The sequence below is a fragment of the Aeromicrobium sp. 10G20-16 genome (genome assembly GCF_055809665.1).
Window position 1 is genome coordinate 3073014 of sequence record NZ_CM147919.1, and the last position, 111920, is coordinate 3184933.

Consider the following 111920-nt stretch of genomic DNA (forward strand, 5'->3'; position numbering starts at 1 on the left):
ACTTCAGCCTCGAGGATCTGCGCGCGGGAGTGGAGCAGGTCGACGGGAGGGCGCTGGTCGAGGCCAGCGGGGGAGTGACGCTCGAGACCATCGGCGACATCGCTGCCACCGGTGTCGACATCATCAGTGTCGGCGCCCTCACCCACAGCGTCCGCGCCCTCGACCTCGGCCTCGACATCACCGTGTCGTGATGGAGCATCCAGCTCGCCAGGGAGGCCGCCCGCGGCCGACTGTGAGGGAGCGAGGAACGAGCGACCGAGGCGTGGTGAGGGCGACGGCTCGAGCGAGCACTCGGGTCTGGTCGCCTCGCTTCGCTCACGCTCCTCGCTGGCGCTCGGAGCTGGCGACCAGGGTGAGCGCGTGATCTACCTCGACGAGGCGGCCACCACGCCGGTCAGGCGCGAGGTCATGGAGGCCATGTGGCCGTACCTCGGGCCGCAGTTCGGCAATCCTTCGAGCCATCACGAGGTGGGGGAGGCGGCGCTGGCGGGGCTGGACCGTGCGCGGGCCAACGTCGCCGCGCTGCTGGGCGCCCGCGCGTCGGAGATCACCTTCACCTCCGGCGGCACCGAGTCCGACAACACGGCCGTCAAGGGCATTGCGCTGGCCGCCGACGGTCGCCACGTCATCGTCTCGGCCGTCGAGCACCCCGCGGTGCTGGAGTCGGCGGCGTGGCTGGGTCGCATCGGCTACGAGGTCACCGAGCTCCCGGTCGACCACGAGGGGCGGGTCTCGCCCGACACCCTGGCCGAGGCGCTGCGCGACGACACCGCCGTCGTCAGCATCCAGCACGCCAACAACGAGGTCGGGACCGTCCAGCCGATCGCCGAGCTGGCCGCGGTCACGGCCGAGCGCGGCGTGCCGCTGCACACCGACGCGGTGCAGACCGCAGGGTGGCTCGACCTGACCGGTCTCGGCGTCCAGGCGTTGAGCATCAGCGGTCACAAGATCGGGGCGCCCAAGGGTGTCGGCGTGCTCTGGGTGTCGCGCCGGACGCCGTTCGAGCCGCTGATCCACGGTGGAGGACAGGAGCGCGGGCACCGGTCCGGCACCGAGAACGTCGCCGCCGCGGTCGGCATGGCCGCTGCCCTGACGCTTGCCTCCGGACCCACCGACGAGGTGGTGGCTCGCCGCGACGCGTTCATCGCCCGGGTGCTGGCCGAGGTTCCCGGCGCCGAGCTCACCGGGCATCCGATCGAGCGACTCCCGGGCAGCGCGTCGTTCGTGTTCCCCGGCCGCAGCGGCGAGTCGATCCTGCTCGACCTGGAGCGACGTGGGGTGGTCTGCTCCAGCGGATCGGCGTGTGCCGCCGGCAGCGACGACCCCAGCCACGTGCTGATCGCCATGGGCTACGAGCCCGAGGTCGCACAGACCGCCGTCCGGTTCACGTTCGGCCGATCGACCACCGACGAGCAGCTGGACGCAGCAGCAGACGCGCTGGTCGCCACACTCGGCTGATCAGTCGCCCTTCAGCGCGTCCTCGATGTCGTCGCGGTACCGGCTGGGCGCCAGGTCGTCGTGGCCGCTTCATGCTCCGGCCGCCTCGACGACCGACGCGTTCGCCAGGGCCATCGCACGCCACAGCAGGTCCGCGGCCCGCGTCGACGGTTGGTGTCATGCTGTCCCCCGTCCGCCTGCGACCGCCCTGCCCGCGGCGGCCGCGTACTGCTCGGCGATCTCGATGGCGGCCTCGCGGTCGCCGGGCTGGCGCCCGTCGGTGCGGTACACCTGCACGATGACCAACGTGTCTCCCCAGCGTCCGCGCGCCACGGTGCTGACGGACAGGCACGTGCCACCCACCGCCTCGACCGACGACGGGAACGGCTCGAAGTCCTCGCACGCTGTACCGACGACGTCCTCGGGCTCGGCGACCTCGGTGTCCCGCATGACCGAGGTGACGCTCACCGTGGCGACCGCAGGGTCGCCGGCGGTGCACATGTTCGACAGCACCTGGGTCTCGGTGTCGCTCGTGCCCGTGAGCGTCGGGTCGTAGTCGTTGCCGCTCATCTCCAGATCGTCGGCGTCCTGCCCGGGCAGCGAGAGCACCTCGGCGACGACGTCGCGCGGCAGGTAGTCGCAGGTCGACACGGCGTCGTCCTCGACCTCGGGGTCGCCGGTGCACGCAGCCAGCCCGAGGGCTGGGATGCAGACCAGCATGGCGAGGAGTCGGTTCACGGAAGTGATTCCTTCAGGCTGCGGGGAGAGCGGCGGTGCCAGGGCGATGGTCCGGATGAGCCTATCGGGTCGTGCGGGTTCGAGACAGTCCGCCGCGGACGAGTGCGATGCGGTTGGCGTGGTCCGAATGGGCCACGCGACGGTAGTCCACTAGGATCAGCGATGGAGACAGGCTGCGCCGCGTGCGCAGCCCCGACCTGGAGGAGATCATCGATGCGCAGTGCCGCTCTCGCAGCAGTCGCCCTGGCGGTCGTTCTGACCGGGTGCGGAGGCTCGGACGGATCCGTCGACGTCAAGCCGCTGCAGTCGGCGTCGCCCACGGCCAGCGCGACCCCTGACGGCGATCCCGTCGCCGCGCCGTCGGTCAAGCCCACCCGACCCGACGACGTCAAGTCCGGCGCCGGAGCCAAGGCGTTCTCGATCTTCGTGATGCAGAACGTCGTGTACGCGATCTCCACCAACGACATCGACCCTCTGCTCGCCCTGTCGGACGGCGCCTCGTGCACCACCTGCATCAGCCTCGCCAAGGCCAACCAGAAGCGCGGGGACCAGGCGCAGGTGCCCACGGCGGACACCCGCATCACCGACATCGCCGTCGACGAGCAGAGCGCGTCGCGGTACACCGTTCGTCAGACGCTCGTGTTCCCGGAGGTCGAGATCACCGACCTGAAGACCAAGAAGGTGGTCGACACCAGCGCGGCCGCCGACATCGAGGTGACGAGCGTCGTGATCTGGAAGAACGGTCAGTGGCGCCTGGAGAACTACGGGACCAAGGAGGCATGATGATGCGCCGTGCAGCAGCAGCGCTCGTCCTCGCACTGGCGATCGTGGCCGTTCCAGCGGCGGCGTGGGCGGATCCGCCGATCGACATCACCGGTTCCGGTGACACCGTCACCGGCACGGGCACGGACAGCGGCTCCACCCAGACCGGCGGCGGAGGTGGATCCGAAGGGGTCTTCACCATTCCCAAGCCGTACAAGGAGTACCGGTACGTCCCGGCCTGCTCACTCAACTCGCCCGAGAACGGCGACGATGCGCTGTGTGGATCGGCGGTCTACACCTGCCCGACCGGCGAGATCAGGTTCCGCGTCTACACCCGGCAGCACGACGCCAACGGCGACGTGTCCGACGGTGCCGACTACGAGTACGTGGGCACGCAGTGCCGCGGCGCCGACGACCCGCCCGAGGGCGGCCCGGTGCAGATCACGACCGCGGACATTCGCGACGCAGCGCAGCAGGCCGCTCCTGCGACCGCCGTCCACGTCGAGCCCGGCAACCGCTCCTACGTCAACGTGCCGACCAACTTCTACGCCGACACGGCCGGCGCCGACGCGACCATCACGGTGCTCGGCCAGGCGATCGGACTGCGCTTCGAGCCGTCCGGCTACACGTGGAGCTACGGCGACGGCACGTCGGGCTCCGGTGCCGGGGTCGAGAACGCCCCGGTGGGTGGTCCCGGGGCCGTCGAGCACGCCTACCTGAGCTCCGGGGACGTGGCGATCACGTTGACCCGCACCTTCGACGTCACGTTCACCCTGCCCGGCGGGCAGACCGGCACGCTGCCGGCACCGGGCGTGAGCAACACCAGCGAGCCCTACCCGCTGCAGATCGGTGAGATCCAGACGGTCGTCACCCGGGTTCGCTGAGTCGTCCGCTACCCGGAGCAACCGGCGGTGTCGGCAGCCTGCTCGACCATGGAGCGCAGCGCTGCCGGGTCCCAGCCGTCGATGTTGCCGAACACCTCCCCGGTGACACGGTCGCACGCCCAGACCGCGTCGAGGCTGGCATCGGTGTCGTCGAACGGTGGGTCGAAGCCCCCGTCGCCCTGCCCGTCCGCGACCGAGAAGCGGAGCTCGCTGCGATCGATGACCCCCTGCACGGTGCTCAGTCCCTCGTCGTCGTTGACCTTGGCCAGCACGGTGAGGGTTGCGACCCCCTGGCCGATCGAGATCTCGCACCGGAACCCGTCGTCGGAGGCCTCGGGGGCGTCCAGCGAGCCCTCGGACGTGCCCACCTCGAACCGGTCGGTGGTGAGCAGGGCGGCCACGGTGTCGGCCTGGATGCCGCACGCGGACGCCTCGTCGTAGGCGGGCACACCAGACGGGTCATCGGCGCTGCTGGCGCCGCTGCCGCACGCGCCCAACGACGCCGTGAGCGCGATGGCGGCGAGCACTCCAGTGGGTCGGACACGTCGCTGTGAGCGGTGGACGTACGTCATGTGGTTCCGTTCCCTCGCGGTGGTCAGGTCGTCGAGCGGTCAGTCGAAGAAGTCTTGGAACGCGGCGCGATAGGCCTGGTCGTAGTCGTCGATGTTGAAGTATCCGCCGACGCCCTCCATGACGGAGAACAGCTGACTTCGGGTCGACGCCTGCTGCGCGTCCGACATCTGCGCGTACTCGTCCCACGACGGGATGTCGAGGTCCGCATTGCCCGCCAGCCCGCGATCCGCCAGCAACGTGGCCGCGACGTACGACTGCTGGGACAGCGTGGACTCGGCGGCGTCCGAAGCGCTCGCCCGGGCGTCCTGGCCTTCGTGGGCGAGCCAGTCGGTGATCGCGTCCTGTCCCAGCTCTTGCCGCGGTCGATCGCCGCGTTGACGATCTCCTTCGTGGCTCCCTCCGCGAGGCTGTCGACGCCCGGCACCGGCAGCAGGTCGACGACGTCGGACCCGAAGTCGATCCAGGCGCGGGTCCGGGCGTCCGCGGCGTCGGCGCTGGCGATCTTGTCGTCCTGGAGCGTGCGGACGAAGAAGCCCTCCATCCGGGCGTCAGCGCCGAGGGCCGACGTCAGGCCGGTCTGGAGGGTGTCGGCGTCGGGGTTGGCCGCCAGCTGGTCGGCGACGGAACCGAGCTTGTCGGCCCGGTACTCGTTCAGCCCGTCGCGCATCTGCGCGAACCCGTCGTCGGTCGTCATGGCCAGCAAGGAGATCTTGGACAGCGAGTCCTGGTCGAACAACGGCATGTTGGGGATGATGCCGCGATCGGCGTCGGAGGTGAAGGAGAACACACCCGGGTCGACGTCGCCGTTCGCCCCCGGTGTCAGTGCGTAGTCGACGCCGCCCATGTAGGTGGTGAGCATGTGGGCGATGTTCTCGGAGGCATCGTTGCCGGGCCAGTTGATGCGCTCGGAGATGTCGTCGATGTTGTCCCGGGTCGACACGTAGTCGACGAACTTCGAGACCAGCAACGAGGCGTTGTGGGCGCTGGCCGACTCGGGGTCGCCGATCAGGTCGGGGTCGGTGGTGGCAGCGTCGATGACGCCGGTGATCGCCTGGTACTGGTCCTGGCCCCAGGAGCGCTCGTGCAGGTAGTAGTAGGCGCGCGAGTTGATGCCCTCGCCGGGCTCGTCGGGATCGTCATTGTCGCTGAAGAACTCCAGGGCCAGCTCCGGGTCGTTCTCGAGGGCCGACATCAGACCCGTCATGGGGTCGAGGTTGTCATAGGGCGAGCCCCAGCCGGCGAACTGGTAGAAGTCGGTGCCGTTGTCGGGCCGGTCACCCCACAGACCGCTGGCGCCGTCCATCTGGACGCGCTCGTAGTCGTCGAGACGGTCGGCGACCACGCTGGTGAACTCGCTGTCGAAGTGGCCGTCGGTGAGCAGGAACGCGAGGGCGCCCGACGGGTTGTAGCCGATGTGGTCGCCGTCGCGCAGGATGTCGTTGGGGTCGCGGGTGGCCTCGTCGACGAGGCCTTCGGCGAAGGTGCGGTCCGGGAAGGCCGGGTACTCGGTGGCGCTCTCGAGCCCGTCGCGGAGCAGGTCGAGGAGACGTTGCTGATCCTCGAAGTCGACCGCCGGGTCGTAGTTGCGGGTGCTCTGGGCCGCGTCGCTGAAGGCCTGCAGCGTGCCGTCGGGTCCGAGGCGCAGGTACATCTCGCTCATGACGGCCGAGTCGTCCACCCAGCGACCGAGCATCTCGGAGTAGGCGTTGTAGGACTCGGGGTCGGCGACGTTGATCCCCTGGGCCCGGTCGGCGAGCTCCTGGCCCAGCATCCGCTTGATCGCGCTGAGATTGTCGTCGTAGACCTCGTACGTGGCGTGACCGGTGTCGTCGCGGTCGAGAAGCACCGCGAGATCGTGACGGGACTGCAGCTCCTCGAGGTTGTCGCGCAGCCAGCGGGAGGACTTGCCGAGGGTGTCGTCGCCCAGGCTGGGCAGGCCGATGGGGGTGGCGCCGGTGGCCCGGCGGCGTTCGGAGTCGATGCGGTCGGCCAGGCCCTCCGCAGCCGTGATGGCGGCGTTGAGCTTCTCGATGTCGATCTCGACCTTGGTCATGTCCCCCCAATCAGGAGTGGTGGTGATCAGTAGTTGTGGCGGTGGGCCCAGGTTCGGCTCCAGCCGAGGCCGCGCCAGTCGTGCTCCGGCACGCGGTCGGGCTCGCTGTTGAGACGCTGCTGGATCTCGTGCTGGGCTTCGTCGAAGGCCTCGGGGATGCCGCTGCACTGACCGGTCATCTCGCTCGTCCAGGAGTCGGCCTCCGTGCACACCCAGCCGCCGGAGGCGATCGGCGTGGCGATGGCGTCGAGCGGAGACCCGAGACCGGAGAAGACGGCGTCGCTGCACCCCTGGACGGTGGTCTTGCTGCTGTCCAACGTCCTGCGGAACATGTTCGGCTCGGTGACCACGTCGTCGGTGTCGTCCTCCGGTGCCATCGGTTCCTCCTGGAGGTGTCAGTGCCATGTGGGAATCGTCATGGCCCATCGGAACCATGACCCGCTGATCATATCGGCTCACCGGACTTCGAGACAGCCCGCTGCATCCTCGGGGGTGGCCGGTCGACGCCGGACAGGCTGTCGGTCTAGGATCGTAGGGTCCAAGCGCCCTTCGACGTCGTTCGTGGGGGCACACACCTTCGCAGGGGGTAGTTCAGAATGGCTGAAGCACGGATCGAAGATCTCGAGGCGCTCTACAAGGAGCTGGAACGCTCGATGATGGACACCGACGCGATGATCACGCAGGTCGACAACGCGTTCAACAACGCCCGCCAGGAGTGGAAGTCCAAGGGCGCCGACCAGTTCGACCAGGACTGGAACGGCACCTTCAAGCCCACCTTGATCAAGCTGGCCCAGACGTACGCCGCCGCGGGAACCGACGTCGCCTTCCAGCACAACAAGTTCGCGGAGGCGGCCAAGGAGGCCGACATGCACCCGCAGCTCGCGCCGCTGAACTCGCCGCGCTGACACCTGACCTCCGGCCAGACGATCGAGGGCCCCGCATCCGTCGGATGCGGGGCCCTCTCGTTGGGCCCTCTCGTCGCCTCAGGCCTTCGGCACCTGCACCCACTGCCAGCCGGACGGCGAGGTCATCACGCCGCGTCCCTGGGGAACCGCGGCGCCGACGGAGCGTGGCAACCGCACGTTGAGCACGTCTCCGTCGCTGGCCGATCGCGGGGACAGGATCAGGCCGGTGCGACCGCGCTTCATCTCCACGGTCAGCCCCCGGTAGACGCTGGAGATCTCGTCGAGGCTGCCGCCCACCACCATCGCGTTGGTCGTGTCCCGCATGGCGCCGTAGGCGTCCGCCAGCGCCGCCCCGAGTGGCGAGTCCGCGCCGAGCACCTCGAAGTCGTCGACGACGATGGTGTGCTCCCGGCGCAGCGCGGCGAGGCGCTCCTTGATCTCGTCCAGCGGCTCGGCACCGGTGAACACCGTGACGCGCCGGTCGGCCAGCTCGCGCAGCGGTGAGACGCGTGGGGCGAACAGCACCACCTCGCGTCGCATCTGCAGGTGTCGCTCGGCGATCACCTGCAGGACGTTGCTGCGTCCCGACCTCGGCGGACCGGCCACCAGGAAGCCGGAGCCGGTGACGAGCGGGTCGAAGCCCTGCAGGGCGAGGGTGTCGCCGCCGACTCCCACCGGAGTGAACGACGGGCTCTCGGACACCGGGTCGAGCTCGAGCGCCTCGCGCAGCGTGATCGCGGCCGGCAGCTCGTCGACCCGTTGTGGCCGACGACTCCTGGCCACGCCGGCCCACCGCTCCGTGGCCTCTCGGCCGATCTCCTGCAGCACGCGCACCTGGTCGGTCCCGACGCCACTCGCGTCGAGCAGGGCCCACTGCAGCTCTCGGGCCCGCTCGCCGGACCGGAAGGCACGCCCTGGGGGCATCGTGACCGGCACCTGGCGGGCCGTCATGCCCACGGCGGAGAAGTCGCTCGGGTCGCTCATCGACAGCACGATGCGGTCCTCCACCAGCATCGAGATGCGACCGAGGACCCCGGAACGGTCCGACCCGATGACCAGCCGCAGACCGGCACCGGCGCCTTCCTGCAGCAACGAGTTGAGGCGTTCGAGCAGGACGCCGCCGTCGACGGACTCGAACGCCGTGGTGAAGCCCTCGAGCCGATCCAGCAGCACCACCAGGTACGGCAGCCGATCGTCGGGCGCAGCGGAGGCGCGCTGCTCGCGGATGTCGGCGTAGCCCTGCTCGGCCAGACTCTGCTGGCGCCTCGAGACCTCACGCTGGAGGTGGTCGAACAGGCGCATCATGCGGTCGACCTGCAGCCGGGTGACGACCGCGCCGACGTGGGGGAGCGCGATGAGGGGGAGGAGGGCGTTGTTGCCCGCATCGATCCCGAACAGGTGAACATCGGCGGGGGACGTCTGACGCGCGATGGCAGCCGCAACGAGCCGCAGGGCCGACGACCGGCCGGAGCGCGACTGCCCGGCGATCATCAGGTGCCCGCCGCGCTCGAGGTCCCATGTCTCCACCTGCTGCTGCTGGTGGTGCGGGATGTCGGCGATGCCCAGCGGCACCGGAGGCACGACGCCGTCCTCGGGCGTGGGCGCCTCCAGCTCGTCGATGCCGATCGTCTCCGGCAGTGGAGGCAGCCACGGCTTGCGCATCGGGCCCAGCCCGATGGTGTCGTTGGCGTCGCGGATGGCCCCGACGAGCGTCGCGAGATCGGTGGGGATCTCGACGTCGTCCTCGACCGCGGCGGTGGCGACCTTGCGGCCGGCGACGCTCAGGTCGGTCCAACCGAACGACGATGCGACGAGGTCGGCCTCCGCGTTCCCCTTGGGGCGACCGCCGACGCGTGAGCTCTGGAACGGCTGCAGCGACGATGCTCCGAGCCGGGCGTAGGCGCGTCCCGGCGTCGACTTGGCGATGTCGGCGGCGACGCCGGACTCGATGACGTCCTCGGAGTCGCCCTTGTCGGTGACGCGCAGGGCGATCCGCAGGTTGGTGTTGGACTTGATCTCGGCGTTGACCACGCCGGCAGGGCGCTGGGTGGCGAGGATCAGGTGCACGCCCAGGGATCGGCCGCGGCGGGCGACGTCGACCAGTCCGGTGACGAAGTCGGGCAGCTCGGCCACCAGCGCCGCGAACTCGTCGATGATGATCAGCAGGCGGGGCATGGGCTCGTCGCCGGGCTTGCGGCCGGCGAGGTAGTCCTCGATGTCCTTGGCCTGGGCGCGGGACAGCTGACGCTCGCGGTAGTGCAGCTCGGCGCCGAGCGACTCCAGCGCACGCGTGGTCAGGTGCCCGTCGAGGTCCGTGACCATGCCGACGGTGTGGGGCAGGTGCTGGCAGTCCATGAACGCCGCGCCGCCCTTGTAGTCGACCAGCACGAAGGTGAACTCGTCGGGCCGGTTGCCGACCGCGAGCGACGCGATGATCGTCTGCAGCAGCTCGGACTTGCCGGAGCCTGTGGTGCCGGCGATGAGCCCGTGGGGGCCGTCAGCCCGCACGTCGATGGTGAACGGCCCGTCGAGGCCCTCGCCGATGGTGGCGCGGGTGGTCCGACCGGACCGTCCCCAGCGCCCGACGAGATCGTCGCCGTCGGGATGGGGCAGGCCCAGCACGTCCAGGAGCCGGCTCGAGGACGGCAGCGCCGCGCTCGGGTCCTCGGTGCTGACGTCACGGATGGGCGACAGTGCCCGGGACAGCCGCTCCAGCCAGGACGCCTCCACCAGGTCGGGCCGCACGCCGTCGATGTGGCGCTCCGAGGTGGTCTCGACGCTGATCAGGCCGTCCGCGTAGGACACGACGCTGCGGCACTCCTCGGGCAGCTCGTGCACGGTCTGGTCCAGGCAGAGGACGTGCACGCCGAGTGACGGGCCGTCCTTGAGGACCGAGATCATGCCGGGCAGCAGGCGCAGCTCGCGGGCGCCGTCGAGCACCAGGACCATGCGCTGGACCGACGCGATGGCCTTCTCGTCCAGCTCGCGGCGGCTCGAGACCACCCGTGACAGCTCGCCGATCAGCTGTGAGCGGCCGTCGTCGTCGGCGCCGATGCGCACGGCCCGTGATCCCTCGTCGCCTCGAGCGTGGGGGAGCCACTTGACCCAGTCCCAGGAATCCTCGCCCGCGGGGTCGGTGAGCACCCACAGCGAGGTGTCGGCCGGGCTGTGCATGGTGGCCACCTGGGCGACCAGCCAGGAGGCGACGCGGCGGCGGTTGGCGTCGCCGGCGACACCCACCACGCCGGCCTCGCCCAGGTTCACGGTGACGGGGACGTCCGGGGCGGTCCACCGCAGCGGGCCCTCGTGGGCGGCTCGATCGGGGTCGCGCACCTCGACCTCGGACGGCAGGTCGCACGTGCCGACGCGTAGGACCAGGAAGTCCGCGTCCCACCGACGCCGCTCCCAGAGTCGGGCGCGCGGACCCGTGGCGAACAGCAGGGTGCTGGCCGGATCGGGGAACACCGTGCGCCGGTGGAACCGCTCGTCGATCAGGGAGTCGACGGCGGCGCGCTCCACGCCCACCCGCTTCTCGTTGTACTCGTCGACCTGGGTCAGGTAGCGGCGCTTCTGCTGGCGACGTCCGGTGGTGGCGTTCATCAGCATCATCACCGGCATCATGACCATGATCATCAGCGTGTAGGGCGAGCGGGTGATGAAGTACATCGAGCCACTCATGACCAGCGGCGACAGCATCATGACCAGCGGGAACGGCATCTTGTCGGGCTTGCGGGGCTCCTGCGGCAGCGTGAACTCCCGCGGCTTCTCCGCCGGGTGCAGACGCGGTGGGCGGTTGTAGTCCAGCTCCGGGCGCGACGGCGACGGCGAGAGCGAGGCATCCGCCGTGCCGGGTGCCACCTGCTCCAGCAGGACGTTGCCGACCCCCAGGTCCTGGCCCGCTTCCCACGTGGTGGTGGCGGCCACCGGTTCACGGTTGAGGCGCAGCAGGGGCAGGTCGGCCATCGGGTCGACGCGGTCGCCGAGCTCGAGCGCGGTGCTGACGGGCTTGCGACGGAACAGGCGGGCGAGTCGGCCGCGTTGGGCGTCCGTGACCGAGCTGGCCGCCAGGATGATCGGCTCGGCAGCGGGCTCGCGGCGGTGCGGTTGGGGCAGTGTCCGGTCCGCGGCCGCCGGGTCGGGAGTGATGGTGACGGTGCCGGCCATGTCGACCTCGAGCGTGGCGGCGACCTCGGGGACGGTGGGGTCGGACACGCAGATGGTGCAGTGCGCGGCCGACCCGATGGTGGCCGTTCCGGTGCTGAGCCGGTGCACGCGACCGGCGCCGAGTCCCGACTCGACCCGCACCTCGACGAGTCCGATCGGTTCGTGCTCGCGGTGCGACGACGGTCCGCCGACGCCGATGGTGGCGCCTTGACGGATCTCGCTGGCGTCGATGGTCGCACTCGGGTCGAGCGGGACGTCGCCGAGATACAGGTCCAGGTCGGGCTCGACACCGGTCTCGCGGGTGCGCAGGTCCACGACGTTGGTGCGGTCCGCCGTGTCCGTGCGGTGTCCCAGCTGCTGGGCGACGGTACGGGCGAGATCACGCACGGTGGTGTCGGCCGAGTACTCGCACACCAGATCGCGTGAGGCGCCGGTGGACGGCGACTCGGCGGTGATCAGCAGACGCATGGAGTCAGCCTAGTCAGGAAGGAGCCGGGCGACGGTTCAGCCGTGACGGGGTCGTCACCTGCTCGTTGGACGTCGTGAATGGTTGTTTCGGGCCGTGTTCGCGTAGTTCGGTCGATTACGCACAACCATCCATCGCGACTAGTATCGTGACTGCTTCGTCCGCAGGAAGATCCTGTCACAAAGTCCCGAGGAGGACCACCCATGGCCCAGGACACCACGGTGGCGGATCGCCAGCGAGATCGCGCAGCTCGCGGCATCGGGACCCGTGAGGCCAACCGTTTCGGCAGCGATCGCCCCTCTCCTCCTCGTCGGCGCCGCCCCACGCTCGCCCTGCTCGCCGTGCTGCTGGTCGTCGGCGGTGCCGCTCTGGCCGGCGTCCTGGCGCTGCGTCTGGACTCGCGTCAGCCCGTTCTCGTGATGGCTCAGGACGTACCCGCCGGCACCGAGATCACCACCGACCTGCTCGCCAGCACCGACGTCGCGGCCGACGGCCTCAAGCTCGTGCCGCTGGACCAGGCCCAGCAGGTGCTCGGCACCTACACCACGGTGCCGCTCGCCCAGGGCCAGCTGCTCGAGACCCCGTCGCTGACCTCCACCTCACCGTTCGGCACCGACAAGGCGCAGGTCGGCGTTCCGATCGCCGCCGGAAGCGCCCCCGACGGGCTCCGCTCCGGTGACCTCGTGCGACTGGTCCGAGTCGGCGACGGCAACTCGCCCCCGGTCGCCATCGCGACCGCCCTGGTCCTCTCCACCAGCACCGACACCAGCGGTGGAACCCTCGGCGGGGGCGGACAGTCCAGCACCTCGGCCACGGTGCTCGTGCCCACGACCGCGGCCGACGCCACCATCGATGCCGCTGCCAACGACCGTCTCGGCATCGCCCTGTCGCAGCGAGGAGTGTCGGTCGCGGACGCCAACCTGGTGAGCCTCGGGGCCGCACGATGACCCTCGTCGCGTTCGCCTCGGCGAAGGGGTCGCCCGGCGTCAGTCATGCCGTCGGTGAGCTGGCACGCCTGTGGCCGCGCGACGTCGCGGTCGCCGATCTCGACCCGGCCGGCGGCGACGCCGAGCTGCTCCTGCGCGACCAGAACGGCGACCCGCTGTCGGCCGAGACCGGCCTGGTGTCGCTCGGAGCCGCACTGCGTGGCGGCAAGACCGCAGACATCGCGCCGCACCTGCAGACCACCAACGACGACGTCCGCGTGCTGGTGGGCGTGTCCTCACCCGGTCAGATGCAGGGTCTCGGGCCGGTGTGGCCGCACCTGGCCGGCACGATAACCAGCTGGCACAGCGACGTGCTCGCCGACTGTGGTCGGTTCGCCCCCGGATCCCCGGTGCAGCCGGTGATCGAGGCGGCGTCGGCCCTGGTGTTCCTGTCGCGCAACGACCTGCCGTCGCTGGCGCATCTGCGCGAGCGGCTGGTGGCCATGCGCGAGCCTCTCTCCCTCGGCCGTGGCGGCGGCATCCCGGTGGGCGTCGCGCTGGTGGGGGACCCCCGCGATCAGCGATCCCTGTCCGACATGGTGCGGCTGTTCGCCTCGGCCGGCCTCCCGGTCGAGGGGCTGGGCGTGATCGCCCACGACCCACGCGCCGTCAAGGCGTGGTGGAGCCTGTCGCGCCGTGCCCAGCGGCGCTCGCTGTACCACCGCTCGCTGGTCGACGTGTCCGCTCGCGTCTGCGCCCTGTCCGGCGTGTCGAGCGCCGCTCCCGCCCCGATCGCCGAGGAGGTCTGATGGACCAGCAGCTGCTGCGACGGCTCCGCGAGGAGGTCGCCAACGCCCTGGCGAGCCAGCGTCGCCAGGACGCCACCTCGGGCCGCCCGGTCATGAGCAGCGAGGACGAGCGACAGTTCGCCCGGGCCGTCATCTCCCGGGTCCTGGAGAACCACGCCCGCCTCGAGATCGCCGCCGGGCGCACGCCGCCGTCGCCGACGGAGGAGGCCGAGCTGGCCGACGGCATCCACGCGGCGCTGTACGGCGTCGGCCGCCTGCAGCCGTTGCTCGACGACCCCGAGGTCGAGAACATCGACATCAACGGGTACGACAACGTGTTCGTCGGGTACGCCAACGGCGAGGAGAAGCGGCACCCCCCGGTGGCCGAGAGCGACGACGAGCTGATCGAGCTGGTCCAGATCCTCGGCGCGTACTCCAGCCTCACCAGCCGTCCGTTCGACACCGCCAACCCCCAGCTCGACCTGCGGCTGCCCGACGGATCGCGACTCTCGGCGGTCATGGGCGTCACCCAGCGGCCGTCGTTGTCGATCCGTCGCGCGCGCCTCAGCCGGGTCTCGCTCGACACCCTCGTGGACAACGGGTCGATGTCGCCCGACGTCGCGTCGTTCCTGTCCGCGGCCGTGGCCGCGCGCAAGAACATCATGATCGCGGGCGCCACGAACGCCGGGAAGACGACGCTGCTGCGGGCGCTCGCCAACGAGATCGGGCCGTCGGAGCGACTCATCACCGTCGAGCGAGCCCTCGAGCTCGGCCTGGGCGAGTTCGCGGACCTGCACCCCAACGTGGTGGCCTTCGAGGAACGCCTGCCCAACTCCGAGGGCCGTGGTGAGATCGGCATGGCCGACCTCGTGCGACGCTCGCTGCGCATGAACCCCAGCCGCGTGATCGTCGGCGAGGTGCTGGGCGACGAGATCGTCACCATGCTCAACGCGATGAGCCAGGGCAACGACGGGTCCCTGTCGACGATCCACGCCAACTCCTCGATCGAGGTGTTCAACCGCATCTGCACCTACGCCATCCAGTCCGCGGAGCGACTGCCGGCCGACGCGACCATGATGCTGATCGCCGGTGCCATCGACTTCGTGGTGTTCGTGGAGCGCCGCAACGAGTTCGAGACCGGCGGCGGGCTGCGGCGCATGATCACCTCGATCCGCGAGGTCAACGGCGTCGACGGCAGCGTGCTCTCCAGCGAGGTGTTCGCTGCCGGACCCGACGGGGTCGCGGTCCCAGCGGCCTCGATCAGCTGCGCCGACGAGCTCGCGGCCCAGGGCTACCGTCCCGGCAGCTACGTGGCGGGAGCGTTCTGATGCCCCTGCAGATCCTGGCGATCATCGTGCTCGGCGCGGCCGTCGGCGGCGGCATCGTCCTGTTCGTGTTCGCCCTGACGTCGGCGCCGAGCACCACGGTCAGGGCTCCGTCGCCGCTGCTGGGCACGCTCAGGGGCTTCGGCCAGCGACTGCCCCTGGCGGTCGCCGGTGCGTTGGGCGTCCTGGTGCTCACCCGCTGGCCGGTGCTCGCCATCGCGACCGGCCTGCTGGTGTTCTTCGGTCCGCTGCTGTTCGGTGGCATCGCCGCCGAACGCCGCTCGATCGCACGCCTCGAGGGCCTGGCGGCCTGGACGGAGTCCCTGCGCGACACCATCGCCGGCTCGGTCGGCCTGGAGCAGGCCATCCCGGCCACGGCCTACGCAGCGGCCCCGGCCATCAAGCCGCATCTGACCGAGCTGGCCGACCGGCTGCGCGTGCGCACTCCGCTGCCCGTGGCGCTGCAGGAGTTCGCCGACGAGCTCGACGACGCCAGCGCCGACCTGATCATCGCCGCGCTGGTGCTCAACGCCCAGCTGCGTGGCCCCGGACTCCGCGACGTCCTCACCTCGCTCGCCCGGTCCTCTCGCGAGGAGCTGGAGATGCGGCGCCGCATCAACGCGCAGCGAGCCAGCACCAGGCGCAGCGTGCAGATCGTGGTCCTGGTCACCGTGACCTTCGTCTTCGGCCTGGCCATCTTGAACCGCTCGTACGTCGAGCCCTACTCCTCGCCGCTCGGTCAGCTGGTGCTGCTGGTCGTCCTCGGACTCTTCGCGGCAGGCTTCCTGTGGATGCGTCGCCTGTCGGTGTTCGACCTTCCCGAGCGCTTCATGTTCTCCAGCCGTCCCACGGGGGTGCCCCGATGATCTGGATCCTGCTGTCCGGGGCCGCGGCGGGCTTCGGGCTGTACGCGCTGGTGCTCCGGTTCGACACCGGCTCGGGCACGGCGGCCGCCGAGCTCGCGCGCCTCGACGCCGGACGCTCCCGGGTGGCCCGCAACGCCGCGATCGACGTCGAGAAGACCGAGGGCTCGCTGCGCCTGCGGCGGGTCGGCGCCACGATGGCGTCGGCGATGGAGAGCCGCGGCTACCGCGTGCCGGCCGGTGTCCGCGCCGACCTCGAGGTCATGGGCCGGTCCGTCGAGACCCACCTCGGCATGAGCGTCCTGGGCGCCGTGGCCGGCCTGTTCGCGCCGGCGTTCGCCCTGGCCCCCTTCGTCCTCGGCCTGGGCGTCAGCCCGGCGGTCCCGTTGTGGTTGGCCCTGGTCGGTGCCGTGGCGGGGTTCGTCCTCACCACCGTGCAGCTGGCCGGGACTGCCCGCGAGCGGCGCCGCGCCTTCCGCCACGTCGTCAGTGCGTTCCTCGACCTGGTGTCGATGAACCTCGCCGGTGGACGTGGCGTGCCGGAGGCACTCAGCTCGGCCTCCCGGCTCAGCCAGGGATGGGCCATGGTGCGCATCCGTGACGCCATGGAGACCGCCCGCCTGCAGGGCGTCACGCCGTGGGCCGCACTCGGCGACCTCGGCGAGCGCATGGCGGTCGAGGAGCTCCGCGACCTCGCGGCCGCGCTCGCCCTCGTGGCCGAGGACGGCGCCAAGGTCCGCGACTCGCTCGCAGCACGAGCCGTCTCGATGCGTCAGCGTGAGCTGGCCGACGCCGAGGGGCAGGCGGCCAAGCGGTCGCAGTCCATGCTCATCGCGCAGCTGTTGTTGTGCGTGGGCTTCCTGTTGTTCCTGATCTACCCGGCGATCGCCAACGTCGTCGGGCTGTAGCCCCCAGTGAATGGAGTCACCATGAACACCTCACCCACCACCCCGCTCGGCTTCCTGCTGCTCGTCCTGTCGACGCACGACCGACGCCGTGACGAGCGCGGGGCCTCCGCGGTCGAGTGGATCATCATCGCGGCCATCGTCGTCGGCGTGTGCGGTGCGATCGCCGCCATCTTGGTTCCGGCCCTGACCGGCCAGGCCAACGACATCGCCGACCAGATCCAGAAGCAGTAACGCAGCTGATGCAGATCCGGTCACGGCGGGATGCAGACAGGGGATACAGCTCGATCGAGCTGGTCCTCTACATGCCCCTGCTCCTGATCGCGATCCTGCTGACGGTGCAGTTCTCGTTGATCTACCTCGCCAACGAGTACGCCTCGGCCGCCGCTCGGGAGGGCAACCGGGTCGCGCGCGTCACCGGCGACGTCGGGCAGGGCGAGGCCAAGGGACGACAGGTGGCCTCCGACCTCGGCACCGGGATGCTCGACTCGGTCACCGTCAACACCCAGGTGATCGGCGGAAACGTGGTCGAGACCGAGGTCCGCGGCAGCGCTCCGCAGATCGTGCCGTTCCTCTCGTTGGTCGACGTCAGCGAGACCGTGCGCGGCCCGATCGAGCGCTTCAACCCTGATGGGGTGGCACCGTGAGGCGCCGCGACCTCCGGGGCGGGGACGACCGCGGCTCCATGGCCATCGAAGTCGTCTTCATGATTCCCGTGCTGTTCATGTTCACCCTGCTCGTGGTCGCGGGCGGGCGTTTCGTGTCGGTGCGCGCGGACGTCGAGGCGGCGGCCCGCGACGGAGCCAGGGCCGCTTCGTACGAGCGCAGTGGTGACGCGGCCGCCCAGGCCGCCCGCCAGTCGGTGGCCAGCCAGCTCGATCCGTTCTGGAACTGCCAGGCGGCCACGCTGGGCGGTGCGTTCGAGGCCGGCGAGGTCATCGAGGTCACCGTCGACTGCGACGTGCCGGTCAACGACCTCGGACTGATCGGCCTCGGCGGGACGGTGCCGATCAAGGTCACCCGCAGCGCGCCGCTCGACACCTACCGGAGGACCGGATGAGGGCCCGGATGGTCGACCGCCGCCGGGACGAGCGCGGGATGGCGGCGCTGTTCGTCGTCGGCATGGCCGTGCTGCTGCTGGTGTGTGCCGGCCTCGTGGTCGATGGCGGCCTGGCCATCAACGCGCGCATGCGGGTGGCCGACGACGCCGAGCAGGCTGCTCGGGTCGGTGCTGACTCCATCGACCTCGACGTCCTGCGCCAGACCGGCGCGATCCAGATCAACAGCGGCCTCGCCCAGCAGCGGGCCGCCGGCTTCCTCGGCAGCCAGGGGTACGGCCCGGGGCAGTACCAGGTGCAGGTCAACGGTGACGGCACGGTGGAGGTGGAGGTGGAGGACACCACGTCCACCCTGCTGCTCGGCATCGTCGGCATCGGGACGTTCGACGTCGGTGCCGGCGCCACCGCGACCCCCGAGACCGGTGTGGACCAGACGGCGGTGGGGGCCCCATGAACCAGGAGGGACACATGGACCAGAACCAGACGACCGACGCGGCCCGGTTCGAGCGGTTGGTGGTGCGCGACGACGCGCCGCGCTCGGCTCGAGAGACCTTCGGCGCCGGGGTTGCGCTGCTGGCGCTGGTGGTCGGCGTCCCGGTGCTGCTGCTCGTCGTGGCGGGTGCTCCGCCGATCCCGACGTCCTTTCCGAGCGCGAAGGACTTCGCCCAGCAGCTCAGCGTCGAGGACCTGGTCACCGTCCTGATCGGCATCGTCTGGCTGGTCTGGCTGTTCTTCCTGCTGTGCGTGGCGCTCGAGGTCGCGGCAGCGAGGCGTGGCGGACTCGCCGCTCCGGTGCCGCTGGCCGGCCCCCTGCAGCGACTCGCGCGGGTGCTCGTGGGGGCCCTGCTGCTCGCCGGCATCGTCGCCGGCCCCGCGCAGGCCGCGACGGCCGCCACCGTGTCCGAGGCGCCGTCGACCGCGCCCACGGTCTCGGCCGGACTGCTCACCGCGTCGCTGGACGACGAGACGCAGGCGCTGGACGACCTGGTCGAGGATCGTGCCGCCGAGGCCGTGCAGGAGCAGGGTGCGCACAAGGTCTACACGGTCAAGGCGCCGCACGACGGGTATCACGACAATCTCTGGGACATCGCCGAGAAGCACCTCGGAGACGGCTTGCGCTATCACGAGATCTTCGAGCTCAACAAGGACAAGGTGCAGGTCGACGGTCGCAAGCTGGAGCTCGCGCGGCTGATCCAGCCGGGCTGGGAGCTGGTCATGCCCGACGACGCCGTCGGCGTCGAGCGAGTCGCCCCGGCCACCCCGGCGCCCGCAGCGGCGGACCCGGCACCGGACACGGGACCCGCCAGTGGCGCCGCCGTCGTGGACGACGGGGCTGCGCAGTCCAGCCTCACCGACGGGGTCGGAGGCTGGGCCGGCGGATCGGGTCTGCTCGCCGCGGCCGTGCTGGGCGCGGTGCTGCTGCGCCGCAAGCAGCGACTCGGTCGCACGCCCGACGACGACGCCCGTTCGCTGGAGGCCGACCTGCGCGTCGCTGCCACGACGGACCGCTCGGTGTGGCTCGACACGGTGCTGCGCGGGCTCACCGCCCAGTGCCGCCGATCAGGAGTGACACCGCCCTCGGCCTACGCCGTCCTGCTGTCGGACGACGTCGTCGAGCTGCTGCTGAGCCCCGGATCGCCCGACGGAGTCGAGGGCTGGACCGTTCACGACGAGGGTCGTCGGTGGCGTCACGAGCGCACCGACGACACCGAGGTCTCCTCCGACGTCCCCGCGTACCCGTCCCTGGTGAGCATCGGGGTGGACCTGCAGGACCGTGACGTGCTGCTGGACCTGGAGTCCGCGGGCGGCGTGGTGGCCATCGGCGGCGACGTCGCGGTGGCGGAGCAGGTGGCGTCGTCGATCGCCGTCCAGGCTGCGACGGCGCCGTGGGCCGACACCGTGGCGGTCACGGCCAGCCAGCTGCCCGACGGCATCGGTGACATCGGCGACGACCGCATCACGGTGGTCGAGGACCTCGCTCCCGAGCTCGACGGCATCGAGCGTCACGTCGCCGCCCTGCCCGACGACGTGCTCCGTGGACGCGTGAGCCGCCGGTCCGCCACGCCGTCGCGCCTGGTGGTCTCGGGATCGGTCCCGTCCACGGCAGTGGCCGACCGCCTCGGTCTGCTGGCCGGCAACGGGTCTCGCGCCCTGTCGGTGGTCGTCGTGGGCGACCATGCTGCGGCCCGTTGGCGCCTGCGCGTCGACGAGCGCGGACACCTGGAGGTGCCGCAGCCGGCTGGCCACGGTCGCCAACCGGCTGGGGCCGGCCCAGATCGACGCCGTCGCCGAGCTGTTCGCCGCCAGCACCGAGCCGCGAGCCGCCGACACCGACCGGGCCTCGCTCCCGGAGGTCGGCCGCAGCGGCGACGATGCCGCGTGGGCCACCGCCCGGCACCGCGTCGGTGTGGTCGGACGGGTCGAGGTCCACGGTGTGGACTCGTCGGAGATGTCGCGGATCGACCAGAGCACGGAGATCGCCACCTATCTGGCCCTGCACCCCGAAGGCGTGCACCCGACCGTGCTGTCCGCGGCGATCTGGCCGCGTGGCGTCACGCCCGACGTGCTCGACGCGGCGGTCGAGCGCGCTCGCGAGTGGCTCGGGCCCGACGTCGACGGCACGCACCTGCTTCGCGAGGGCGACGACGGTCGCCTCTCGCTGGCCGACTCGGTCGTGTGCGACTGGCACGTCGTGGTGTCGTTGCTGCGCGCCTCGCGTCGGGCGACCAGCCTGGGCGTGGAGACCGATCTGTTGCGCAGGGCCCTCGGTCTGGTGCGCGGCGAGCCGTTCGAGCGGGTTCCTCGCGGACGGTACGCCTGGGTGGCGCGCGACGACCTGCCTCGCCTCATCGCCGTCTCGATCGTCGACGGGGCCGAGCGGCTCGTGCAGATCCTCGGCGGTGACCCCGACGGTGCAGGGCAGGCCGCCGAGGCCGGCCTGCGGGTCGCGCCCGGGCACCAGCCTCTGTGGCGGTCGCTGCTGCGCGTGCGGTACGCGGTCGACGGCGCCGCCGGAGTGCACCGCACGCTCGACGAGATGGGTGCCGCACTGCGAGGTGTGGTCCTCGACGCCGAGACCGAGGCGCTGGTCGACGAGCTGATCCCGCCCACTCCCGATGCCGCCGGCGCGGCCGGGGCCTGAGATGACGACACGAGACGACACGAACCGACGACACGAGGGAGACGTGACCATGACTCGACTGATCACCCGCACGTCCTGGGTGGTGGGTGCGGCGGCGACGCTGGCGCTGCTCGCCGGCTGCAGCGGCTCCAGCGAGCCGGCACCGACACCGGTCGTCACCAGCTCGGCCGCTCCGTCGCCCGAGGAGGCGGCCACCGCCGCCTACCAGCGGTACTGGAAGGTCTACGTGCAGATGGCCAACTCCGGCGACGTCGACGCGTCGTACTACTCCGGAGTGGCGCAAGGCGGCTTCGCCGAGGCCGACCTGAAGCTGCTGAGCGACCAGGCCGACTCCGGTGTCACCCGCGTCGGCGAGCCGAGCATCGGCGACTACGACACCACCGTGTCGGGGACGAAGGCCACCTCCGTGGTGTGTGTCGACCAGTCGCCGTGGGGAGCCGAGGCCGACGGTGAGCCCATCGAGCGATCCGACACGAAGCCGAATCCGCTGCCCCAGCGGGCGACGCTGGAGAATCGCGACGGCACCTGGATCGTCACGGACCGCCAGGTGGACGAGAAGGAGACCTGCCCATGAGGCGACTGGTGGCGCTGCTGGCGAGCAGCGGGTTGGTGACGGGTCTGGTGCTCGTCGCCACGGTGGCGCCGGCACTGGCGTGCGACAAGATCAAGGAGATCAAGAACGACCAGGGCGAAGTCGTCTCCTTCGTGTGTCTGGACGACATTCCCGGGGGCGGCTCCGGCGGCGGTGACGACGGCGGCAGCGGCGGAGGTGGCGGCGAACCGACCTGCGACCTGTCGAAGGGCCTCTACAACGAGTTCTGCATCGGCGAGGCCGCCTGCTTCGTGAACGACCCGGCAGCCATCCAGGACACGGCCAAGAACGGCTTGTCCGAGGCCGACAAGCCGAATCCGGACTCCTACGCCGTGTACTGGCAGTGCCGGCGTCCGGACGGCAGCAACTTCGACCGCTACTACTGGAACGACGACCAACCCACGGTGACCGTCGCCGATCGCATCCGATCGGCGATCGGCACGCTGCAGCTCCCGACGATCCAGGCCTCGTTCAACCCGCCGGGTCGCACCCTGGTGAACCTGCCGACCTGGTGGTGGGCCGAGGGCGCGCCCGCTGGCGAGATCCAGGGCGCTCCGGCACTGGGTGCGGTGGCCTACGCGGTTCCTCGGGGCCTGAGCGTCGTCCCCGGCGACGGGTCGCCGGCGTTCACGTGCCCGATGGCCGTGACGAAGTCGGACGCCTGCACCTACCTGTACCGCCGTGCAGGTGACTACACCGCGAGCGTCTCGATCGTCTACGACATCAGGATCGAGATCGGCGGCACGGCGATCCCGACCGATCAGATTCCTGCGAACGTCCGCACCATCACCGTCGACGACGACGTGCCGGTCGCGGTGCGTGAGATCCAGACGCGGGTCACGAAGGTGCGCTGAGCCGTGCCGGTCACACGGTGGTGACCCCCAACTACGATGAGGACGTGCACGACCAGGATCCTCAGGTGTATATCGACCACGCGGCGACGACGCCGATGTGGCCCGAGGCGATCGACGTCATGACCCGCGAGCTGGGCCGGGTCGGCAACGCGTCCTCCCTGCACGCCGCGGGACGGGGTGCGCGTCGTGTGGTCGAGGAGTCGCGCGAGCTGATCGCCGAGCGGCTCGGTTCACGCCCCAGCGAGGTGGTGTTCTGCTCCGGTGGCACCGAGGCCAACAACCTCGCGATCAAGGGCCTGTTCTGGGCGAGGCGCGACCAGGACCCCGCCCGCAACCGCGTCATCTTCAGCTCGATCGAGCACCACGCGCTGCTCGACCCGGTCACCTGGCTGGGCAAGCACGAGGGCGCCCAGGTCGACATGACCCCGGTCGACCAGCAGGGCCGGCTGCAGGTCGATGCGCTGCGCTCGGCGGTCGACGCCGACCCGGGGTCCGTGGCGGCGATCACCACGATGTGGGCGAACAACGAGATGGGGACCATCCAGCCGATCGACGAGGTCGTCGCGATCGCCCGCGAGCACGGCATCCCCGTGCACAGCGATGCCGTGCAGGCCGCCGGCTACGTCCCCATCGACTTCGCCGGGCGTGACCTCGACGCCATGACCGTCACCGCGCACAAGCTCGGCGGGCCGGTCGGTGTCGGGGCGCTGATCATCCGCCGCGAGATCGAGGCCGTCCCGCTCATGCACGGCGGCGGACAGGAGCGCGACATCCGCTCCGGGACCATCGGGGTGGCGCTGATCGCGTCGTTCGCCACCGCGCTCGACCTGACGGTGCAGCGACAGGCCGAGACGTCGGCTCGCATCGAGCGGTTGCGTCAGCGACTCGTCGACGGTGTGCGGGCCATCGTGCCTGACGCCATCGTCAACGGCGATCCCGAGGCGGGTCCTGATCACCGGCTGCCCAACATCGCGCACGTGACGTTCCCCGGGTGCGAGGGCGACGCCATGCTGATGCTGCTCGATGCCCAGGGCATCGAGTGCTCCACCGGTTCGGCCTGCGACGCCGGGGTTCCCCAGCCCAGCCACGTGCTGCTCGCGATGGGCTACGACGACCGGGCCGCCCGTGGGTCGCTGCGCTTCAGCCTCGGTCACACCAGCACCGAGGCCGACGTCGACCGCCTGCTCGCCGCCCTGCCTGCCGTCCACGAGCGCGCCACCCGCGCGGCGCACGCGAGGGCCTGATGCGCGTCATCGCCGCGATGTCCGGGGGAGTGGACTCCGCCGTCGCAGCGGCTCGCGCCGTGGATGCCGGTCACGACGTCACGGGCGTTCACCTGGCGCTGAGCCGCAACCCTCGGTCGTACCGGTCGGGAGCTCGCGGCTGCTGCTCGATCGAGGACAGCAACGACGCGCGTCGGGCTGCGGACACCCTCGGCATCCCGTTCTACGTGTGGGACATGAGCGAGGAGTTCGCCGACACCGTGGTCGACGACTTCGTCGCCGAGTACGAGGCCGGCCGTACCCCCAACCCGTGCCTGCGGTGCAACGAGAAGATCAAGTTCGCCGCCGTGCTCGACCGGGCGCTCGCCCTCGGCTTCGACGCCGTCGCCACCGGCCACTACGCACGCCTGGAGACGACCGACGGCTTCGTCGAGATGCACCGGGCCGAGGACATGGCCAAGGACCAGTCGTACGTGCTCGGCGTGCTGACCCAGCAGCAGCTGGCGCACTCGATGTTCCCGCTGGGCGACACCACCAAGCCACTCATCCGCGCCGAGGCCGAGCGTCGGGGCCTGCAGGTGGCGGCCAAGCCCGACAGCCACGACATCTGCTTCATCGCTGACGGCGACAACGCCGGCTGGCTCGCCGACAAGCTCGGCCCCAGGCCCGGGCAGATCGTCGACGAGTCCGGTGAGGTGCTGCGCGAGCACGACGGCGCCTACGCCTTCACCATCGGGCAGCGCCGCGGTCTGCGGCTCGGGATCCCCGCCGACGACGGCAAGCCGCGCTTCGTGCTGGACATCGAACCGGTCTCCGGCACGGTCACGGTCGGCTCGCGCGAGTCCTTGGCCGTCGACGGGCTCACCTGCATCAAGCCGCTGTGGTGCGGCGCCGTGCCGACCGAGCCGATGGAGTGCACCGTGCAGCTGCGCGCTCACGGCGACGAGCACCGCGCCGTCGTGACGGTCGACGGCGATGTCGTCGAGGTCGACCTGCTCGACCCGGCGAGCGGCATCGCTCCTGGCCAGGCCTGCGTCGTGTACGTGGGCACCCGCGTCGTGGGTTCGGCCACCATCGACGCCACCCGTCGCGTCAGCCGCTGATGGCGCGCGCCACGGGCGTCGGGTCGATGCCCGGCGACGACCTCGCCGCCGCCGTCTCGGTCGTGCTCGACCAGGTGCCCGACCTTCCGTTCCTGCCCGAGCTGCCAGCACGTGGACCGCACGCCGGCATGGTCGGACGGACCCTGGGCCTCATCACGGACCTGGGTGCCGATCTGCAGCCCGACGGGTGGCGCATCGGCGTCGGCGAGGGCCTCGACCAGCGGCGTGCCCGATCGCGGCTGGCGCAGGACCTCGACATCGCCGAGGAGATGCTGGTCGAGCTGACCGGCCCGTTCAAGGTCCAGGTCACCGGACCGCTCACCCTGGCCGCGTCCGTCGAGCGCCCGCGCGGCGACAAGATGCTCGCCGACCACGGTGCTCGGCGTGAGCTGGCCGAGGTCCTCGCCACAGGGCTGGCCACCCACCTCGAAGACCTGCGGCGCCGCCTCCCCGGAGTGGACCTGCACGTGCAGGTCGACGAACCGGCGATCCGGGCGGTGATCGAGGGAACCGTCCCCACCGCGAGTGGCTGGGCCACACATCGTCGCGTCGACCCCCCGGAGGCCGACGCGCTCCTGCGGCCCGTGGTCGAGGTGATCCTGGGGGCCGGCGCCACCCCGGTCCTGCACTCGTGCGGGCCCGACGTCCCGGTCGCCCTGCTGCGTGGCGTCGGATTCACGGCACTGTCGTTCGACCTCTCGCTCGCTCGGCCTGATGACGTCTGGGCCGAGGCCTTTGACGGCGGCGTCGACCTGTGGTTCGGCGCGGTGCCGGTCACGCCCTCGGGCACGTCCGACGGTGCACGCCAGGCCGCCCGGATCGACGACTTCTTCGGTCACTTCGGTTTCGACAGCGCCGCCTACGCCGACCGCGTCGTCGTCACCGCACCGTGCGGGGTGGCCGGGGCGACGCCCTCGCAGGCGAGGGCGAGTCTGTCCTTGGCACGCGACGTCGCGGCCCGCGTCGGAGATCTCGGCTGACGCCGCAGGCGCCGCGATAAAGTCGGCCCATGGCGACCGACAGCGACCCCCGCCAGCGGCACAAGCAGCTGGCCGAGATCGTGATGGAGCATCGCGAGCGGTACTACGTCGACGACTCGCCCACGGTCTCCGACGCCGAGTACGACGCGCAGATCCGCGAGCTCGAGGCGCTCGAGGACGCCCACCCCGAGCTCCGCACCCCCGACTCGCCCACGCAGACCGTGGGGGGTCGACCCTCGTCGACGTTCGAGTCATACGAGCACCGTGAGCGCATGATGAGCCTCGACAACGCGTTCAGCGCCGAGGAGCTCGAGGCGTGGCACGGGCGGCTGGTGCGCGAGGGGGTCGACGACGCCGAGTTCCTCTGCGAGCTCAAGGTCGACGGGCTGGCCATCTCGCTGACGTACGAGGACGGTGTGCTCACGCGCGGCGTCACCCGTGGCGACGGCCGCGTCGGCGAGGACGTCACCAACAACGTCCGCACCATCGGCGTCGTGCCGCACCGGCTCACCGGCAGCGACCAGTACCCGGTGCCGGCCTACGTCGAGATCCGCGGCGAGGTGTTCTTCCCCACCGAGGCGTTCGAGGAGTTCAACGCGGCGTGGGCCGAGGCCGGCAACAACCCGTTCTCCAACCCGCGCAACGCCGCGGCCGGCACCCTGCGCATGAAGGACGTCGCGGTCACGGCGTCGCGGCCACTGTCGATGGTGTGCCACGGCATCGGGTACCGCGAGGGCTTCAGCCCCGAGCGCCAGTCCGAGGCGTACGACGCGCTCGAGGCCTGGGGGCTGCCCACCTCGGACCGCGCCAAGGTCGTGCCGGACCTGGCCGGGGTCACCGAGTTCATCGAGTACTACGGCGAGCACCGGCACGACGTCGTCCACGAGATCGACGGCGTGGTGGTCAAGGTCGACCAGGTCGCGCTGCAGGGCCGGCTCGGCTCCACCTCGCGTGCGCCGCGCTGGGCCATCGCGTGGAAGTACCCGCCCGAGGAGGTCAACACGCGCCTGCTCGACATCCGCGTCAACGTCGGCCGGACCGGGCGTGTCACCCCGTACGGCGTCATGGAGCCCATCCGGGTCGCCGGGTCCACGGTCGAGATGGCCACGCTGCACAACCAGTTCGAGGTCAAGCGCAAGGGCGTGCTGATCGGCGACATGGTCGTGCTGCGCAAGGCCGGCGACGTCATCCCGGAGATCGTCGGACCCGTCGTCGCGCTGCGGGACGGCTCCGAGCGCGAGTTCGTCATGCCCACCGAGTGCCCGTCCTGCGGCACGCCGTTGGCTCCGGCCCGCGAGGCCGATAAGGACTTCCGCTGCCCCAACACGCGCTCGTGCCCGTCGCAGCTGCGCGAACGGCTCAGCCACGTCGGCGGCCGCGGGGCCTTCGACATCGAGGTGTTCGGCTGGGAGAGCGCCGTCGCGCTGCTGGAGGCCGGTGCCCTGGAGGACGAGTCGGGCCTGTTCTCGCTCACCGAGGCCGACCTGCTGAAGATCCCGGCATTCACCCGAGCCGCCAAGAAGGGCGAGGAGGGCGACCGGGTGCTGTCGGCCAACGGTCTGGCCCTGCTGGCCAACCTGGACAAGGCCAAGAGCCAGCCGTTGTGGCGAGTCCTCGTCGCGCTGTCGATCCGGCACGTCGGCCCCACGGCGGCCCGGGCGCTGGCCACCGAATTCGGGTCCATGCAGGCCATCCGCGACGCCACGGCCGAGCAGCTGGCTGCGGCCGAGGGCGTCGGTCCCACCATAGTCGAGGCCGTCCAGGAGTGGTTCGCCGTCGACTGGCACGTCAACATCGTGGAGCGCTGGGCCGAGGCCGGGGTCCGCATGGCCGACGAGCGGGACGAGTCCATCGAGCGCACCCTCGAGGGGCTCACCATCGTGGTGACCGGCTCCCTCGAGCGGTTCACCCGCGACTCGGTCAAGGAGGCCATCATCAGTCGCGGCGGCAAGGCGTCGGGGTCGGTGTCCAAGAAGACCGACTACGTCGTCGTCGGTGAGAACGCCGGTTCCAAGGCCGACAAGGCCGAGCAGCTGGGCGTCCCCATCCTCGACGAGGCCGCGTTCGAGCAGCTGTTGGCCCGGGGGCCCGAGGGCGACGGTGCCGAGGGCGCCGACATCGGCTCCTGATCGGCAGGGGGTGCCGTACGGTCGGTGGGTGCCCTCCAGTGCTGCGCAGCCCCTGGCCGACCGACTGCTCGACGCTCAGGTGGCGTTCCACCTCGACCGCCTCACCGGCGACGAGCTGGGCATCACCGTGGCGCGGATCGCCGATGCGGTGCTGGACGCCGTGGGTGAGCACCAGATCGGTCACCTGGTCGATCCGGCCGCGGTCAAGGAGATCGTCACCCGGGCCATGACCGACGTGCCCTCGAGTCCTGCCGTGGGGGCGATCGTCGACCTGGTCCGTGAGGTGGTGCAGGAGGGCCCGGTCGAGCCCTGTCCGGTGGCCGACGTCGTGGATCGCGAACAGGTCGAGCGAGTGCTCGACGAGGCGTTGCAGCTGACCCCGGTGCTCGAACGAGGTCTCGAGCGTCTGACCGCCAGTCCGCTCGTCGGTGCGGCCGCGACCCGGTTCATGGGACGAGTGGTGGGGGAGGCCCTGGCGGCCAACCAGGCCGTGGCCGACAAGGTCCCCGGCCTCGGATCCCTGATGTCGCTGGGGACCCGCGCCGCAGGTGGCGTGGTGGGCGCGGCGGACAAGCAGCTGGGCGGGCTGCTCGCCGACACCGCGGGCAAGGGCGGCACGCTGGCGGTGCGCCGTCTGAACCGCATCGTCGTCGAGACGCTGCGCGACCCCACCACCCGCGACGCCGCCCTGCAGGTCTGGGACCTGATCGCCGCGGGGCAGGTCGGCGGGGTCGGCGACGACGCCGACGAGCTGTCCGGCCTGGTGGACGCCACCCGCGACCTCGCGGTCACGACGCTCGCGCACCCGCACGTGGTGGCGTTCGGGCACGCCGTCGTGGACGCGTTCTTCGACTCCTTCGGCGGCTACACGCCGACCGAGCTGCTGGTCGAGCTCGGTCTCGACCGCGACGACCTGGTGGCCGACCTGGTGCGATTCGCCCCCGACGTCGTGGGTGCGGTGCTCGAGACCGGTGCACTCGAACAGCTCCTGCGCGCCGAGCTGGCCCCCTTCTACACCTCTCCCGCCGTCACCGATCTGCTCGGTTCCCGCTGAGCCTGACCTGACCTCAGACGGACTCGACGCGCCAGATGATGTGGCCGGCCAGCTCGGTGGCGTTGCGCTCGGGCAGCCAGTGGGTGGCGCCCTCGATGACCTCGAAGCGGTAGTCGCCGGTCACCCACCGGTCCGTGGTCTCGGCGCCCTTGCGACCGAGGAACGCGTCCCGATCGCTCCACACGAACGTGGTCGGCACCGTGATCTTGCGCCCGATGTCCGACGACAGGCTCTTGGGCAGCGAGCGGTAGTAGGCCAACCCGCCGCGCAGGGCCCCGTCGTCGACGACGTGGGCCATGTAGTCCTCGAACATCTGCGCGGTCATGCCTCCGCCGCGCAGCAGCTTCTGCGCGGTCGAGCGCCTGCTGAGAAGTCGCTCCGGCAGCCCCGGCAGCTGGAACATCGCCATGTAGTACGACTTGATGCCCTGGCTGCTGGTGACCATCGAGCGCATGAACGCCGCGGGGTGCGGCACCGAGACCGAGGTGAGGGTGCGGATCAGGTCCGGGTGCTGGCCGGCGACGGCCCAGGCGACGATGGCGCCCCAGTCGTGCCCCACCAGGTGCACCGGCTGTCCGATCCGGTCGACGAGCGCGACCACGTCGGCGACCAGCTCGTCGATGCCGTAGTCGAAGCGCGACGACGGGCGGGCGCGGGGTGAGTAGCCGCGCTGGTCGACGGCGTAGGTGCGCATGCCGGCGGCGTGCAGGTGCTCGCTGACCTCGCCCCACGCGGCAGCGCGCTGGGGGAAGCCGTGCAGCAGCACGACCGGCGTGCCGTCCTCGGGTCCGGAGTCGATGACGTCGAAGGTCAGGGGGCCGCGGGAGTATTCGGCGAGTCGGGACATGGACCCCATCGTGCCAGTGACTAGTCGAGGTTGGGGTCGGTGTCGTCGAACAGGTCGGCCGCGGCGCCCACCACCAGCGGGTCCGGCACGCCGACCAGGTCGACGTCCTTGCCCGGGTAGTCGAAGCGGGCGAGCACGTGACGGATGGCCTCGAGGCGAGCGCGCTTCTTGTCGTTGCTCTTGACCACGGTCCAGGGCGCGTTCTTGGTGTCGGTCTTGCGGAACATGCGCTCCTTGGCCTCGGTGTAGGCGTCCCACTTGTCCAGCGACGCCAGGTCCATCGGCGACAGCTTCCACTGCCGCACCGGGTCGACCTGACGGATCGCGAACCGGGTCAGCTGCTCGGAGCGGGACACCGAGAACCAGAACTTCACGACGTCGATCCCGTCGTTGACCAGCATCTTCTCGAACGTGGGAGCCTGCTTGAGGAGCTCCTCGTACTGCGCGGGGTCGCAGAACCCCATGACTCGCTCGACGCCCGCCCGGGTGTACCAGGACCGGTCGAACATGACGATCTCTCCGGCGGCCGGCAGGTGGTAGACGTACCGCTGGAAGTACCACTGCGTGCTCTCGCGCTCGCTGGGCTTCTCCAACGCCACGACGCGTGCCCCGCGAGGATTGAGGTGCTCGGTGAACCGCTTGATCGTGCCGCCCTTGCCGGCGGCGTCGCGGCCCTCGAACAGCAGCACGATCCGGCGGCCCGAGTCCTTGACCCAGCTCTGCAGCTTGATCAGCTCGATCTGCAGCAGCCGCTTCTGCTCCTCGTAGGCCACACGGGCGAGCCGTTCCTCGTACGGGTAGCCCTCGCGCCAGGTGTCCACGGCACGGCCGTCAGGTCCGATCAGGACGGGGTCGTCATCGTCGTCGTCGATGACCGAGTAGCCGGCGAGCGACGCCAAGGACAGGTCGAGGTCGAGCACGCGAGGACGGTAGGGCAGCGAGGTGAACGGCAGGCGAACTAGCCTTGCGAGGTGCCACCTCGTTCCCCCTTGCCACCTCGGCACGGGCTGGCTGCCGCCTGGCTCCGCACGCCGGATCGTGGACCCACCACCTGGCCGACCATGGGCGCGTGGCTGCGGGACCGGTTGCCCGAGAGGGTCGATGTCGAGGCCATGCTGGCCGAGCAGCGATTCGTGCACGACGACCTCTCGCCGGTCCGCGAGGACGAGCCCTACGCGCCGCACACCTTCGTGTGGTTCCACCGGGACCTGCCCGACGAGGTCGAGGTGCCGGGGCGGATCCACGTCGTGCACCGCGACGACCGACTCGTCGTGGTCGACAAGCCCGCCTTCTTGTCGTCGATCCCGCGTGGTCAGCACGTCCGCGAGAGCGTCGTCGTGCGGTTGCGCGACGAGCTCGACCTGCCCGAGCTGTCGCCCCTGCACCGACTGGATCGGGTCACGTCGGGCCTGCTGATGCTGGCGACCGAGCGGCGATGGCGCGGTCCGTACCAGTCGATGTTCCAGGACGACACCGTGCGCAAGACCTACCGCGCGCTCGCTCCGCTGCGACCAGGGCTCCGGCTGCCGGTGGTGGTGCGCAACCACCTGGTCAAGCGGCGGGGCGTCTGGCAGGCCGAGGTCGTGGCGGACGCGCCGGTCAACGCCGAGACGCTCATCGAGCTGGAGGTCGAGGCCGGCGACTGGGGCGTGTACCGCCTGACTCCACGCACCGGCCGCACCCACCAGCTGCGCGTGCACCTGAGCGGCCTGGGCATCCCGATCGTCGACGACCCGCTGTACCCCGAGGTGCGCGACGTCGCGATCGACGACTTCAGTCGACCGCTCCAGCTGCTTGCAGCGCAGCTGGCCTTCACCGACCCCGTGGACGGCAGCCAGCGCGAGTTCACCAGCACGCTGCAGCTGCCACTGACCCCCTGAGGTCGTCGCGGTCGCTGCGCTCCCTGGCGAACAGCCTGCTCGCCAGTGACGAGTTCTGCGAGGAACGTGAGGGAGCGCCAGCGACCGAGGCGAGACCACCCAAGCCGTTCGGCTGTGGTTCGCCTCGGCCTTCGGCCTCACGGTCGCTGCGCTCCCTGGCGAACAGCCTTGTCGCCCAGGAGTCCGCCAGCGACCGAGGTGAGACCACCGCATGCCGTTCGGCTGTAGTTCGCCTCGCTTCGCTCACGGTCGGTGCGCTCCCTGGCGAACAGCCCGCTCGCCAGTGACGAGCTCTGCGAGGAACGTGAGGGAGCGCCAGCGACCGAGGCGAGACCACCCAAGCCGTTCGGCTGTGGTTCGCCTCGGGCTTCGCCCTATGCGTCCTCGAGGGCGAGCACGGTGAAGACGGCGATGGAGATCGTTGCGAAGACCAGGCCCGCGACGAGCAGGCCGCCGGCTGCCGCGTAGAGGGCGACGGTGAGGAACAACATGATCTGCACGACCAGTCGTGTGGGGTTGTCGAGTCGTCGCAGCGACGTGGGTGCCATCCACTGCGCCCAGATGCCCACCGCGACGAGAGCGAGGAAGCCGCCGGTCGCCCAACCGCGCCACCCGTCGGCGAATCCGTGGCCGGCCAGCACCAGCAGCACCACCATGGCGACCTCGCACAGGAAGGCGACCGCGTCGAGGGGGCGGAGCCCGAGGTCGGCCGGGTCGAAGGGCTGGCGCGGTGGCATGAGATCAGCGTAGAGGCGGCCACTACGATGGCTCGGTACCGCCTTCTCATCTGTCCGACCTGCCATGAAGGATCTGCATGTCTGAGCCCGTCACGGGTATCTCGCGTGCCGACGTCGAGCATCTCGCCGGCCTCGCGCGCATCGACCTGAGCGACACCGAGATCGACGATCTCGCTGCCGAGCTCCCCGGCATCCTGGAGCACGTGGCGATCGTGCAGCGCGCTGCCGGCGACGACGTGCCCGCCATGAGCCACCCGCTGCCGGTCGACAACGTGTTCCGGCCCGACGAGGTGCGCCCGTCGCTGTCGACCGAGGACGCCCTCGCCGGCGCCCCGGAGTCCGACCAGGGCCGGTTCCTGGTCCCGAAGATCCTGGGGGAGCAGTGATCCGCGACCTGACCCGCATGACGGCCGACGAGGCCGCCCGTTCCCTGGCCGCCGGCGACATCTCGTCGGTCGAGCTCACCCAGGAGCACCTGGACCGCATCGACGACGTCGACGGCCAGGTCAACGCGTTCCTGCACGTCGACGCCGAGGGAGCCCTCGCGGCTGCGGCTGACGTCGACGAGCGCCGCGCCGCGGGCGAGCCGCTGGCCCACCTGGCCGGCGTGCCGATCGCGGTCAAGGACATCGTCGCCACCCGCGGCGTGCCCACCACCTGCGGCTCGAAGATCCTGGAGGGCTGGATCCCGCCGTACGACGCCACCGTCGCGGCCCGGCTCCGTGCAGCCGGTCTGCCGATGCTGGGCAAGACCAACATGGACGAGTTCGCCATGGGCTCGTCGACCGAGCACTCCGCGTACGGGCCCACCCGCAATCCGTGGGACACCTCGCGCGTTCCCGGTGGATCCGGTGGCGGTTCGGCCGCAGCGGTCGCCGCCTTCGAGGCGCCCCTGGCCATCGGCACCGACACCGGCGGTTCCATCCGCCAGCCCGGTGCGTTCACCGGCACCGTCGGTGTCAAGCCCACCTACGGCGCGGTCAGCCGCTACGGACTGGTGGCGCTGGCCAGCAGTCTCGACCAGGCCGGCCCCGTCACCCGCACCGTTCTCGACGCGGCCCTGCTGCACGAGCTGCATCGCGGGGCACGACCCCATGGACTCCACGAGCATCCCCGACAGCCCGGCCCCCGTGGTGGCGGCAGCACGGCGCGGGGAGGTCAAGGGCCTCAAGATCGGCATCATCCGCGAGCTGAGCGGGGAGGGCTTCCAGCCGGGGGTCCAGGCACGATTCGACGAAGCGATCAGCCTCCTCACCGGTGCCGGCGCCGAGGTCGTCGAGGTGTCCATCCCGAGCCTGGAGTACGCCCTCGCGGCCTACTACCTGGTCATGCCGAGCGAGGCCAGCAGCAACCTCGCACGCTTCGACGCCATGCGATACGGCCTGAGGGTCAGCCCCGAGGGCGTCGACAGCCCGAGCGCCGAGCAGGTCATGTCCGCCACCCGCGACGCGGGCTTCGGCGACGAGGTCAAGCGCCGCATCATCATCGGCACCTACGCACTGTCCAGCGGCTACTACGACGCCTACTACGGATCGGCGCAGAAGGTCCGCACCCTGCTGGCACGCGACTTCGCCGCCGCGTTCGAAGGGCTCGACGTGCTCGCCTCGCCCACCGTCCCCACCACGGCCTACGCGCTGGGCGACAAGCTGGACGACCCGCTGGCCATGTATCTCGGCGACATCGCCACGCTGCCGGCCAACCTGGTCGGCATCCCCGGGTTGTCGCTTCCGATCGGACTGGCCGACCACCTGCCGGTGGGTCTGCAGTTCCTGGCTCCGGCCAAGGCCGACGACCGGCTCTACAACGTCGCGGCCGGCCTGGAGACCCTGCTCGAGCAGAGCTGGGGCGGCGTGCCGCTGCTGGCCAGTGCGCCCGAGCTGACCACCGAAGGGGTGAGCCGATGACCGGCCCGCAGGCGTCTGCCGAAGTTCTCGTGCCGTTCGACGAGGCGATCACCCGTTACGACCCGGTGATGGGTCTGGAGATCCACATCGAGCTGAACACCGCCACCAAGATGTTCTGCGGCTGCCCCACGGAGTTCGGCGCCGAGCCCAACACCCAGGTGTGCCCGGTCTGCCTCGCGCTGCCCGGTGCGCTGCCGGTCGTCAACGCCAAGGCGGTCGAGTCGGCCATCCGCATGGGCCTCGCGCTCAACTGCGAGATCGCCGAGTGGTGCCGGTTCGCGCGCAAGAACTACTTCTACCCCGACATGCCCAAGAACTTCCAGACGTCGCAGTACGACGAGCCCATCGCGCACGACGGGTGGGTCGACGTCACGGTCCTCGACGAGGACGGTGGCGAGCCCGAGGTCTTCCGCGTCGAGATCGAGCGCGCCCACATGGAGGAGGACACCGGCAAGGCCCTGCACGTCGGTGGGTCCACGGGTCGCATCCACGGCGCCGACCACTCGTTGGTCGACTACAACCGTGCCGGCATCCCGCTGATCGAGATCGTCACCCGCACGATCGAGGTGCCGGCCGAGAAGGCGCCGGCGGTGGCCCGCGCGTACGTGTCCCACGTGCGCGACCTCATCGGGGGGCTCGGCGTCTCCGACGTCCGCATGGACCAGGGCTCGCTGCGCGCCGACGTGAACCTGTCGCTCAAGCCCAAGGGATCGGACACCCTGGGCACCCGGTCCGAGACCAAGAACGTCAACTCGTTCCGCTCCGTCGAGCGCGCCGTCCGCCACGAGGTCTCGCGGCACGCGGGCATCCTCGACGCCGGCGGGTCGGTGCTGCAGGAGACCCGGCACTTCCAGGAGAACACCGGCACCACGTTGCCCGGGCGCGAGAAGTCCGACGCCGACGACTACCGCTACTTCCCCGAGCCCGACCTCGCGCCGGTCTCGCCGTCGCGCGAGTGGGTCGAGGAGCTGCGGGCCACCCTGCCCGAGCCGCCTGCCGAGCGCCGCGCGCGGCTGCAGGCCGACTGGGGCTTCAGCGACGTCGAGATGCGCGACCTCATCGCCGCCGGGTCGATAGACCTGATCGTCGCGACCGTCGAGGCCGGTGCCGCTCCCCAGGCCGCCCGCAAGTGGTGGCAGGGAGAGCTGACCCGGCGGGCCAACGAGAACGATCTGGCCCTCACCGACGTCGGCGTCAGCCCCGACCAGGTCGCGCAGATCCAGGCGCTCATCGATGCCGGACGCATCAACGACAAGCTCGCCCGGCAGGTCTTCGACGGCGTGATCGCGGGGGAGGGCACGCCCGAGGAGGTCGTGGTCGCCCGCGGGCTCGAGGTCGTGTCCGACGACGGCGCGCTCGGCGAGGCCGTGGACCGTGCCATCGAGGGTGACCCCGATGCGGCGCAGAAGATCCGCGACGGCAAGGTCGCTGCGGCCGGAGCGCTGATCGGCGCGGTCATGAAGGAGATGCGCGGCCAGGCCGACGCCGGGCGCGTGCGCGAGCTGATCCTCGAGAAGCTGGGCTGAGCGACGCTCAGCCGACCTCGTCGAGCAGGGACCTGAGCTCGTGCAGCACCTCGTCGGGCCGCTCCACGGGCAGGAAGTGGGTGGCCTCGAGACGCCGGTAGCGCGAGTGCTTGATGCGCTGGGACGCCGACAGCATGTCCTCGGCGCTGGTGAAGACGTCGAAGCTGCCCGCGAGGAATGTGACCGGCACGGCGATGGTCGACAGCGGCACTCGGCGATGCTCGGTGACGCTTAGCGCCAGCTTGGCGTACCACGCGGGGTGGGTCGTGAAGAACTCCTGCATCAGCGCGCGCAGCTCGGCGGTGTCGGCGGCCGGGTTGATGAGGTGGCTGCGGCGCAGCATGTTGGCGGTCAGGTTCGTCCACGGCAGCCGGCGGGTGATCGGCGCCACGGGGTGCCCCGCCACGGTCGTGACACGGGCGACGTTGGTCATCAGCACCCGTGCGACCGGTCGTGGCACGTGGAGTGGGGCCAGCATCGTCGAGAAGGTGTTGCCCGGCACGCCTGCCACGGCGAGTATGCCCTGCACCCGTTCGGGGTGTCGCACGGCGAGCTCGAAGGCGACCGTCACGCCCACGGACCACGCAGCGACGACGGCCGACTCGACACCGGCCTCGTCCATCACCGCGAGGGCGTCCTCCACGAACGCGTCGAGGTCGACCCGGCCGTCGACCGGGCGGGCCGAGCCGCCGACGCCGCGGTGGTTCCAGCCGATCACGTGGACCCCGCAGTCGGGCTTGAGCAGCGCCGGCCAGGCCAGCGGGTTGGTGCCGAGGCCGTTGGACACCAGCACCGTGGGACCGTCGGCGTCGTTGGTCCACGCCCGCAATCTCGTGCCGTCCGCGCTGTCCACGTCGTAGTAGCGAACCAGGGCTGTCGAGGTCACAACCGCTGATTCTGGCACGCCGCAGTCGGGCCTGCCGGGTTTCGTAGGGTTGAGGACATGGCACCGGAACGCGAGCTCAGGGCCGACCTCGTGCTCGAGGGCGGGGGCGTCAAGGGCATCGCGCTGGTCGGTGCCGCCGTGGCGCTGGCGGACCACGGCTACACCTTCGCCCGTATCGCCGGGTCCTCCGCCGGCGCGCTGGTGGGCTCGATCATCGCCGCGATGCAGCAGGCGGGCGAGCCGATGAGTCGGGTCGACGACATCATGCGCACGCTCGACTACACCGACATGCTGGACCGCCGCGGCCTCAGCCGCGCCTTCTCGTGGTGGCCCGCGCTGGCCAACGGCCTGGGCATCGTGCTCCACCAGGGGATGTACCGCGGCCAGCACCTCGAGGACTGGACCCGCGGGGTGCTCGCGGACCTCGGTGTGCGGTCGTTCGGAGACCTGGCGTTCGACGACCCGGGCTCGTCCCTGGCACCCGAGCGGTCGTTCCGGCTGGTCGTCACGACCAGCGACCTGTCCCGGCAGCGGCTGGTCTACCTGCCGTGGGACCTGGCCGACTACGGTCTGGCCGCCGAGAACTTCTCGGTGGCGCGCGCCGTCCGTGCCTCGTCGGCGATCCCGTTCATGTTCGAGCCGTCCACCCTGCGCGGCAGGTACGGGGTGTCCACGCTCTCCGACGGCTCGCTGCTGCGCAGCTACCCGATCGAGATCTTCGACCGCGACGACGGGAAGCCGAGCCGTTGGCCGACCATCGGCGTGCGGCTCAGCTCGCCGTGGAACGAGCAGGCGCCGGCCAAGCCGGTCACCGGTCCGATCTCGCTGATCTCGAGCCTGATCTACACGACGGTCGACTCGACCCAGGTGCGGCACGTGAGCGACCCGGTCAACGTCGAGCGCAGCATCTTCGCCAAGCCCAAGGGAGTGCGCTGGACCGACTTCGACCTGACCCCCGAGCAGCAGCAGGCGCTGTTCGAGTCAGGCCACGAGGCCGGCACGCGGTGGCTGCAGCGCCACCCCGACGGTGCTCCCACCCGCGACCCCGAGGCGACCTCCGGTCAGATCGACGTCAGCTGACCCGGGCGACCGCGGCCGCGATCAACCGCGCGGCGGCCGGCGGACTGGTGCTGAGGAACAGGCTGGGCTCGGTGAGCTCGAGCTCGATCACCATCGGCTCGCCGTCGGGGCCGGTCACCAGGTCGACCCGCGAGTACAGCAGGTCTTCGGCGTTGACGGCGGCCAACGCCGCCTTGGCCACGTCGAGCTGGGCCGGGGTCGCCTGGCGGGCGCTGATCTCCTCACGGCTGTCACGGTCCTGTCGCACGCCCTCGCCACGCACCAGCAGCGGGCCCTTGCGGATGGCGTGCGAGAACGATCCGCCGATCGAGAGCACTGCGGTCTCGCCGTCGTCGTCGACCGACGAGATGTACGGCTGGACCATCGCGGTGCGTCCGGCCGCCTGCAGGTCGGCGCTGTGCGCGTAGACGTCATCGGGTGAGGTCCATCGAGCCGTGTCGCGCGATCCGGCCGACACCGACGGCTTCACGACCCACTCGTCGTGGCCGCCGAGGTCGTCGCCGGGCTGCACGTCCCAGAGCGTGGGGATGACCGGCACGCCCGCATCGGCGAGGCGGCGCAGGTACGACTTGTCGGTGTTCCACGCGATCACGTCGGCCGGGTTGGCGAGGCGGGGCACCGATGCGGTCCACGCCAGGAACTCCTCACGCCGGGCCATGTAGTCCCAGCACGACCGGACCACCACGAGGTCGAAGTCGGCCCAGTCCACCCGGGGGTCGTCCCAGACGGTGATCTCGGCGTCGACGCCGGCGTCGCGCGCCGCCTCGATCAGCAGCGGGAGGTCGGTGTCGTGGTCGGCGATGCCGCTCCAGGTGGCGAGCGCGAGGTGCATGCGGGCGACAGTAGTCTGTGTCCATGTCCGACGAGACTCCTGACATCGACATCAAGCCGCGCTCACGCACGGTCACCGACGGCCTCGAGGCCACTGCCTCGCGCGGCATGCTCCGCGCGGTGGGCATGGGCGACGACGACTGGGCCAAGCCGCAGATCGGCGTGGCGTCCAGCTGGAACGAGATCACGCCCTGCAACCTGCCGCTCGACCGGTTGGCCAAGGCGGTCAAGGTCGGCGTGCACGCCGGCGGCGGATACCCGCTGGAGTTCGGCACCATCAGCGTCTCCGACGGCATCTCCATGGGCCACGAGGGCATGCACTTCTCGCTGGTCAGCCGCGAGGTCATCGCCGACTCGGTCGAGACCGTCATGATGGCCGAGCGCCTCGACGGATCGGTGCTGCTGGCCGGCTGCGACAAGAGCCTGCCCGGCATGCTGATGGCCGCTGCCCGTCTCGACCTCGCGAGCGTCTTCCTGTACGCCGGCTCGATCATGCCGGGCAACGTCGACGGCAAGGACGTCACCATCATCGACGCGTTCGAGGCCGTCGGCGCGTGCATGCGCGGGCTGATGAGCCGCGAGCAGGTCGACAAGATCGAGCGCGCCATCTGCCCCGGCGAGGGCGCGTGCGGCGGCATGTACACCGCCAACACGATGGCCGCCTCGGCCGAGGCGCTCGGCATGAGCCTTCCTGGCTCGGCCGCCCCTCCCGGTCCCGACCGGCGCCGCGACGACTTCGCCCACAAGTCCGGCGAGGCCGTGGTCGAGATGCTGCGTCGCGGCATCACCGCGCGTCAGATCCTGACCAAGGAGGCGTTCGAGAACGCCATCACGGTCGTCATGGCGCTCGGCGGCTCCACCAACGCGGTGCTGCACCTGCTGGCCATCGCCCGTGAGGCCGAGGTCGACCTGACCCTCGAGGACTTCAGCCGCATCGGCGACAAGGTCCCGCACCTGGGCGACCTCAAGCCGTTCGGTCGCTTCGTCATGAACGACGTCGACAAGGTCGGTGGCATCCCGGTCATCATGAAGGCCCTGCTCGATGCCGGGCTGATGCACGGCGACTGCCTGACCGTCACCGGCAAGACGATGGCCGAGAACCTCGCGCACATCGACCTCGGGCTCGACGGCGACGTCATCCGCCCGCTGGACACCCCCATCCACAAGACCGGCGGCATCACGATCCTGCACGGCTCGCTCGCGCCCGAGGGCGCCGTCGTCAAGAGCGCCGGGTTCGACGAGTCGGTCTTCCGCGGCACGGCGCGGGTCTTCGACGGCGAGCGCGCCGCGATGGACGCCCTCGAGGACGGCACCATCGCCGCCGGCGACGTCGTGGTCATCCGCAACGAGGGCCCCAAGGGTGGACCGGGCATGCGCGAGATGCTGGCCATCACGGGCGCCATCAAGGGTGCCGGGCTCGGCAAGGACGTCCTGCTGCTCACCGACGGTCGCTTCTCCGGTGGCACCACGGGTCTGTGCGTGGGCCACGTTGCGCCCGAGGCCGTCGACGCCGGACCCATCGCGTTCGTCAAGGACGGCGACCAGATCACCCTCGACGTCGCCAACAAGAGCCTCGACGTCGAGATCGACCCCGACGAGCTCGAGGCCCGCAAGGTCGGCTGGGAGCCGCTGCCCACCAAGTACACGACCGGCGTGCTCGCCAAGTACCGCAAGCTCGTCGGCAGTGCCTCGCAGGGCGCCATCACCGGGTGATGTCGGCAGACTTCGACGAGCAGGATCTCGCCACGGCCCTGCGTGTGCTCGGCGAGGCCCAGTTCCTCGGCGAGGACGACGAGGCGTACGTGGCGCTGCGTCGGGCGTGCGGCAAGTTCTACAAGGACGTCAAGAAGCAGCGCCGCATCGCCAAGCGGGATGCGATCGCCGCGGCCGATCGCGCAGTCGTGGAGTCCACCGCCACGGGGTCCGCCTCGCGGATCGACGACGAGACCGCAGGCATCCCGTTGGTGTCCACCGCCGTCGGCGCCACCGCGGGCACGCTGCAGGTGGCCCGCGCCTGCTACATCTGCAAGTCCAAGTTCACCGTCGTCGACGCGTTCTACCACCAGCTCTGCCCCGACTGCGCGGCCCTGAACCACGCCAAGCGCGACGCCCGCACCGACCTGACCGGCAAGCGCGCCCTGCTGACCGGCGGTCGCGCCAAGATCGGCATGTACATCGCCCTGCGCCTGCTGCGCGACGGCGCCCACACCACCATCACCACCCGATTCCCGCACGACGCGGTGCGCCGGTTCGCCGCGATCGAGGACAGCGCCGACTGGATCGACCGCCTGCGCATCGTCGGCATCGACCTGCGCGACCCGGCCCAGGTCATCGGGCTGGCCGACTCCGTCGCAGCCGCCGGCCCGCTCGACATCATCATCAACAACGCGGCGCAGACCGTGCGGCGCTCGCCCGGCGCCTACGGACCGCTGGCCGAGGCCGAGGGCGCCCCCCTGCCCGCAGGTCCGCTGCCGGAGATCGAGACCTTCGGCCACACCAGCGACCTGCACCCTGCGGCCCTGGTCGGCTCGGTCGAGTCCCACCCCGTGCTGGCAGCAGATCCCCTCACCGCCGAGGAGCTCACCGAGCAGGCGATGACGGCGGGCTCGGCCGACCTGTCGCGCATCGACGCCGGGGGACTGGTGCCGGACGAGGTCACGATCAACAGCTGGACGCAGACGGTCGGCGAGGTCGACGCCCTGGAGCTGCTCGAGGTGCAGCTGTGCAACCAGACGGCGCCGTTCATCCTGATCAGTCGACTGCGGCCGGCTCTGGCGGCGTCAGCGTCCCGGCGCACCTACGTGGTCAACGTCTCGGCGATGGAGGGCCAGTTCGCCCGCCAGTACAAGGGGCCCGGCCACCCGCACACCAACATGAGCAAGGCCGCGCTCAACATGCTGACCCGCACCAGCGCGGCCGAGATGCTGCAGACCGACGGCATCCTCATGACCGCGGTCGACACCGGGTGGATCACCGACGAGCGCCCCCACGTCACGAAGGTCCGCCTGGCGGCCGAAGGATTCAAGGCGCCGCTGGACCTGGTCGACGGCGCTGCTCGCGTCTACGACCCGATCGTGCGTGGCGAAGCCGGCGAGGACGTCCACGGAGTGTTCCTCAAGGACTACGCCGCGTCGCAGTGGTAGACGGACCAGCGGTCAGGAGCTGGCCGTGCACGCACTGATGTCGCCGACCATGTCCTGCAAGATGGCGACCTCGTCGTCGGGGCCCTGGTAGTCCTGGTCCCCGTCCACCAGGGCGCGCAGCGACTCGTCGCTCAGCTTCGACTTCTCCAGCACCTTGGCGAGGCAGTCGGCGGCGTCTCCCTGCACGGGCAGGGGTCCGAGCAGGCTCTTGCCGCCCTGGAGGCCGGCCGAGATCTCCGCGGCGGTTGGGCGGTCGGAACCGCCGCCGCACGCGGTCGTGAGGGTCAGGACGGCCACGGCGCACAGGGTGGCGAAGAGCTTGGTCATGCTTCATCCAAGCAGCGCCGGGCGTCGCCCGCCCGACCAGATGACCACATGCTGGAACGACTTGTCTCACGACTTGACCGGCGACGGGCGGCGGGGGAGACTTCAGGTGTGTGCGTTGACCTTCTTGTCGTAGTCGTATGACGCGAACGCCTTCTCGGCGTCGCGTCTCCCTCGTTTGCCACTGGCCGGGGGATTTTTTTATGCGAACGACCGGACCAGACACCCACTCGACACCACGAACCGCGAGGAACCTCCGATGACCGAGCAGAGCACGACCCTCACCGGCGCCCAGAGCACGACCATCACCGGCGCCCAGAGCCTGGTGAACGCGCTGGAGAAGGCCGGTGTCGAGGTCATCTTCGGCATCCCCGGCGGCGCGATCCTGCCGGCGTACGACCCGTTGTTCGACTCCTCGATCCGGCACATCCTGGTGCGTCACGAGCAGGGCGCCGGCCACGCGGCCCAGGGCTACGCCCAGGTCACCGGTCGCGTCGGCGTCTGCATGGCCACCTCGGGCCCGGGCGCCACCAACCTGGTCACCGCCATCGCCGACGCCCACATGGACTCGGTGCCGATCGTGGCCATCACCGGTCAGGTCGCCAGCGGCTCCATCGGGTCGGACGCCTTCCAGGAGGCCGACATCCGCGGCATCACCATGCCGATCACCAAGCACAGCTACCTGGTCACCGACCCCGACGAGATCCCGCGCGTCATCGCCGAGGCCTTCCACATCGCCGGCACCGGTCGCCCCGGCCCGGTCCTGGTCGACATCGCCAAGGACGCACTGCAGGGCGACACCGTCTTCGCCTGGCCGTCCGAGCTGGCGCTGCCCGGCTACCGGCCCACCACCAAGCCGCACGGCAAGCAGGTGCGCGAGGCGGCCCGCCTGATCGCCGCGTCCGAGCGCCCGGTGCTGTACGTCGGCGGTGGTGTGATCAAGGCCGACGCGGCCGCCGAGCTGCTCGAGCTGGCCGAGCTGACCCAGATCCCGCTCGTCACCACGCTGATGGCGCGCGGCGCCTTCCCCGACTCGCACGAGCTGCACCTCGGGATGCCCGGCATGCACGGCACGGTGGCGGCGGTGGCCGGCCTGCAGAAGAGCGACCTGCTGATCTCCCTCGGTGCCCGGTTCGACGACCGCGTCACGGGCCAGCTCAGCAGCTTCGCACCCGGTGCCAAGATCATCCACGCCGACATCGACCCGGCCGAGATCTCCAAGAACCGGGCGGCCGACGTGCCGATCGTCGGCGACTGCCGCGAGGTCATCGCCGACCTGGTCGTGACGTTGCGCAAGCTGATCGACGAGGACGAGATCAACCTCGACTTCGCGCCGTGGAAGGCTCAGATGCTGGGCATCAAGGAGCGCTACCCGGTGGGCTACGACAAGCCGGCCGAGGGGTTGGCTCCGCAGACCGTCATCGAGCGCATCAGCGCCATCGCCGGCCCGCAGGCCACGTACGCGGCAGGCGTCGGCCAGCACCAGATGTGGTCGACGCACTACATCGACTTCGAGCGCCCGCGGCAGTGGCTCAACTCCGGTGGGGCCGGCACGATGGGCTACGCCGTTCCCGCCGCCATGGGCGCGCAGGTGGGTCTGCCGGGCGAGGTCGTGTGGGCCATCGACGGCGACGGGTGCTTCCAGATGACCAACCAGGAGCTGGCCACCTGCGCCATCGAGGGCATCCCGATCAAGGTCGCGGTCATCAACAACTCCTCGCTCGGGATGGTGCGGCAGTGGCAGACGCTGCTGTACAACGAGCGCTACTCCAACACCGACCTCAACACCGGTCCGGAGTCGATCGGGGCGCGACGCATCCCCGACTTCGTCAAGCTGGCCGAGGCCTACGGCTGTGTCGGCCTGCGCTGCGAGACCGAGGCCGACCTGGACGCCACCATCGAGAAGGCCATGGCGATCACCGACCGCCCCGTCGTCATCGACTTCGTCGTCGAGCGCGACGCCATGGTCTGGCCGATGGTTCACGCCGGCACGAGCAACGACGCCATCCAGATCGCCCGCGATCTGGCACCCACGTGGGACGACGAGGAGCAGCTGTGAGCACCCATACCCTGAGCGTGCTGGTGGAGAACACCCCCGGCGTGCTGGCTCGCGTGTCGAGCATGTTCATGCGGCGCGGCTTCAACATCGACTCGCTCGCGGTGGGCCCCACCGAGATCCCCGAGATCTCGCGCATGACCATCGTGGTCAACGTCGCCGAGCTGCCGCTGGAGCAGGTGACCAAGCAGCTCAACAAGCTGGTCAACGTGCTCAAGATCGTCGAGCTGGAGTCCTCCAGCGCCGTCGAGCGCGAGCTCATGCTCATCAAGGTCAAGGCCGACTCCCAGACGCGCGGTCAGGTGCTCGAGACGGTGCAGCTGTTCCGGGCCAAGGTCGTCGACGTCGCCACCGACGCCGTGACCATCGAGGCCACCGGCGACGCCGGAAAAGCTGACCGCCATGTTGAATGTGCTCGAGCCGTTCGGCATTCGCGAGATCGCCCAGTCCGGTCGCGTGGCCATCGGACGCGGCTCCCGTTCCATCACTGACCGCACGCTCCGCGCCGTCCCCGGCGCCCACACCGGCTGATCCAGCCAGACACGAGGAGACACCCATGGCCGAACTTTTCTACGACGACGACGCAGACCTCAGCATCATCCAGGGCCGCCACGTGGCGGTCATCGGGTACGGCAGCCAGGGCCACGCCCACGCGCTGAACCTGCGCGACTCCGGCGTCGACGTGCGCGTCGGACTTCCCGAGGGCTCCAAGAGCATCGCCAAGGCCGAGGCCGAGGGCCTGCGGGTCCGGACGGTCGCCGAGGCGGTCGAGGAGGCCGACGTCGTCGTGATCCTCGCCCCTGACCAGGTCCAGCGCCACGTGTTCGCCGAGTCCATCGAGCCGAATCTGGTCGATGGTGACGCGCTGGTGTTCGGCCACGGCTTCAACATCCGCTACGGCTACATCGCTCCGTCGCCGGGCGTCGACGTCGTGCTCGTCGCCCCCAAGGCGCCGGGCCACACCGTGCGCCGCGAGTTCGTGGGCGGGCGCGGCATCCCCGACATCATCGCGGTCGAGCAGGACGCCAGCGGCAAGGCGTGGGACCTCGCGCTGTCGTACGCCAAGGCCATCGGCGGCACCCGCGCCGGCGTCATCAAGACCACGTTCACCGAGGAGACCGAGACCGACCTGTTCGGTGAGCAGGCCGTTCTCTGCGGCGGCATGTCGCACCTGGTGCAGGCGGGCTTCGAGACGCTCACGGAGGCCGGCTACCAGCCGGAGATCGCCTACTTCGAGGTGCTGCACGAGCTCGAAGCTGATCGTCGACCTGATGTGGGAGGGCGGCATCGCCAAGCAGCGGTGGAGCATCTCCGACACCGCCGAGTACGGCGACTACGTCTCCGGCCCGCGTATCATCGACGACTCGGTCAAGCAGCGCATGGCCGACGTGCTGGCCGACATCCAGGACGGCAGCTTCGCCAAGCGGTTCATCGACGACCAGGACAACGGCGCCACGGAGTTCCTCGCCCTGCGTGAGAAGGAGGCCGGTCACCCGATCGAGGCCACGGGCAAGAAGCTGCGCGCGCACTTCTCCTGGCAGCAGCAGGACGCCGACTACGTCGACGGTCAGGCGGCGCGCTGAGCCGCAGCGACTGATTGTGTAGATACCCCCGGGGGTATATGGTGGGGCCATGGACACCCCACGCACCGTCGTCATCGTCGGAGGAGTCGCAGGCGGCATGTCGGCCGCCACGCGGCTGCGCCGACGTGACGAGCACGCACGCATCATCGTGCTCGAGCGCGGCGACCACGTGTCGTTCGCCAACTGCGGCCTGCCGTACGTGGTGGGCGGCGTCATCGCCGAGCGCGACGCGGTGCTGCTGCAGACCCCCGAGCAGCTGCGCGAGCGGTTCGACCTGGACGTGCGCGTCCGCCACGAGGTCGTCGCGGTGCACACCGAGGTGCAGGAGGTCGCCGTCCGCGACCTCGAGACCGGCGGGGTCGAGCGCCTCGCCTACGACGAGCTGGTGCTGAGCCCGGGTGCCAGCCCCGTGCGCCCGCCGATCCCCGGCATCGAGCGTGCCTTCACGATGCGCGACGTCGCCGACCTCGACCGGGTCCTGGCAGCGGTCGAGCAGGCGCGCACCGCCGTGGTCGTCGGTGGCGGGTTCATCGGTCTGGAGATGGCCGAGAACCTGCTGCGGCGCGGCCTGGACGTCACGGTGGTCGAGGCGGCACCCCAGGTCATGGGGCCGCTCGATCCCGAGCTGGCCGTGCTGGTCGCCGACGAGCTGCAGCGCCACGGCGTGCGGGTCGAGGTGGACGCGCGGGTCGACGCTGTCGGGCCGGACTCGGTCCAGCTCGCCGACGGCCGCTCGCTGCCGGCCGATCTGGTGGTGCTGGCCATCGGTGTCGTGCCGGAGTCGGGACTGGCCGCGGCGGCGGGCATCGAGCTCGGGACCGGGGGAGCGATCGTGGTCGACGACCACCAGCGCACCAGTGCGCCACACGTCTTCGCCGTCGGCGACGCCGTCGTCAAGCGCGACGGCCGCGGCGAGGACCTGCTGGCGCCGCTGGCCAACACCGCGAACCGCCAGGGCCGGCTCGTCGCCGACGTGATCGTCGGCTCGGCGCGACCGCTGCGTCCGACCCGCGGCACCGCGATCCTCGGGATCTTCGACCTCGTGGTCGCGGTCACCGGCGAGTCGGAGAAGCGGCTGCGAGCCCGCGGCGTGACCCCCCGGATCATCCACACCCATCCTGCTGATCACGCCGGCTACTACCCGGGTGCCACCGCCATGACCATCAAGCTGCTGGTCGACCCCGCGTCCGACGCGATCCTGGGCGCCCAGGCCGTGGGCGGAGCGGGCGTCGACAAGCGCATCGACGTCGTCGCCACCGCGATGGCCGGCGGGCTGCGGGCGAGCGACCTCGCCGACCTCGAGCTGGCGTACGCGCCACAGTTCGGCTCGGCCAAGGATCCGGTCAACATGCTGGGCTTCGTCGCCGAGAACCTGCGCGACGGGCTGGAGACGACCGTGCAGTGGCACGAGCTGGACGCCGCGATCGCGGCAGGCGCCACCCTGCTCGACGTCCGGAGCAAGGTCGAGCGCGACGTCGAGCAGATCCCGGGGTCGGCGCACGTGCCGCTCGACGAGCTGCGCGACCGGCTCGACGATCTTCCCGCCGGTGATCTCGTGGTCCACTGCGCGGTCGGTCAGCGCGGCCACGTCGCCGCCCGCTTGCTGACGCAGCACGGACGCGCCGTGCGCAACCTGGACGGCGGGATGCGAACGTGGTCGGCTGGGGTGCGGTCCACGGCCGCCGGACGAGAGGACACCTGATGGAGCTCAACCCCACGGACATGAACGCGGTCGTCAAGCGGCTCAACCGGACCCAGGGCCAGATCGGCGGCATCGTCCGCATGATCGAGGACGGCCGCGACTGCAAGGACGTCGTGACGCAGCTGGCCGCCGTCGCCAAGGCGCTGGATCGCGCCGGCTTCGCCGTCATCGCCTCCGACCTGCGCGACTGCCTCGCCAACCCCGACGGACCTGACATGGACGTCGCCGAGATGGAACGCCTGTTCCTCTCGCTCGCCTGAACACCACCCACGATCGAAGGAGATTCACATGTGCCGAGCCGTTGCGTGCAAGACCTGCGGAAAGACCACGTGGGCCGGGTGCGGCCAGCACGTCGACCAGGTCATGGCCGGTGTGCCGCGCAGCAACCGTTGCGAGGGCCACGAGGCCGAGTCCGGTGGCAGCTGGTTCTCGCGCCTGATGAGTCGCTGAGCCGAGGCTAGGCGATCAGGTCGATCGTCTGCGCGGTGCCGGGGGTCTCGTTGCCCGATGACACGCAGTCCCACGCGCGCCGCAGTCGCCGCACGGCCTCGGTGAGCACGTCGTGCGGCTGGGTGTAGGGCAGTCGTAGGTGGCGTTCGCCCGCCGCCGGGGCGCCGGTGAAGAAGCGGGGACCGGCGGTCAGGAGCAGGTCGTGGTCGGTGGCATCGGCCACCAGCGGCGTGCCGACTCGTTCGGGCAGCGTGAGCCACAGGTTGAGCCCGCCGGGCGGGCAGCTCGCACTGACCTGGGGCAGCTGCAGGGCGAGCTGCTCGAGCAGATGATCGCGTGCCGCCCGCGACCGAGAGCGTGACGCGGCAAGCGTCTGGCCGCCGTCCTCGAGCAGCTCGCACAGCACCAGCTGGTCGAAGGCCGACGTCCCGAGGTCGTCCATCATGCGCGCCTGCAGCAGGGGCACGACGAGTGAGCGCGGCGCGCGGATCCATCCGACGCGGAGCCCGCCCCAGTACGCCTTCGAGGACGATCCGATGAGGAGCGCCCGCGGGTCGTAGTGCGCGAAGTGCGGTGGCATCGCGATGCCGTCGAGGTTGACGTCGCGCAGCGACTCGTCGACCACCGGGACGACGTCGTGGCGGGCCAGCGCACGGGCCCAACGCCCGCGTTCCTCGTCGGTCATGACGATCCCGGTCGGGTTGTGGAAGTCCGGCACGAGGTACGCGGCGGCGTGCTGCCCGGTGCTGAGGGCGTCGTCCAACCCGTCCCAGGGACGATCGCTCACCGGCAACGGGCTGAGCCGTCCGCCGCCGAGGCCGAAGGCGTCCGCTCCGTGCGGGTACGTGATGCCTTCGACCAGCGTCCGCGACCCTGGTCGGGTGACGGTGCGGGCCACCAGCGAGATGGCTCCCATCGCCCCGTTGGTGACGATGATCTGGTCGGGATCGGTCGCGAGCCCGCTCTCGGTGTACTGGTCGGCGAGCAGGCGTCGGAGGCGGGGGAGACCGTCGGGCAGGTAGCCCGTCGTGGCCAGCAGCCCGGGCAGCCCGGTGGCGGCTGCCTCGAACGCACGGGCGATGCCGGCCGGGCCCGGCCAGGCCGAGTACGTCATGGCGATCGTGTCGGGGTCGTCCGGCGTCGTCATCAGGCTGCTGGTCGCCGAGGCGAACCGGGGCAGGGCGACGACGCTGCCAGAACCCTGCCGCGAACGGGTGAGCCCAGCGTCGCGGAGCTCGGCGTAGACGCGCGCACTCGTGGTGCGGCTGACGCCGAGCGCTCCGGCGAGGTCACGCTCGGACGGCAGCCGGCTCCCGTCGGCGATCCGACCGTCGACGATCATCAGGCGGATGCGGTCGGTGATCTCGCGATACGCCGGGCCGCGATCGTCCAGGGGGCCGACCAGGTCGGCGATGCGACGGGCGGAGAGGGCAGGCATGAGGCCAGTGAACCACGATTGGCTATGTCCAACCAGTCCAATCAGTCGCACACTGGACCCATGCTCTGGTTCAGCGTCGCAGGAGTCCTGCTCCTCGTTCTTGCTCTCCGCCTCGCGATCGTGGTCGCGCACGACGGCTACGGCCGCAACCCGGCCCCGCGGAGCCACCGCGAGGAGCTCGGCACCTGGGTGGATCAGGAGCTGAGCCGATGACCGCCCGGCTGCTGCGACTGAACGTCGGGCTGTTCCTCTACGGGTTCACGATGGCGATGCTGGTCGAGTCGACGCTCGGGCTCGACCCGTGGGACGTGTTCCACGAGGGCGTGGCGAACCGGGTGCCCCTGACCTTCGGCCAGGTCGTGATCGCGACGGGCGCCGTGGTGCTGCTGCTGTGGATCCCGCTGCGCCAGATGCCCGGCATCGGCACGGTGCTGAACGTGGTCGTGATCGGCCTGGCCGCGGACTTCGGCCTGTGGCTGATGCCGCAGCCCGACGACCTGCTGGTGCGTGTCCTGCTGCTCGTCGGCGGCATCGTCGGCAACGGATTCGCCGGAGCCCTCTACATCAGCGCCCACCTCGGACCTGGCCCGCGCGACGGCCTGTGGCTCGGGCTGGTCCGCCGCACCGGCCGCAGCATCCGGCTGTGGCGCACCGTCATCGAGGTGACGGTGCTCGTGGTCGGCTTCGTGCTCGGCGGCACGGTGGGCGTCGGCACCGTCCTCTACGCGCTGACGATCGGGCCCCTCGTCCAGCTCTTCACCGGGCTGGTCGACCGTCAGCGACGGGTGGCGATGAGCAGGGACGCGTCGGGGTCGATGAGCATCTCGACGGCGGTGAAGCGCTCGTCGGTGAGCCAGCGCTCGCGCACGAAGTCGACCTGACCGTCGACGATGGGCGGCCAGAACGCGGACGGCACGAAGTCGTCCAGCACGGCGATGCCGCCGGGCTCGAGCAGATCGGCGAGCACGTCGATGTCCTTCATGACGTCGCGCACGTCGACGAACAGCAACGAGAACGGCGCGTACTGCTCCAGCGTCGACCAGTCGCCGGCGATGATCTCGACGTTGTCGACGTCAGCGAAGATGCCCTGGACGTCCTCGGCGAGCGACGGGTCGAGCTCGGCGCTGACGATCCGAGCCTCCTGGGGCGCGCCGCTGGCCAGCCACGCCGACCCGACCCCGGTGCCGGTGCCCAGCTCGGCGAGCGTGCCGGTGCGCGAGGCGGCCAGGGTCGCGAGCAGACGACCGGTCTCGTGCCGGATCGAGGTGATGAAGCCGCGCTGGCGGGCGAGGTCGAGCGTCGCCGAGACCAGAGCGGGTACTTCGGCGGGGGCGCTCATGACGCCAGTCTGTCATGACACGTTCCAGCATTCGGGCCTCATGTCTCGACAGGTGGCGGCGACGGGTCTACGCTGGGCTCACCATGCGGAAGCAGCTCGTCGTACTCATTGCTTGCCGCGGCAGGAGCCTCTAGGGCCACCACCCTGCCGCGGTGTTTGTGATGACGCCACGAGCCGGTGTCACCGAGGTGGCCCGACAGCTCGCCGCAGGGTTCTCGATCACGATCTGATCGCTTCTGTCTGTTCTCGCTGTCCGGATGACCTCCGGTGCGGTTCGGTGCGCTGTCGGCCACCCCTCTGGCGCCCACCGCACCCACCACCCTCCCGACAGGAGCAGCACCATGTTCGACCCACACCCCTTCGCCACCACGTCCGACCTCGAGTGGGGTCCTGCGCACCTGCGCGACGACGCCACGGTCCTGGACCTGGAACCGGCCGACCGTCCTGACGACAACTGACCCCCCATAGGATCGATGCATGTCCCAGACCTCTTACTCGCTCGCCGTCGTCGCAGGTGACGGCATCGGCCCCGAAGTGACCGCCCAGGCGCTCACGGTGCTCGACGTCGTCGCCGAGCAGCACGGCCTGTCCTTCGACCGCACCGCCTACGACCTCGGTGCCGCGCGCTACCACGCCACGGGCGAGACGCTGCCCGACTCGGTCCTGGCCGAGATCCGCGGTCAGGACGCGATCCTGCTCGGCGCCGTCGGTGACCCGTCGGTGCCGTCGGGTGTCCTCGAGCGAGGTCTGCTGCTGCGTCTGCGCTTCGAGCTCGACCACTACGTCAACCTGCGGCCGTCGAAGCTGTACCCCGGCGTCCCGACTCCGCTGGCGAACCCGGGCGACGTCAACTTCGTCGTGGTCCGTGAGGGCACCGAGGGGCCGTACGTCGGCAACGGCGGCGCCATCCGCGTCGGCACACCGAACGAGATGGCCACCGAGGTCAGCGTCAACACCGCCTTCGGCGTCGAGCGGGTCGTGCGCGACGCGTTCGCCCGCGCGCAGGCGAGGCCGCGGCGCAAGCTGACGCTGGTGCACAAGAACAACGTGCTGGTGCATGCTGGCCACCTGTGGACGCGCACCGTCGACGCGGTCGCGACCGAGTTCCCCGACGTGTCGGTCGACTACCTGCACGTCGACGCCGCGACCATCTTCCTGGTCACCGATCCCGCGCGGTTCGACGTCATCGTCACCGACAACCTCTTCGGCGACATCCTCACCGACCTCGCCGCGGCGATCACCGGCGGCATCGGCCTGGCCGCCAGCGGCAACGTCAATCCCGACCGCACCGCACCGAGCATGTTCGAGCCCGTGCACGGATCGGCTCCCGACATCGCCGGACAGTCCAAGGCCGACCCGACCGCCGCGATCCTGTCCGGCTCGTTGCTGCTGGAGCACCTCGGCCACCCCGCGGCGGCTGCGCAGATCGCCGAGGCCGTCGAGGCCGACATCGCCACCCGCACGGGTGCACGCAGCACCGAGGAGGTGGGGGAGGCCATCGCCTCACGGGTCGCCGGTTCGAAGGCGGCCGGAGGCGTACCGGTCGGCTAGCCGACCCTCCCCTCAGACCCTCCGAAGGATTACCGTGACCGACATGACCACCACCCCGTTCGTCTCGCGACTCGAGGCGAACCCGAACCCCACCACCGACGCCGAGCGCGATGCGATCCTCGCTGACCCGGGCTTCGGGACGAACTTCACCGACCACATGTTCGTGGCCGACTGGACCGCCGACGGCGGATGGCAGGACGCCCGCGTCGTGCCGTACGGCCCCATCACGCTCGACCCGTCGGCCGCCGTCCTGCACTACGCCCAGGAGATCTTCGAGGGTCTCAAGGCGTACTCCCACGCCGACGGCAGCGTCGGGTTGTTCCGTCCCGACCAGAACGCCGCCCGTCTGCAGCGGTCCGCGCACCGCCTCGCGCTGCCCGAGCTGCCCACGGAGTGGTTCCTCGGCTCCATCGACGCCCTGATCGACGCGGACCGTGCCTGGGTTCCCTCGGGGGAGGAGAAGAGCCTGTACCTGCGGCCGTTCATGTACGCCTCGGAGTCGTTCCTCGGCGTGCGACCGGCCGCCAAGGTCACCTACAGCGTCATCGCCTCGCCGGCCGGGGCGTACTTCAAGGGCGGCATCAAGCCGGTCTCGATCTGGCTGTCCACCACGTACACGCGTGCCGGTGCCGGCGGAACCGGCGCTGCCAAGTGCGGCGGCAACTACGCCGCCAGCCTGCTGCCGCAGCAGGAGGGCATCGCCCACGGGTGCGACCAGGTGGTGTTCCTCGACTCGATCGAGCAGACCTGGATCGAGGAGCTCGGCGGCATGAACCTGTTCTTCGTGCAGTCCGACGGGTCGATCGTCACGCCCGAGCTCTCCGGCTCGATCCTCGAGGGCATCACGCGCGACAGCATCCTGACCCTCGCCCGCGACCTCGGACACGACGTCGTGGAGCGCCGGGTCAGCCTGGAGGAGTGGCGCACCGGTGTCGCCGACGGCACGATCACCGAGATCTTCGCGTGTGGCACGGCTGCGGTCATCACGCCGGTCGGCACCCTGAAGTGGGACGGCGGCGAGATCACCTGCGGAGACGGCGAGGCCGGCAAGGTCACCACCGACATCCGCGCCGCGCTGGTCGACATCCAGTACGGGCGTGCCGAGGATCGTCACGGCTGGATCCGGCGCGTGGCTTCGTAGCCCACGAGCCCGGTGTGGTTGCATCGGGACATGACCCACGTCACAACCGACGCTCGCACGCGATCCGAGCACGACCTGATCGGATTCCGCGACGTCCCCGCCGAGGCCTACTGGGGCGTGCACACCCTGCGCGCGCTGGAGAACTTTCCGATCACCGGCATCCCCATCGGTTCGAGCCCGCACCTGGTCGAGGGCCTGGCCTCGGTGAAGCAGGCCGCGGCAGCCGCCAACCACGATCTCGGGCTGCTCGACGACGAACGCTACGAGGCGATCCGCCAGGCCTGCGAGGAGATCCGGGCCGGTGAGCTGCTCGACCAGTTCGTGGTCGACGTCATCCAGGGCGGCGCCGGCACCTCGTCGAACATGAACGCCAACGAGGTGATCGCCAACCGCGCTCTGGAGATCATGGGGCACGCCAAGGGCGACTACCACGTGCTGCACCCCAACGAGCACGTGAACCTGAGCCAGTCGACCAACGACGTGTACCCCACGGCCGTCAAGGTCGCGATCATCCTGGAGACCCACGCGCTGCTCGAGGCGATGGAGGTCCTGCAGACCTCGTTCGCCGCCAAGGCCGACGAGTTCCACGACGTGCTGAAGATGGGGCGCACCCAGCTGCAGGACGCCGTGCCGATGACGCTGGGCCAGGAGTTCCGCACGTACTCGCTGATGATCGCCGAGGACCGGGCGCGACTGTCCGAGGCCATCTTGCTGCTGCACGAGATCAATCTCGGTGCGACCGCGATCGGCACCATGCTCAACGCGCCGGCCGGGTACGTGGAATCGGCCTGCGGACGCCTGGCCGAGCTCACCGGTCTGCCGCTGGAGACCGCCCTGGACCTGATCGAGGCCACGCAGGACTGCGGTTCGTTCGTGCAGCTGTCCGGCACGCTCAAGCGGGTCGCGGTCAAGCTGTCCAAGATCTGCAACGACCTGCGGCTGCTGTCCTCCGGTCCCCGGGCGGGCTTCAACGAGATCAACCTGCCGGCGGTCCAGGCCGGATCGAGCATCATGCCCGGCAAGGTCAACCCGGTGATCCCCGAGGTCGTCAACCAGGTGGCGTTCCAGGTCATCGGCCACGACATGACCGTCACGATGGCCGCCGAGGCCGGGCAGCTGCAGCTGAACGCCTTCGAGCCGGTCATCTGCTACTCGCTGTCGGCCGGCATCTCACGCCTGCGCGAGGCCATCACGGTGCTCGCCACCCGCTGTGTCGACGGCATCACCGCCAATGCCGAGCTGATGCGCGCGGAGGTCGAGAACTCGATCGGTCTGGTCACGGCCCTCAACCCCTACATCGGGTACGCGGCCGCCACCGAGGTGGCCAAGGAGGCGCTGGCGACCGGTCGCGGCGTGGCCGAGCTGGTGCTGGAGAAGGGGCTGCTGCCCCCGGACCGGCTGGCCGCGATCCTTCGACCCGAGACGCTGGCGAACCTGGCGCCCCGGACGACCGGGACGACCTAGCCGGACTCAGGTCCCGGCGATCCAGCCGATCGCCTCGGACGAGCCGAACAGTCCCGGGAGTCCGCCGGTGTGCCAGAACAGCACGCGGTCGTCGGGGCCGACGTCGCCGTCCGCCACCGCCGCGACCAGGCCGGCGAGGGCACGTCCGGTGTAGATCGGGTCGAGGATCAGGCCCTCGGTGCGGGCAGCCAAGGTCAGTGCGGAGCGCACGGGCGCAGTGACCGAGGTGTATCCGTCGCCGACCTGGTCGCCGCGCAGGCGGACACCGGACGCCTCGGCACCGAGCTCGGTGACCAGCGCGGCGATCCGGACGGCCGCGTCGGGCGTTGCGCCGGTGTCGACGCCCAGCACGCGCTCCGCTCCGAGCGCAGCGACCAGACCGGCCGCGGTGCCGCCTGAACCGACCGCCACGACGTGGTGATGCACCCCCTCGATCTGCTGCAGCGCCTCGAGACCGGCGTCGGCATAGGCGGCCGCGGCGATCGCGTTGGAGCCGCCGTACGGGACGCGGTGGGCGCGGACTCCCGACCGTTCGAGGTCGCGCACCCGTTCGACGGCGATCGCCTCGAGGTCGACGTGCGACACCGCGCCGGCCCAGTGCAGCCGAGCGCCGAGCAGCCGGTCCAGCACCAGGTTGCCCGCGACGGGGGAGTCGGGGCCACCGGCCAGCACCAGCTCGACGTCGAGCCCGAGCCGGGCCCCGGCCGCGGCGGTGAGACGGGCGTGGTTGCTCTGGGCGGCGCCGGTGGTGACCAGCGTGGTGGCTCCGGCGTCGAGTGCCGCCGCGCAGAGGCGCTCGAGCTTGCGCACCTTGTTGCCTCCGCCGCCGAGTCCGGTGAGGTCGTCGCGCTTGATCCACAGCGCCTCGGGGCGCAGGCCGAGAGCAGCCGCCAGCCGCGGTGCCGGCTCCACGGGCGTCGGCAGCGTGCACAAGCCGATCCGGTCGCTCACGTGAGATCGCCTCTCATCCGAACAGGTCCGCGGTGGGATCGCCCAGCAGCGTCAGCACCAGCTCGCCGTCGCGCAGCGCGACCAGCAGATCGGTGCGTCGTTCCGGACCGGTGCGGTCGACCTGGTCGCCGTAGGCCAGCGCGATGTCGTGCAGGGTCACCGACGCAGGCCCCACCGGGTCGTGCTCGGGCCACTCGGTGAGGAGCCGCTGCGCGAGACCCAGCATCACCGCGATCGCGGCGCCCGTGGCGTCGCGCTCGACGCCGTCGAGCCGCAGGTCCGGCAGTCCGAAGACCTCGAGGCCCCGTGTGGTGAGCCCGGTGGCGTCCACGTCGACCGCGACCCAGTGCGAGGCCGCGCCGGTCGCCATGTGAGCAGGCACGATGCGTGGAACGGTCAGGTCGATCACGATCCCGTCGTGCTCTGCGGCGAGGTCCAGTGCCTCCTGTCGGGCCGCCACTGCCGTGTCCAGAGCGGCGTCGGGCCCGACCTCGGTCAGCAGCATCCGCACGTGCGGGCGCTGCACCAGTGCGTCGAGCTGCTCGTCGGTGGCACCGAAGCGGCGCAGCAGCACGTCGGCCGGAGGGGGGAAGTCCGCACCTCCCGGCAGCGGCTCGGCCGTGAACACACCGTGTGCCGACCGGCACCCGTCGGGGAGGGCGAGGATCCGCTCGTCGGCCATCAGGGCAGGTCGCCGACCTGCACCACCAGCTTGCCGAAGTTGGTGCCGCGCAGCATGCCGATGAACGCCTCGGGCGCTGCCTCGAGACCGTCGACGACGTCCTCGCGGTAGGCGATCGTGCCGTCGGCCACCAGGGGGCCGACCGTGGTGATGAAGTCCTTGAAGTGGTCCTTGACGAACTCGTCCTGGATGAAGCCGCGGATCTGCAGGCTCTTGGTGAGGATGCGCGTCATCAGTGCCGCACTGCGGTCGGGCCCCTCGGGGCGTGACGTGGCGTTGTAGCCCGACACGAGGCCGCACACGGGCACACGTGCGTAGGTGTTGAGGCGCTTGAGGACCGCGTCCCACACGGCTCCGCCGACGTTCTCGAAGTACACGTCGATGCCGTCGGGCGTCGCGGCGGCCAGGTCGTCGACGAACGTGGGGGAGCGGTGGTCGACCGAGGCGTCGAAGCCGATCTCGTCGAGGTAGGCGCACTTGTCCGGTCCGCCGGCGATGCCGACGGCACGGGCCCCGGCTCGTCGGGCCAGCTGGCCGACCATCGACCCGACCGGGCCGGAGGCCGCCGCGACGACGACGGTCTCGCCGGGCTGGGGGCGGCCGATGACGGCCAGGCCGGCGTAGCCGGTGAACCCGGGCATGCCGAGCACGCCGAGCGCCGTGCTGGGCGGAGCCGCGTCGGGGTCGAGGCGCCGCAACGCAGCAGCCGGGGCGACTGCGTGCGTGGCCCACGTGGTGTAGCCGAGCACCAGGTCCCCGGGAGAGAACCGGTCGGAGGTGGACGACAGCACCTCGCTGACGGTGCCGGCCTGCAGCGGGTCGCCCACCTGCCACGACGCCGCGTACGACTCGGCCTCGCTGAGCCGGCCGCGCATGTAGGGATCGAGCGACAGGTACACGGTGCGCAGCAGCACCTCGCCGTCGGCGGGCGTCGGCACGGGAACGGTCTCGGTGCGGAAGTTCTCGGCGGTGGGCTCGCCGTGCGGGCGCGAGGCCAGCACGATCTGGGTAGTCTGGGCGGTGCTGGTGTCGGTCATAGAGCGATGAGTCTAGACTGGGCGCGTGAGCACCCTCTCCATCATCATCGACAGGCGCGCCGGGATCTGAGCACCACTCCCGCCGCGCCGCCTCCCGTACCCGGGGGGCGTTTTTTTTGACCATCACACGGCACCAGCACCGAACGACGAGGACCAGATCGTGAACCCAGGACGCCAGACAGCCGGCGACTTCCACGTGTACGACACCACGATGCGCGACGGCGCCCAGCAGGAGGGGCTCAACCTCTCGGTGCAGGACAAGCTGCACATCGCGCGCCACCTCGACGACCTCGGCGTCGGCTACATCGAGGGCGGCTGGCCGGGCTCCAACCCCAAGGACACCGAGTTCTTCGCGCTGGCGGCCAAGGAGCTGGACCTGCAGCACGCCACGCTCGCGGCGTTCGGCTCCACGCGGCGCCCGAACGTCGCCGCCGCCGACGACCAGCTGCTCGTCGCGCTGCGCGACTCCGGTGCGTCAGTCGTCACGCTGGTGGCCAAGAGCCACGACAAGCACGTCGAGCTGGCGCTGCGCACCACCCTGGAGGAGAACCTCGCGATGGTGCGCGACTCCGTCGCCTACCTGATCGACGAGGGCCAGCGGGTCTTCGTCGATCTGGAGCACTTCTTCAACGGCTACCTGGACAACCGCGACTACGCACTGCAGGTCGTGCGGACCGCGACCGACGCCGGTGCGGAGGTGGCCGTGCTGTGCGACACCAACGGCGGCATGCTGCCGCACCAGGTGTCCGAGATCGTCGCCGACGTGCTGGCGTCCACGGGATCGCGGCTCGGCATCCACGCCCACAACGACACCGGGTGTGCCGTCGCCAACTCGATGGCCGCCGTGCAGGCGGGCGCCACCCACCTGCAGGGCTGCATCAACGGCTACGGCGAGCGCACCGGCAACGCCGACCTCGTCACCTGCGTGGCCAACCTGGAGCTCAAGCTCGACATGCCGATGCTGCCGGCCTCCGAGTCGGGCCGCAGCCGCCTGGCCGACGCCACGCGGATCTCGCACGCCATCAGCGAGATCACCAACTACCCGCCGCACGCGCGCCAGCCGTACACCGGCGTCTCGTCGTTCGCCCACAAGGCCGGCCTGCACGCGAGCGCCATCCGCGTGGACCCGAACCTCTACCAGCACATCGACCCGGCACTCGTGGGCAACGACATGCGGCTGCTGGTCTCGGAGATGGCCGGCCGCGCCACCATCGAGCTCAAGGGCAAGGAGCTCGGCTACGACCTCGCGTCGGATCCTGAGCGCCTCGCCCGGGTGACCGACCGGGTCAAGCGCATGGAGCAGGACGGCTACACCTTCGAGGCCGCCGATGCCTCGTTCGAGCTGTTGCTGGCCGAGGAGATGGAGGGCGCGCGGCCGTCGTTCTTCCAGCTCGAGTCCTGGCGCGTCTCGGCGGAGTCGAGTCGAGGTGCCTCGGCGGTGTCCGAGGCGACGGTCAAGCTGCACGCCGGAGGTGAGCGCTTCGCCGTCGTGGGTGAGGGCAACGGGCCGGTCAACGCGCTCGACCACGCGCTGCGGCAGGCCATCGAGCGGGTGTACCCCGACGTGGCGCGCTTCCACCTGATCGACTTCCGCGTGCGGATCCTCGACCAGGGCCACGGCACCGACGCCGTCACCCGGGTGCTCATCGAGACCTCCGACGGCAAGGACTCGTGGGTCACGGTCGGCGTCGGAGCCAACATCATCGAGGCCTCGTGGCAGGCGCTGGTGGACGCGTTCACCTACGGCCTGCGCCACCACGGGGTGGAGCCGCTCGCCGGCGCATGAGCGAGCCAGAGCCGGAGGTGCCGGTCGCCCGCAGGCGCAGCCGGGCGAGGATGGTCGTCATCCTCCTGCCCGTCATCGTGACGGTGCTGATCGCGGCGATCGTCGGAAGCTTCATCGTGGTGCAGAGCCAGCGGCAGTCCGAGCAGATCGAGCGGGCCGACGCCGTCGCTGCCGACTACCTCAGCGACGTCGAGCTGTTCCGCAAGGGTGTCGCCGCGGCACTGAGGAAGGCCGACCAGGACTCACCATCGACGCTGCGCAAGGCCCTGCTGGCGGCCATCGACGAGCCACCGGTGCTGGGCGACGCCGAACCGTTCGGCATGCAGAGCTCCACCGCGTACACCCGGGCCGAACAGGTCCAGGCCGATCTGCTCGAGCCGTACGAGCAGGTCAGCGACGAGCTCGCGTCCGCCACGGTCGCCCTGGCGTACGTCAGGGCGGCCCGCAAGGTGCTCGACCTGCGCGTGACCGACTTCGTGTCCTCGACCACCCTGTCGAGCAGCAGAGAGCTGCGATCGTCGTTGATCCCGGCGTTCGTGTCGGCGCGCGACGAGCTCGCGAAGACGAAGGTCCCCCCGGGCCAGAAGAAGCTGGCCGCCACGGTCAACGGGGCGATCCAGTACGTGATCGACCAGGCCACCGCGCTGGCCAACAACATCGACGCCGGCCGCAACTACTCGTTCACCTACAACACGCAGTTCGAGGCGGCGATCACCGCGGTCGAGGACTACGCCACCCGGGTGACCGGCGACCTCACCGAGTCGCTCAACAACCTGCAGGATCTCGCCGGCTGACGACCGCTCAGGCCCGCTTCCGGGTCATCGGCACGTGGTCGATGCCGGCCTCGACGAAGTTCTCGCCGCTGCGCTCGAAGCCGAAGCGGCCGTACCACTGCTCGAGGTGGGCCTGGGCGTTGAGCCGCATGTCGCCGTCGCCCCAGCGGCGCACGGCCTCGGCGACCAGCTGCCCGGACAGTCCGCGACCACGGTGCTCGGCGCGGGTGCACACCCGACCGATCCGCCGGACACCGTCGCCGTCGGTGAGCACCCGGACATAGCTGGTGGGTCCCTCGGCGTCGGCGAACCACAGGTGGGTGGTGTGCGGCAGCAGGTCGAGGTCGTCGACGTCCGGCTCGTCGCACTGCTGCTCCACGGCGAAGACGACGTCGCGGATCTTCCAGATGCCGTAGACGTCGGCGGCGGTCAGGTCGCTCCCGGCGACCGCCTGCAGGCGCGGGTCAACGGGTTCACTCATGTGCAGGAGTGTGCCGTACGGCTAGACTCACGGCGCATCGGGCGCGGATCGTCACGACCATCCGCACAGGCCCGCCGACACCCAGCCGGACAGGAAATCCCCATGGCAGCCACGACCGTCGACCACGTCATCAGCCTCAGCAAGCGCAGGGGATTCGTCTACCAGTGCGGTGAGATCTACGGCGGCACCAAGTCCGCCTGGGACTACGGTCCGCTGGGCGTGGAGCTGAAGGACAACATCAAGCGCCAGTGGTGGCGCTCGATGGTGCAGGGCCGCGACGACGTCGTCGGTCTCGACTCGTCGGTCATCCTGCCCACGCCCGTGTGGGCGGCCTCGGGCCACCTCGCGGCGTTCGTCAACCCGCTGGTGGAGTGCCAGAACTGCCACAAGCGCTACCGCCAGGACCACCTGCAGGAGGCCTACGCGGAGAAGAAGGGGCTGAGCGACCCCGACGCCGTCGAGATGGAGCTGATCGTCTGCGAGAGCTGTGGCACCCGCGGCCAGTGGACCGAGCCGCGCATGTTCAACGGTCTGCTCAAGACGTTCCTCGGCCCGGTCGAGTCCGAGGAGGGCCTGCACTACCTGCGCCCCGAGACGGCGCAGGGCATCTTCGTGAACTTCGGTCAGGTCATGACCACGTCGCGCAAGAAGCCGCCGTTCGGCATCGGTCAGATCGGCAAGAGCTTCCGCAACGAGATCACGCCGGGCAACTTCATCTTCCGCACCCGCGAGTTCGAGCAGATGGAGATGGAGTTCTTCGTCGAGCCGGGCACGGACGAACAGTGGCACGAGACCTGGATGCAGACCCGGATGGACTGGTACGTCTCCCTGGGCATCGACCGCGACAACCTGCGGTTCTACGAGCACCCGGCCGAGAAGCTCTCGCACTACTCCAAGCGCACGGTCGACATCGAGTACAAGTTCGAGTTCGCCGGCTCGGAGTGGGGCGAGCTCGAGGGCATCGCCAACCGCACCGACTTCGACCTCAAGACCCACAGCGAGCACTCCGGCAAGGACCTGTCGTTCTTCGACCAGGCCAGCGGCGAGCGGTACACGCCGTACGTCATCGAGCCCGCGGCCGGTGTGAACCGCTCGATGATGGCGTTCCTCATCGACGCGTACACCGAGGACGAGGCGCCCAACAGCAAGGGCGGTGTCGACAAGCGCACGGTGCTCAAGCTCGACCCGCGGCTGGCGCCCTGCAAGGCCGCCGTGCTGCCGCTGTCGCGCAACGAGGACCTGTCGCCCAAGGCGCGCGACCTCGCCGCCGAGCTGCGCGGCTTCTGGAACGTCGACTTCGACGACGCCGCCGCCATCGGCAAGCGGTACCGCCGCCAGGACGAGATCGGCACGCCGTTCTGCATCACCGTCGACTTCGACACCCTCGACGACCAGGCGGTCACGATCCGCGAGCGCGACTCGATGACGCAGGAGCGCATCGCCCTCGATCAGGTGACGGGCTGGTTGGCGGCGCGTCTCCCCGGGTGCTGATCCTCACGTGGGCGAGACTGGCCAGATGAAGGTGCGAGCACTGGTCGTCGCCGCAGCGGCGTGCCTGACCCTGGGAGCCTGCAGCGGCAGCGAGCCGGCGGCCGAGCCGACCGTACCCACGCCCAAGGGCTTCACCGTGCCGTCGGGCGTCACCCTCACCAACCCGGGCAGCGAGCTCGAGCAGGGCGAGTCCGGAACGGTCGTGCTGGAGGTGGGTGACGGCGCCGCCAGCGCCGTCACTCTCACGGTCTCCACCATCACCAAGGGCGACATCAAGGACTTCCAGTTCTTCTCGCTCGACGCCGCGAGCAAGGCCTCCACGCCCTACTACGTCAAGGCGACGGTCGTGAACGACGGACCGGCCGGCATCGGCGGCACCGGGGCACCGTTCGTGGCGCACGACGACAGCAACACGATCACGCCCCCCAACGTCATCAACGGCGCCTTCAAGCCGTGCCCCGGCGGGGCCCTGCCCAAGAGCTTCCTGCCCGGCGACACCGCCGACCTGTGCATGGTGTTCCTGGTGCCCAAGGGCCGCAAGCTCGTCTCGATCGACGCGCAGTCCGACGACCCCACCACCGCGGTGCGTTGGAACGCCTGACCTGACCCTTCACCCGGTCCGTCATGACAGATGTCATGACGGATCTGTGACGGCCGTACGCGGTCCGCTCGCCGGATCAACGCCACGGTGGAGGCATGAACACATCTGATCCTGCAGTCCGCATCGACGGACTGGTCAAGACGTTCGGGCCCGTGCGGGCCGTCGACGGGCTGGACCTGGTGATCGAACCGGGCGAGGTCGTCGCGTTCCTGGGGCCCAACGGCGCCGGCAAGACCACCACGATCGACATGATCCTGGGGCTGTCGGCACCGTCCAGCGGCTCGATCGAGGTCTTCGGCGGCGCACCGCGTCGCCAGATCGCACTCGGACGCGTGGCAGCGGTCATGCAGACCGGCGGCCTGCTCAAGGACTTCACGATCCGCGAGACCGTCGAGCTGACCTCCACCCTGTTCCGGCCCTCCCGCCCGGTCGACGAGGTGCTCGAACGCGCCGGCATCGCCGACGTGGCCGACCGGCTCGTCGGGAAGGCGTCGGGCGGCCAGCAGCAGCGTCTGCGGTTCGCCCTCGCGCTCCTGCCAGACCCCGATCTGCTGATCCTGGACGAGCCGACCACCGGCATGGACGTGCAGGGGCGCCGTGACTTCTGGTCGGCGATCCGCTCCGACGCCCAGCGCGGTCGCACGACGGTCTTCGCCACGCACTACCTGGAGGAGGCGGACGCCTACGCCGATCGCATCGTGCTGGTGCGGCACGGCCGAGTCGTCGCCGACGGCACGGCCGCCGAGATCAAGTCGTTGGCCGCAGGGCGCTCGGTCCGGGCCACGTTCCCCGGCGTGCAGCAGGCCGACGTCGACACGTTGGCTGCCCTCGCGGGCGTCGACTCGGTCGACGTGCGCGGTGAGTCCATCATCGTGCACGGCTCCGACAGCGACGTGATCGCTCGTCACCTCTACTCCCACACCGCAGCCCACGACCTGGAGATCACGTCGCGCAACCTCGAGGACGCGTTCGTCGCGCTCACCGCCGACGAGGTCACCCCCACCGAAGGAGTCCTCGCATGAGCACCATCGCCACCGAGCGTCAGATCCCGCCGGCCGGCGGATTCTCACTGCAGTTTCTCGCCCTGGAGCTACGCCGCATGCGGCGCAACAAGCGCGCCATGATCTTCACCCTGATCATGCCGAGCGCCTTCTTCCTGCTGTTCGGCACGGACTCGGCCTACCGCACCGAGCGCGCCGGGGTCGGCAACGTGACCGCCTACATCATGATCAGCATGGCCGTCTACGGCGCCATGATCGCCGCGACCAGCGGTGGTGCGATGGTCGCGACCGAGCGCGCCCAGGGCTGGAGCCGGCAGCTGCGACTCACGTCCCTGAACCCGCTGGCGTACGTGGCGGTCAAGTCCGTGGTCGCGATGATCATGGGGCTGATCTCGATCGTGACGGTGTGCGTCGTGGGCCAGTTCGTCGGTGCCGACCTGCCGTTCGATCGTCTGGTGGCGTGCGTCGCCATCGCCTGGACCTGCACGCTGGTGTTCGCCGCGTTCGGGCTGTTCATGGGGTACCTGCTGCCCAGCGAGAACGTCATGCAGGTGCTCGGACCGGCCCTGGCACTGCTGTCCTTCGCCGGTGGCCTGTTCGTGCCGCTGGACCAGATGTCGTCGGTGTTCGCCGACATCGCGAAGTTCACGCCCGCCTACGGTGTGGGTGCGCTGGCTCGGGCTCCGTTCGGCGGCGAGGACCACCTCGTGATCGCGGCGATCAACGTCGTGGCGTGGGCCGCGGTGTTCGTCGGCGGTGCCGCCTGGCGGATGAGTCGGGACACGAAGCGCGTCTGATCGTGACTAGCCTTGTCGCCATGGCAATTTCTCGGCCGCCGGCCGACGTCGAGACCGCTCGGTCCCGCGTCGGCCGGCTGCTGGGCGCCGGGGTCTGGCTGGTGTTCCTCGGCAACCCGCTGGGTGCGGTGCTGCGCCACGACGGCGCGGTGGAGAAGTATGTCGGCGTCGCCGCGCTCCTCGCCTTCGCGATCCTGTACCTGTACGCCCTCTCCCAGATCCGGCTCACCCACATGCACGGCCGGTACGCGGCGGCTCGCACGTGGGTGGCGCTCGAGCTCGTGTTCTTCGCCCTGGTCGTCCCGGCGGCCGGCGACCAGTCGTTGGCGTGCCTGGTGTTCGTCGCGGCCCTGGCGGTCGCCCTGCTGCCGACCGTCGAGGCTGCGGTCGTGGTCGCGACGTTGTTCGTCGCGGCGACGGCGGCTGCCGGTCTGGTGGACGGCTGGCAGGCCCACGGCAACAACCTGGCGGTGCTGCTGGCCGCCGCGGCCGTGTCGTCGTTCCGCCTGGCGTTCCAGCGAGCCAGCAGCCTGGCCCAGGCCGAGCGCGAGCTGGCCGAGCTGGCCCTGGAGGAGGAGCGCAACCGCATCGGGCGCGACCTGCACGACATCCTCGGGCACTCGCTGACGGTCATCGCGGTCAAGGCGGACCTCGCCGCGCGCATGGCCGAGACCGACCCCGAGGGCGCACAGGCCGAGCTGGAGGACCTGATGCGCCTGTCGCGTGACGCGCTGGCCGACGTGCGATCGACGGCCCACGGCATGCGCGGCATCTCGCTGCCCGGTGAGATCGCGTCGGCGCGGGCGGCCCTGGACTCGGCCGGCATCGAGGCGGACCTGCCGACCGTGGCCGACGACGTGCCGACGGACCTGCGCGAGCTGTTCGCGTGGGCCCTGCGCGAGGGAGTCACCAACGTGATCCGACACAGCGCAGCCCAGCACTGCAGCGTCGAGCTGACGGCTCGATCGATGCGGGTGGCCGATGACGGCGTCGGCGACCAGGCCGTCGGCGCCGGCACGGGGCTGGAGGGCCTGCGTCAGCGTGCTCGAGCGGCCGGGGCGACGGTCACCACGTCCAGCCCCAGCGGCGGGGGCTTCGTCCTGACGGTGGCGGTCGCCGGATGAGCGAGTCGATCCGACTGCTGGTGGCCGACGACCAGGCGCTCGTGCGTGGTGCCCTGGTGGCGCTGCTGCGCATGGAGCCGGACTTCGAGGTCGTCGCAGAGGTGTCACGAGGCGACGAGGTGCTCGACGCGGCGCTCGCCGAACAGCCCCACGTGGCTCTGCTGGACGTGGAGATGCCCGGTCTGGACGGTGTCGAGGTCGCGGCGCTGCTGCGAGAGCGGGTACCGACCTGTCGGGTGCTGATCGTGACGACCTTCGGCCGGCCGGGGTACCTGAAGCAGGCGCTGGCCGCGGGGGCGTCCGGCTTCGTGGTCAAGGACATCCCGTCACGCCAGCTGGCCGACGCCGTGCGGAGGGTGCACGCGGGCCTTCGTGTGGTGGATCCGCAGCTGGCCGCGGAGTCGTTGCTGCAGGGCGACTCGCCCCTCACGCCTCGCGAGGCAGAGGTGCTGGAGGCGGCCCGTGACGGGGGCACGATCGCCGACATCGCCAAGGCGGCGATGCTGTCCGAGGGCACCGTGCGCAACTACCTGTCGAGCGCGATCGGCAAGACGGGTGCCCGGACCAGGGCCGAGGCCGTCCGCCTCGCGGTCGACCACGGCTGGTTGCGCCCCCAATAGACTGATTCCCGTGACCACCTCCACCCTGCCGCGCAGCCTGCGGCTCGGACCGATCAGCGTCGGCACCCCCGTGGTGCTGGCGCCGATGGCCGGTGTCACCAACGCGGCGTTCCGCCAGCTCTGCGCCGAGCAGGGTGCGGGCCTGTACGTGTGCGAGATGATCACGTCGCGCGGCATCGTCGAGCGCGACCGCACGAGCCTGTCGATGCTGCGGTTCGCGCCCAACGAGCAGTACAAGTCGGTGCAGCTGTACGGCATCGATCCGCAGACCATCGGGCGCGCAGTCCAGATCCTGTGCGAGGAGCACGGCGTCGACCACGTGGACCTGAACTTCGGCTGCCCGGTGCCCAAGGTGACCCGCAAGGGCGGGGGAGCGGCCCTGCCGTGGAAGGACCGGCTGCTCGGCCAGATCCTGACCGCGGCCGTGGGCGCTGCCGCGCCGTTCGGCGTGCCGGTCACCATGAAGACTCGCAAGGGCATCGACGACGACCACCTCACCTACCTCGACGCGGGGCGCATCGCCTCGGACACCGGCACCGCGGCCATCGCCCTGCACGGCCGCACGGCGGTGCAGCACTACTCGGGCCACGCCGACTGGGACTCCATCGCCGAGCTCAAGGCCGCCGTCACCGACATCCCGGTGCTCGGCAACGGTGACATCTGGGAGGCAGCCGACGCGATCCGCATGGTCGAGCAGACCGGGTGCGACGGTGTCGTCGTGGGTCGCGGATGTCTGGGGCGTCCGTGGCTGTTCCGGGACCTCGCCGCCGCCTTCTCCGGATCGGTCGTGCAGGAGCTGCCGACGCTCGGCGAGGTCGCGGCGGTCATGCGTCGCCACGCCGAACTCTTGGGCGAGATCGCCGGCGAGGAGCGCGGCTGCATCGAGTTCCGCAAGCACATCGCCTGGTACCTCAAGGGCTTCGCCGCCGGCAGCGACGTGCGCCACCAGCTGGGCAAGGTCTCGTCGTTCGCCGACCTCGAGGCGCTCCTGGGCCGCCTCGATCCTGCCGAGCCGTATCCGGTGGGTGAGCTCGGCACACCCCGCGGCAGGCAGGGAACTCCCAAGAAGGTCACCGTGCCGGACGGCTGGCTCGACTCCCGCGAGGTCCACGAGCCGCTGGACCCGTTGGCCGAGGACGGGACCAGCGGCGGCTGACCGCACGAGGCTCGCTACAGTCCCGCCATGGCTCTTGGCTGGAAGCTGCACGGAAACGGCACCACGATCACCGACAGCGAGATCGTCGCCCCGGACGAGCGGTTGTCGTGGCCGCTGACCATCGGGTTCGGCGCACAGCACGTCGTGGCGATGTTCGGCGCGACGTTCCTCGTGCCCCTGCTCACGGGGTTCCCGCCGTCGACGACGCTGCTGTTCTCGGGTGTCGGCACGCTGCTGTTCCTGGTGCTGACGCGCAACCGACTGCCCAGCTACCTGGGCTCGTCGTTCGCCTTCATCGCCCCCATCGGTGCGGCGACGGCGTCGCAGGGCATGGGCGCGGCGCTGTTCGGCATCGCGGCCACCGGGCTGCTGCTGGCGGTCGTCGGCGCGATCGTGATGGTGACGGGCGTCGGGTGGATCGACGTGCTCATGCCGCCGGTGGTCACCGGGGCGATCGTGGCCCTGATCGGTCTGAACCTGTCGGGCGCGGCCACCCAGAACTTCCAGGCGGCCCCGTGGACGGCGCTGGTCACGTTGGCGGCGCTGCTGGTGATCGCGGTCGTCTCGCGTGGTCTGGTCGGCAGGCTGGCGATCGTGCTGGGCGTGGTCGTCGGTTACGTCTTCGCGACCATCGCCGGTGTGATCGACTTCGACCCTGTCCGCTCGGCGGCGTGGGTCGGCTGGCCGGACTTCACGGCACCGACGGCGACGTGGTCGGTGCTTCCGGCGTTCCTGCCGGTGGTGCTGGTGCTGATCGCCGAGAACGTCGGCCACGTGCGCAGCGTGGCGCACCTGACGGGCGACGAGTCGCTGAACGCCGAGACCGGGCGGGCGCTGCTCGCCGACGGTCTGGCCACGACTCTGGCCGGCTCGGCAGGCGGGTCGGGCACCACCACCTACGGCGAGAACATCGGCGTCATGGCGGCCACGCGGGTGTACTCGACCGCCGCGTACTGGGTGGCCGGGCTCGTGGCGATCGGCCTGGGACTGTCGCCCAAGGTAGGCGCGATCATCAACACCATTCCCGCCGGCGTGCTGGGCGGCGTCACGGTGGCGCTCTACGGCTTGATCGGCATCATCGGCGTGAAGATCTGGGTCGACAACCACGTCGACTTCTCTCGTCCGGTGAACCAGTTCACCGCAGCCGTGGCGCTGGTGATCGGCATCGGCAACCTGACGTTGACCGCCGGAGACGTGCAGATCACCGGCATCGCGCTGGGCACGATCGCCGCCGTGGTGGTCTTCCACGGCATGAGCACCCTCGAGCGGCTGCGGGCGGACCGGGGCTGAGACGGCGCCCACCGGCCGAGCTCGTCAGGCGGCGTGCTGGGCGGGTTCGGCGGGGGCGGTGTGGCCGCTGGGCAGTGTCCAGTGGATGACGTCGTGTGACTTCATCTGGTGGTGTCTGGCGCACAGTGGCCAGAGGTTCGCCCCGACGGTGTGGCCGTGGGGCCAGGGTTGTCGGTGGTCGTACTGACACCGGTCGGCCGGTTTCGTGCACGTCGGCGCCTGGCAGGTGCCGTCGCGGAAGGTGATGGCCTTGCGGAGGATGTCGGGGGCGAAGCGGCCGGCGTAGTGGTGTTCGAGGGTGTTGCCACCTGTGTCGGTGAGCAGCTTGTGCCAGAACGGGTTCGCGGTGTCGTGGGTGATCCAGTGGGCGGGGACGATGAACGTCCCGTCCGCAGCGACCGCTGGGTCGTCGGTGAGGCCGACCAACGTGCTGGCGGGGACCACGACGGCGATGTCGGCGCCGATGGCCGCTTCGCCGGTGTCGGTGGTGGTGGCCCACGCGGCGAGCAGGTCGGCCCGCCGTTGGGCGATGGTCCGTTCGTCGTGCTCGAAGGCCTTGGCTTCGCGGTCGAGCCTCTTGTCGATCGCAGCGGCCATGTGAGATGGGAGGTAGGCCGACAGCCAGGCCATGCCGTCGTCGACGTGCTCGACGACGACGCGTCGTTCGGCTCGTTGGGTCTCGGCTCGTTCGTTGGCGAGGTCGGCTTCGACGCGGGCGACGAACCGTTTCAGCCAGGTCTTGAGCTCGATGCTGGTGTGGTCGGCCGCGTAGGCGACGACCCGGTGGTCGAGGCGGGTGATGGATTCGGGGTGTTGGAGCTTGTCGACGGTGGCGGCGATCAGGATCGCCCGCGGTGCGTCCACGACACCGTCGGCGAACGCAGCCCACACGGTCGGGGCATGGTCACGCAGGGTCTCGGCGGCACCGAGCTTGCGATGGACCTGGGCCTCGGACAGATTCAGCGCGACCGCGATCTCCAACGGAACAGACCGCAGCGACGCCTGGCGGTGGAAGTGCTCCGTGATCTGGGTGTACTCGGCGGTCAACCGGTCCGCATAGGACAACATCTCGACGAACTCGGCATGCTCAGCCACCGCCCGCGCCCGAGCAGCGGCGACCAGCCGAACCTCGGGATCTGCCTGCGATTGCTGCATGTTTCCAACCTAGACACTCCCTCTGACAGTCCCCTCTCGTCGATCACAGATGTCCACAACCAGCTGTGTCGAGAGGTGAAAAATGTCGTCACCAGGGCAACTCAGGCGGGCCAGGTCACTAGAGGTCGAGACGATTCTGAAGCCAGCGAGGCCGCCGACGGTCCTCCCACGAGGAGAGTAGGAAGTCCAGCAGATCAGCCTCCTCGGGCGACGCGGACAGCGAAAGGCCTGCCCGCTTCAACTCGCTCGCCAGCACCTCGATGTCGCCGCGACCCAACTTCTCACTCCACGCCGCTTTATAGACCCGAAACGATCGCGCTTCAAGAGTGTCGCGCCGCCGCGTTCCCCACCGCGCGAAGCGATCTAGCAACCACTCAAGAATGAGGCCCATGGACGTTCGCCACCCCGTTTCCTCGACGTCACGAGTGGCGATGATTCGCTTGGCCTGGAGACCATCTACCTGTCCATGACCGTAAGGGCAGCAACTACAAGACCCGCCACCAAGGCAACCACGCCAAGGTTCCTGACGCCGTAGCCCAGAGACCGAACTCGCCAAAGTCCCAGAATCGCCAGGCCAACGAGAATCAGAAGTATGGAAGCAAGCATCAGAATCCTTCTATTGGGCGGTCTGGTGAAGGAACTTATCGCTCGTCGGACCCCCCCCCCCCCCCCCCCCCCCGGAACGTGAATGAGCCGAAGTGTCGTCAAGGTCAGGAGACACGTGCATTTCCACCGGGCGTATGTGAAGTTTGCAGGCTTAGCGGCGGCGTTCAATCGGCTCGCGGTCACGCAGGGTGTCTGAGGAGTTTGCGGGCTTGGCGGACCAAAGAATCGTGCAGAAGCGCCGCTCACGTCTCGTATGCTCCTGCACGTGTCCCGCATCGAGCGTCTGACCCTTGCGGGCTATCTCGTGGTTGCTCCAACCGTGCGCCCGTCGGGATTGGAACCACTTCTACCGGATCCGTACATCACGGTCAGCCCTTGTCTGGCAGACGACCTCACCGTTCCCGAATTCTCAGGGTGGTTCCAAGACCTTGCCGAGGCTGAGACCGCACGTCGCCGGTCGACTACTGCCGAACTTCTGGCCATAGGACTGTCACAGTCCGACGCAGCAGCTTTCGCAGCAGACATGGACGACGAGGACCACCACTTCGAATTGCTTCGCCAGATGCGCGACATGCCTTCGGACGCACGGCTACTCGGGTTCGAGATCGTCGGTGCCGAGTTCGCCCTCAAGTTCCACTCGTGGCACTGCCACGGACTCGCGTCGGATGCTGCAGCCGCGCTGGGCATCCGACTGAACCGTTGCGGGCTGCTCCGCGACCACGCCGATGCAACCCGCGTGCTCGACTGGATGAGCTCGCTGCCCGACGAAGACGCACCTGCTCCCGTGCCGTGGACTGCTGCAGCAATCGCGCGAATGGATTGACCGCCATCGCACTAGGCGTATTGAGAGTTGGCGGGCTTGCCGAGAATCATGTTGATCCCGCTACCGACGAAGCCGATGCCACTAGTGTTTGAGCATGGGCCTCTTCAGTCGTCGGCAGCCTGCTCCATCAAGCGGACACTCCGGAGACGATCAAGTGCTCGCGCAGCTCGCGACAGCTCGGCACCGATAGCCGAACGCCGCGTCTCTGGGAGCACTTTGTCTACTGCGACGACGAAGCCGGGGCCGCAGCTCTCGAATGGGGAGCATCTGAGGCAGGCTGGACCGTCAGCCGAACGGTTCCCGAGTACCACGGCATAGTGGCAAGCCGTTCAGACCTTGCAGTGAACGCTGACACCGTTGCCGAGGCGCGTGCCTTCTTTGAGCGCCTTGCATCGTCGGTGCCGGGCGGAGACTACGACGGTTGGGGAGCAGAGGGCGACTAGGTGTTCTAAGAGTTCGCGGGCTCGCCCGCGACTAGATTGTCGCGATGGCACGCTCACGGTTCTACAAGCCTCCACCTCCGGACCCTGCACTCGAGCCGTTCGACCAGGGCCTTGCTGCACTTCGCCGGGACGGGCGAGTCGTGGGACACGTGGCGACGGTGCTGTGGTCGTTCGCGACGCTGTTCTCACGGCAGAAGCAGCCGTGGGTCTGGTTCATCGTCATCTGGGCGGATGGAACGCGCGAGTACTCCCAGGAGGACTATCCACCCTGGACATTCGTTCGGGAGATCATCGACGGATACTTCGATGGCCCAGATGGCGTTCGATACGAGGCATCGTGGCTGGCAGAGCCCGAACGGACGCGAGTGTGGGATGAACTGGGGATCAGCCTCGACGACTTCTGAACGCCCCAGGCAGGGTCATCACAGCCCGCGCCTCAGATCCGGTCGAGCTGCTGCTCCCAGATGAGGCGTGCGGTCGCGGCGTCGAGGTGGGTCGCGTCGGCGTCGACCGGGCCGGGAGGGGAGTGGACCTCCATGGTCGCGACGCGGCGCCAGCGCTGGATCGGGCCCTGGCGCAGCTCGACCGACTGCGTCTTGTGGTGCGGCACGAGGCTGGTGGTGCGCTCGATCCAGCCCTGCGACGCCACGAAGGCCGAGGTGTCGGCGCCGGCCCAGCGGTAGCGCCAGCCGATCGGCGCGAACAGCCACGACCGCGACGGGGCGTGCACCCGCTGCTCGGGCTCGATCAGGGTGCCGGGGATCAGCTCGGCGATGATGGCGCGCGCCAGCGGGGGATCGGTGATCGGCAGCAGGGTCGAGACGGACGTGCCGCCGTCGTCGTCGCCGTGACCCGCGTACCCGGCGATGTCGACCTCCAGCCGCTGCCAGCCGAAGCGCCGCCACACGAACGGCTCCTTGATCGCGATGCCCTGCACCCGGTCGAACGGGATCGTCTGCGAGGTCCGCGACAGCAGGCCGCGCTCGATGCGCAGACCGCGCTCGCCCCGCGACAGCCGGAAGTCCCACTGCTCCAGCACGCGCTTGGACACGATCTGGATCAGCATCGACCCGAACGGCAGGATGCCGCCGAAGGCCACGATGAACTGGTCGGCCACGATCGCCACCACCACGAACCCGATCAGCGCGACCACGGCGAACGCGAAGTCCAGCGACAGCAGGGTGCCGATGATGACCCGCTCCGGCGGCACGCGCGTGATCAGCGAGCGCTGGTCGTTCTCGGGCGACTCCTCGAGCTCCTGCCCGTGCGCCCGCGCCAGCAGCACCCGTCGCAGCTCGCGCACGTCGGACAGCTGCAGGAAGCGCAGGCTGGTGCGCGACTCGCTGCCGCCGGCCATCTCGATGCGCAGCTCCGCCAGCCCGAACAGGCGCGCCACCAGGGGCTCGGCGATGTCGACGGACTGGATGCGCTCGTACGGGATGCGCCGCGACGACTTCGTGATCACCCCGCTGGTGATGCGCAGCTCGGTGCCGTCGATGACGTAGCGGGTGAAGTACCAGGTCAGGTACCCGAACCCGAGTCCCAGCACCAGGCCTCCGACGATGGCGACGCCGATGCTGACCAGCAGGCCGAGGTCGCCCCAGCCGTCGCCGGTGACGATCGAGCCGACCAGCGCGACGACGCCACCGATCGACCACAGAGCGCCCTGCACCAGCGCGGTCAGCGGATGGGTCCGCAGCCCGACCGCCTCGACCGTCGGGGCCGGCTCGACCGGCTCAGACACCTGCGCCCCTCGACTCGCCCAGCTCGGTCAGCCGGTTGCGCAGCCGGGTGGCCTCCGCGGCCGGCAGCCCGGGGATGTCGGCAGTGGTCTCGGCGCTGGCTGTGTGCAGCGTGACGGTGGCGATGCCGAAGGCGCGTTGCAGCGGTCCGGCCTGCACGTCCACGAACTGCATGCGGCCGTAGGGGACGGCGACGAGCCGTCGGAACATGACGCCGGACGTCACCAGGAGGTCCTCGTCGTTCTCGGCGTAGCCCCAGGCACGCTGGCTGCGCCGGGCCCAGATGAACGAGCGCACGGCCTCGGCGAGCGCCACCAGCGCCACGATGCCCGGGATCCAGCGAAGATCGGGCACGGCCGCGGCGACGACGATCGCGACCAGGGCGACGATCAGGGCGGGCACCGTCATCGAGATGCGGTGCACGGTGGCCAGGGCGGGTGAGACGCGCTGCCACTCGCCCGTGGGCGAGGCGAACAGGTCGTCGGCGGGTGCAGGGGTGCTGCTCATGGCCTCACCCTAGGAGGTCGAGCAACGCGGCACCGAGGACGTCGGGCGCCTCGATCGAGGGCCAGTGCCCCAGGTCGGGGAAGGTCCGCACGGTGGTGTCGGGTCGCAGCGCGGCCAGGTGATGCACCATGTCGACCACCGCGATCGGATCGCGTGCACCCCAGGCGACGCTCAGCCGCCCCGGATGGTCCACCAGGGCAGCGGTCCACCGGGCCTGGTGCTCACGCCGTTCCTCGATGTAGCGGATCAGCTTCGGCAGCAGGCGGTCGCCGTGCCGGTGCCGGATCATCGCCATCAGGTCGGCGACGGCGCCGGCCGGCGGGGGAGCATCCGGCGCGAAGCTCTCGCCGAGGCTGCGGCGCAGGATCACGCCCGGGAGCGCGATCGGCAGGGCCCGTGCCGGCAGCCGCAGGGTCAGCCGTTGGCCGCGGGTCAGGTGCGCCATGTCGATGAAGATCGAACCGTTGGTCAGCACCACGTGCTCGATCGCCGGGCGCGACGGGTCGCCGTCGTGCCCGCCCGAGCTCTGGCGCGCCATCAGCTCGGCCGCGACCGTGTCGCCCATGTCGTGCGCCACGAGATCGCACCGATCGATGCCGTGTGCGGCCAGCACGGCCTCCACGACGTCGGCCTGGCGGAACAACGAGTAGTCGCCCTCTCCGGGCTTGGCCGACAACCCGTAGCCGGGCAGGTCGAGCGTCAGGACCCGCCGCCCGTCCTCGAGCATCGGCAGGACCCCGAGCCAGTCGTACGACGAGCCGGGGAAGCCGTGCAGCAGCACCACCGGCGGCCGATCGGTCGCCTGCGCCGCGGGGACGTCGCGCACGAACACCTCGCGTCCGAGCACCTGCTCGAGCCGACCGGACGCAGCCCACTGGTCGAATCGGGCGGACGGAGCGTCCGGACGTGGATGCATGGCCGGTCACGCTAGCGCACGCGGGCCGCCACGGCAGTTGACCACCTTTCGTCGCGGTGGGAGACTGACAGACGCAGACATCAAGCAGCTGCCCTTCCCCACAGACACTCATTTCGCGGAGATTTGTCATGGCCAAAGCACTCATCGGCTACGTCGGCGGCCCCACCACCGATCAGCTGCGACAGACGGCGCTGATGCGCCGCCGCATCGCCGATCTCGAGGCCGAGGTCCTGCGCCTCAAGATCGAGAACGACGGCCTGCTCGCCGCCGTCCGCGAGCACCTCGAGCCCGTCACCGCCGGTGACCTGCTCGAGCCCGTGTCGCACTAGCTGCGCACAGGACCCAGCGCCCCCACCGGACGCACTAGGGTGACTCCCAAGCATCCGTCGCTGGTCGTCCGTTCCTGGGAGTAGCTCCGTGTACCTGAAGAGCCTCACGCTTCGTGGGTTCAAGTCGTTCGCCTCGGCGACGACGCTTCAGTTCGAACCGGGCATCACCTGTGTCGTCGGTCCCAACGGATCGGGCAAGTCCAACGTCGTCGACGCCCTCAGCTGGGTGATGGGCGAGCAGGGCGCCAAGACGCTGCGCGGCGGCAAGATGGAGGACGTCATCTTCGCCGGCACCTCCGGGCGACCCCCGCTGGGGCGCGCCGAGGTGGTGCTGACCATCGACAACTCCGACGGAGCCCTGCCGATCGAGTACTCCGAGGTCACGATCTCGCGGACCATGTTCCGCAACGGTGGGTCCGAGTACGCCATCAACGGCGCCACCTGCCGGCTCATCGACGTGCAGGAGCTGCTGAGCGACTCCGGCATCGGTCGCGAGATGCACGTCATCGTGGGCCAGGGGCAGCTCGACAGCGTTCTGCGTGCGACACCGGAAGAGCGCCGCGGATTCATCGAGGAGGCGGCCGGTGTCCTCAAGCACCGCAAGCGCAAGGAGAAGGCGCTTCGCAAGCTCGATGCCACCCAGGGCAACCTGACCCGCCTCAACGACGTCCTCACCGAGCTGCGTCGCCAGCTCAAGCCGCTGGGCCGCCAGGCCGAGGTCGCCCGTCGCGCCGCCACCATCCAGGCCGAGGTGCGTGACGCCCGCGCCCGACTGCTGGCCGACGACGTCGTCCGCGCCCAGACCGTGATCGCTGAGGAGCTGGCGGACGAGGAGGCGCTCAAGCAGCGCCGTCAGGAGGCCGAGAAGGCCGTCGCCGACGCTCGTCTGCGCGAGACCGAGCTGGAGGACCAGCTGCGCGAGGACTCGCCGAAGCTGTCCGCCGCGCAGGAGACCTGGTACTCCCTCTCGGGTCTGCGCGAACGGTTCCGCGGCACGGCGGGTCTGGCCACCGAGCGCATCCGACTGGCCGCCGTGGAGTCCGACGACCACCAGGCGGGCCGCGATCCTGAGGAGCTCGAGGCCGACGCGCGCCGGGCCCGCGAGCAGCTGACCGAGCTGGCCGCCGGCGTCTCGGCGGCCACGGAGGCGCTCGAGACCGTCATCGCCGAGCGCACCGACGCCGAGACGGCCTACGGCGAGGAGGAGCGCAAGGTCGCCGGGCTGCTGCGCGCAGCCGCAGACAAGCGCGAGGGTCTCGCCCGTCTGCACGGTCAGGTCAACGCGCTGCGCAGCAGGTCGACCGCCGCCGAGGAGGAGATCGGTCGCCTCACCGCAGCCAAGGCCGAGGTCGAGGACCGCGCGGCCCGCGCCCAGCGCGAGTTCATCGGACTCGAGAACAAGATCGCCGGGCTCGACGAGGGCGAGTCAGGCCTGGACGAGGAGCTCGAGGCCGCGGAGTCCGAGCTGGGTCGCCTCACCGCTGAGCTGGCGGCGTTGTCGGCGCAGGAGCAGGACGCCCAGCGGGCCCAGGCCGCGCTCCAGGCGCGTCGAGAGGCCCTCGAGCTCGGCCTCGAGCGCAAGGACGGCGTGGGTGCGCTGCTCGCCGCCACCGGCGAGATCAGCGGCATGCTCGGCTCCGTCGCGGCGCTGCTGTCGGTCCGCGACGGCTACGAGACCGCCATCGCCGCAGCGCTCGGCAGCGCCTCCGACGCTGTCGCGGTCGACCAGGTCTCCACCGCCGTCACCGCGTTGGAGAAGCTCAAGTCCGAGGACCTCGGCCGCGCCGGCATGCTGCTGGGCGGCGGCGACGTCGACGACTCGTCCTGGCCGGGGCTGCCCGACTACGCCACGTACGCCATCGACGTCGTCGACTCGCCGGACGCTCTGCAGGGCGCGCTGCGGCGGCTGCTGTTCAAGGTGGCCGTGGTCGACGACCTCGAGCGCGCGCGCGACCTCGTCGACCACGCGCCCGACGTCACCGCCGCCACGCGCGACGGCGATCTGCTCGGCAAGCACTTCGCGTCGGGCGGCTCGGCGAGCACGCAGAGCCTGATCGAGGTGCAGGCCGCCATCGGTCAGACCGAGCAGGACCTCACAGCCGCTCAGCACACCCTCGACCGGCTGCGGTTCGAGGCCGAGTCCCGCTCGGCGGCGCGCGACGAGGCGCAGCGCAAGGTCGACGACGCGCTGGCCCGGCTGCACGAGTCCGACGCCACGATGACCGCCATCGCGGCCGATCTCGGTTCGTTCGGGTCGCAGCACCGCGCTGCCAAGGGCGAGGCCGATCGCCTGGCCGCCGCCATCGTGGCGGCCGAGGAGGCCCGCGACGCCGACCTGTCCGGGCTCGCCGACCTCGAGAGCCGGTTGTCGCAGGCCGAGTCGGTCCCTGACGAGGATCCCGACACCTCGCTGCTGGACGAGCTCGCCGAGGTGGCGTCCACCAAGCGGCGCGCGGAGACCGAGGCCCGGCTGGTGCTGCGCACCAACGAGGAGCGAGCCCGAGCCCTCGAGGGTCAGGTCACGGCCCTGTTCGCCGCCGCCGAGGCCGAGCGCGAGGCCCGACAGAAGGCCGCCGAACGCCGTGAACGCCAGCGACGGGAGGCCGAGGTGGCGCGGGCCGTCGTCACGGCGTCGGACCGGGTGCTCGACCGGCTCGACCGGTCGATCCAGCTCGCCTCGCAGCGACGTACCGAGATCGAGCAGTCGCGCTCCGGCCGCGAGGAGGACCTGCGGGTCGTGCGGGGTCGCCTGCGTGAGCTCAGCAGCGAGCTGGACGCGCTCACCAGCTCGGTGCACCGCGACGAGATGGCCCGTGCCGAGCTCCGGCTCCGCCTCGAGTCCCTGGAGACCCGCGCGCTCGACGAGCTCGGTCTCGGTCTCGACGCACTGGTGTCCGAGTACGGCCCCGACCAGCTGGTCCCGCCCATCGAGGCCCCCGCGGTCGAGGGTGCGGCGGAGGGCGACGAGGCTGCCGGCCCCGCCGAGCCCCGACCGTTCGACCGCGAGGACCAGACCAAGCGGCTGCGCGCGGCCGAACGGGCCATGGCCATGCTCGGCAAGGTCAACCCGCTGGCGCTCGAGGAGTTCTCGGCTCTGGAGGAGCGCCACCAGTTCCTGTCCGGCCAGGTCGAGGACCTGCGCAAGACCCGCGAGGACCTGCTCGAGATCGTCGAGGAGGTCGACGCCAAGGTCGAGAAGGTCTTCACCGAGGCGTGGAACGACGTGTCGCGTGAGTTCGAGGACGTGTTCAGTCGGCTGTTCCCGGGCGGCGAGGGACAGCTGGTGCTGACCGACCCCGACAACATGCTGACCACCGGCATCGACGTCGAGGCTCGCCCTCCGGGCAAGAAGGTCAAGCGTCTGTCGCTGCTGTCCGGCGGCGAGCGCTCGCTGGTGGCGGTCGCGTTCCTCGTGTCGCTGTTCAAGGCGCGCCCCAGCCCGTTCTACATCCTCGACGAGGTCGAGGCGGCGCTCGACGACACCAACCTCGGCCGCCTGCTCGGCATCTACGAAGAGCTGCGGGCCAGCTCGCAGCTGATCGTCATCACGCACCAGAAGCGCACCATGGAGGTCGGCGACGCGCTGTACGGCGTCTCGATGCGCGGCGACGGCGTGTCGGCGGTCATCAGCCAACGCCTGCGCGACGAGGACGAGGAGAGCGCATGAGCAGGCACTCCGCCGTTCGCGCCCAGGAGGCGGAGCCACGGCGGTCCGACTTCCCGGTCGTCCGCACCATCACCACCCGGTGGGAGGACGAGGACATCTACGGCCACGTGAACAACGTCGTGTACTACTCGTTCTTCGACACGGCCGTCAACGGCTACCTGATCGACGCCACCGGCACCGACATCCGGACCCTGCCCGAGTACGGCGTCGTCGCCGAGACGGGCTGCCGATTCCTGCGCGAGCTCCGCTTCCCCGGGGACGTGCACGCCGGCCTGCGGGTCACCAGGCTGGGCACCTCGAGCGTGGTCTACGAGATCGGGCTGTTCCAGGACGACCAGGGTGGTGGGTCCGACGAGCCGGCAGCGGTCGGCCGCTTCGTCCACGTGTACGTGACCGGTGCGGACCGCGCCGTGACCCCCGTGCCTGACATCATCCGAGCAGTCCTGGAGCCGCTGGTCGTCGAGGGAGCACCGTGAGCGAGCGCACCACCTACGTCCTGGTCGACGGCGAGAACATCGACGCCACGATCGGCTCCTCGATCCTGGGCCGTCGCCCGCAGCCGCACGAACGTCCGCGATGGGACCGGCTGCTGCAGTTCGCCGAGACGCACTGGACGCAGCCCGCGACCGGGTTGTTCTTCCTGGCCGCCAACGGCGACCTGCCGATGCCGTTCGTGCAGGCGCTGACCGCCATCGGCTTCCGGCCCGTGCCGCTGTCGGGCAACCCCGACGAGAAGGTCGTCGACATCGCCATCCAGCGCACGTTGGTCGAGCTGGCCAGGCGCGATGCGGACGTGATGCTGGCCAGCAACGACGGCGACTTCATCGAGCAGCTCGAGCCTCTGGTCGACTCCGACCGCCGCACCGCGCTGCTGGCGTTCCGCGAGTTCCGCAACGCGGGCTTCGTGCCGCTGTTCGACCGCGGCCTGGAGTTCCACGACCTCGAGTACGACGTGCAGGCCTTCAACGAACGCCTCCCGCGCATCCGGGTCATCCCGATCGCCGACTTCGACCCGGCCGAGTTCCTCTAGGCCCGCAGGGTCGACACGGCGCCGATCATCCACGGAATCGCCAGCAGGACCGTGGGGGCCACCAGCACGATCGCCGAGATGGTCAGGCTTGCCGCAGCCGACCAGCGTCGGCCGCGCACCGACGTGTCGCGCACGTGCTCGAGGCGCAGCAGCGCATCGTTGGTCGCCCCGAGCGCACCGTCGGGCGTGGGTCCGCCGGCGAGCGCCACGACGGCGCGGGCCAACGGCTGGTCACCGGTCACCCGGCGGGCCGCGTCGTCGGCCATCAGCTCGACCAGCACCTGGCTCTGCCGCAGGGGTGCGTCGGTGCGCATCGGGCGCGGGAAGGCACGGTGCAGGATGCCGAACGCCTCGAGCACCAGGTCGTGGCGCTGGCGCACGTGGGCGCGTTCGTGCTCCAGCACCGCCTGCACGGCGTCGTCGTCGAGGTGCGCCAACGTCCCGCGCGAGATCACGACGCGCGGATCGTGCCGGCGGGGGATGCAGTAGGCCACCGGAGTCTGCTCGGCCAGCACGCGCAGGGCCGGGAGCGCGCCGTCACGCTCGCCGAGCAGATCGACCAGCTCGCGGTTGCGCCGCCGACGCAGCTCGGTCTCGCTCCAGACGTGCCACGCAGCCCACCAGAACCGTGCCCACACCAGCACGCCGACGGCCATGATCAGCAGGTGCAGCACGACGCGCCACCAGATGAGGTCGCTGGTCACCAGCCACAGTGCGGTCGAGAGGGCAGCACCGGAGATCGCGAGCACGGCGGCCAGGGCCAGCGACTGCCACAGCAGGATCCCGGTGCCCGGCGAGCGGTGCGGCCATCGAGCGGTCGCGAGCGCGGCCGGCACGGGGAGGGCAAGGGTCAGGCCGATGACGCCCAGCCAGACCGAGGTCACGTCCCGCGCAGGATCTCGTCGAGGGCATCGCGCATCGCCTTGGCCTCGGCCGGGTCGACGGTCTGCGCGAAGTGCACGAGCGCCGCGGTGCGATCGGTGCCGGCGGTGTCGAGCGCCGCGTTCAGCACCTCGGCGGTGGCGGCGTCACGCGACAGCGCGGGCGAGTAGCGGAATGCGCGTCCGTCGCGCTCGCGCACCACCATCTCCTTGGCCAGCAGCCTGTCGAGCACCGTCATGACGGTGGTGTACGCGGGCTCCTGGTCGTCGATCCGGTCCAGGACGTCGCGCACCGACAGCGGGGCGTCGGCGTCCCACACGATGTTCATGACCGCTCGTTCGAGCGCTCCGAGATGTGGCATGGGTCCAATCTACGACATGGGGTAGTAGGTGACCTACTATCGGTTGTAGTATCAACTACAAAGATGTAGTACTACGACAGGTAGGTAGTCATGGACGTCCTCGATCTCGCCCGCTGGCAGTTCGGCATCACCACCGTCTACCACTTCTTCTTCGTCCCGCTGACGATCGGTCTGTCCGTGCTGGTGGCCTCGATGCAGACGGTCGCGTGGCGCACCGGCAGCGAGGGCTGGGAGCGGCTCACCTCGTTCTTCGGCAAGTTGTTCCTCATCAACTTCGCCATGGGCATCGCCACCGGCATCGTGCAGGAGTTCCAGTTCGGGATGAACTGGAGCGACTACTCGCGATTCGTGGGCGACATCTTCGGCGCCCCACTGGCGATCGAGGGCCTGCTGGCGTTCTTCCTGGAGTCGACGTTCCTCGGCCTGTGGATCTTCGGCAAGGGGCGGCTCAAGCCCGGCCTGCACCTGGCGTGCATCTGGATCGCGGCGCTCGGCACCGTGTTCTCGGCGTACTTCATCCTGGCCGCCAACTCATTCATGCAAAATCCCGTCGGCTTTCGGATCAACGCCGAAAAGGGCCGCGCCGAGCTGACCGACATCGGCGCCGTGCTGACCAACAAGGTGCTGCTGACCACGTTCCCGCACCAGATCATCGGCTGCTTCATGGTGGCGGGCGCCTTCGTGGCCGGCGTCGCGCTGTGGCGCCTGCTGCGCCACCCCGACCAGGACCGCGCGGTCTTCCTCCCGGCCTTCCGCATGGGCGCCGTCGTCCTGATCGTGTCCGGCCTCGGCACCGTCGTCACCGGCGACTTCCAGGGCAAGGTCATGACCGAGGTCCAGCCGATGAAGATGGCCGCGGCCGAGGGGCTCTACGAGGACGCGCAACCTGCACCGTTCTCGCTGTTCACCGTCGGCACGCTCGACGGCTCCGAACCCGTCCTGCAGGTCGAGATCCCGCGGTTGCTCTCGTTCCTCGGCACCGGCAGCTTCGACGGACAGGTCCGCGGCATCGACTCGCTGCAGGCCGAGTACGAGCAGCGCTACGGCCCCGGCGACTACAGCCCCAACATCCCGGTCACCTATTGGACGTTCCGGATGATGATCACCGCCGGCGGCATCGCCACCGCGATGGGTGCGCTGATGCTGTGGGTCACCCGGCGCGGTCGGATGCCGACGCTGGACACCCGGCTCGGCCGGTGGCTGCTGCGCGGCGCGATCGTGCTGCCGCTGCTGCCGCTCGCGGCCAACTCGTTCGGCTGGATGTTCACCGAGATGGGCCGCCAGCCCTGGGTGGTGTTCGGTCTGATGCAGACGTCGGCGGGCGTCTCGCCGAGCACGTCGGTCGGTGAGGTCGCCACCTCGCTGATCGCCTTCACCCTGCTGTACGCCGCGCTCGCGGTGGTCGAGGTGCGGCTGCTCCTCACGTACGTCAAGAAGGGTCTGCCCGCCGCGGACCCGCCGGTCGACGTCGACGATCCCGACGCCCCGCTCGTCTACGCCTACTGAGTCAGGAGACTCGCATGGAGCTCACCACCGTCTGGTTCATCCTCATCACCGTGCTCTGGGTCGGCTACCTCGTGCTCGAGGGATTCGACTTCGGCGTCGGCATGCTGATGGCCGTGCTCGCGCAGAACGACCGCGAGCGTCGCGTCCTCCTCAACACGATCGGACCGGTCTGGGACGCCAACGAGGTGTGGCTGCTGGTGGCGGGCGGGGCCACGTTCGCCGCCTTCCCGGAGTGGTACGCCACCTTGTTCAGCGGGTTCTACCTGCCGCTGCTGCTGATCCTGCTCGCGCTCATCGTGCGCATCGTCGGCATCGAGTTCCGCAGCAAGCGACCGGACGTGTCCTGGCGGCGCCGCTGCGACGCCGCGATCATCGTGGGATCGGTGGTGCCCGCCGTCCTGTGGGGCGTCGCGCTGGCCAACATCGTGCGCGGTGTCCCGATCGACGCCAGCGGCGAGTACGTCGGCGGCTTCTTCAACCTGCTCAACCCGTACGCACTGCTCGGGGGCCTGGTCACCGCGTCGGTCTTCCTGGTGCACGGGGCGTTCTTCGTCGCGCTCAAGACCGTCGGCCCGATCCGCGAGCGGGCGAACTCGCTGGCGCTGCGTGCCGGTGGCCCCACGGCAGTGCTGGCCGTTGCCTTCCTGCTCTGGACGGCGCTGTCGCAGCAGCAGCTGGCCGTGTGGGTCCTCGCGACGCTCGCGGCACTGGCCTTCGTCGCGGCGTTCGCTGCCGGCGTCGGTCGACTGGATGGATGGGCCTTCGCGGCCACGGCGATCACCATCGCGCTGACCGTGGTGACCCTGTTCGTGGGTCTGTTCCCCGACGTCATGCCGTCGTCGCTGAACGCTGCGTGGTCGCTGACCACCGAGTCCGCGTCGTCGAGCCTCTACACGCTGCGCATCATGACCTGGGTGGCGGTGTTCTTCACCCCGATCGTGCTGCTGTACCAGAGCTGGTCGTACTGGGTGTTCCGTCGCCGGATCGGCGTGCACCACATTCCTGTTGCGTCTGGGCCTGTTGCGTCGGGACCCGTTGATGGGCCGGTCGGGTAGTCGCCGTGAAGCCTCTCGACCCCCGTCTGGTCCGCCGGTCGCGCAGCGTCCGCCGACTGCTCGTGCTCAGCGTCGTGCTGGGCACGATCGCGGCCGTCGCCGTCGTGGCGCAGGCCATCGTGGTCTCGCGGGTCGTGGCCGATCGCTTCGCCGGCAGCCCGGTGGTGGCCCTCGCCGTGGCGATCGCCGTCGCCCTGGCGGTGCGCGCGGGAATCGGGTGGGCCCACGCCGTCGTGTCGACGCGAGCCGCCGTGCGGGTGAAGGCCGAGCTGCGCACCGAGATCGTCGAGGACCTGCTCGACCCGCGGCGGCTCGGGCCGCGCCCCGACAGCGGGTCGGTGGTCACGCTGCTGGGTCCGGGGATCGACGCGTTCGACGGCTACGTCGGACGCTTCCTGCCGCAGGTCGTGCTGTCCGCACTGGTCCCGGCCGTCGTGCTGGTCACGATGGTCCGGGCCGATCTGCTCTCCGCGGCCATCGTCGGCCTGACCCTCCCGCTGGTGGTGGTCTTCATGGTGCTGGTCGGGTTGCTGACGCGCGACCGGATCGATCGGCGCTGGCGCGCGCTCGAACGGCTGGGGCGGCACTTCGCCGACGTGCTGGACGGACTCGTCGTGCTCAAGGTCTTCGGCCGACGCACCACCGTGGGCCTGCGAGACGTGGGGGAGCGCCATCGGCGAGCATCGATCCAGGCGTTGCGCCTGGCCTTCCTGTCCTCTCTGGTGCTGGAGCTGTTCTCGACCCTCGCGGTCGCGCTGGTGGCGGTGAGCGTGGGCCTGCGGGTCGTGGACGACGCGCTGCCGCTCGACACGGCGCTGCTGGTGCTGCTCCTCGCTCCCGAGGCGTTCGCGCCCCTGCGCCGGTTGGGCGCCCAGTTCCACGACAGCACCGACGGCGCCGAGGCGGTTGGTCGCGCCCTGCAGATCCTCGAGCATCCCCGCCACACCGGCACGCGCGCCGTCCCCGACCTCGCCACCCACGACGTCGTGCTGCACGAGGTCGTCGTGCGGCACCCCGATCGTGACGAGGACAGCCTGGCCTCCCTGACCGAGACGCTGCACCCGGGCGAGGTGCTGGTGGTCACGGGATCGTCCGGCGCCGGCAAGTCGACGTTGCTGTCGGTGCTGCTGGGCTGGCAGCCGCCCACGACCGGCCACGTCTCGATCGGTGGGGTGGACCTCGCCGAGATCGATCCCGTGGCCTGGCGGTCGCAGATCGCGTGGGTGCCGCAGTCGCCCGGTCTCGTCACCGGCACCGTCGCGGACAACGTCCGCCTGGGCTGTCCCGGTGATCCCGACGACGCTGCCGTGCTCAGGGCGCTGAGGGCCGCCGGTGCAGACGACCTGCTGCCGGGACGAGGCGTCGCCGAGCGTGGCACGGACCTGTCGTCCGGTGAGCGTCGTCGCGTCGCCGTCGCTCGGGCGCTGCTTCGCGTGCAGGTCGGGGCGGCCCGACTGCTGCTGCTGGACGAGCCCACCGCCGGGCTCGACGCCGACCGCGAGGACGCCGTGCTGTCAGCCGTGCTGGCGACCGTCCGCGAGCACGGCACCACCGCCGTCGTGGTCAGCCACCGGCCGCGGGCCATCGCCGCCGGCAGCCGGGTGCTGTCGATCGGGGACCAGAACTCGATGGGCCAGATGTCGATCGAGTTGTCCTCCAGCGAGGTGTCGGCATGAGGCTCGCACTGGGGCGCGTCCTGGGCGTGCTGTCACAGCTGGCCGGCATCGGTCTGCTGCTGACGTCGGCCTGGTTGATCGTGCGGGCGGCAGAGCACCCGCCGGTCCTGTACCTGATGGTGGCCGTGGTCTCCGTGCGGTTCTTCGGGCTCGCGCGAGCTGCGCTCCGCTACGCAGAACGTCTCCTCACGCACGACGCGGCCTTCGCCGTGGTCACGGACGCCCGCATCGCCGTGCACCACGAGCTCGACCGGGTGGCGCCGGCGGGCATGGATCGTCGCCGCCACGGCGACCTGGTCAGCCGGGTGGTGGCCGACGTCGACTCGCTGCTGGACCGCATGCTGCGGCTGCGCACGCCGTGGATCGTGGCCCTCGGGTCGACCGGCGCCGTCGTCACCCTGCTGGCGTTGATCGCGCCGGCCGCAGCGGTGGTCGTGGCGGTCCAGGCGGGGGCCTCGATGGTCGCCGTCCGGATGGGCATGGCTCTCCACGCGGTCCGGCAGGCCGACACCGCACGGGTGCGTGGGGCCCTCGCCGCCGACCTCGCCGAAGCCGTCCGAGCCGCGCCCGACCTGGTGACGGCCGGGGCGACCGGTCCGCTGCTCGCCTCCGTCCGCGAGCGCACCGACCTGCTCGGTCGGATGCAGCGTCGCGGAGTCGGGGCCGCTGCCGCCTCGGGCGCCTCGGTCGTCGCGCTGACCGGGCTGGCGATGGCCGCATGTGCCCTGCTGACCCCGGGGCTGTCACCGGTGCTGGTCGGTGTCGTCGTGCTGGCGCCGCTCGCCCTGATGGAACCGTTGGAGGCCCTGGCCGAGGCAGAGCGGCTTCGCCCGGAGGTCGAGGCGGGGGAGCGGCGCCTCGCCGAGCTGGCCGACGCCCCCACCCCGGTCGTCGAGCCGCCGGCGCCGCGTCAGCTGCCCGCAGGAATCGATCTGGTCGCCGAGGATCTTGCCGTTGGCTGGTCGACGGCAAGCGCGGAGCCGGTGTCGTTCTCGATCCCGGCCGGGTCCACCGCCGTCGTGACCGGTCCGAGCGGCGTCGGCAAGAGCACGCTCGGTCTGACCCTGGCCCGGCTCGTGGAGCCCGCCGGCGGCACTGTGCGGCTCGGTGGCGTCGACGTGCGCGACCTCGCCGGTGATGACGTGCGGACCGTCGTCGGTGTGCTGAGTCAGGACGAGGTGGTCTTCGACACCACGATCCGCGAGAACCTGCGCATCGCCGCACCGGCGGCGACCGACCTGGCCATGTGGCAGGCGCTGGGCTCGGCGGGTCTGGGCCGATTCGTCGACACGCTGCCCCGGGGGCTCGACACGCCGGTCGGCGAAGCGGGCACGTTGCTCTCCGGCGGCGAGCGACAGCGACTGTGCCTGGCCCGGTTGCTGCTCGGGGGGCACCAGGTGCTCGTCGTCGACGAGCCCACCGAGCACCTCGACGAGGCGGCCGGCGACGCGCTGGTCGCCGACCTGATGACGCTCGCTCCGGAGCGAACCGTCGTGCTGATCTCGCACTCGCCACGCGTGCGCGACGCCGTGCAGCAGCAGATCGACCTGAGCCCGGTGGGCGAGCGTCAGAAGTCCTCGTCCGGGTCGTCGTCGGGCTGACGCCCCCAGCGCCACCGGGGCGCAGGGCCGGTGCGTACCGTGACCACCACCAGGGCAGCGACGACCACCAGGGTCGCGGCAACGAACGCCAGCACCGGCCACACCGCGTCGTCGGGCGCGAGCGAGGTCATGGCCACAGCGAGCGCGATCTCGACGGCGACCGCAGCGCCGACCACCGTCCACCCCTGCCAGCTGGCCGGGGTCCAGCCGTAGCCGTACCGATGACGTTTGAACCAGTACCGAGCCATGTCGATGACCCTATCGACGCGTCCGGTATCTAGGCTGGAGCGGTGACCACGCTCGTCCTCGTCCTGATCATCGTCGTCGCCATCATCGTGCTCGGTGGTGGTGTGGCCCTGCTGACCTCGCGTCGCAGCGACACGACGCTGCCGCCGCCGGACGTGCTCGACGAGATCACGTCGGAGGTCATCGACCATCCGGAGCACCCCGAACCACATCTCGAGGCCGAGGACGAGGAGCCGCCGTTCGAGGAGGGCCTGTCCGACCTCGAACGCCCCGACCAGCCGCAGGGGCGGCTGGTGCGGCTGCGCAGCCGACTGGCCCGCTCCAACTCCTCGCTCGGCAAGGGCCTGCTGGCCGTGCTCGGTCGAGCCACCCTCGACGACGCCGCGTGGGAGGAGATCGAGGACACGTTGCTCGCCGCCGACGTCGGCGTCGGGCCCACCCAGGCGCTGGTCGAGTCCTTGCGCACCCGCATGCAGGTCGAGGGCGTCACGGACCCCGAGCGTGCCCGCGCCGTGCTGCGTGAGGAGATGATCGCGATCGTCGACCCGTCGCGCGACCGCTCGCTGGCCTCGACCGGTGACGACGGCAAGCCCGGCGTCGTGCTGGTCGTGGGGGTGAACGGCACCGGCAAGACCACCACGGTCGGCCGCATCGCCCGCGTGCTGGTGGCCGAGGACAAGACCGTCATCCTCGGCGCTGCCGACACCTTCCGCGCCGCGGCTGCCGACCAGCTGCAGACCTGGGGCGAGCGGGTCGGGGTCGCGACCGTGCGTGGGCCGGAGGGCGGCGACCCGGCCAGCGTCGGCTTCGAGGCCGTCCAGCGGGGCATCGCCGACGGCACGGACGTCGTGCTGGTCGACACCGCAGGCCGCCTGCACACCAAGAGTGGACTGATGGACGAGCTCGGCAAGGTCAAGCGCGTCATCGAGAAGCAGGCGCCGGTCACCGAGGTGCTGCTGGTCATCGACGCCACCACCGGCCAGAACGGTCTCACCCAGGCGCGGGTCTTCGGTGAGGTCGTCGACGTCACCGGCATCGTCCTGACCAAGCTCGACGGCACCGCCAAGGGCGGCATCGTCATCGCCGTCCAGCAGGAGCTCGGCGTCCCGGTCAAGTTCGTCGGCCTCGGCGAGGGTGCCGACGACCTCGCCCCCTTCGACGCCGCGGAGTTCGTCGACGCGCTGCTGTCCTGACCGGGGTGCGGGTGGCCTGAAACCTGGCTGTAACACGACCGGCGATTTCGTGACCTGATCGCAACATCCGGGGGCGCGGGGCGAAACGCTCGCCGACGACAGTGGCGTGATGCGAGCCGCAGCGGTTCGCGCCATCTGAACTCGGAGGTCTCATGGATACCGGCGACACCGCGTGGATCCTGGCCAGCTCGGCGCTGGTCCTGCTCATGACGCCAGGACTGGCGTTCTTCTACGGCGGCATGGTCCGCTCCAAGACCGTGCTCAACATGATGATGATGAGCTTCGCCGCACTGGCGATCGTCCCCGTCCTCTGGGTGCTGTACGGGTACTCCTTCGCGTTCAGCCCCGGCGGCAACGGGCTGCTCGGCGGCTTCGATCGCCTCGGACTGGACAACATCGGCGTCGACACGCTCTACGGCACCATCCCCGAGTACGTGTTCGTCGCGTTCCAGCTGATGTTCGCGATCATCACCGTGGCCCTGATCAGCGGCGCGATCGCCGACCGGGCCAAGTTCGGGGCCTGGGTCGTCTTCACCGTCGTGTGGGTCAGCGTCGTGTACTTCCCGGTCGCGCACTGGGTGTTCGACTTCGGCGGCAGTGCCGGTGAGGGGGGCGGCTGGATCGCCACCCAGCTCGAGGCGATCGACTTCGCTGGAGGCACCGCGGTGCACATCAACGCCGGCGCCGCCGGCCTCGCCCTGGCGCTGGTGCTCGGCAAGCGCGTCGGGTGGCGACGCGACCCGATGCGTCCGCACAACCTGCCGTTCGTGCTGCTCGGTGCCGGCCTGCTGTGGTTCGGCTGGTTCGGCTTCAACGCCGGCTCGGCGCTGGGTGCCAACGGCACGGCGGCCCTCGCGTTCGTCAACACCGCCGTGGCCACCGCGGCCGCCATCCTCGGCTGGCTGGCGGTCGAGGCGATCCGCGAGAAGAAGGGCACCAGCCTCGGCGCCGCCTCCGGTGCCGTCGCGGGCCTGGTCGCCATCACCCCTGCTGCCGGCGCCCTCTCGCCGGTCGGGTCCATCCTGCTCGGCGTCATCGCGGGCGTGCTGTGTGCGCTCGCGGTGGGGCTGAAGTACCGCTTCGGGTTCGACGACTCGCTCGACGTGGTCGGCGTGCACCTCGTGGGAGGTCTGGTCGGCACGCTGCTGATCGGGTTCCTCGCGGTGGGAGACGTCGGACTCTTCTACGGTGGAGACGCGTCGCAGCTCGGCAAGCAGGCCGTCGCCGCGTTCGCGGTGCTGGGCTACTCCTTCGTGCTGACGTACATCATCGGTAAGTTGATCGACGTGACGATCGGGTTCCGCCTCGACGAGGAGGACGAGGTCCTCGGCATCGACCAGGTCGAGCACCTCGAGACCGCGTACGACGAAGCCGGACTGCTCGGCGGTTCGAACCTCAAGACGGGAGTCTGAATCAGATGAAGCTCGTGACAGCGGTCATCAAGCCGCACAAGTGGGAAGAGGTCCGCGAGGCCCTCGCAGCGGCCGGCGTGGCGGGCATGACCGTCACCGAGGCCAGCGGCTACGGCCAGCAGAAGGGCCACACCGAGGTCTACCGCGGCGCCGAGTACGACGTGTCGCTGGTCCCCAAGATCCGCCTCGAGGTCGTCGTCGACGACGGCGACGTCGAGAGCGTCGTCTCCACCATCACCGGAGCAGCCCAGACGGGCAAGATCGGTGACGGCAAGGTGTGGGTCATGCCGGTCGACTCGGTGGTGCGCGTGCGCACCGGCGAGACCGACGAAGCGGCCGTGTAGCTCGTCATCTCCACGAGGCCTCCGGCACCCGCGATAGGGTGCCGGAGGCTTTCGCCATGGTGGGCGAGCCGATGGTGGACGGAACGACCGTGGAGGACGCGTGAACGCTGGAGACACCGCATGGCTGCTCGCCTCGACGGCCATGGTCCTGCTGATGGTGCCCGGGCTGGCGTTCTTCTACGGCGGCATGGTGCGGTCCAAGTCCGTGCTCAACATGATGATGATGAGCTTCGGGGCCCTGGCAATCGCACCGGTCGTGTGGTTCGTCATCGGCTACACGATCGCCTTCGGTGACGACGCCGGTGGCGGCCTGGTCGGCGGCATGCAGTGGTTCGGTCTGCGCGGGCTCACGCCGGACTCGTTGACCGGCACCATTCCCACCTACGTCTTCGTGGTCTTCCAGATGCTGTTCGGGGTGGTCACCGTCGCCCTGATCAGCGGTGCCATCGCCGATCGCGTGCGGTTCTCCGCCTGGATGGTGTTCGTGCCGGTGTGGCTGGTGATCGTCTACGCTCCCGTGGCGCACTGGGTCTTCGCCTTCGACGGCGACGGCGGGCAGACCGGTGGCTGGATCGCCAACCGTCTCGGCGCGCTCGACTTCGCCGGTGGGCTCGCGGTCGAGATCAACTCCGGCGCGGCGGCGCTGGCGCTCGTGCTCGTGGTGGGCCGACGGATCGGGTGGAAGAAGGACCCGATGCGTCCGCACAACCTCCCGGCCGTGCTGCTGGGCGCCGGCCTGCTGTGGTTCGGCTGGTACGGCTTCAACGCCGGCTCCGCGCTGGCCGCGAACGCCACCGCCGGGCTGGTGCTGATCAACACCACCGGGGCCGGCGCGTCGGCCGTGCTGGGCTGGCTGGCCGTCGAGATCGTCCGCGAGCGCAAGGGCACCAGCTTCGGAGCGGCGTCCGGCGCGATCGCCGGATTGGTCGCGATCACCCCGGCGTGCGGCACCGTCTCCCCGCTCGGGTCCGTGGTGGTCGGGCTGGCCGCCGGATCGGTGTGCTCCTGGGCGGTCGGCCTCAAGTACCGCTGGAACTACGACGACTCGCTCGACGTGGTCGGCGTGCACGGGGTCGGCGGTGTGGTCGGCACCCTGCTGATCGGACTCCTCGCCACCGGAGCCAGTGCCGAGGCCCTCGGGGGCACCGCCGGACTGTTCTACGGTGGCGGTCTCGAACAGCTGGGTCGTCAGGCCGTCGCGGTTCTCGCCGTGTTCACCTACTCCTTCGTCGCCACGTACGTGATCGGCCGGGTCATCGACCGGGTGATCGGTTGGCGGGTCGCCGAGGAGCACGAGGTCAGCGGCATCGACCAGGTCGAGCACCTCGAGAGCGCCTACGACACGCACAGCTCGTCGGGCGGACTGCTCGGTTGACCGAGCTCGATCTGGCCGCAGCACGGGCGGAGCGGGCCCTGGCGGCCGACGCCCGCCTGGCCGAGCTGTGGGCGGCTGCGGGCCCCGGCGACCAGATGGCCGTGGTGGCCGTCGGCGGATACGGGCGCTCGGAGCTGTCGCCGCGCAGCGACCTCGACGTCGTGCTGCTGCACGCCCCCGGCGTCGACGTCGCCGAGGTGGGGCGTGTGGCCGAGGCGCTCTGGTACCCGCTGTGGGACGAGCACGTCGACCTCGACCACTCGGTGCGCGACACCGCGCAGATGCGCACGATGGCCGGCGACGACTACCGCGCGGCGATGGGCATGCTCGACGCACGGTGTGTCGCCGGCGACGACGACCTGGTGCGCACGCTGCGCTCGGAGGTGCTCGCCGACTGGCGCCGCGACGCCCGCTCGCGGGTCCAGCAGGTGCGGGACGGACGCACCGACCGCCTGGCGCGTTCGGGATGGCTGGCGCACTCGGCGGTCCCCGACCTCAAGGAGTCCGGGGGCGGCCTGCGCGACGGCGTCATCCTGCGGGCACTGGTGGCCACCTGGCTGATCGACGTGCCGCACGCGGACGCCGAGCTGCTGCGCAGCGGTCTGCTCGACGTCCGCGACACCTTGCACGAGGTCGCCGGCAGGCGGCTGGACCGGCTCGAGCCCGAGCTCGTGCCCGAGGTGGCCGAGCGGCTGGGGATGGGCCCGGAGCAGCTGGACCTGCACACCCGCGACCTCGGGCGACGAGTCGCCCACCTGTCGATGCTCGCCTGGCGGCGGGTCGAGGGTGCGCTGAAGCCACGATCGGGCACCTACACCGCCTCGGGGCCGGTCGTCCGGTCGCTCGGCGACGGGGTCGGGGTGCTCGACGGCGAGGTGATCATCACCCGCGGCGCCGACCCGGCAGCCGATCCCGAGATCGCCCTCCGGGCCGCGTCGGCCGCCGCCCGCGAGCAGCTGCCACTCAGCGCGGGATCAGCCGGCCGCCTGGACCGCACGATGGGCCGGCTGCCCGAGCCGTGGCCCGAGTCGACCACCCGGCTCCTCGTGGACCTGCTGACCGCCGGGCCCGGGCTGGTTCCGGTGTGGGACGAGCTGGACTTCGCCGGCGTCGTCGACCGGCTGCTGCCGGAGTGGGCGGCCATCCGACTGCGCGGCTCGTCCTCGCAGATCCACCAGTTCACCATCGATCGGCACAGCCTCGAGACCTGCGTCAATGCGGCCGAGGTCGCCCGCGACGTCGCCCGGCCCGACCTGCTCGCCGTGGCGGCTCTGCTGCACGACCTCGGCAAGGGTTTGCCGGGCGACCACTCCGTCGTGGGGGAGCCCATGGCGGTGGAGATCGCGACCCGCTGGGGTTTCAACAGCGAGGACGCCGAGGTCATCGGACAGCTGGTGCGGTGGCACCTGCTGCTGCCCGACACGGCGACGCGTCGCGACATCGAGGACCCCGACACCGCCGTCGGTGTGGCCGAGACCGTCGGCAGCCCGGCGCGGCTGGAGCTGCTGGCCGCGCTGACCGCGTCGGACGCCCGCGCCACCAGCGGTCAGGCGTGGAGCACGTGGCGACGCGGCCTGGTCGAGGGCCTGGTCGCCAAGACCCGTGAGGTCTTCGACGAGTCGGTGGCCACGCCGTCGGTGGCCGACTACGAGGGCTGGCCGCGTCACGTGCCGATCCCTGCGGTCGGCGTCATGAAGCCCGGCGACCTGGACCTGACGGTCGAGCCGCACCGCGACGGCTCGTTGCTGACCCTCGTGACGGCCAACCGTCCCGGCGTGGTCTCCGACCTGGCCGGAGGCCTGGCCCTGGCCGGACTCGGGATCAGATCGGCGCGCACGGTCACCTTGGGCGACGCCGCGGTGTCGCTGTTCGAGGTGCCTCGGTCCGACGTCGACCCTGCGGTGCTGCGCGACCGCCTGCGCCCTGCTCTGGCCGGAGACCTCGACCTGGCAGGCCGCCTCGACGTGGCCGCCCGACACGACGACGTCGGTGCCCGGGTGCGACTCGTCGAGCCCGACTCGCACACGGCCACGGTCGTCGAGGTGCGCGCGACCGATCGCCGCGGTCTGCTGTGGACCGTGTGCCACGCCATCGCCGAGACCGGCCACTCGATCCGCTCGGCCCACCTGTCCACGTACGGCGACGAGGCGCGCCAAGTGTTCTACGTGCTGGACGCCGCCGGTGACCGGCTGCCCAGCGATGCTGCCGAGACCCTGCGCGACCGCATCGCCACCGCGCTCGCCTGACCCCGTTAGGCTGGTCGAGCCCTCACCCCGGAGCCCGACCGTCGAGCTCTGACCCTCGAGCCCAGATCTGTGTAAGGACGACACCGCCGCCATGTTCGACTCCCTGCAAGACCGTCTCCAGTCGGCGTTCAAGAACCTCCGCGGCAAGGGCAAGCTCTCCGAGGCCGACATCGATGCCGTCGCCCGCGAGATTCGCGTGGCCCTGCTGGACGCGGACGCCGCCGTCTCGGTCGTGCGGGAGTTCATCGCGAACGTCAAGGAGCGTGCGAGCGGGGCCGAGGTCAGCCAGGCGCTGAACCCCGCGCAGCAGGTCATCAAGATCGTCAACGACGAGCTCGTCACGATCCTCGGCGGCGAGACACGGCGCATCCAGTTCGCCAAGAACCCGCCGACCGTGATCATGCTGGCCGGCCTGCAGGGCGCCGGCAAGACGACGCTGGCCGGCAAGCTCGCGGTCTGGCTCAAGGAGCAGGGCAAGTCGCCGATGCTGGTGGCGTGCGACCTGCAGCGCCCCAACGCCGTCAACCAGCTCCAGGTCGTCGGCGGGCAGGCCGGCGCCACCGTCTACGCCCCGGAGCCCGGGAACGGGCAGGGCGACCCGGTCAAGGTCGCCCGTGACGGTGTGGCCGAGGCCCGCCGCACCCTGCACGACGTCGTCATCGTCGACACGGCCGGTCGCCTCGCCATCGACGCCGAGCTGATGCAGCAGGCCGCCGACATCCGCGCCGCAGTCGACCCCGACGAGGTGCTGTTCGTCATCGACGCCATGATCGGCCAGGACGCGGTGCAGACCGCCGAGGCGTTCCTCGAGGGCGTCGACTTCACCGGTGTGGTGCTGTCCAAGCTCGACGGTGACGCCCGCGGTGGCGCCGCACTCTCCGTGCGCTCGGTCACGGGTCGACCGGTGATGTTCGCGTCGACCGGCGAGAAGCTCACCGACTTCGAGCAGTTCCACCCCGACCGCATGGCGTCGCGCATCCTCGACATGGGCGACATGCTCACCCTGATCGAGCAGGCCGAGAAGGCGTTCGACGCCGACGAGGCCGCCCAGGCGGCCGAGAAGCTGGCGGGCGGCTCGTTCACCCTGCACGACTTCCTCGGCCAGATGGAGGCCATCTCCAAGATGGGCTCGATGTCCAAGCTCGTGGGCATGATGCCGGGCATGGGCCAGTTCAAGGATCAGCTGGCCAACTTCGACGAGCGCGAGGTCGACCGCATCAAGGCGATCATCCGCTCGATGACCCCGGCCGAGCGGGACAACCCCAAGATGATCGACGGCTCGCGACGGGCCCGCATCGCGGCCGGGTCCGGAACCAAGGTGCAGGACGTCAACGGTCTGGTCGACCGCTTCTTCGACGCCCGCAAGATGATGCAGCAGATGGCCAAGGGCGGGGGAGTACCCGGCATGCCCGGCATGCCCGGGATGCCCGGTGGCAAGCGCGCCGGCGCCCGCCAGAAGCCGCAGCCGAAGTCCAAGAAGAAGGGCAAGCGAGTCTCCGGCAACCCCGCCAAGCGCGCGGCGGCGGCTCAGGGTGCAGCCGCGCAGAAGGACGGCTCGAACGCGTTCGGCTTCGACCAGGGCTCGGCAGGTCAGGACTTCGAGCTCCCGAAGGAGCTGCGCGACCTGATGTAGCCCGCGAGGGGCTCGGCCCCGCGATCGGTGCGGGCAGATCGTCGGGAATACGGTTGGGGCATGCAACAACCGCTGGTCGTCGTCATGGGCATCTCCGGAGTCGGCAAGTCATCGGTGGGGCACGAGCTCGCCGATCGCTTCGGGCTGGAGTACGCCGACGGCGACGACTTCCACCCCCAGGCCAACATCGACAAGATGGCGGCCGGCACACCGCTGACCGACGACGATCGCTGGCCGTGGCTCGACGACATCGCCGAGTGGTTGGCGTCGCACGAGGACACCGGCGGGGTGATCAGCTGTTCGGCGCTCAAGCGGTCCTACCGTGACGTGCTGCGTCGTGGCGCCGAGCGCACGATGTTCCTGCACCTCGCGGGTGACCACGACCTGATCCTGGATCGCATGGAGCATCGCGACCACTTCATGCCACCGTCGTTGCTGCAGTCCCAGGAGGAGACCCTCGAGCCGCTCGGCGACGACGAGAACGGGTGGGTGCTCGACATCGCCCCGAGCCAGGCCGAGATCGTCGACGAGTTCGTCTCGCTGGCCGATCTCTCCGCGGGAGGCCATGCATGATCCACGTCGCTGTCGCCGCCGCCGACCCCGCGCAGGCCGTCGCGGGCACCGGCCGTCTTCTCGCCGCCGCCCTGATCGGCATCGCCGTGCTGGTCGTGGCGATCACCTTCGCCAAGCTGCACCCGTTCCTCGCGCTGATCCTCGGATCCCTCACCGTCGGAGCCATCGCCGGCCAGCCGATGCTCGACGTCGTCGGCAGCTTCAGCAAGGGCGTCGGTGACACCGTGGCGGGCGTCGGGGTGCTGATCGCCCTCGGCGCCATGTTCGGCAAGCTGCTGGCCGACTCCGGGGGAGCGGACCAGATCGTCGACACCATCGTCGGTCGGTCCAGTCCACGCATGCTGCCGTGGTCGATGGCGGCGATCGGCGCGATCATCGGGCTGCCGATGTTCTTCGAGATCGGCTTGGTGCTGCTGATGCCGGTCATCTTCCTGGTGGCCAAGCGGGCGGAACGATCGATCATCTCCCTCGGCATCCCCGCTCTGGCCGGGCTGTCGGCGATGCACGGCTTCGTGCCGCCACACCCCGGTCCGCTCGCTGCCATCAGCGCCGTCGGCGCCAACCTCGGCCTGACCCTCGCCCTCGGCATCGTCGTGGCGGTGCCGAGCGTGATCCTGGCCGGCCCGCTGTTCGCGAAGCTCGCCGATCGCTGGGTGCCCGTGCCCGCTGGCGACCTCTACGACTCGGCGCCCGATCAGCGCGAACGGCGACCGTCCTTCGGCGTCACCCTCGCCACCGTGCTGCTTCCCGTGGTGCTGATGATGGGCAAGGCCTTCAGCGACGTCGTCATCTCCGAGGGAACCGTCGCCCGGAGCGTGCTGGACTTCGTGGGCGAGCCGTTCGTCGCCCTGCTCCTCGCCGTCCTCGTCGCGATCTTCACCTTCGGCGTCTCGACCGGCATGTCCAAGGACGAGGTGTCCGACGTCCTCAGCAGCTCGCTGCCGCCGATCGCCGGCATCATCCTCATCGTCGGAGCAGGGGGTGGCTTCAAGCAGACGCTGATCGACACCGGGATCGCCGAGGTGGTTGCCGACTTCGTGCGCGACAGTGGGGTCTCGGTGCTGCTGCTCGCCTGGCTGGTCGCCGTGCTGATCCGTGTCGCCACCGGATCGGCCACCGTGGCCACCATCACCGCAGCCGGCATCATGGCGCCGATCGCGTCGGACCTCGCCGGCCCGGAGGTGTCGCTGCTCGTGCTGGCCGTCGGTGCGGGATCGGTGTTCTTCTCCCACGTCAACGACGCCGGGTTCTGGCTGGTCAAGGAGTACTTCGGCCTGACGGTCGGTCAGACGATCAAGAGCTGGTCGATCATGGAGACCGTGCTCTCGGTCAGCGGACTCGTGGTCGTGCTGCTGCTGAATCTGGTCGTCTGATCCTGCTGCGGGCCCAGACGGTGGCCACGACGATGGCGACGCACACCGCTGCTGCCGTGACGTCCGCGACCCGGTCGGCGGAGGCGCTGACCGTCCCGTCGTAGGGGTCGGTCCAGAACGGAGCGACCGTCCCGGTCAGGATCGTCCCGGTCACCAGGGCGAAGACGTGGTCGGGCGACCACCGCACGCTGCGTGACCACCCACCGATGACGACCACGGCTGTCGAGATGACGGCCAGGGCGATCACGACGCCGCCGGTGCTCTCGACCGGCAGGTAGAGCAGGTACGCGACGAAGCCGACGGCGCCGAGCACCCACCACGGCGGTACCCGCGCCTCGGTCCGCGGGCGTCTGCGCCACGTCAGTGCGGCCGCGGCGAGCGCCAGCACGACGACGGCTGCGACGGCGGACTGCAACGGCGATGCCTGGAAGCCGTTGCCGTCCTCGTCCTTGACGCCGAGGTGGTTGATCACGGTCGCCACGACGTAGAGAACGGCCACGACCTGCACGCCGCGTCGACTCAGCCACGACGCCGCGGGGCGCGAGGACCACGCCTCGGCGACCACCAGCGGTGCGGCGATGCTGGCCACGACGTGACCGGTGACGAAGGCGATGACGTAGAAGGCGCTGACGTCGATGCCGGGCACGTGCGCCGGGTGCTGGAAGTCGAAGCGACCGTAGGCGGGGTTGAACAGCGACTGGTCGACCAGTCCGGCCTGGAGCACCCCGAACGCCGTCGCCAGCAGCACGATCGTCGGCCACCCCCGGCCGGTGCGGATCGCGAGCTCGCGGATCAGCAGCACGGCACCGCCGTACATCGGGCCGACGAAGACCACGGCCACCGGTAGGTAGACCAGTGGATAGCCACCCCACGACAGCTCCGCGAACCACGGCGCCGCCCCCATCACCAGCAGCACGGAGGCCCACCGTGTCCGTGTGGCTCCCATGGGTGCACGATACGTGACAGGTCGACTGCCTGACCGGTCCGGCGAAGGTTGTAACCTGCAACGGTGCTGATTCCTCTGTTGCGGTCGCACCTGGCGCCGTACAAGGGGCCGATCGCCGTCGTGCTGTTCTTCCAGCTGGTGCAGACCCTCGCCAACCTCTACCTGCCGGGGCTCAACGCCGACATCATCGACCAGGGCGTGGTCAAGGGCGACACCGGCTACATCGTGCGCACGGGCGGCATCATGCTGGCCATCACGGTGCTGCAGATCGTCTGCACCGTCGTGGCGGTCTACTTCGGGGCCCGCACGTCCATGGCCATGGGGCGCGACCTGCGGGGCTCGGTGTTCGCGAAGGTCGAGACGTTCGCCGCCCGCGAGATGGCGCAGTTCGGCGCCCCCACCCTGATCACCCGCTCCACCAACGACGTGCAGCAGGTGCAGATGCTGGTGTTCATGGGCCTGACCATGCTGATCACCGCGCCGATCATGGCGGTGGGCGGCATCTTCATGGCGCTGCGCCAGGACGTGAAGCTCTCGGGCCTGCTGGTCGTGGTGGTTCCCGTGCTGCTGGTCAGCGTCGGCACGGTCATTCGCCACCTGCGGCCGCTGTTTCGTCAGATGCAGGTACGCATCGACGTCATCAACGGCGTCATGCGCGAGCAGATCATGGGCGTGCGGGTCATCCGTGCCTTCGTCAAGGAGGACCAGGAGGCCGAGCGCTTCGACGACGCCAACCGCGCCAACATGGAGGTGGCCATCGCCGCGGGCCGCCTGATGGCGCTGTTCTTCCCGATCGTCATGCTGATCATGAACGTCTCGGTGGCCGTGGCCACGTGGATCGGCGGCTACCGCATCGGATCGGGCGACCTCGAGGTCGGCACCCTCACCGCGTTCCAGAACTACCTGGTCCAGATCCTCATGGCCGTCATGATGGCCACGTTCCTGCTCATGCTGTGGCCGCGCGCCGAGGTGTCGGCCGAGCGCATCACCGAGGTGCTCGACACCGAGCCGAGCGTGCTGCCGCCACACCTGCTCGAGGGGCAGGTCGAGCGCCGCACGCTCGCCGGCGGTCGGGTCGACCTGCGGGCCGCCTCGTTCGCCTATCCCGGCGCCGAGGCCGACGTGCTGCACGAGGTCGACCTGACGGCGCGTCCGGGCGAGACCACCGCCATCATCGGGTCCACCGGCAGCGGCAAGACCACGTTGCTCGGCCTGGTCCCGCGGCTGTTCGACGCCACCGAGGGTGCGGTCGAGATCGACGGTCACGACGTCCGCTCACTGCATCCCGAGGACGTGTGGGCAGCGATCGGTCTGGTGCCGCAGAAGCCGTTCCTGTTCTCGGGCACCATCGCGTCGAACCTGCGCTACGGCTGGCCCGACGCCACCGATGACGAGCTGTGGCACGCGCTCGACGTGGCCCAGGCGCGCGACTTCGTCGAGCGGATGCCCGAACGACTCGCGGCGCCGATCGCCCAGGGCGGCACCAACGTCTCGGGCGGGCAGCGGCAGCGGCTCGCCATCGCCCGCGCCATCGTCAAGCGGCCGGCCATCTACCTGTTCGACGACTCGTTCTCGGCCCTCGACTACGGCACCGACGCCGCCCTGCGGGCGGCGCTGGCGGCCGAGACGCGCGAGTCGGCGGTCATCATCGTGGCCCAGCGCGTGTCCACCATCCGGTCGGCCGACCGCATCGTCGTGCTCGACGAGGGATGTGTCGTCGGCACCGGCACCCACGCCGAGCTGATGGAGACCTGCGAGGTCTACCGCGAGATCGTGCTGTCGCAGCTGACGCTGGAGGAGTCCCGATGAGCGGCAGGGGCCCCATGGGCGGGGCGACCGGGCACGAGCGGCCCGACGACTTCCGCGGATCGCTGCGGCGCATGGCCACGCGGCTCCTGGTCGATCGGCGCCTCGTCTGGATGCTGGTCGGCTTCGGGGTCGTCGGCACCACGTTGTCGGTGGTGGGCCCGCGGATCCTCGGACACGCCACGGACATCGTCTTCACCGGCTACCTGTCCGGGCTGTTCCCCGCCGGGCAGACCAAGGCGGAGGTGGTCGCGGGACTGCGTGACCGTGGCCAGAACACCCTGGCCGACCTGGTCGGCTCGGTCGACCTGCAGCCCGGTGCCGGCATCGACTACCGCACCCTCGGTCTCGTCCTCACGGGCGTGCTCGTCCTGTACGTCCTGGCCAGCGTGCTGATGTGGTTCCAGGGTCAGATGACCACGCTGGTGGTGCAGCGCACCGTCGCCACGTTGCGCGGTGACGTCGAGGACAAGGTCAACCGGCTGCCGCTGCGGTACTTCGACCGCACGGAGCGCGGTGAGATCCTCTCGCGCACCACCAACGACATCGACAACATCGCCCAGTCCTTCCAGCAGACCCTCAGTCAGCTGCTCACCAGCCTGCTCACCGTGGTCGGCACGCTCGTCATGATGCTGACCATCTCCCCGCTGCTGGCCCTGGTCGCGGTGCTCACCATTCCCGTGGCGCTGCTGATCGTGCGGTACGTGACCCAGCGCTCGCAGCCGGAGTTCGTCAAGCAGTGGTCCAGCACCGGCCGGCTCAACGGCCACATCGAGGAGGTCTTCACCGGCCACGACGTCGTCAAGGTGTTCGGACGTCAGAAGGAGGCCGCCGAGGAGTTCGACCGACGCAACGACCAGCTGTTCAACGCGGCGTTCCGTGCGCAGTTCATCTCCGGCGTGATCGCCCCGGTGATGATGTTCGTGTCCAACATCAACTACGTGCTCGTCGCCGTGATCGGTGGACTGCGCGTCGCGTCGGGCAACCTCAGCATCGGTGAGGTGCAGGCCTTCATCCAGTACTCGCGCCAGTTCACCCAGCCGCTCACCCAGCTGGCCGGCATGATCAACCTGCTGCAGTCGGGCGTGGCGTCGGCCGAGCGGGTGTTCCGTCTGCTCGACGAGCTGGAGGAGTCCGCCGAGCCGCTCGACGGTCCGAACCCCGATCCGCTGCGGGGGCGCGTGGTGTTCGAGGACGTGTCGTTCTCGTACCTGCCCGACGAGCCGCTGATCGAGCACCTCGACCTGGTCGCCGAGCCGGGCCAGACCGTGGCGATCGTGGGGCCCACGGGCGCCGGCAAGACGACCCTGACCAACCTGCTGCTGCGCTTCTACGAGCTGCAGGGCGGTCGCATCCTGCTCGACGGCGTCGACATCGCCGACATGCGTCGATCCGACCTGCGCGACGACTTCGGTGTGGTGCTCCAGGACGCCTGGCTGTTCAAGGGCACCATCCGCGACAACATCGCGTACGGCGACGAGGACGCGTCCGAGGACGCGGTGATGCGCGCCGCCGAGATGGCGTCCGTCGACCACTTCGTGCGCACCCTGCCCGACGGGTACGAGACCGTCATCGACGACGAGGGTGCCGGTGTCAGCGTCGGTCAGCGGCAGCTGCTCACGATCGCTCGCGCGTTCCTGGCCGATCCGGCGATCCTGGTCCTCGACGAGGCCACCAGCTCGGTCGACACCCGTACCGAGTCGCTCGTGCAGGCAGCCATGGAACAGCTGCGCTCAGGTCGCACGTCGTTCGTGATCGCGCACCGGTTGTCGACCATCCGCGACGCCGACCACATCGTGGTGATGGAGGACGGTGGCATCGTCGAGCAGGGCACCCACGACTCGCTGGTCGAGGCCGGCGGCGCCTACCAGCGCCTCTACCAGGCCCAGTTCGCCGCTCCCGCCGGCTGAGGTGTCCACACGCGCCTGAGAACCTAGACAATCGAACACGTGTTCGAGTACACTGGATGCATGAACCGGGGGGTCGTGGTCGACACATTGCGCGAGGCGGCGCGCCTGGCGGGCTCGACTGCTGACGCCGATGCGTTGCGGGCCATCCAGGCCGCCCAAGATGCGCTCGACGTCGCCAAGGCGGAGCACCTGGCCGCGTTGTCCGAGTCGCGCGGGTTCGAGGCAGAGGGTGCCTCGTCGGTCACTGGTTGGGCTCGGCTGCACCTGCGGCTCTCCGCCCGCGACGCCGCCGCGTTGGGTCGGTCGGCCGCCACGCTCGCCCGCCTGCCCGAGGTCGCCGAGGCCGCCGTGAGTGGTCAGATCCGAGCCGCCCACATCAACGTCTTCACCTATGGGCTCAAGCACGTCGGCGAGGGTCATGTCACCGAGATGATGCAGCCGCTGCTGCAGGTGGCCCACACCTGTGAGCCGGGCGAGCTGTTCCGCGTCGTCAAGGCGCTGCGCGAGGCCGTCTACCCCGACGAGCTCGACCGCGCCTGGGCCGAGGGCATGGAGGCGGCCGATCTCCAGGTCGCTCCGGTGCCTCGTGGCTACCACGTCAACGGGCTGCTGCCCATCCACGTGGGCGCCAAGCTCAAGGCCGTCCTCGACTCGCTCTCCGCGCCGGCCGACGCCGACGACCAGCGCAACGGGGCGCAGCGCCGCATCGACGCCGTCGACCAGCTCTGCGAGCAGATCCTGGCGGCCGGCCTGCCCTCCGACAAGGGCGTCCGACCTCATCTCTCGGTCATCGCCGATGCCGAGACCCTGCACCAGGCCGCCACCCGCACGCCCGGCACGCGGTCCGATCCGATGGTCCCCGCCACCCTCGTCGGTTTTGGACCGGTCGGACCCGGGCTGCTCGCCATGGTCGGATGCAACGCCGACACCACGCCGCTCATCACCCGCCGATCCGAGGTCCTCGACGTCGGCCGAACACGGCGTCTGGCCACCGGCAAGCAGCGCCGCGCGGTCCTCGCCCGGCAAGAGGGTCAGTGCGCAGCCCCCGGCTGCCGAAACACCCACCTCGAGATCCACCACGTCGTCTGGTGGTCCCGGGGCGGACGCACCGACCTCGACAACCTCGTCGGACTCTGCTCACGATGTCACCACCTCGTCCATCGCGACCTGCTCGTCATCCGCACCGACGGGCACGGCGGCTTCGCGTTCGCAGACCGGCACGACCGCACCCCGCTCGCCGACCTGCGCCGGAGGCGTCAGATCCATCGGGAGGCCGTCCGCGTCCACCGCATGGACATCGCGATCAGGCGACGGCGTGCCGAACGCGCCAGATCCGCCTGACCGCGCCATCTGTCACACCGCACGCCTATCGTCGTGATCACCTGTACGCGAGCACGACGGGAGCCACACGATGGCCATCAGCACCTGGAGCGAGCTCACCGACGGCCTCGACGCCGAGGACCTCGCCTTCCTCACCCACTACCGCGACTTCTGCCGCACCTTCGACGACGTCACCGAGGAGGTCCACACGTCGACGATCCAGTACAAGCGGGCGCGGATCTTCACGTCGGCGTACATGAAGAGCCACTACCTCGAGGTGCAGGTCGACCTGCTGCGCGAGGCGAAGCACCCTCGGCTGCGCACGTCGTTCGCCAGCACCAAGAAGGTCACCACCCACCGCGTCACGCTGCGCCACCTCGACCAGTGGGACGACGCGCTCGAGCAGCTGATCGCCGAGGCGGTCGAGACGGTAGGACCCGGCACCCGGTGACCCGCCCCGCTGGGGCACGATCGTGACCATGGACCAGCAGAGCGATTCCGAGCAGAACGATGCCGTGCAGTTCGACACCGATGACGACGTCTGCACCATCACCATCAACCGGCCCGACGTGCGCAACGCCGTCGACGGTCCCACGGCCCGCGCGTTGCTGGCCGCCTTCGAACGCTTCGAGGCCGACGACACCCTGAAGGTCGCGGTGCTCACCGGTGCCGGCAACACCTTCTGCGCCGGGGCGGACCTGTCGGCCGTCTCCGACCCGGACCGCCGCCCCGACCTGGATCCCACCGGCTGGGGCGCTGGCCCCATGGGCCCGAGCCGCATGCAGCTGACCAAGCCGCTGATCGCGGCCGTGGCGGGTCATGCCGTCGCCGGTGGGCTCGAGCTGGCTCTGCTGGCCGACCTGCGGGTCGTCGAGGACGACGCCGTGTTCGGCGTGTTCTGCCGACGGTGGGGCGTGCCGCTGATCGACGGAGGAACGGTGCGGCTGCCGCGCATCGTCGGGCAGGGGCGTGCGCTGGACATGGTCCTCACCGGCCGGCCCGTCGGCGCCCACGAGGCGCTGCAGATGGGCCTGGCCAACCGCGTGGTCCCGGTGGGGGAGTCGCTCACGGTCGCGCACCAGATCGCCGATCAGATCGCCGCGTTCCCCCACGAGTGCATGCTCGTCGATCGCGCCTCGGTGTACGCGCAGGCCGACCTCGACCTCGCCGACGCGCTGAGGGCCGAGGCCGTGCATGGCGTCCCTGTCGTGTTCAGCGAGGGCGAGGCCGGCGCCGGACGCTTCGTCGACGGCGCGGGGCGGCACGGCGCGTTCTGAGCGACCACCGTCGCGCGACCGAGCCGAATTGGAGCCTGCCGGTGGCGTCTGGCAGAATGAGAGATTGAGTCCGAGCGCACGAGGCCCCTCTCATCCTCAGCGCACCGGCCCACCGAGCAGGTTGACCGTGTCCCCACGCGGATCGAGCCGTTCACACCATCACATACCAAGGAGACACCACACTCGTGGCAGTCAAGATTCGCCTGAAGCGCATGGGCAAGGTTCGTACGCCGTTCTACCGCATCGTGGTCGCTGACTCGCGCAAGAAGCGCGACGGTCGCGTCATCGAGGAGATCGGTACCTACAACCCCAAGGCCGAGCCCTCGGTCATCAAGGTCGACGGCGAGCGCGCCCAGTACTGGCTCGGCGTCGGCGCCCAGCCCACCGAGGCCGTCGCCGCGCTGCTCAAGATCACCGGCGACATCGGCGGCACGTCCACGCTGAAGGTCGCCGAGGAGAAGCGCAGCAAGGAAGACATCTTCCAGGACGCGCTCAAGGACCTCCACAGCGAGCCCAAGACCGACGCGACCACCAAGAAGGCCGCCGCCAAGAAGGCCGAGAAGGCTGACAAGGTCGAGGAGGCCCCGGCTGAGGAGGCCAAGGTCGAGGACGCTCCCGCTGAGGAGCCCAAGGCTGAGGAGCCCAAGGCTGAGGAGCCCAAGGCCGACGAGGCTGGCGCCTGAGCATGGCCGCTCCGATCGACGAGGTCATCGAGCACCTGGTCAGCGGCATCGTCGACACACCTGACGACGTCTCGGTCCGGGCCAAGCAGACGCGCAACGGCGAGCTGTTCGAGGTCCGGGTCAACCCGGCCGACCTCGGCAAGGTCATCGGCCGTCAGGGCCGCACCGCCACCGCGATCCGCAAGGTGGCAGGTGCCATCGCCGGTCGCGGCGGTGCGCGCATCGACTTCGTGGACGTCGACCGACGTCGCTGACGTCGCGCGTCGACAGGTCGATCCCGTGTCCATGTTCGTCGTCGTCGGCCGCATCACGCGGGCCCATGGTCTGCGTGGCGAGGTCGGCGTCGACGTGCGCACCGACGAGCCCGAGCGGCGTTTCGCCCCGGGCTCGTCGCTCGTCTGTGGTCAGCGCACCCTGACCGTGTCGGCCATACGCTGGCACTCCGGCAAGCTGCTGGTCGCGTTCGAGCAGATCCCCGACCGCACCGCGGCCGAGACGCTGCACGGCGTCACCGTCGAGGCCGAGATCGATCCCGCCGAGCTGCCTGACGACCCGGACGAGTTCTACGACCACCAGCTGGTCGGGCTGCAGGTCCGCCGCGGCGGACCGGACGGCGACGTCGTCGGCACCGTCAGCGCCGTGCTGCACCTGCCCGACCAGGACACCCTCGCCGTCGACGCTGACGGTCGAGAGGTGCTGGTGCCGTTCGTCACCGAGCTGGTGCCCGACATCGACGTGCCCGGCGGATTCGTCACCGTCGCCGACGTCCCCGGCCTGATCGACCCCGAGGCCGCCGTCGAGGCCACCGCGGAAGCGCCGGAGTCATGAGGATCGACGTCCTCTCGATCTTTCCCGCCTACCTCGACGCGCTCGACCTGTCCCTGCCGGGCAAGGCCCGCGAGGCCGGTCTGATCGACCTGGCCGTCCACGACCTGAGGGACTTCACCCACGATCGTCACCGCAGCGTCGACGATACCCCCTACGGCGGTGGCGCCGGCATGGTCATGAAGCCCGAGCCGTGGGGTGAGGCGCTCGACGCCCTCGCCTGCCCGGACACCGTGGTGATCGTGCCCACCCCGTCGGGAGCCACCTTCACCCAGCGCGATGCCGAGCGCCTGGCCACCGAGCAGCACCTGATGTTCGCCTGTGGCCGGTACGAGGGCATCGATCAACGGGTCATCGACCACGCCGGCTCGGCACACCGGGTCGAGGAGATCTCTCTTGGTGACTTCGTGCTCAACGGGGGAGAGGTCGCCGCTCTGGCGATCATCGAGGCGGTCGTGCGGCTGCTGCCGGGCTTCATGGGCAACCCCGCGTCGCTGGACGAGGAGTCCCACGGCGACGACGGTCTGCTGGAGTACCCGGTGTTCACCAAGCCCGCCTCCTGGCGCGGCCTCGACGTGCCGGAGGTGCTGCTGTCGGGCAACCATGCAGCGATCGCCGCGTGGCGACGCGAGCGAGCCGAGGAGCGGACCCGGGCGCGTCGGGATCGTTCCGAGGGCTGAGCGGGCCGAAACACCGAAGTAACCCGCAGGGGGCAGGCGTAACACGCGCGCAATGCTGAAGCAAGGCTGAGAAAACCTCGGGCACCCACACTGAGGCTCGTATTCCTCGCAGCAACGACGCTGCACTGCCCTGCACAGGGTCCACCCCGAGGACCCCCCTCTCAGGAGAGTTGAATCAATGGAACTGCCCGTTTTCTGGCTGCTGATCACAGCAGCACTGGTGCTCTTCATGACGCCAGGCCTCGCCTTCTTCTACGGCGGTCTCGTTCGCGCCAAGAGCGTCGTCTCGATGATGATGCTCAGCTTCGGCTCGATCGGTCTCGTCGGCGTCCTGTGGATGCTCTACGGCTTCAACATGGCCACCCTGAGCGGGGGCAGCAGCGACTGGATCGCCGAGGTCCTCGGCAACCCGTTCAGCGACTTCGGTCTCACCGATGCGGCCAAGGCCGGTGACGGCGTGACCCTCGCGGGCGCTGCGTTCGGCGCCACCTTCGCGATCATCACGGTCGCGCTGGTGTCGGGTGCGATCGCCGACCGGGCCCGGTTCTTCCCCTGGATGCTGTTTGCGGGGCTCTTCGCGACGCTGGTCTACTTCCCGGTCGCCGGCTGGGTCTTCTCCTTCGACGACAACGGCATGACCGGTTGGGTCGGCCGCCTCGGCGGTCACTTCGGCTACGACGTCAGCACGATCGACTTCGCCGGTGGCACCGCGGTGCACATCAACGCCGGTGCTGCTGGTCTCGCGCTCGCTCTGGTGCTCGGTCAGCGTGTCGGCTTCAGCAAGGAGCTCAACAAGCCGCACAACGTCCCGCTCGTGCTCATCGGTGCGGCGATCCTGTGGTTCGGCTGGTTCGGCTTCAACGCCGGCGCGGCCACCAGCGACGGCGACGCCGCCCTGATCGTGGTCAACACGATCGTCTGCCCCGCCGCGGCTCTGCTCGGCTGGATCACGGTGGAGCACTTCAAGAACGGCAAGGCCACCTCGGTCGGCGCCGCTTCGGGTGTCGTCACCGGCCTCGTCGCGATCACCCCGTCCTGCCTGAACCTGACGCCGATCTGGGCCATCGTGCTCGGCCTGTTCGCCGGTGCTGTGTGCGCCGTCGCCATCGAGCTGAAGTTCAAGCTGGGCTTCGACGACTCGCTCGACGTCGTGGGCATCCACCTCGTCGCCGGCCTCATCGGCACCCTGTACCTGGGCTTCTTCGCCACGGAGACGGGCCTGTTCACCGGTGGCGGAAACCTCGACCAGTTCGTGGTCCAGTTCGTCCCGGCGGTCGCCATCGGTCTGTACTCGTTCGTCGTCGCGTACATCCTCGGCAAGGCGATCCAGTCCACCATCGGCTTCCGCATCAAGGAGGACGAGGAGGCTGCCGGCATCGACTCGGTGCTGCACGGTGAGGAGGGCTACGCCCTCAGCTGATCACCCAGCACGTCAAGCGCGCCCGTCGGGACTCCCGGCGGGCGCGCTGTCGTCCACGAGGTCCCCGGGTGGGCGATTTCGGGGTCGGGCGGTGTCTGTGGCAAACTTGGAGGTCGGCGCCGACGTCTCTGCCGCAGGGGCGACGTCGAGATGACGCCGACATTCTCGAACTCTCACCACATCCGTCGGTGACCTGTGGCACCAGCGAGGAGCCCCCCATGACCAACATCGTCGATCAGGTCGCTGCAGCATCGTTGCGCACCGACCTCCCCGAGTTCCGCGCCGGCGACACGCTGGACGTGCACGTCAAGGTCATCGAGGGCTCGCGCTCGCGTGTGCAGGTGTTCAAGGGCGTCTGCATCAAGGTGCAGGGCTCCGGCATCGGCCGCACCTTCACGGTGCGCAAGGTCAGCTTCGGCGTCGGCGTCGAGCGCACCTTCCCGCTGCACACCCCGGTCATCGACAAGATCGAGGTCGTCACCCGCGGTGACGTGCGTCGCGCCAAGCTCTACTACCTGCGCAACCTGCGCGGCAAGGCTGCCAAGATCAAGGAGAAGCGCGACGTCTGATCGCGCTCTCCGCGGTCGGCCCGGCCGCACGGCCACCTGCACACTCACCGGATAGAGTCGAGCGTGTGACTGAACATCGCGAAGCGACGTCCCAGAAGAAGCGTCAGCTTCCCGTCTGGCAGGAGTCGATCCTGCTCGTCGTCACCGCCATGGTCATGGCCGTGATCGTCAAGACGTTCTTCCTGCAGGCCTTCTACATCCCGTCCGAGTCCATGGAACCGACCATGAAGCCGGACGACAAGATCCTGGTGCAAAAGGTGTCGTACTGGGCCGGAGACGTCCACCGCGGCGACATCGTGGTGTTCGACGATCCCGGCGGTTGGCTCGACGAGGCCGATTCGCGGCGCGCGAGCAACGGGCTGCAGCGCGCGCTGGAGGCCATTGGTCTGTATCCCACCGGCGGCCACCTCATCAAGCGAGTCATCGGCGTCGGGGGCGACACCGTCAAGTGCTGCAACGCCGAGGGCAGGCTCACGGTCAACGGGACGCCGTTGGACGAGCCCTACCTGCTCGACGAGACCGCGACCCGCACCATGCCGTTCGAGGTCAAGGTGCCCCAGGGGTATCTGTGGGTCATGGGCGACAACCGCAACAACTCCGCCGACTCGCGAGCCCACCTGGGCGATCCCGGCGGCGGATTCATCTCCCAGGACGCCGTCGTCGGCAAGGCGTGGTTGCGCGTGTGGCCGCTCGGCCGCGCGGGCTTCATCCGCTCGCCCAGCACGTTCGACGACGTCAAGAGCCCATGACGCGACTGGCACGTGGCGCCACGGTGCGCCGTGACGCCGGCCTGTACGGCTACGAGAGGGCCTTGTCGCGGCAGGGCTTCGACGTGGTCGCCGGGGTCGACGAGGCCGGTCGTGGGGCGTGCGCCGGCCCCCTGGTGGCGGCAGCGGTGGTGCTCGATCGCGCGATCCCCGGACTGGCCGACTCCAAGCTGCTCACCGAGAAGCGCCGCGAAGCCTGCTACGACCTGATCATGAAGCGCGCTGCCGACGTGTCGGTCGTCGTCGTCGCACCCGGCGAGTGCGACCGGATGGGTCTGCAGCAGGCCAACATCGCCGCGTTGCGGCGGGCGTTGTGGAGGCTGTCGGTGCGGCCGTCGTACGTGTTGACCGACGGCTTTCCCGTCGACGGGTTGGGCGTGCCCGGTCTGGCGGTGTGGAAGGGCGATCGGGTCTCGGCATCCATCGCGGCGGCCTCGGTGATCGCCAAGGTGACACGCGACCGCATGATGGTGCAGCTGCACGAGCAGTTCCCGGCATACGATTTCGCCACGCACAAGGGCTACAGCACGCCGACCCACCAGCAGGCTCTGCGCGACCACGGCCCGTGCTCGGAGCACCGCACCCAGTACGTCAACGTCAAGGCCGCCATGGAGGCGCACGCATGAGGCACGAGCAATGAGTACGAGGCACGAGCAATGAGCACCGAGGACCTGGAGCGGTACGAGTCCGAGATGGAGCTCGCCCTGTATCGCGAGTACCGCGACGTCGTCTCGATCTTCAAGTACGTGGTCGAGACCGATCGCCGGTTCTACCTGTGCAACGCCGTCGACGTGAAGGTGCGCTCCGAGACCGGCGACGCCTACTTCGAGGTGTCCATGACCGACGCGTGGGTCTGGGACATCTACCGGCCGGCCCGGTTCGCCAAGAACGTCAAGGTGCTGACCTTCAAGGACGTCAACGTCGAGGAGCTGCAGGACTCCGACGTCAAGGTCCCCGACGCGAAGTAGCCCACCCCAGGGCTCTAGTCGGTCTGCACGTCCAGCCGCTGCAGTGCACCGAGCACCGCGACCATCTGCGGCACCTCGTGGGTGCGGTACATGCCGGTGCCGCCGAGGTGTGCCAGCACGGCGAAGAAGCTCTCGGCGATGCGGAACTGGTCCTCGAACAGGTCGAACGCGTGCGGCACCGAGTGGCAGATCGGCAGCCCGAGACGACGTAGCCGGAACGAGTTGAGCAGCACCGATGTCTGGTGGCGTGCACGGGCCACGTGGTCGTCCATGGCGAACCCGAAGCCCACACCCGGATCGAGCACGAGGTGCTCCACGCCATGGGTGCGCGCGTTGTCGATGCGTCGGGAGAACTGGTCGAGCATCTCGGGGAACGGGTCGGCCACGACGTCGCTGGCCCGCAGCGAGTCGACTGCGCGGGCGTGCGCTCCGTTCACGTGGCACAGCACGACGGTGGCGCTGAACTCGGCCGCGAGGTCGAACATCGCGTCGTCGTCGGTGGAACCGGTGAGGTTCACCGCGCGGGCGCCGGCGGCCAGCGCGGATCGCACGGTGGCGGGCGTGTAGCTCTCGACCGAGACGGCGATGTCGTCGGTGGCGAGCGCTTCGATCACGGGCACCAGGCTGTCGACCTGGTCAGCCGGCTCGACGCGCGCCTTGTCGGCGTTGCTGGACTCGGCGCCGAGGTCGATCAGGTGGGCGCCCTGTGCGGTGAGCACGCGCGCTCGGCGGATGGCGGACTCCGTGGTGGTGGCGACGCTCTCGCGGTACGTGGAGTCGCGCGAGAGGTTGACCACCCCCATGACCACCGGTTCGGTGTCGGTCTCGAAGGTGCGGTCGCCGATGCGAAGTGGAGCCACGGCATGGTCCAGGTCGTCGGCATGGCGAGAGGCGAGCTCGACCAGCTCGCGCAGACCGATCACGCCGACTCCGGTCGCAGGTAGCGCACCATCAGGAAGCTTCTCCGCGTGCAGCACGTGGCGCATCTCGAACTCGGCCACCCGGTCGAGTCCGTGGGTGCGAGGTGTCTGCGCCGTGCCGGCGAACGTGGGGGAGACGGTGATGTCGGCCTCGTCGAGCAGGCCGTCGGCCACCAGTGACTCCAGCAGGGTCGGGCCGCCCTCGCACACGATGTGGCGCAGCCCGCGCTTCTCGAGCACGTCGACGACGGTGCTGGCCGCGACGTGCTCGTCGTCGGTCACCTCCACGTCGCAGACCTCGCGCGCCTTCTCCACGCGTGGGCGATCGGCCGTCGAGCCGGTGATCACCAACGGGCGCATGGTCGACTCGGTGAACAGGGGGTCGTCGAGGTCCAGATCGAGCGAACCGGTCACGATCGCGAGGACCGGTGCCGGTGCCTGGCCGCTCGCCGCGCGCCGTTCGGCGTCGTCGGGCTTGGCCTTCATGGGACCGTACTTCTCGGCGCGGATGGTGCCGGCGCCCACGAGCACGACGTCGG

The 111920-nt window shown here is 70.2% G+C and carries 108 protein-coding genes and 3 pseudogenes (2 of these 111 cut by a window edge); 85 read left to right on the top strand and 26 right to left on the bottom strand.

Going from position 1 to position 111920, the window contains the following annotated elements; genetic code table 11:
* Nucleotides 1–191, top strand: partial view of a carboxylating nicotinate-nucleotide diphosphorylase gene (nadC, locus tag AC0L5F_RS15850; RefSeq protein WP_473314390.1) — the 3' portion only. 652 nt of this gene lie to the left of the window's left edge; 191 of the gene's 843 nt are visible here — the last part of the coding sequence; its start codon lies beyond the left edge, outside the window; its stop codon occupies nt 189–191.
* A 169-nt stretch (nt 192–360) separates the two neighbouring features.
* Entirely contained in the window at nt 361–1458 is a 1098-nt protein-coding gene (locus tag AC0L5F_RS15855) for a cysteine desulfurase family protein (RefSeq protein ID WP_473314391.1), read from the top strand.
* Between the two features lie 156 nt (nt 1459–1614).
* Here AC0L5F_RS15855 and AC0L5F_RS15860 read toward each other — a convergent pair whose 3' ends face one another.
* A complete protein-coding gene (locus AC0L5F_RS15860) occupies nt 1615–2175 on the bottom strand; it encodes a hypothetical protein (protein WP_473314392.1) in 561 nt (186 codons plus the stop codon).
* Nucleotides 2176–2388: 213 nt separating this feature from the next.
* Between AC0L5F_RS15860 and AC0L5F_RS15865 the strand changes: the two genes are divergently transcribed.
* Entirely contained in the window at nt 2389–2958 is a 570-nt protein-coding gene (locus AC0L5F_RS15865) for a DUF6318 family protein (protein ID WP_473314393.1), read from the top strand.
* Nucleotides 2955–3821, top strand: a complete 867-nt coding sequence (locus AC0L5F_RS15870) for a hypothetical protein (RefSeq protein ID WP_473314394.1) — start codon at nt 2955–2957, stop codon at nt 3819–3821. Before AC0L5F_RS15865 ends, AC0L5F_RS15870 begins: the two co-directional genes overlap by 4 nt.
* 8 nt (nt 3822–3829) lie before the next feature.
* Here AC0L5F_RS15870 and AC0L5F_RS15875 read toward each other — a convergent pair whose 3' ends face one another.
* From AC0L5F_RS15875 to AC0L5F_RS15885, 3 genes are read right to left on the bottom strand one after another with little or no spacing between them, the layout of a single operon-like run.
* The gene (locus AC0L5F_RS15875) at nt 3830–4393 is read right to left on the bottom strand and encodes a hypothetical protein (RefSeq protein WP_473314395.1); all 564 of its coding nucleotides are present in this window, start codon (nt 4391–4393) and stop codon (nt 3830–3832) included.
* 23 nt (nt 4394–4416) lie between these two features.
* Nucleotides 4417–6447 (bottom strand): DUF6571 family protein, encoded by a 2031-nt coding sequence (locus tag AC0L5F_RS15880; RefSeq protein ID WP_473314396.1) that lies wholly within the window; start codon nt 6445–6447, stop codon nt 4417–4419.
* A gap of 26 nt (nt 6448–6473) precedes the next feature.
* A complete protein-coding gene (locus AC0L5F_RS15885; protein WP_473314397.1) occupies nt 6474–6824 on the bottom strand; it encodes a hypothetical protein in 351 nt (116 codons plus the stop codon).
* Nucleotides 6825–7043: 219 nt separating this feature from the next.
* Between AC0L5F_RS15885 and AC0L5F_RS15890 the strand changes: the two genes are divergently transcribed.
* Nucleotides 7044–7352 (top strand): hypothetical protein, encoded by a 309-nt coding sequence (locus AC0L5F_RS15890; protein WP_473314398.1) that lies wholly within the window; start codon nt 7044–7046, stop codon nt 7350–7352.
* A 78-nt stretch (nt 7353–7430) separates the two neighbouring features.
* Here the strand turns inward: AC0L5F_RS15890 and AC0L5F_RS15895 are convergent, their stop codons facing one another.
* The gene (locus AC0L5F_RS15895; protein WP_473314399.1) at nt 7431–11984 is read right to left on the bottom strand and encodes an FtsK/SpoIIIE domain-containing protein; all 4554 of its coding nucleotides are present in this window, start codon (nt 11982–11984) and stop codon (nt 7431–7433) included.
* A 201-nt stretch (nt 11985–12185) separates the two neighbouring features.
* Here AC0L5F_RS15895 and AC0L5F_RS15900 point away from each other — a divergent pair, with 201 nt between their 5' ends.
* The 18 genes from AC0L5F_RS15900 (at nt 12186) to AC0L5F_RS15985 (ending at nt 28924) form a co-directional block, all read left to right on the top strand.
* A complete protein-coding gene (locus tag AC0L5F_RS15900; protein WP_473314400.1) occupies nt 12186–12929 on the top strand; it encodes an SAF domain-containing protein in 744 nt (247 codons plus the stop codon).
* Nucleotides 12926–13717, top strand: a complete 792-nt coding sequence (locus tag AC0L5F_RS15905; protein ID WP_473314401.1) for a CpaE/TadZ family protein — start codon at nt 12926–12928, stop codon at nt 13715–13717. Before AC0L5F_RS15900 ends, AC0L5F_RS15905 begins: the two co-directional genes overlap by 4 nt.
* Nucleotides 13717–15024 (top strand): CpaF family protein, encoded by a 1308-nt coding sequence (locus AC0L5F_RS15910; RefSeq protein ID WP_473314402.1) that lies wholly within the window; start codon nt 13717–13719, stop codon nt 15022–15024. Before AC0L5F_RS15905 ends, AC0L5F_RS15910 begins: the two co-directional genes overlap by 1 nt.
* On the top strand, nt 15024–15887 hold the full coding sequence (locus AC0L5F_RS15915) for a type II secretion system F family protein (RefSeq protein ID WP_473314403.1): 864 nt from the start codon (nt 15024–15026) through the stop codon (nt 15885–15887). The genes AC0L5F_RS15910 and AC0L5F_RS15915 overlap by 1 nt, the downstream gene beginning before the upstream one ends.
* Entirely contained in the window at nt 15884–16792 is a 909-nt protein-coding gene (locus AC0L5F_RS15920; protein WP_473314404.1) for a type II secretion system F family protein, read from the top strand. The genes AC0L5F_RS15915 and AC0L5F_RS15920 overlap by 4 nt, the downstream gene beginning before the upstream one ends.
* 21 nt (nt 16793–16813) lie before the next feature.
* Nucleotides 16814–17023: a Flp family type IVb pilin gene (locus AC0L5F_RS15925; protein ID WP_473314405.1), complete on the top strand. Its 210-nt coding sequence runs from the start codon at nt 16814–16816 to the stop codon at nt 17021–17023.
* A gap of 71 nt (nt 17024–17094) precedes the next feature.
* The gene (locus tag AC0L5F_RS15930; RefSeq protein ID WP_473314406.1) at nt 17095–17436 is read left to right on the top strand and encodes a TadE/TadG family type IV pilus assembly protein; all 342 of its coding nucleotides are present in this window, start codon (nt 17095–17097) and stop codon (nt 17434–17436) included.
* Between the two features lie 38 nt (nt 17437–17474).
* Nucleotides 17475–17849: a TadE/TadG family type IV pilus assembly protein gene (locus AC0L5F_RS15935; RefSeq protein WP_473314407.1), complete on the top strand. Its 375-nt coding sequence runs from the start codon at nt 17475–17477 to the stop codon at nt 17847–17849.
* 8 nt (nt 17850–17857) lie between these two features.
* A complete protein-coding gene (locus tag AC0L5F_RS15940; protein ID WP_473314408.1) occupies nt 17858–18301 on the top strand; it encodes a TadE/TadG family type IV pilus assembly protein in 444 nt (147 codons plus the stop codon).
* 14 nt (nt 18302–18315) lie between these two features.
* A complete protein-coding gene (locus AC0L5F_RS15945) occupies nt 18316–20751 on the top strand; it encodes a LysM peptidoglycan-binding domain-containing protein (RefSeq protein WP_473314409.1) in 2436 nt (811 codons plus the stop codon).
* Nucleotides 20669–20989 carry a hypothetical protein gene (locus tag AC0L5F_RS15950; RefSeq protein WP_473314410.1) on the top strand — a complete coding sequence of 107 codons (321 nt, stop codon included), beginning with the start codon at nt 20669–20671 and terminating at the stop codon, nt 20987–20989. The genes AC0L5F_RS15945 and AC0L5F_RS15950 overlap by 83 nt, the downstream gene beginning before the upstream one ends.
* Before the next feature lie 43 nt (nt 20990–21032).
* On the top strand, nt 21033–21563 hold the full coding sequence (locus tag AC0L5F_RS15955; RefSeq protein WP_473314411.1) for a hypothetical protein: 531 nt from the start codon (nt 21033–21035) through the stop codon (nt 21561–21563).
* Entirely contained in the window at nt 21560–22435 is an 876-nt protein-coding gene (locus AC0L5F_RS15960) for a hypothetical protein (protein WP_473314412.1), read from the top strand. Before AC0L5F_RS15955 ends, AC0L5F_RS15960 begins: the two co-directional genes overlap by 4 nt.
* A gap of 95 nt (nt 22436–22530) precedes the next feature.
* Nucleotides 22531–23679, top strand: coding sequence for a cysteine desulfurase family protein (locus AC0L5F_RS15965; RefSeq protein ID WP_473316206.1), 1149 nt, complete (start codon nt 22531–22533; stop codon nt 23677–23679).
* On the top strand, nt 23679–24761 hold the full coding sequence (gene mnmA, locus AC0L5F_RS15970; protein WP_473314413.1) for a tRNA 2-thiouridine(34) synthase MnmA: 1083 nt from the start codon (nt 23679–23681) through the stop codon (nt 24759–24761). Before AC0L5F_RS15965 ends, mnmA begins: the two co-directional genes overlap by 1 nt.
* Entirely contained in the window at nt 24761–25741 is a 981-nt protein-coding gene (locus AC0L5F_RS15975; RefSeq protein ID WP_473314415.1) for a uroporphyrinogen decarboxylase/cobalamine-independent methonine synthase family protein, read from the top strand. Before mnmA ends, AC0L5F_RS15975 begins: the two co-directional genes overlap by 1 nt.
* A gap of 29 nt (nt 25742–25770) precedes the next feature.
* A complete protein-coding gene (gene ligA / locus AC0L5F_RS15980) occupies nt 25771–27870 on the top strand; it encodes an NAD-dependent DNA ligase LigA (RefSeq protein ID WP_473314416.1) in 2100 nt (699 codons plus the stop codon).
* 28 nt (nt 27871–27898) lie between these two features.
* Nucleotides 27899–28924 carry a hypothetical protein gene (locus tag AC0L5F_RS15985; protein ID WP_473314417.1) on the top strand — a complete coding sequence of 342 codons (1026 nt, stop codon included), beginning with the start codon at nt 27899–27901 and terminating at the stop codon, nt 28922–28924.
* A 13-nt stretch (nt 28925–28937) separates the two neighbouring features.
* On the opposite strand, the gene AC0L5F_RS15990 is transcribed toward AC0L5F_RS15985, so the two are convergent.
* Nucleotides 28938–29771 (bottom strand): alpha/beta fold hydrolase, encoded by an 834-nt coding sequence (locus tag AC0L5F_RS15990; protein ID WP_473314418.1) that lies wholly within the window; start codon nt 29769–29771, stop codon nt 28938–28940.
* A gap of 20 nt (nt 29772–29791) precedes the next feature.
* On the bottom strand, nt 29792–30691 hold the full coding sequence (gene ppk2, locus AC0L5F_RS15995; RefSeq protein ID WP_473314419.1) for a polyphosphate kinase 2: 900 nt from the start codon (nt 30689–30691) through the stop codon (nt 29792–29794).
* A 153-nt stretch (nt 30692–30844) separates the two neighbouring features.
* Between ppk2 and AC0L5F_RS16000 the strand changes: the two genes are divergently transcribed.
* The gene (locus AC0L5F_RS16000; protein WP_473316207.1) at nt 30845–31651 is read left to right on the top strand and encodes a pseudouridine synthase; all 807 of its coding nucleotides are present in this window, start codon (nt 30845–30847) and stop codon (nt 31649–31651) included.
* 374 nt (nt 31652–32025) lie between these two features.
* On the opposite strand, the gene AC0L5F_RS16005 is transcribed toward AC0L5F_RS16000, so the two are convergent.
* Entirely contained in the window at nt 32026–32388 is a 363-nt protein-coding gene (locus AC0L5F_RS16005) for a YrdB family protein (protein WP_473314420.1), read from the bottom strand.
* Nucleotides 32389–32465: 77 nt separating this feature from the next.
* On the opposite strand from AC0L5F_RS16005, the gene gatC reads away from it, so the two are divergent.
* The 3 genes and pseudogenes from gatC to gatB all read left to right on the top strand — a co-directional run bounded on the left by gatC (nt 32466) and on the right by gatB (nt 35818).
* Entirely contained in the window at nt 32466–32774 is a 309-nt protein-coding gene (gatC, locus tag AC0L5F_RS16010) for an Asp-tRNA(Asn)/Glu-tRNA(Gln) amidotransferase subunit GatC (protein WP_473314421.1), read from the top strand.
* A pseudogene (gene gatA, locus AC0L5F_RS16015) lies at nt 32774–34292 on the top strand (Asp-tRNA(Asn)/Glu-tRNA(Gln) amidotransferase subunit GatA). Before gatC ends, gatA begins: the two are co-directional and overlap by 1 nt.
* A complete protein-coding gene (gene gatB, locus AC0L5F_RS16020; protein ID WP_473314422.1) occupies nt 34289–35818 on the top strand; it encodes an Asp-tRNA(Asn)/Glu-tRNA(Gln) amidotransferase subunit GatB in 1530 nt (509 codons plus the stop codon). Before gatA ends, gatB begins: the two are co-directional and overlap by 4 nt.
* Nucleotides 35819–35825: 7 nt before the next feature.
* Here the strand turns inward: gatB and AC0L5F_RS16025 are convergent, their stop codons facing one another.
* A complete protein-coding gene (locus AC0L5F_RS16025) occupies nt 35826–36704 on the bottom strand; it encodes an alpha/beta fold hydrolase (protein ID WP_473314423.1) in 879 nt (292 codons plus the stop codon).
* A gap of 57 nt (nt 36705–36761) precedes the next feature.
* On the opposite strand from AC0L5F_RS16025, the gene AC0L5F_RS16030 reads away from it, so the two are divergent.
* Nucleotides 36762–37784 (top strand): patatin-like phospholipase family protein, encoded by a 1023-nt coding sequence (locus tag AC0L5F_RS16030; protein ID WP_473314424.1) that lies wholly within the window; start codon nt 36762–36764, stop codon nt 37782–37784.
* Here the strand turns inward: AC0L5F_RS16030 and AC0L5F_RS16035 are convergent.
* On the bottom strand, nt 37777–38616 hold the full coding sequence (locus AC0L5F_RS16035; protein WP_473314425.1) for an ATP-grasp domain-containing protein: 840 nt from the start codon (nt 38614–38616) through the stop codon (nt 37777–37779). The genes AC0L5F_RS16030 and AC0L5F_RS16035 overlap by 8 nt on opposite strands.
* Before the next feature lie 23 nt (nt 38617–38639).
* Between AC0L5F_RS16035 and ilvD the strand changes: the two genes are divergently transcribed.
* Nucleotides 38640–40328 carry a dihydroxy-acid dehydratase gene (ilvD, locus tag AC0L5F_RS16040; protein WP_473314426.1) on the top strand — a complete coding sequence of 563 codons (1689 nt, stop codon included), beginning with the start codon at nt 38640–38642 and terminating at the stop codon, nt 40326–40328.
* Nucleotides 40328–41758 (top strand): SDR family NAD(P)-dependent oxidoreductase, encoded by a 1431-nt coding sequence (locus tag AC0L5F_RS16045; RefSeq protein ID WP_473314427.1) that lies wholly within the window; start codon nt 40328–40330, stop codon nt 41756–41758. Before ilvD ends, AC0L5F_RS16045 begins: the two co-directional genes overlap by 1 nt.
* A gap of 12 nt (nt 41759–41770) precedes the next feature.
* On the opposite strand, the gene AC0L5F_RS16050 is transcribed toward AC0L5F_RS16045, so the two are convergent.
* Nucleotides 41771–42085 (bottom strand): hypothetical protein, encoded by a 315-nt coding sequence (locus AC0L5F_RS16050; RefSeq protein ID WP_473314428.1) that lies wholly within the window; start codon nt 42083–42085, stop codon nt 41771–41773.
* Between the two features lie 256 nt (nt 42086–42341).
* Between AC0L5F_RS16050 and AC0L5F_RS16055 the strand changes: the two genes are divergently transcribed.
* The 7 genes and pseudogenes from AC0L5F_RS16055 to AC0L5F_RS16085 all read left to right on the top strand — a co-directional run bounded on the left by AC0L5F_RS16055 (nt 42342) and on the right by AC0L5F_RS16085 (nt 47873).
* Nucleotides 42342–44141 carry an acetolactate synthase large subunit gene (locus AC0L5F_RS16055; RefSeq protein ID WP_473314430.1) on the top strand — a complete coding sequence of 600 codons (1800 nt, stop codon included), beginning with the start codon at nt 42342–42344 and terminating at the stop codon, nt 44139–44141.
* A gap of 62 nt (nt 44142–44203) precedes the next feature.
* Nucleotides 44204–44494 (top strand): annotated as a pseudogene (ilvN, locus tag AC0L5F_RS16060) (acetolactate synthase small subunit); the annotation flags it as partial.
* Nucleotides 44495–44540: 46 nt separating this feature from the next.
* The gene (locus tag AC0L5F_RS16065; protein WP_473314431.1) at nt 44541–44669 is read left to right on the top strand and encodes a hypothetical protein; all 129 of its coding nucleotides are present in this window, start codon (nt 44541–44543) and stop codon (nt 44667–44669) included.
* Nucleotides 44670–44694: 25 nt separating this feature from the next.
* Nucleotides 44695–45721, top strand: a pseudogene (ilvC, locus tag AC0L5F_RS16070) (ketol-acid reductoisomerase).
* A 49-nt stretch (nt 45722–45770) separates the two neighbouring features.
* A complete protein-coding gene (locus AC0L5F_RS16075; RefSeq protein WP_473314432.1) occupies nt 45771–47423 on the top strand; it encodes an FAD-dependent oxidoreductase in 1653 nt (550 codons plus the stop codon).
* Nucleotides 47423–47683, top strand: coding sequence for a metal-sensitive transcriptional regulator (locus AC0L5F_RS16080; RefSeq protein ID WP_473314433.1), 261 nt, complete (start codon nt 47423–47425; stop codon nt 47681–47683). The genes AC0L5F_RS16075 and AC0L5F_RS16080 overlap by 1 nt, the downstream gene beginning before the upstream one ends.
* 28 nt (nt 47684–47711) lie before the next feature.
* Entirely contained in the window at nt 47712–47873 is a 162-nt protein-coding gene (locus tag AC0L5F_RS16085; protein ID WP_473314434.1) for a hypothetical protein, read from the top strand.
* 7 nt (nt 47874–47880) lie between these two features.
* Here the strand turns inward: AC0L5F_RS16085 and yczR are convergent, their stop codons facing one another.
* Nucleotides 47881–49311, bottom strand: a complete 1431-nt coding sequence (yczR, locus tag AC0L5F_RS16090) for a MocR-like transcription factor YczR (protein ID WP_473314435.1) — start codon at nt 49309–49311, stop codon at nt 47881–47883.
* 60 nt (nt 49312–49371) lie between these two features.
* Between yczR and AC0L5F_RS16095 the strand changes: the two genes are divergently transcribed.
* On the top strand, nt 49372–49524 hold the full coding sequence (locus tag AC0L5F_RS16095) for a hypothetical protein (RefSeq protein ID WP_473314436.1): 153 nt from the start codon (nt 49372–49374) through the stop codon (nt 49522–49524).
* Nucleotides 49521–50192 carry a membrane protein YczE gene (gene yczE / locus AC0L5F_RS16100; protein ID WP_473314437.1) on the top strand — a complete coding sequence of 224 codons (672 nt, stop codon included), beginning with the start codon at nt 49521–49523 and terminating at the stop codon, nt 50190–50192. The genes AC0L5F_RS16095 and yczE overlap by 4 nt, the downstream gene beginning before the upstream one ends.
* Here yczE and AC0L5F_RS16105 read toward each other — a convergent pair.
* Entirely contained in the window at nt 50087–50650 is a 564-nt protein-coding gene (locus AC0L5F_RS16105) for an O-methyltransferase (protein WP_473314438.1), read from the bottom strand. The genes yczE and AC0L5F_RS16105 overlap by 106 nt on opposite strands.
* 477 nt (nt 50651–51127) lie before the next feature.
* On the opposite strand from AC0L5F_RS16105, the gene AC0L5F_RS16110 reads away from it, so the two are divergent.
* Genes AC0L5F_RS16110 through AC0L5F_RS16120 form a run of 3 tightly spaced genes read left to right on the top strand, consistent with a single transcriptional unit; the run spans nt 51128 to nt 54806 of the window.
* On the top strand, nt 51128–52201 hold the full coding sequence (locus AC0L5F_RS16110) for a 3-isopropylmalate dehydrogenase (protein WP_473314439.1): 1074 nt from the start codon (nt 51128–51130) through the stop codon (nt 52199–52201).
* Between the two features lie 43 nt (nt 52202–52244).
* Nucleotides 52245–53342, top strand: a complete 1098-nt coding sequence (locus AC0L5F_RS16115; protein WP_473314440.1) for a branched-chain amino acid aminotransferase — start codon at nt 52245–52247, stop codon at nt 53340–53342.
* A 30-nt stretch (nt 53343–53372) separates the two neighbouring features.
* Nucleotides 53373–54806, top strand: a complete 1434-nt coding sequence (locus AC0L5F_RS16120) for an aspartate ammonia-lyase (protein WP_473314441.1) — start codon at nt 53373–53375, stop codon at nt 54804–54806.
* Nucleotides 54807–54812: 6 nt separating this feature from the next.
* On the opposite strand, the gene AC0L5F_RS16125 is transcribed toward AC0L5F_RS16120, so the two are convergent.
* From AC0L5F_RS16125 to AC0L5F_RS16135, 3 genes are read right to left on the bottom strand one after another with little or no spacing between them, the layout of a single operon-like run.
* Complete coding sequence (locus AC0L5F_RS16125) at nt 54813–55757, bottom strand: pyridoxal-phosphate dependent enzyme (protein ID WP_473314442.1); 945 nt, start codon at nt 55755–55757, stop codon at nt 54813–54815.
* A gap of 13 nt (nt 55758–55770) precedes the next feature.
* A complete protein-coding gene (locus tag AC0L5F_RS16130) occupies nt 55771–56439 on the bottom strand; it encodes a hypothetical protein (RefSeq protein WP_473314444.1) in 669 nt (222 codons plus the stop codon).
* Nucleotides 56439–57476, bottom strand: a complete 1038-nt coding sequence (locus AC0L5F_RS16135) for an NADP-dependent oxidoreductase (RefSeq protein WP_473314445.1) — start codon at nt 57474–57476, stop codon at nt 56439–56441. The genes AC0L5F_RS16130 and AC0L5F_RS16135 overlap by 1 nt, the downstream gene beginning before the upstream one ends.
* A gap of 211 nt (nt 57477–57687) precedes the next feature.
* On the opposite strand from AC0L5F_RS16135, the gene cimA reads away from it, so the two are divergent.
* Nucleotides 57688–59262, top strand: coding sequence for a citramalate synthase (gene cimA, locus AC0L5F_RS16140; RefSeq protein ID WP_473316209.1), 1575 nt, complete (start codon nt 57688–57690; stop codon nt 59260–59262).
* 50 nt (nt 59263–59312) lie between these two features.
* Entirely contained in the window at nt 59313–60056 is a 744-nt protein-coding gene (locus AC0L5F_RS16145; RefSeq protein ID WP_473314447.1) for a hypothetical protein, read from the top strand.
* Between the two features lie 7 nt (nt 60057–60063).
* On the opposite strand, the gene AC0L5F_RS16150 is transcribed toward AC0L5F_RS16145, so the two are convergent.
* Nucleotides 60064–60516, bottom strand: coding sequence for a GNAT family N-acetyltransferase (locus AC0L5F_RS16150; RefSeq protein WP_473314449.1), 453 nt, complete (start codon nt 60514–60516; stop codon nt 60064–60066).
* Nucleotides 60517–60618: 102 nt separating this feature from the next.
* On the opposite strand from AC0L5F_RS16150, the gene AC0L5F_RS16155 reads away from it, so the two are divergent.
* From AC0L5F_RS16155 to AC0L5F_RS16190, 8 genes are all read left to right on the top strand, one after another.
* Nucleotides 60619–62007 carry a glycine--tRNA ligase gene (locus AC0L5F_RS16155; protein ID WP_473314450.1) on the top strand — a complete coding sequence of 463 codons (1389 nt, stop codon included), beginning with the start codon at nt 60619–60621 and terminating at the stop codon, nt 62005–62007.
* A gap of 25 nt (nt 62008–62032) precedes the next feature.
* Nucleotides 62033–62608 (top strand): hypothetical protein, encoded by a 576-nt coding sequence (locus AC0L5F_RS16160; protein ID WP_473314451.1) that lies wholly within the window; start codon nt 62033–62035, stop codon nt 62606–62608.
* 95 nt (nt 62609–62703) lie between these two features.
* Nucleotides 62704–63630: an ABC transporter ATP-binding protein gene (locus AC0L5F_RS16165; protein WP_473314453.1), complete on the top strand. Its 927-nt coding sequence runs from the start codon at nt 62704–62706 to the stop codon at nt 63628–63630.
* Nucleotides 63627–64406 (top strand): ABC transporter permease, encoded by a 780-nt coding sequence (locus AC0L5F_RS16170; protein ID WP_473314454.1) that lies wholly within the window; start codon nt 63627–63629, stop codon nt 64404–64406. Before AC0L5F_RS16165 ends, AC0L5F_RS16170 begins: the two co-directional genes overlap by 4 nt.
* 20 nt (nt 64407–64426) lie before the next feature.
* Nucleotides 64427–65530: a sensor histidine kinase gene (locus tag AC0L5F_RS16175; protein WP_473314455.1), complete on the top strand. Its 1104-nt coding sequence runs from the start codon at nt 64427–64429 to the stop codon at nt 65528–65530.
* A complete protein-coding gene (locus tag AC0L5F_RS16180) occupies nt 65527–66150 on the top strand; it encodes a response regulator (protein ID WP_473314456.1) in 624 nt (207 codons plus the stop codon). The genes AC0L5F_RS16175 and AC0L5F_RS16180 overlap by 4 nt, the downstream gene beginning before the upstream one ends.
* A 1-nt stretch (nt 66151) precedes the next feature.
* Nucleotides 66152–67306: a tRNA dihydrouridine synthase DusB gene (dusB, locus tag AC0L5F_RS16185; protein ID WP_473316211.1), complete on the top strand. Its 1155-nt coding sequence runs from the start codon at nt 66152–66154 to the stop codon at nt 67304–67306.
* 27 nt (nt 67307–67333) lie between these two features.
* A complete protein-coding gene (locus tag AC0L5F_RS16190) occupies nt 67334–68596 on the top strand; it encodes a uracil-xanthine permease family protein (RefSeq protein ID WP_473314457.1) in 1263 nt (420 codons plus the stop codon).
* Nucleotides 68597–68620: 24 nt separating this feature from the next.
* On the opposite strand, the gene AC0L5F_RS16195 is transcribed toward AC0L5F_RS16190, so the two are convergent.
* Nucleotides 68621–69751, bottom strand: coding sequence for an HNH endonuclease signature motif containing protein (locus AC0L5F_RS16195; protein WP_473314458.1), 1131 nt, complete (start codon nt 69749–69751; stop codon nt 68621–68623).
* A gap of 871 nt (nt 69752–70622) precedes the next feature.
* Here AC0L5F_RS16195 and AC0L5F_RS16200 point away from each other — a divergent pair.
* The 3 genes from AC0L5F_RS16200 (at nt 70623) to AC0L5F_RS16210 (ending at nt 72027) form a co-directional block, all read left to right on the top strand.
* Entirely contained in the window at nt 70623–71180 is a 558-nt protein-coding gene (locus AC0L5F_RS16200; RefSeq protein ID WP_473314460.1) for a hypothetical protein, read from the top strand.
* A 149-nt stretch (nt 71181–71329) separates the two neighbouring features.
* Nucleotides 71330–71623, top strand: coding sequence for a ribonuclease E inhibitor RraB (locus AC0L5F_RS16205; protein WP_473316212.1), 294 nt, complete (start codon nt 71330–71332; stop codon nt 71621–71623).
* A 44-nt stretch (nt 71624–71667) separates the two neighbouring features.
* The gene (locus tag AC0L5F_RS16210; RefSeq protein WP_473314461.1) at nt 71668–72027 is read left to right on the top strand and encodes a hypothetical protein; all 360 of its coding nucleotides are present in this window, start codon (nt 71668–71670) and stop codon (nt 72025–72027) included.
* Nucleotides 72028–72059: 32 nt separating this feature from the next.
* Here AC0L5F_RS16210 and AC0L5F_RS16215 read toward each other — a convergent pair whose 3' ends face one another.
* Genes AC0L5F_RS16215 through AC0L5F_RS16225 form a run of 3 tightly spaced genes read right to left on the bottom strand, consistent with a single transcriptional unit; the run spans nt 72060 to nt 74788 of the window.
* Entirely contained in the window at nt 72060–73367 is a 1308-nt protein-coding gene (locus AC0L5F_RS16215; RefSeq protein WP_473314462.1) for a PH domain-containing protein, read from the bottom strand.
* On the bottom strand, nt 73360–73872 hold the full coding sequence (locus tag AC0L5F_RS16220; protein WP_473314463.1) for a PH domain-containing protein: 513 nt from the start codon (nt 73870–73872) through the stop codon (nt 73360–73362). Before AC0L5F_RS16220 ends, AC0L5F_RS16215 begins: the two co-directional genes overlap by 8 nt.
* Before the next feature lie 4 nt (nt 73873–73876).
* Nucleotides 73877–74788, bottom strand: coding sequence for an alpha/beta fold hydrolase (locus AC0L5F_RS16225; RefSeq protein WP_473314464.1), 912 nt, complete (start codon nt 74786–74788; stop codon nt 73877–73879).
* 128 nt (nt 74789–74916) lie between these two features.
* On the opposite strand from AC0L5F_RS16225, the gene AC0L5F_RS16230 reads away from it, so the two are divergent.
* The 4 genes from AC0L5F_RS16230 (at nt 74917) to AC0L5F_RS16245 (ending at nt 79814) form a co-directional block, all read left to right on the top strand.
* Entirely contained in the window at nt 74917–75117 is a 201-nt protein-coding gene (locus AC0L5F_RS16230; RefSeq protein ID WP_473314465.1) for a hypothetical protein, read from the top strand.
* Between the two features lie 88 nt (nt 75118–75205).
* The gene (gene smc / locus AC0L5F_RS16235) at nt 75206–78784 is read left to right on the top strand and encodes a chromosome segregation protein SMC (RefSeq protein WP_473314466.1); all 3579 of its coding nucleotides are present in this window, start codon (nt 75206–75208) and stop codon (nt 78782–78784) included.
* A complete protein-coding gene (locus AC0L5F_RS16240; RefSeq protein ID WP_473314467.1) occupies nt 78781–79260 on the top strand; it encodes an acyl-CoA thioesterase in 480 nt (159 codons plus the stop codon). Before smc ends, AC0L5F_RS16240 begins: the two co-directional genes overlap by 4 nt.
* Nucleotides 79257–79814 carry an NYN domain-containing protein gene (locus tag AC0L5F_RS16245; RefSeq protein ID WP_473314468.1) on the top strand — a complete coding sequence of 186 codons (558 nt, stop codon included), beginning with the start codon at nt 79257–79259 and terminating at the stop codon, nt 79812–79814. The genes AC0L5F_RS16240 and AC0L5F_RS16245 overlap by 4 nt, the downstream gene beginning before the upstream one ends.
* Here AC0L5F_RS16245 and AC0L5F_RS16250 read toward each other — a convergent pair.
* Nucleotides 79811–80698 carry a M56 family metallopeptidase gene (locus tag AC0L5F_RS16250; RefSeq protein ID WP_473314469.1) on the bottom strand — a complete coding sequence of 296 codons (888 nt, stop codon included), beginning with the start codon at nt 80696–80698 and terminating at the stop codon, nt 79811–79813. The two genes, AC0L5F_RS16245 and AC0L5F_RS16250, sit on opposite strands and share 4 nt — an antisense overlap.
* The gene (locus tag AC0L5F_RS16255; protein WP_473314470.1) at nt 80695–81057 is read right to left on the bottom strand and encodes a BlaI/MecI/CopY family transcriptional regulator; all 363 of its coding nucleotides are present in this window, start codon (nt 81055–81057) and stop codon (nt 80695–80697) included. The genes AC0L5F_RS16250 and AC0L5F_RS16255 overlap by 4 nt, the downstream gene beginning before the upstream one ends.
* A 90-nt stretch (nt 81058–81147) precedes the next feature.
* On the opposite strand from AC0L5F_RS16255, the gene AC0L5F_RS16260 reads away from it, so the two are divergent.
* The 4 genes from AC0L5F_RS16260 to cydC are packed head-to-tail and all read left to right on the top strand — an operon-like array spanning nt 81148 to nt 86895.
* Nucleotides 81148–82563, top strand: a complete 1416-nt coding sequence (locus AC0L5F_RS16260) for a cytochrome ubiquinol oxidase subunit I (RefSeq protein WP_473314471.1) — start codon at nt 81148–81150, stop codon at nt 82561–82563.
* 14 nt (nt 82564–82577) lie between these two features.
* Complete coding sequence (cydB, locus tag AC0L5F_RS16265; RefSeq protein ID WP_473314472.1) at nt 82578–83618, top strand: cytochrome d ubiquinol oxidase subunit II; 1041 nt, start codon at nt 82578–82580, stop codon at nt 83616–83618.
* A gap of 5 nt (nt 83619–83623) precedes the next feature.
* Nucleotides 83624–85294 (top strand): thiol reductant ABC exporter subunit CydD, encoded by a 1671-nt coding sequence (gene cydD / locus AC0L5F_RS16270; RefSeq protein ID WP_473314473.1) that lies wholly within the window; start codon nt 83624–83626, stop codon nt 85292–85294.
* Nucleotides 85291–86895: a thiol reductant ABC exporter subunit CydC gene (cydC, locus tag AC0L5F_RS16275; RefSeq protein WP_473314474.1), complete on the top strand. Its 1605-nt coding sequence runs from the start codon at nt 85291–85293 to the stop codon at nt 86893–86895. The genes cydD and cydC overlap by 4 nt, the downstream gene beginning before the upstream one ends.
* Here cydC and AC0L5F_RS16280 read toward each other — a convergent pair.
* Nucleotides 86862–87143, bottom strand: coding sequence for a hypothetical protein (locus AC0L5F_RS16280; RefSeq protein WP_473314475.1), 282 nt, complete (start codon nt 87141–87143; stop codon nt 86862–86864). The genes cydC and AC0L5F_RS16280 overlap by 34 nt on opposite strands.
* A gap of 42 nt (nt 87144–87185) precedes the next feature.
* On the opposite strand from AC0L5F_RS16280, the gene ftsY reads away from it, so the two are divergent.
* The 8 genes from ftsY (at nt 87186) to AC0L5F_RS16320 (ending at nt 97290) form a co-directional block, all read left to right on the top strand.
* Complete coding sequence (gene ftsY, locus AC0L5F_RS16285) at nt 87186–88334, top strand: signal recognition particle-docking protein FtsY (RefSeq protein WP_473314476.1); 1149 nt, start codon at nt 87186–87188, stop codon at nt 88332–88334.
* A 152-nt stretch (nt 88335–88486) separates the two neighbouring features.
* A complete protein-coding gene (locus AC0L5F_RS16290) occupies nt 88487–89746 on the top strand; it encodes an ammonium transporter (protein ID WP_473314477.1) in 1260 nt (419 codons plus the stop codon).
* Between the two features lie 5 nt (nt 89747–89751).
* On the top strand, nt 89752–90090 hold the full coding sequence (locus AC0L5F_RS16295; RefSeq protein ID WP_473314478.1) for a P-II family nitrogen regulator: 339 nt from the start codon (nt 89752–89754) through the stop codon (nt 90088–90090).
* A 100-nt stretch (nt 90091–90190) separates the two neighbouring features.
* A complete protein-coding gene (locus AC0L5F_RS16300; RefSeq protein ID WP_473314479.1) occupies nt 90191–91465 on the top strand; it encodes an ammonium transporter in 1275 nt (424 codons plus the stop codon).
* The gene (locus AC0L5F_RS16305) at nt 91462–93711 is read left to right on the top strand and encodes a [protein-PII] uridylyltransferase (protein ID WP_473314480.1); all 2250 of its coding nucleotides are present in this window, start codon (nt 91462–91464) and stop codon (nt 93709–93711) included. The genes AC0L5F_RS16300 and AC0L5F_RS16305 overlap by 4 nt, the downstream gene beginning before the upstream one ends.
* 91 nt (nt 93712–93802) lie before the next feature.
* Nucleotides 93803–95344: a signal recognition particle protein gene (ffh, locus tag AC0L5F_RS16310; RefSeq protein ID WP_473314481.1), complete on the top strand. Its 1542-nt coding sequence runs from the start codon at nt 93803–93805 to the stop codon at nt 95342–95344.
* A 60-nt stretch (nt 95345–95404) separates the two neighbouring features.
* Entirely contained in the window at nt 95405–95917 is a 513-nt protein-coding gene (locus AC0L5F_RS16315; protein ID WP_473314482.1) for a gluconokinase, read from the top strand.
* Nucleotides 95914–97290 (top strand): GntT/GntP/DsdX family permease, encoded by a 1377-nt coding sequence (locus tag AC0L5F_RS16320; protein WP_473314483.1) that lies wholly within the window; start codon nt 95914–95916, stop codon nt 97288–97290. The genes AC0L5F_RS16315 and AC0L5F_RS16320 overlap by 4 nt, the downstream gene beginning before the upstream one ends.
* Here the strand turns inward: AC0L5F_RS16320 and AC0L5F_RS16325 are convergent.
* Nucleotides 97247–98236, bottom strand: coding sequence for a hypothetical protein (locus AC0L5F_RS16325; protein ID WP_473314484.1), 990 nt, complete (start codon nt 98234–98236; stop codon nt 97247–97249). The two genes, AC0L5F_RS16320 and AC0L5F_RS16325, sit on opposite strands and share 44 nt — an antisense overlap.
* 63 nt (nt 98237–98299) lie before the next feature.
* Between AC0L5F_RS16325 and AC0L5F_RS16330 the strand changes: the two genes are divergently transcribed.
* The 14 genes from AC0L5F_RS16330 (at nt 98300) to AC0L5F_RS16395 (ending at nt 110461) form a co-directional block, all read left to right on the top strand.
* Complete coding sequence (locus AC0L5F_RS16330; RefSeq protein ID WP_473314485.1) at nt 98300–100045, top strand: ABC transporter ATP-binding protein; 1746 nt, start codon at nt 98300–98302, stop codon at nt 100043–100045.
* The gene (locus AC0L5F_RS16335; protein ID WP_473314486.1) at nt 100042–101952 is read left to right on the top strand and encodes an ABC transporter ATP-binding protein; all 1911 of its coding nucleotides are present in this window, start codon (nt 100042–100044) and stop codon (nt 101950–101952) included. The genes AC0L5F_RS16330 and AC0L5F_RS16335 overlap by 4 nt, the downstream gene beginning before the upstream one ends.
* A 60-nt stretch (nt 101953–102012) precedes the next feature.
* Nucleotides 102013–103293, top strand: a complete 1281-nt coding sequence (locus AC0L5F_RS16340; RefSeq protein ID WP_473314487.1) for an HNH endonuclease — start codon at nt 102013–102015, stop codon at nt 103291–103293.
* A 70-nt stretch (nt 103294–103363) separates the two neighbouring features.
* A complete protein-coding gene (locus AC0L5F_RS16345; RefSeq protein ID WP_473314488.1) occupies nt 103364–103723 on the top strand; it encodes a DUF5655 domain-containing protein in 360 nt (119 codons plus the stop codon).
* A 28-nt stretch (nt 103724–103751) separates the two neighbouring features.
* Nucleotides 103752–104549, top strand: a complete 798-nt coding sequence (locus AC0L5F_RS16350) for a crotonase/enoyl-CoA hydratase family protein (RefSeq protein ID WP_473314489.1) — start codon at nt 103752–103754, stop codon at nt 104547–104549.
* Nucleotides 104550–104734: 185 nt separating this feature from the next.
* Nucleotides 104735–105232, top strand: coding sequence for a 30S ribosomal protein S16 (rpsP, locus tag AC0L5F_RS16355; protein WP_473314490.1), 498 nt, complete (start codon nt 104735–104737; stop codon nt 105230–105232).
* A 2-nt stretch (nt 105233–105234) separates the two neighbouring features.
* Complete coding sequence (locus AC0L5F_RS16360) at nt 105235–105486, top strand: RNA-binding protein (protein ID WP_473314491.1); 252 nt, start codon at nt 105235–105237, stop codon at nt 105484–105486.
* 31 nt (nt 105487–105517) lie between these two features.
* Nucleotides 105518–106060: a ribosome maturation factor RimM gene (gene rimM, locus AC0L5F_RS16365; protein WP_473316213.1), complete on the top strand. Its 543-nt coding sequence runs from the start codon at nt 105518–105520 to the stop codon at nt 106058–106060.
* Nucleotides 106057–106737 carry a tRNA (guanosine(37)-N1)-methyltransferase TrmD gene (gene trmD, locus AC0L5F_RS16370; RefSeq protein WP_473314492.1) on the top strand — a complete coding sequence of 227 codons (681 nt, stop codon included), beginning with the start codon at nt 106057–106059 and terminating at the stop codon, nt 106735–106737. The genes rimM and trmD overlap by 4 nt, the downstream gene beginning before the upstream one ends.
* Before the next feature lie 178 nt (nt 106738–106915).
* Nucleotides 106916–108157 carry an ammonium transporter gene (locus tag AC0L5F_RS16375; protein ID WP_473314493.1) on the top strand — a complete coding sequence of 414 codons (1242 nt, stop codon included), beginning with the start codon at nt 106916–106918 and terminating at the stop codon, nt 108155–108157.
* Between the two features lie 218 nt (nt 108158–108375).
* Nucleotides 108376–108726: a 50S ribosomal protein L19 gene (gene rplS / locus AC0L5F_RS16380; RefSeq protein ID WP_473314494.1), complete on the top strand. Its 351-nt coding sequence runs from the start codon at nt 108376–108378 to the stop codon at nt 108724–108726.
* Between the two features lie 65 nt (nt 108727–108791).
* Nucleotides 108792–109475: a signal peptidase I gene (gene lepB / locus AC0L5F_RS16385; RefSeq protein WP_473314495.1), complete on the top strand. Its 684-nt coding sequence runs from the start codon at nt 108792–108794 to the stop codon at nt 109473–109475.
* Nucleotides 109472–110119 (top strand): ribonuclease HII, encoded by a 648-nt coding sequence (locus AC0L5F_RS16390; RefSeq protein ID WP_473314496.1) that lies wholly within the window; start codon nt 109472–109474, stop codon nt 110117–110119. The genes lepB and AC0L5F_RS16390 overlap by 4 nt, the downstream gene beginning before the upstream one ends.
* Before the next feature lie 30 nt (nt 110120–110149).
* The gene (locus AC0L5F_RS16395; protein ID WP_473314497.1) at nt 110150–110461 is read left to right on the top strand and encodes a DUF2469 domain-containing protein; all 312 of its coding nucleotides are present in this window, start codon (nt 110150–110152) and stop codon (nt 110459–110461) included.
* A gap of 14 nt (nt 110462–110475) precedes the next feature.
* Here AC0L5F_RS16395 and AC0L5F_RS16400 read toward each other — a convergent pair whose 3' ends face one another.
* Nucleotides 110476–111920, bottom strand: partial view of a dihydropteroate synthase gene (locus AC0L5F_RS16400; protein WP_473316214.1) — the 3' portion only. The gene runs 196 nt beyond the window's last position; the window shows 1445 of its 1641 coding nt (coding positions 197–1641); its start codon lies off the right edge, out of view; it ends in the stop codon at nt 110476–110478.

Coding starts and splice junctions, on each gene's coding strand:
- AC0L5F_RS15865 (WP_473314393.1), top strand. CDS start 2,389: ATGCGCAGTGCCGCTCTCGCAGCAGTCGCCCTGGCGGTCGTTCTGACC.
- AC0L5F_RS15870 (WP_473314394.1), top strand. CDS start 2,955: ATGATGATGCGCCGTGCAGCAGCAGCGCTCGTCCTCGCACTGGCGATC.
- AC0L5F_RS15875 (WP_473314395.1), bottom strand. CDS start 4,393: ATGACGTACGTCCACCGCTCACAGCGACGTGTCCGACCCACTGGAGTG.
- AC0L5F_RS15880 (WP_473314396.1), bottom strand. CDS start 6,447: ATGACCAAGGTCGAGATCGACATCGAGAAGCTCAACGCCGCCATCACG.
- AC0L5F_RS15885 (WP_473314397.1), bottom strand. CDS start 6,824: ATGGCACCGGAGGACGACACCGACGACGTGGTCACCGAGCCGAACATG.
- AC0L5F_RS15890 (WP_473314398.1), top strand. CDS start 7,044: ATGGCTGAAGCACGGATCGAAGATCTCGAGGCGCTCTACAAGGAGCTG.
- AC0L5F_RS15895 (WP_473314399.1), bottom strand. CDS start 11,984: ATGCGTCTGCTGATCACCGCCGAGTCGCCGTCCACCGGCGCCTCACGC.
- AC0L5F_RS15900 (WP_473314400.1), top strand. CDS start 12,186: ATGGCCCAGGACACCACGGTGGCGGATCGCCAGCGAGATCGCGCAGCT.
- AC0L5F_RS15905 (WP_473314401.1), top strand. CDS start 12,926: ATGACCCTCGTCGCGTTCGCCTCGGCGAAGGGGTCGCCCGGCGTCAGT.
- AC0L5F_RS15910 (WP_473314402.1), top strand. CDS start 13,717: ATGGACCAGCAGCTGCTGCGACGGCTCCGCGAGGAGGTCGCCAACGCC.
- AC0L5F_RS15915 (WP_473314403.1), top strand. CDS start 15,024: ATGCCCCTGCAGATCCTGGCGATCATCGTGCTCGGCGCGGCCGTCGGC.
- AC0L5F_RS15920 (WP_473314404.1), top strand. CDS start 15,884: ATGATCTGGATCCTGCTGTCCGGGGCCGCGGCGGGCTTCGGGCTGTAC.
- AC0L5F_RS15925 (WP_473314405.1), top strand. CDS start 16,814: ATGAACACCTCACCCACCACCCCGCTCGGCTTCCTGCTGCTCGTCCTG.
- AC0L5F_RS15930 (WP_473314406.1), top strand. CDS start 17,095: ATGCCCCTGCTCCTGATCGCGATCCTGCTGACGGTGCAGTTCTCGTTG.
- AC0L5F_RS15935 (WP_473314407.1), top strand. CDS start 17,475: ATGGCCATCGAAGTCGTCTTCATGATTCCCGTGCTGTTCATGTTCACC.
- AC0L5F_RS15940 (WP_473314408.1), top strand. CDS start 17,858: ATGGTCGACCGCCGCCGGGACGAGCGCGGGATGGCGGCGCTGTTCGTC.
- AC0L5F_RS15945 (WP_473314409.1), top strand. CDS start 18,316: ATGGACCAGAACCAGACGACCGACGCGGCCCGGTTCGAGCGGTTGGTG.
- AC0L5F_RS15960 (WP_473314412.1), top strand. CDS start 21,560: ATGAGGCGACTGGTGGCGCTGCTGGCGAGCAGCGGGTTGGTGACGGGT.
- AC0L5F_RS15965 (WP_473316206.1), top strand. CDS start 22,531: ATGTGGCCCGAGGCGATCGACGTCATGACCCGCGAGCTGGGCCGGGTC.
- mnmA (WP_473314413.1), top strand. CDS start 23,679: ATGCGCGTCATCGCCGCGATGTCCGGGGGAGTGGACTCCGCCGTCGCA.
- AC0L5F_RS15975 (WP_473314415.1), top strand. CDS start 24,761: ATGGCGCGCGCCACGGGCGTCGGGTCGATGCCCGGCGACGACCTCGCC.
- ligA (WP_473314416.1), top strand. CDS start 25,771: ATGGCGACCGACAGCGACCCCCGCCAGCGGCACAAGCAGCTGGCCGAG.
- AC0L5F_RS15990 (WP_473314418.1), bottom strand. CDS start 29,771: ATGTCCCGACTCGCCGAATACTCCCGCGGCCCCCTGACCTTCGACGTC.
- AC0L5F_RS16005 (WP_473314420.1), bottom strand. CDS start 32,388: ATGCCACCGCGCCAGCCCTTCGACCCGGCCGACCTCGGGCTCCGCCCC.
- gatC (WP_473314421.1), top strand. CDS start 32,466: ATGTCTGAGCCCGTCACGGGTATCTCGCGTGCCGACGTCGAGCATCTC.
- gatB (WP_473314422.1), top strand. CDS start 34,289: ATGACCGGCCCGCAGGCGTCTGCCGAAGTTCTCGTGCCGTTCGACGAG.
- AC0L5F_RS16030 (WP_473314424.1), top strand. CDS start 36,762: ATGGCACCGGAACGCGAGCTCAGGGCCGACCTCGTGCTCGAGGGCGGG.
- AC0L5F_RS16035 (WP_473314425.1), bottom strand. CDS start 38,616: ATGCACCTCGCGCTCGCCACCTGGAGCGGCATCGCCGACCACGACACC.
- ilvD (WP_473314426.1), top strand. CDS start 38,640: ATGTCCGACGAGACTCCTGACATCGACATCAAGCCGCGCTCACGCACG.
- AC0L5F_RS16045 (WP_473314427.1), top strand. CDS start 40,328: ATGTCGGCAGACTTCGACGAGCAGGATCTCGCCACGGCCCTGCGTGTG.
- AC0L5F_RS16050 (WP_473314428.1), bottom strand. CDS start 42,085: ATGACCAAGCTCTTCGCCACCCTGTGCGCCGTGGCCGTCCTGACCCTC.
- AC0L5F_RS16055 (WP_473314430.1), top strand. CDS start 42,342: ATGACCGAGCAGAGCACGACCCTCACCGGCGCCCAGAGCACGACCATC.
- AC0L5F_RS16065 (WP_473314431.1), top strand. CDS start 44,541: ATGTTGAATGTGCTCGAGCCGTTCGGCATTCGCGAGATCGCCCAGTCC.
- AC0L5F_RS16075 (WP_473314432.1), top strand. CDS start 45,771: ATGGACACCCCACGCACCGTCGTCATCGTCGGAGGAGTCGCAGGCGGC.
- AC0L5F_RS16080 (WP_473314433.1), top strand. CDS start 47,423: ATGGAGCTCAACCCCACGGACATGAACGCGGTCGTCAAGCGGCTCAAC.
- AC0L5F_RS16085 (WP_473314434.1), top strand. CDS start 47,712: ATGTGCCGAGCCGTTGCGTGCAAGACCTGCGGAAAGACCACGTGGGCC.
- yczR (WP_473314435.1), bottom strand. CDS start 49,311: ATGCCTGCCCTCTCCGCCCGTCGCATCGCCGACCTGGTCGGCCCCCTG.
- AC0L5F_RS16095 (WP_473314436.1), top strand. CDS start 49,372: ATGCTCTGGTTCAGCGTCGCAGGAGTCCTGCTCCTCGTTCTTGCTCTC.
- yczE (WP_473314437.1), top strand. CDS start 49,521: ATGACCGCCCGGCTGCTGCGACTGAACGTCGGGCTGTTCCTCTACGGG.
- AC0L5F_RS16105 (WP_473314438.1), bottom strand. CDS start 50,650: ATGAGCGCCCCCGCCGAAGTACCCGCTCTGGTCTCGGCGACGCTCGAC.
- AC0L5F_RS16110 (WP_473314439.1), top strand. CDS start 51,128: ATGTCCCAGACCTCTTACTCGCTCGCCGTCGTCGCAGGTGACGGCATC.
- AC0L5F_RS16115 (WP_473314440.1), top strand. CDS start 52,245: ATGACCACCACCCCGTTCGTCTCGCGACTCGAGGCGAACCCGAACCCC.
- AC0L5F_RS16120 (WP_473314441.1), top strand. CDS start 53,373: ATGACCCACGTCACAACCGACGCTCGCACGCGATCCGAGCACGACCTG.
- AC0L5F_RS16130 (WP_473314444.1), bottom strand. CDS start 56,439: ATGGCCGACGAGCGGATCCTCGCCCTCCCCGACGGGTGCCGGTCGGCA.
- AC0L5F_RS16135 (WP_473314445.1), bottom strand. CDS start 57,476: ATGACCGACACCAGCACCGCCCAGACTACCCAGATCGTGCTGGCCTCG.
- cimA (WP_473316209.1), top strand. CDS start 57,688: ATGCGCGACGGCGCCCAGCAGGAGGGGCTCAACCTCTCGGTGCAGGAC.
- AC0L5F_RS16145 (WP_473314447.1), top strand. CDS start 59,313: ATGGTCGTCATCCTCCTGCCCGTCATCGTGACGGTGCTGATCGCGGCG.
- AC0L5F_RS16150 (WP_473314449.1), bottom strand. CDS start 60,516: ATGAGTGAACCCGTTGACCCGCGCCTGCAGGCGGTCGCCGGGAGCGAC.
- AC0L5F_RS16155 (WP_473314450.1), top strand. CDS start 60,619: ATGGCAGCCACGACCGTCGACCACGTCATCAGCCTCAGCAAGCGCAGG.
- AC0L5F_RS16160 (WP_473314451.1), top strand. CDS start 62,033: ATGAAGGTGCGAGCACTGGTCGTCGCCGCAGCGGCGTGCCTGACCCTG.
- AC0L5F_RS16165 (WP_473314453.1), top strand. CDS start 62,704: ATGAACACATCTGATCCTGCAGTCCGCATCGACGGACTGGTCAAGACG.
- AC0L5F_RS16170 (WP_473314454.1), top strand. CDS start 63,627: ATGAGCACCATCGCCACCGAGCGTCAGATCCCGCCGGCCGGCGGATTC.
- AC0L5F_RS16175 (WP_473314455.1), top strand. CDS start 64,427: ATGGCAATTTCTCGGCCGCCGGCCGACGTCGAGACCGCTCGGTCCCGC.
- AC0L5F_RS16180 (WP_473314456.1), top strand. CDS start 65,527: ATGAGCGAGTCGATCCGACTGCTGGTGGCCGACGACCAGGCGCTCGTG.
- AC0L5F_RS16190 (WP_473314457.1), top strand. CDS start 67,334: ATGGCTCTTGGCTGGAAGCTGCACGGAAACGGCACCACGATCACCGAC.
- AC0L5F_RS16195 (WP_473314458.1), bottom strand. CDS start 69,751: ATGCAGCAATCGCAGGCAGATCCCGAGGTTCGGCTGGTCGCCGCTGCT.
- AC0L5F_RS16210 (WP_473314461.1), top strand. CDS start 71,668: ATGGCACGCTCACGGTTCTACAAGCCTCCACCTCCGGACCCTGCACTC.
- AC0L5F_RS16220 (WP_473314463.1), bottom strand. CDS start 73,872: ATGAGCAGCACCCCTGCACCCGCCGACGACCTGTTCGCCTCGCCCACG.
- AC0L5F_RS16225 (WP_473314464.1), bottom strand. CDS start 74,788: ATGCATCCACGTCCGGACGCTCCGTCCGCCCGATTCGACCAGTGGGCT.
- AC0L5F_RS16230 (WP_473314465.1), top strand. CDS start 74,917: ATGGCCAAAGCACTCATCGGCTACGTCGGCGGCCCCACCACCGATCAG.
- AC0L5F_RS16240 (WP_473314467.1), top strand. CDS start 78,781: ATGAGCAGGCACTCCGCCGTTCGCGCCCAGGAGGCGGAGCCACGGCGG.
- AC0L5F_RS16255 (WP_473314470.1), bottom strand. CDS start 81,057: ATGCCACATCTCGGAGCGCTCGAACGAGCGGTCATGAACATCGTGTGG.
- AC0L5F_RS16260 (WP_473314471.1), top strand. CDS start 81,148: ATGGACGTCCTCGATCTCGCCCGCTGGCAGTTCGGCATCACCACCGTC.
- cydB (WP_473314472.1), top strand. CDS start 82,578: ATGGAGCTCACCACCGTCTGGTTCATCCTCATCACCGTGCTCTGGGTC.
- cydC (WP_473314474.1), top strand. CDS start 85,291: ATGAGGCTCGCACTGGGGCGCGTCCTGGGCGTGCTGTCACAGCTGGCC.
- AC0L5F_RS16280 (WP_473314475.1), bottom strand. CDS start 87,143: ATGGCTCGGTACTGGTTCAAACGTCATCGGTACGGCTACGGCTGGACC.
- AC0L5F_RS16290 (WP_473314477.1), top strand. CDS start 88,487: ATGGATACCGGCGACACCGCGTGGATCCTGGCCAGCTCGGCGCTGGTC.
- AC0L5F_RS16295 (WP_473314478.1), top strand. CDS start 89,752: ATGAAGCTCGTGACAGCGGTCATCAAGCCGCACAAGTGGGAAGAGGTC.
- ffh (WP_473314481.1), top strand. CDS start 93,803: ATGTTCGACTCCCTGCAAGACCGTCTCCAGTCGGCGTTCAAGAACCTC.
- AC0L5F_RS16315 (WP_473314482.1), top strand. CDS start 95,405: ATGCAACAACCGCTGGTCGTCGTCATGGGCATCTCCGGAGTCGGCAAG.
- AC0L5F_RS16320 (WP_473314483.1), top strand. CDS start 95,914: ATGATCCACGTCGCTGTCGCCGCCGCCGACCCCGCGCAGGCCGTCGCG.
- AC0L5F_RS16325 (WP_473314484.1), bottom strand. CDS start 98,236: ATGGGAGCCACACGGACACGGTGGGCCTCCGTGCTGCTGGTGATGGGG.
- AC0L5F_RS16335 (WP_473314486.1), top strand. CDS start 100,042: ATGAGCGGCAGGGGCCCCATGGGCGGGGCGACCGGGCACGAGCGGCCC.
- AC0L5F_RS16340 (WP_473314487.1), top strand. CDS start 102,013: ATGAACCGGGGGGTCGTGGTCGACACATTGCGCGAGGCGGCGCGCCTG.
- AC0L5F_RS16345 (WP_473314488.1), top strand. CDS start 103,364: ATGGCCATCAGCACCTGGAGCGAGCTCACCGACGGCCTCGACGCCGAG.
- AC0L5F_RS16350 (WP_473314489.1), top strand. CDS start 103,752: ATGGACCAGCAGAGCGATTCCGAGCAGAACGATGCCGTGCAGTTCGAC.
- AC0L5F_RS16360 (WP_473314491.1), top strand. CDS start 105,235: ATGGCCGCTCCGATCGACGAGGTCATCGAGCACCTGGTCAGCGGCATC.
- rimM (WP_473316213.1), top strand. CDS start 105,518: ATGTTCGTCGTCGTCGGCCGCATCACGCGGGCCCATGGTCTGCGTGGC.
- trmD (WP_473314492.1), top strand. CDS start 106,057: ATGAGGATCGACGTCCTCTCGATCTTTCCCGCCTACCTCGACGCGCTC.
- AC0L5F_RS16375 (WP_473314493.1), top strand. CDS start 106,916: ATGGAACTGCCCGTTTTCTGGCTGCTGATCACAGCAGCACTGGTGCTC.
- rplS (WP_473314494.1), top strand. CDS start 108,376: ATGACCAACATCGTCGATCAGGTCGCTGCAGCATCGTTGCGCACCGAC.
- AC0L5F_RS16390 (WP_473314496.1), top strand. CDS start 109,472: ATGACGCGACTGGCACGTGGCGCCACGGTGCGCCGTGACGCCGGCCTG.
- AC0L5F_RS16395 (WP_473314497.1), top strand. CDS start 110,150: ATGAGCACCGAGGACCTGGAGCGGTACGAGTCCGAGATGGAGCTCGCC.